This is a genomic window from Sphingobacterium olei, from assembly GCF_005048855.1.
In the GTDB taxonomy this organism is placed as follows: domain Bacteria; phylum Bacteroidota; class Bacteroidia; order Sphingobacteriales; family Sphingobacteriaceae; genus Sphingobacterium; species Sphingobacterium olei.
In genome coordinates, this window is record NZ_SUME01000003.1 from 230,687 (window position 1) to 346,029 (window position 115,343).

Here is a 115,343-nt window from a genome sequence, read left to right on the forward strand (position 1 = left end):
TGCGTATTGATCTTTAAGGTGAGTTTTTTGAGATGTATGGAATCATTGATCCGGAACTTTATTATATTCGCTCAGGAATATCCGAAATGAGCGAATATGAAAATTACACAAGTAGAAATCTACCGTTTGAGTATCCCAATGGAACCGTTCGTCATTGCAACGGGAACGATGGACTATGCCCAAAATACGTTTATTAAAATTCACACCGATGCTGGCCTGTATGGTGTCGGAGAATGCTCGGCTTTCCCTATGATTGTGGGCGAAACACAGAATACCTGTATCAGCGTAGCACAGGATTTTGCGAAGATTCTGAAAGGCAAAGATCCGCTGGCTATTGCAGACCGGCTTGCCGAGCTTAACCTGTATATTGCAGGGAATGCTACGATTAAATCGGCGTTTGATATGGCGTTATACGATCTCGCAGCAAAGGATGCAAATGTACCGCTGTATAAATACCTTGGAGGTAGTCCACGTGATATCGCAACGGATATTACCATTGGTATTTCTACTCCAGAAGAGATGGCCACCAAAGCATTGGCGTTAAAGAACGACGGAGCCCTCGCATTAAAAATTAAATTGGGCAAAGAACCGCGAGATGATATTGGCAGGATACGAGCGATCCGTCAAGCAGTTGGATTTGATATTCCTATTCGTATTGATGCCAACCAAGGCTGGAGTTATAAGCAGGCGGTTGAAGCGTTAACGGGGTTAGAACCCTATAAAATTCAGTTCTGCGAACAACCCATGCGTACCTATAACGATCATTTAATGCCTGAATTACGGATCCAAACGATTGTACCGCTTATGGCGGACGAGTCTGTGTATTCGCATTATGATGCCGAACGATTGTGTAAAAATGACGCTTGCGATTATATCAACATTAAATTCTCTAAATCAACAGGAATTCATGAAGCGTTAAAGATTCAAGCCATAGCTGCAGAATATCATATTCCATGTATGATAGGGGGGATGCTGGAAAGTCGTTTAGCTTTAGCAGCGAAGGTGCACTTTGCCTACGCCGCCGCAAATGTTAAATTTTATGATCTGGATACCTGTATGGTCGGACATTTGGAAGATCCTGTGCTAGGCGGTATTCAGTATAACGGTTATCGTATTGCCATTTCAGATGATATCGGTATTGGAGCGGATATGAAACCGGAGTTTTTGGACAGGTGTGAAAAGTGGGTGATATAAATTTATATATTTACAATTATCTGTACCTTTGTCGTACTTAATAAAAAGAAGATATTATGAGTTCACAAAAAGGTCCTATTTCTCAGTTTTTAGAGAAAAATTACCTGCATTTTAATGCTGCTGCGCTAGTTGATGCAGCTAAGGGATATGAAGCCCATTTGAATGGGGGTGGCAAGATGTTAATTTCCTTGGGGGGTGCGATGAGCACGGCTGAATTGGGTATCTCGTTAGCAGAATTGATCCGTCAAGATAAAGTGGCTATTATTTCGTGTACAGGTGCCAACCTGGAGGAAGATGTGATGAATCTGGTGGCTCACTCGCATTACAAACGTGTGCCAAATTATCGTGATTTGACTCCGGAGCAAGAACGCGAATTGTTGGATCAACATTATAACCGTGTGACGGATACCTGTATTCCAGAAGAAGAGGCTTTCCGTCGTCTACAAAAACATTTAGAGGATGTTTGGCATGCGGCCGAAGTAAAAGGAGAACGGTATTTGCCACATGAATTTTTATACCAAGTGGTAAATTCGGGTGTGTTGGAACAATACTACGAAATCGATCCTAAAAATTCGTGGATCGTTGCGGCGGCGGAAAAAAACTTACCTATTGTTTGTCCGGGATGGGAAGATTCCACTACGGGAAATATCTTTGCGTCCAACGTCATCAAAGGAAAGTTACAAGCCAGTACCGTGAAGTCTGGTATCGAATATATGATCTATTTAACGGAGTGGTATCGGGCCAATTCAGGAGGTAAAGGTGTAGGATTCTTCCAGATTGGCGGTGGTATTTCCGGTGATTTTCCAATCTGTGTAGTGCCAATGATGTATCAGGATCTAGAGTGGGAAGACGTTCCTTTTTGGTCGTATTTCTGTCAGATATCGGATTCGACGACTTCGTACGGTTCGTATTCTGGAGCTGTTCCAAATGAGAAAATCACTTGGGGAAAATTAGATATTGATACGCCTAAATTTGTCATAGAATCAGACGCTACGATAGTCGTTCCGCTGATTTTTGCGTATTTATTGGGACAATAACATGTCAGATATTAGATTTGAGATATTAGAAATAAGATAGCGCATTGAAGAACTTATTGACAGATAATCCAGTAGCACTACAAGCCCTGATGTCGGAAACAATTTTTTCGACGGGATTTTCTGTGCAAGAGGATGTCAGCTCATCTGTTTCTAATACAACTACAATTCCTCAGCCGAACACAACTACTGGATCGGTTGAGGAATTTATATACCAAGGGGATAAGTCTACAGGTGTCCTTTTTATCCTGCGCTACCCCGAATATCCCTATTTTTCACCACAGGCGGAAGAAGCTTTTGTCAAAACGATAGGTGCGTTACAACTTACACCACATAATGTTGCGGTGGTCAATTTGGCTAACCCGCATAATCCGAATGATTTTAAACGTATCATGCAGTTTTTTCAACCGAAGAAGATAACACTTTTGGGGGTCGAACCTGCTTCACTGAATCTGCCGGCTATTGCCCATAATTCGTATATGAAAGGCAAGATAGCTACCGTATTCAATACATTTAGTTTTGAAGAGATGTTTGTCGATGTGGAGAAGAAGAAACTATTTTGGGGAGAGTTTAAGACTTTTATTGGGAGTTAGTGACTAGGGGTTAGGTGTTTGGAGTTAGGGATTGGTGACTAGTGATTGGAAGTGGCGATGGTTAATGGCTAGCTTTTTAGCTTTGTAACCTTTTAGCCTTTTCACTTTGTCACCTTATTACTTTTGATTTTTACTTATTACGTTGAAACATGCTAGAATTAGTTTTTGCTACAAATAATGCCCATAAATTAGAGGAGGTACAACAAGTCGTTGGAGATCGCTTTAAAATTCGATCACTTGCTGATATCAATTGTCAGGATGATATTCCGGAGACGGGAGATACCTTTGAAGAGAATGCGAAACAAAAGACAGATTACTTGGTCAATAAGTATGGTCTGTATTCTTTTGGGGATGATTCCGGACTCGAAGTCGAAGCACTGGATAACGCACCTGGTGTGTATTCAGCCCGGTACTCGGGATCGCGGGATATGGAAAAGAATATTGATTTGGTGTTGGAGAGCTTAGGGGATAATCCGAATCGCAAGGCCCGTTTTCGAACGGTTATTTCACTTTTTCTGAATGAGCAGCAACATTTCTTTGATGGAACAATCGAAGGCTACATTATTGAGGAAAGAAGGGGAGAAGGCGGTTTCGGATACGATCCTATTTTTATACCGGATGGATACGATAAAACATTTGCGGAGATGAGTGCTAATGAAAAGAATCAGATTAGTCATCGTGCGATTGCTGTACGCAAATTAGCAGATTTTTTGAACGATTAACAAGATTGCCGCATCGTCATTTTTCCTCCTCGCACTGACGATGTTACTTGCTCGTCACTGCGACGTGGCAGTCTTTCTTAAATTAATACACAAATAATATCTTGGCCACCTATTCATCAGAAATATCCTCTTGCTCCGCTTCGATTAAATCTGTTTTTATAGGCTTATTTTCCGTTCCCTGTTCCGTCGTTGGGGATGGATCAGTTGCTTCTCCAGTTTTTGGAATCTCACGCTTGCGATTGAGCAAATCTTCTTTTGAAGTCGGCCTATCCTGCGGTCGCCAGATAAAACCGGGCAATATCTCATTTTCTTGAGTTACCAGTTTGAAAGGATACACTTTTTGATCAACTTTTCGGATGGAAACATAATCTATAATTTTTTTGCCTTCCATTTTTATCTTTATCCGGGCCCCTCGATCGTGAAACATTTCGGTAATAATGCCTAATTTTGCATTTTCCGTAAATATGAGATTCTCTGCATTTCCATCTACATACAATCGGTCGATATTATTGTTCGCAAAAAACGCCGTAATCTTTCGTCCTTTTAACTGATTGAATTTAACGGTATCCAAAACTGCATTAACCATCATAGCGTTTTCTTTGAGCAAAGCATTATCCAGCTGTTGGTTTAATATCTGCATAAAAATAGTATCTGCAGAAATTTGGGATCCTTGTGCCCAAATCATCGGTCGGCCCATAAAACGAAACATGGAGTCGGCCATACCATAATAAACAGAATCTGCTACCGCCTGCAAATCAGATTTGAATAATCGCACATTATAATAGGCTTTCACGATGCGAGTACGTGCGGTATCAGATGCGGCATTTATAGTCGTACTATCACCTGTAGAAATATTCTTTATAGTAGTATCTTGAGTTTGTGCAATCTTTAGTGCATTATTAAGGAGACTATCTGCCTCCGATCCTGTGGGGATGACAGCATTTTGACGCGTCAAACTATCCGCTTTTATAGTCGCTTCGATGGAAAGCGGTTCGTCCTTTTTGTTGTTTAGGGGCTTCTTCGTCTGTATAGTGGGTTTCTTCGGTATGTTTTTTGGGATGCTGTCGGGAATGGTCTCTTGTAAAATGTCAATTTTTTCCAAATTATCAATTACAGTTTCTCCCGAGTCCAGGTTTAGCGTTAGTGCAGCTGAATCCGTATCTAAATCAATTGAATCCTCATCTAGATCCGAATCATCATTATCTCCATAATCCACATCGTCTTCAACAATTAATTCCCCTCCACTGCGATCTAGTTTTAAATCGAGGGCATTATATTCTTTCAGCAAAATTACTTTTGAGAATAGGGTATCGGCGGTAAGGTACACCGAATCCATCTTGGCCTCTTCTTTAAGCTCCGATGGTGTTATCTCAGCTTCGGTAGCTGCGATGCTGTCGGTATCTGCTGTTAGATTTGGATTTTCTTGTTTTTCTAACTCCCGTTGTTCCCTCCGGCGTTCGCGCCGCGATTTTGCTTCAGGAGTATTCTCTGTACTGTCTATTTTTGCGCTATTATCGGTGCTGTCATTTTTGACCAACGTAATGATCAGGGGTTGTTCCGTCATGGTGATCGATTCGTCCGATTGTCGGTATAAGCCAAATCCTCCATATGCATAAAACTTGTCGAGTGTGTCGACAAAAACGACATTTCTATAGGCCTTGCCTATACCGATTTCCCGTTCGTAATGAAGACTATCGCCTTTTAAGAACTTCGTACCCTCTGTATATAAATTGTTCTTGTTAAAGTCAGCTACTCCGGTGCCGGTATTATAATGTCCTCTTTCGGTGTACAGATTTTTTTCTCCCGTATTATCTTTTATGTTAGTTGGTCCAAAAAAGTAGGTCATTCTAGCGGCCGAATTATAACGCATGGTATCGGTGTAGATCTTAACATTGGGTGTTCGTACAACTACCTTATTACGAAAATAGGCATCTTTCGTGTTCTCAAAATAATGTGCGTTTTTTGAGGTAATCGTGTCGCCTTGTGAAATGATACGGCCACCGCCTGTATAGGTGCCCACTTTAGAACGCATCTTATACGTTAGGTAATTGGTCGTCAAGGTAGACATGCCATCTACCATTCGTACATTATTGGTTAATCTCGCATTTTGCGCAGCTGCGTCATAATGTAAATAGTCCGAATAGATAACCGTACCCGAAGGCTGGGTGATAACCACGTTACCGAATGCTTCAAAAAACTGACGTTTTACTTCGTCCTCATAGATGTATCCGCTATCTGCAGATAAGGTACTACCTTTGTGTTCGTATACCGGACGGTAGAAGATCATATGTCCGGTTTTTGCATTGATTCGCCCGCTACTCGAGGATACCAGATTCAATCGATCTTGTCCACCGCCTTGTTGAACAGGATTTCCTCCAATTGGTATTTGACCAAAAGTAAGTTGTAAACTGAGAACGGAAAAGATAAAAATCAACCAATATTTCACGAAGGCAAAAATATGTAAATAAATAGCAAAATAATGTTAATTGATAAATTTTCACATAGTTATTATTTGTTCTACCGGTGCGTTTGACGTTTTGTGGAATTTGTAACAATATCTCCAGAAAATCTACTTGATCGGTTTTGTTTAAATCAGTAAAATCAATTAATATTAGTTAAATTTGGTTAATGGTACTGTTAGATCGTTTTAAGAGTTATTGTTTTGATAATGAGTTGTTTGCTGAGGGAGACAGGATTTTGCTCGCTGTTAGTGGGGGACGTGATTCCATGCTGATGGTTACCTTGTTTTTGAAAGTGCAGATAAATATTGAAATTGCACATTGTAATTTTGGTCTTCGCGGACAGGAATCAGATGGTGATGAATCCTTGGTGCGAGTTTTTGCGCAACAACATGGGATACCCTTTCATGTAAAGAAGTTCGATACCGTTTCCTATGCTGAAATGCATAAGATATCCATTCAAATGGCGGCACGAGATTTACGGTATGGTTGGTTTAATGATCTTGCACGGGAATTGGACTGTAGGTACATCGCGGTTGCACAGCACAAAAATGATCATATCGAAACGGTACTGTTGAATCTGGCGCGTGGAACAGGACTTCAGGGACTTCAGGGAATCAAACCAAAACGTGATAATATTATTCGTCCGCTTTTGTTTTTGACGGCTGCAGAAGTAAGTAGCGTCGCAGAAGAACTAAAGGTGCCTTTTCGGGACGATTCTTCTAATTTTTCGACTAAATATGCTAGGAATAAAATTCGTTTAGATATCATACCACAATTCGAGTCTTTAAATGCTGATTTTATTGATACGATGGACAAAAATATACAACGTTTTCAAGAAAATTATGTGTTACTCCAGAGTTTTATTAACCCGTTGCGCAGTCAGTTGTTTGAAACGGATGCAGGGGGAGGCTGGAAAATTAAAAAAGAAGATCTGAGTAGGCAAAGTATGCCATTGCTATATGCACTCTTTGAACCTTTTGGGTTCTCCATAATGACGCTTCAGGATTTGCTGAAAGCATTAACGTCAAATGCGGAGTCTGGTCGTATTTTCGAATCGAATAAATATCAGTTATTATTAGATCGGACCTATGTACTTCTCAAAAAGAAAGATAGGCTAGCGACCGAGTTGGACGTGTCGGAAGATGCAACGGTAATAAACTGGTTAGATAAAACCTTCGAAATTCTGCTCTCGGAGCACACAGAAATTTGCCCTGATGTTCAAGTGGCACAAATAGATTATAATAGGCTTATTTTCCCGTTGAAAGTTCGATCTTGGAAAGAAGGAGATACGTTTTATCCCTTGGGAATGCAGGGCAAAAAGAAACTGAGCGATTATTTTGTGGATAGAAAAGTTAGTCTTTTTGATAAAAAGGCTATTCCGATTTGGGTAAATGGAAACGGAGAGATTATTTGGATTAGCGGTTATCGTCTGGATGATCGGTATAAGATTACAGATAATACGCAAAAAGTACTTACCTTAGTTTGTAAATAATAGATATGGACAAAGAAAATCTTTTTGTTGAAAGACAATATTTGGGAAGAGACAAAACATGGATCAGTGTGCGTCTTATTTTGGCATTGTTCTGTTTTATTGCCTACTACCTAAATTTAGATCATTTGGCATCTAGGCAATTGTTTTTTATTGTAGGAGGGATTATCATCATAGTCTCTATTATTATGATGTATATGTTGTTGTATAAAACCTCGGTTACACCAAATAATATAACAATCAGCGGACTGTGGTCTACCAGTCTAGTAAAAATTGATTTATCGTCGATTATCTCTGTTGAGAAGAAACGGTATAGTAGTTTTATATTTAATAATCCGGTGTATAATTTACATACTAAAGGTAAAATACGCTTTTATGCGGGCGGAAAAGATGCCGTATGGCTGAAGGACCGTGATGGACTTGTTTATATTATAGGAACTCAGAAGCCAGAAGAATTGGCAACTGCAATTCATATGGCTAAGCGTGCAGAATCTTAAAAAAACGTTAAGGGTATTGACTCTGACATTTTTTTGACGCTTTCGTTTTTTAAAATTTTTATATTTACGCTAATTGAATGAAGGTATCTATTGCTGGAAGCTGGCTTCGGTCATTTACTGTACGACAAGATAATAGGTGCCCTTAATTAGAAAATAGAGAACATAAGAGATGACATTTTTATATTTTATTTTATTCACCATACTATTTTACTACGTTTTTAAGTTTTCGATGCGTTTGATCATGCCTTTCGCTATGCGTAAACTGGCGGAGCGTATGATGAAAAAAGCACAACAATCACATCAGTATACCCATGGAGGGCAGAACCCTTTTGGAAATTCGAATTCTTTTGGGGGTTATCAAGATCAATCGCAATCCCGTAAACCGGATAATAAAGTACATGTAGATTATGTTCCACGGAAAGAGGAACCTAAAAAAAATGGAGCTGCAACAGCTGGAGAGTTTGTCGATTTCGAAGAAATTAAATAGTACTTTTGGCTTTTACCCTGTTACTATGTGGCTAAAGCAACTATCCGTTTTAAATTTTAAGAATTATACAGAATCGACATTGGATTTTCTGCCCGAAGTGAATGCTTTTGCTGGACAGAATGGAGCGGGTAAGACCAACCTATTGGATGCGATTCATTATTTATCCCTCTGTAAATCCTATTTTAATCCCATTGATTCACAACATATCAAAAAAGGGGAAGATTGGTTTATGGTTCAGGGCGAATTTGATACCGACGATCGCTTAGATAGCATATCATGTAGCCTTAAGCGTAACCAAAAAAAACAATTTAAGCGTAATAAAAAAGATTATCCGCGGTTGGCAGACCATATCGGGCAGTTCCCTTCCGTAATGATTTCTCCCAATGATAGTGTTATTATTACTGAAGGAAGTGAAGAGCGTCGTAAATTCATAGACAACGTCATTTCGCAAACGGATAATAGATATTTAGATACACTTATTACCTATAATAGGATATTACTTCAACGCAACGCGGTATTGAAAAATATCAGAGAAAATGGTGTTTTCGACCTAGGTCTTATGGATGTCTTAAACCTCCAATTAGTAGATGTAGGCAAAATTATTTACGAACGTCGAAAACGATTTATGACCTCATTTTTGCCCGAGTTTCAACGTCATTACAGTTTTTTGTCGGAGGGTGCAGAAGATGTGTCTCTCGAATACGAATCTCAATTACATCGGCACGATTTCCTCTCCCTTCTGAGCCTAACTCTCGAAAAGGATCGGATATTGGAGCGTACTACGCACGGTATTCATAAGGATGATCTGTCGTTTACGATTCATGAAGATATGCCATTGAAAAAGTTTGGTTCTCAAGGGCAGCAAAAGTCGTTTCTTATCGCGTTAAAATTAGCGCAATATAGCTTTCTACAACGTGAGAAAAAATATAAGCCCCTTCTATTACTGGACGATATCTTCGATAAACTGGACGAAAAACGGACCAAGAAATTGATGCAAATGGTATCGAATGATGAATTCGGACAAATTTTTATTACGGATACTGATGCCTTCCGGCTTGAGAAGATTTTTGAGGATATTGCCCAACCTATACGTATCTTTGCTATACAAGGAGGGACGGTAAATGTATAGGAAAAAGCTAGAGGAAATTCATACCCGAGATGATATCAGTATGAAACAAGCGGTTGAAAAATGGCTTGAGGTTTTCAAATTGCGCAAAAAATTTGATGAATCTTCCATTGTTTCGGCTTGGCCTGAGATAATAGGTCCCTCTATAGCCAACCGTACGCAGCAAATCTATATTAAGGATAAGAAACTCTTCGTGAAGGTCGAATCTGCAGTGATCAAAAATGAACTGGCCTTAATGAGAAGACAGATAATAGGTCGTGTAAATGAACATGTGGGGCAAGTCATCGTAGAAGAACTGATCATTCTGTAACCCGATTTTTAAGTTTACAAGTAAAGGTCTAAATCGCCTTTTCCGTCCCGGATTACTTCAAATTCTCCATTGGTTAGGTCAACAACGGTGGAAGCGATATTGTCTCCATATCCGCCATCAATAACCATATCCACTTTATCTTCATACTTCTCGTAAATCAATTCCGGGTCGGTCGAGTATTCTATGATTTCATCTTCATCGTGAATGGAGGCCGTTACGATGGGATTTCCTAATTCTTTAACAATTTCGCGTACAATGCTGTTGTCCGGCACACGTATACCTACCGTCTTTTTCTTCGAACTCAATAATTTGGGTACCTGATTACTTGCATTAAATATAAAGGTAAAAGGCCCTGGTAATGCCTTTTTTAGTACGCGGAATACCGTTGTGTCAAAAGGTTTGGTGTATTGGGATATATCTGTCAGATCGTAACAGATAAAAGATAAGTTGGCCTTATCGGGGCGCAGTCCGCGAATGGAGCAGACGCGTTCAATTGCTTTTTGATTCGTGATATCACATCCAATACCATATACCGTATCAGTAGGATAAATTATCACACCGCCTTTCTTCAAAATATCTACCGCTTGTTGGATAGCTTTTGGATTCGGATTATCTTCGTATATCTTAATTAACATTTTATAAAATCAAAAAAAGCATATTTGCAAATTTGCGTATTCGCGAATATAATTATTGTCTAGTATAATTAAAACCGTCAAAAGTATAATTTGTTTTGACGGTTTTAAGGCGTTGGCATAGGTTATGATTAAAATTCTGCGTTGTTGGGCGTGCGTGGAAAAGGAATTACATCTCTAATATTGGTCATACCTGTTACAAAGAGCACCAATCGTTCGAAGCCAAGTCCAAATCCCGCATGAGGTGCGGTACCAAATCGTCTTGTATCCAGAAACCAATCCATCTCTTCGGCAGGAATGCCTACTTCCTCCATGCGCGCTAGCAATTTGTCAAGATTTTCTTCCCGTTGCGAACCGCCTACCATTTCTCCAATGCCTGGGAACAGGATGTCCATCGCGCGTACGGTATGGCGTCCTTGTGCATCAGGTTCATTTTGTTTCATATAGAAAGATTTGATCTCTCGCGGATAATCGATCAGGATTACCGGTTTTTTAAAGTGTTTTTCAACGAGATAGCGTTCGTGTTCTGATTGCAAATCGGCTCCCCATTCGTCAATCAGATATTTAAATTGTTTTTTCTGATTGGGTTTACTGCGCTTTAATATTTCAATAGCATCCGTATACGTTACGCGTTCGAAATTATTTGCTAAAACAAAGTTTAGTTTATCTACCAAATTTAATTCAGCACGCTCATTTTGAGGTTTAGACTTCTCTTCTTCTAATAAGCGACTTTTCAAAAACTCAATTTCTTCTGCGCAATGATCCAGTGCATATTTAATCACATATTTCAATAGATCTTCTGCCAGATCCATATTGTCTTCCAACTCGTAGAAGGCCATCTCGGGTTCGATCATCCAAAACTCGGCCAGGTGACGCGTTGTGTTGGAATTTTCTGCGCGGAAAGTAGGGCCAAAAGTGTAGATATTGCCCAATGCCATGGCTGCAAGTTCCCCCTCGAGCTGACCTGATACCGTTAAGTTCGTGGCTTTGCCAAAGAAATCTTCTTTATAGTCTATTTGTCCTTGCTCGTTGCGCGGAATACTGTCAAAATCAAAAGTAGTTACTTTGAATATTTCACCTGCACCTTCAGCATCCGATCCGGTAATAATAGGCGTGTGCATGTAGACAAAATCTCTTTCATTGAAGAACTGATGAACGGCAAATGCTAATGCATTTCTTACTTTGAAAACTGCATTAAATGTTCCTGTGCGAAAACGCAAGTGTGCTATTTCGCGTAAGAATTCTAAACTGTGCTTTTTAGGCTGTAAAGGGAACTTCTCCGGATCAGAATCACCTAAAATTGTTAGTTCTTTTACTTTAATTTCAACACGTTGACCTTTACCCAAAGATTCGACCAATGTTCCTTCTACGCGTACAGCTGCACCGGTCGTTACCCGCTTTAATAAAGCTTCTTCTGTATTTTCAAAATCAACTACTGCTTGGATATTATTTAAAGAAGAACCATCATTAATCGCTATAAATTGATTATTGCGGAAAGTTTTTACCCATCCTTTTACAATAACATGTTTGCCGAATTCTTCGGATTTTAATAGTTCTTTAATACGTGTGTGTTCCATTTTAATAATAAACTTCTGTGTTAAGTGTCACAAAAATACGCTATTCTGTTGGTTATTGGTAATAAATGAGGAATTTATGAAAAAAATGAGCAAGATGAATTGATTGTAAAAAAAGTTATCTTTATAGTCATGAAAAGTTACTTACTGAAAATATTAATCTTGTCCATTGCCTTGCTTGTATCGTGTGGTAAAAGCGATGATGGACAGCCGGTTAAGAAGACGATAGACAGAATCTTAATCGCTCCGGAAAGTATTGTTCAAAAAACTGGAGTGGAATACTATGTCATTGCGAGGTATTTTAAAGATTATGATGAAAAGGATAACGTCCGGTTAACGGTAGATGGTCAATCTGGAACGATAATAAAGGAAGAAAAAAAAGAACTTGAGGGGACTACAATACTATTCAAGCTTCCGCCAGTCAATCAAACCGGTGATTTGACGATGAAATTGACGATCGACAATGGCCAAAAAGTCGTGGAACAGGAGAGCATGCTGCGCTTTGTTGCTGATTATACCTTGCCGACAGTTTGGCAAAGCCTAGATAGGGCCTATAGAAACCAAATGTCATGGATTGGTCGTCGGTTTAAAAGTGGAGGTAGCGCCATCAGTATCATTTCACATGGAGAATCGCTACATCCTTCTGTCGGTTTATATTATTCAAAGGATAAATTGTATGACCAGTTGGTACATGTTCCGTTTATAGAGGGACTTAGTGGTAACTATTTGTTGTATTTTGAACACAATTCCCTAAAAGAATTAAGAATAATACACGGAGAACCGATTAAAAATCCTCAGTATAGTGCAGAAGAGTCCCATGCAGAGATTCGTACAGAATTGGGTGCTACACTTGTTTCGACGGAGGAAAGAAGCAGTTATATACTAACCACCTATAAGAAAGATAATTTTACATTGAGAGTAAGTGAGAACGAAAGTGCAGTACATACGTTGGTTACGAAAGAATAGCTTAGGGGATACTTCTTTCAACGTACCTTGCGTAGTTTTCGATTTTGGAGGTATTAACAAAAAAGGCCGATTTTCCATTAAGAAAATCGGCCTTTTTATCTATTTAAAAAACAAAAAATTATTTATCCTTTTAATACTTTAGTAACCAGTTCAGCAGCTTCTTTTAATTGAATAGCAGAATAAACCTGTAATCCTGATTCGTCGATTAACTTTTTAGCTTCAGCAGCATTTGTACCTTGAAGACGTACAATGATTGGAACAGGAATGTTTCCAATTTCTTGGTACGCATCTATAACACCTTGAGCAACACGGTCACAACGAACGATACCACCGAAGATGTTGATTAGAATTGCTTTTACGTTAGGATCTTTTAAGATGATGTTGAAGCCGGCTTTAACCGTTTCAGCATTTGCTGTACCACCCACATCTAAGAAGTTAGCAGGTTCTCCACCAGCTAATTTGATGATATCCATAGTCGCCATTGCAAGGCCGGCACCATTTACCATGCAACCTACGTTACCGTCAAGTTTTACATAGTTTAAGTTAGATTTACCAGCTTCAACTTCGGTAGGATCTTCCTCACTTACATCGCGTAATGCTGCATAATCCGCGTGACGGTACAGTGCATTCTCGTCTAAGTCTACTTTTGCATCTACCGCTAAAATTTTGTCATCAGATGTTTTTAATACAGGGTTGATTTCGAACATAGATGAATCTGTTGAATCGTATGCTTTATATAAAGCAGCAACAAATTTTACCATTTCTTTGTGTGCACCACCAGTTAGGCCTAAATTGAAAGCAATTTTACGTGCTTGGAAACCTTGTAAACCAACTTTAGGGTCGATTTCTTCTTTGAAGATTAAGTTTGGAGTTTTCTCAGCTACTTCTTCAATATCCATCCCACCTTCTGTAGAATACATAATGATATTACGACCTTGAGCACGGTCTAGTAACACAGATACATAAAATTCTTTCGTTTCACTTTCACCAGGATAGTATACATCTTGCGCAACTAATACTTTATTTACTTTTTTACCTTCTGGTCCAGTTTGAGGAGTTACTAATTGCATACCTATGATATCTGTAGCACGTTGTGATACTTCTTCTAGGTTTTTAGCTAATTTAACGCCACCACCTTTACCGCGACCACCAGCATGAATTTGAGCTTTGATTACAACCCAGTCAGAATTGTATTCTTCTTTCAATTTTTTAGCAGCTTCTACAGCTTGCTCTGGGGTTTCAGCAACAATACCTTCTTGTATTCTTACGCCAAAACTTTTAAGTATTTCTTTTCCTTGATATTCGTGAATGTTCATCGATAAAAAATTTGGTGTAAAAATAACATTTTTATTCGTAAGGGTCAAGGGTTTGTTAGTTAAAAAACCACTTTTTTCATCGCTGCACATTGTGTTTTCAATATGGTGAATAAGGAGCTTAGTTTGATACTTTTTGCTAACTTCGTGTTATGATATTGAAAGCAAGTAATATTTATAAAAGCTATGGTGAACTGCCCATTCTGAAAGGAGTCAATCTGGAAGTGGATAAAGGTGAGATTGTTTCGATCGTAGGAGCTTCAGGTGCAGGCAAAAGTACCTTGCTACATATTATCGGAACTTTGGATAAGGCCGATAAAGGGGAGCTTTATATTAATGACGCTGCCATACATTCTCTCTCTGCCAATGCACTGAGTGCTTTTCGCAATGAACATATTGGTTTTGTATTTCAATTTCATCATCTACTACCGGAGTTTACGGCGTTGGAAAATGTTTGTATTCCCGCTTACATCAAAGGTGAAACCCATGCGCAAAGTGAAAAGAAAGCGATGGAGCTATTGGAGTTGTTGGGTGTAGCCGAACGTGCAAAACATAAGCCTTCCCAGATGTCTGGAGGCGAGCAACAGCGTGTTTCGGTAGCCAGAGCATTGATTAACAATCCGTCCATTATACTTGCTGATGAGCCCTCGGGCAATTTAGATTCTGAAAATGCGTCATCGTTACACAATTTGTTTTTTCATTTACGGGATACGATGCACCAAACGTTTATTATTGTGACCCATAATGAGGAGCTGGCTGGTATATCAGACCGTACTATTCATATGCGAGATGGACTTATTTATTAAATTATGCAGAAGTTACTAATTACGTTCGGTACTCGGCCGTTGGCAATCCGTCTGTCGAAGTTAGTGCAGAACAAATATAAAGTACTTCTTTCCACTTCGGAGGAGGTTCCCTCTGTGTTAAAAGAGAAATACCTGACTATTCCGATAGGAACGAATCCTACATTTTCGCACGAAGTACTCAAGCTTGCATTGGATAACAACGTGCAATTCATTCTTCCTTTGGGTGCGGCTGAAATACAAGCTATTGGTGAATCCGTACAGCTATTCGAAGAATACGGTATACGTGTTATCTGTCCTTCAAAAAATGAACTTTTAGGACTGGATGTGTTATTTGATCCAACGAAAGATTTACCTTTAAGTGTTGTTTTGGATCGTGTGGATTTAATCTCAGACCAACCCGTTGCTTGTGCCGTTAATGGCTTAGGCATAGTTTCAGATTCTGGAGATGATTTCGTTTTAGCGGTTTTGAAATAGTATGAAATACGCTTGCTTTCCCAACTGAGCTTGTGAGCTCACGAAGTAATAATACGCATATGAATATTGAAAATATTCCTTTAGACAAGGAAGTTTATTTATTTGAAGTTGACGATGTCTTATTTACGAAGTCTGATTACGACTTACAGGTCTACTATCTTTTTGCAAACTTTATGGAGTTTACAACGGGATTTTTACGGGCAAATGATCTAGTGGATTTCATGAAGAAAGTGTATGAAAACCAAGGAGAGCAATTTGTTTTTGAAGGACTGCAAGAAACGTTCGGAATTGAAGAGAAATACAAAGAAAACTTATTACGATTAAACGTTAATGCCCAGTTGCCACTCAAACTAATATTATTTAAAGAAGTGGAAGATTTGATCGTTCGACTTTTTACACAAAATAAGCAGGTAGCTATTTTAACAAAGGGTAATCCGGTCGAACAATTAAATAAACTCAAGCACATAGACTGGGGAGAAGCAAATCGGTTTAGAAATTTTATTAAAGTTTATTTTGTCGATGAATTAAAGTTTAGATCTTTAGAACCAATTGATTATCTTGCTAAAGATTACGGTGTGACACCTGTAGATTTATATTGGATTAAGGCTGATTAGAGATATAAAAGGAATTATGAGAAAATATGTATGGTTGATCTTAGGGATTAGTTTTTTTGGAATTATTCAAAGTTGTAAAAAGAATCCTACTGAGAAGGAAGTAGACAGAGGCGAACTTGATGAAAAAGAAGCCATGTTGAAGGATTCTGTTTTTTACTACACCAAGCTATTGTCTCTTTGGCAGGATTATATGCCTCCCCGTAATGTTAATGATATTGCAAATGACGAGATTCTGAGATCTTATACGAGTAAATATGAAACAGCAGAAGACGTGTTGGATTTTTTAACCGGTTTGACACCAAATGATCCTTCTACTGGTAAGCCTATAGATCGGTTTAGTTTTTTAGACCGTCAGGGGGTCGTAAGTGATGAGATTCAGAATGCGGTAGCAACCAGTTATGGTATGTACGTTTTTTATTTGCAAACTAATGCTGCTGTTAATAACGCTGACCTTTACGTCAAGATGGTGGATGTTAATTCTCCAGCTTATCAGGCAGGAATAAGAAGAGGGGATCGTATTTTAAGCATTGACGGCAAAACAAATCTAGATTATAACACACAACAAAGCCAGGGGTTCAAAGGTGTAAATGAGGCATTGAATTCATCTTCGATGAACGTAAAATGGGTAACCCCAAATGCAGTAACGACAGAAAAGATGATTACCAGTAGCTTGTATAACTTTAATCCGATACTAAGTGATAAGGTGTTCTCCATAGATGAGAAAAAGATTGGTTATTTGGCGTTTAGTTCATTCGTTAATATCGAAAATAAGGGCGTGTTAACAAAGATGCATAAAGATTTCGAGGATATATTTCAATCTTTTGAAGGGCAATCTATTAGTGAGTTGATTGTCGATCTCCGTTATAATGGGGGAGGTGCCGTAAATACCGCCGAGTATTTAGCGGATAAAATAGCGCCTATTTTGGCAGATGGTGAAAAAATGTATTACTATAAAGTAAATGCAGTGCTAGAAGCATGGGAATGGACAGAGCCAGGTGAAGAATTTGGACCGGTTTATTTTGATAAAAGTGGAAGCTTAAATCTATCAAAAGTCTACTTTCTGGTTTCGAGATCTACTGCTTCAGCTAGCGAGTTGCTTATTAATTCGTTAATGCCTTATATGGACGTTCAGGTAATAGGTACAGAAAAAACCTATGGGAAGCCAGTTGGTTTCTTCGAGGTTTTTATGGATAAAGAAGAAGAAACAGGCTTATACGCCACCTCGTTCCAGATGTTTAATTCGAATGATTTTGGAGATTATTTCGGTGGATTATCACCCAATAAAATCACCTATGAGGATTATTTCAAAGATTTCGGTGATCCAGAAGAGGGGCTCATCTCTGAAGCGCTATATCATATTAAGAATAATAAATATTATGCAGGAACTAGTGGAAGCTCGGCTATCGCTTCGAAAGAGAGATTATTAAAAGATAAGAAAGTCAATATTAAGAATGTTGGCCAAAGAGCTAGTGATTACGGTATGTTTAAATTCAGGAATAAAGACTTAAAAATAAAATAGTATCTTTGAGATATAAACTTAAAGTAAACTTTGATGACAAAGCCAAATAAGCCAGCGACGATAAAGGAAATAGCAAGAAAGCTTAAAATTTCACCTTCTACAGTCTCTCGCGCACTCAATGATCATCCAAGTATTGGGCTTGTGACTACCATGCGTGTTAAGAAAATGGCGGTAGAGTTAAATTATGAACCCAACCAGACTGCCATATTTTTTAAGCAGCGTAAGACATTTACTATTGGAGTTATCCTACCGACTTTATCCGAACCTTTCTTTTCACTAGCAATTAGTGCTATAGAGACGGTAGCTGAAGAACATAAGTATACGGTACTTCTGGGACAATCCTTAGATAATGAAGCGCGGGAACTGCAAATTATCAATTCGTTCAAGAAACACCGTGTAGATGGAATATTGATGTCTATGGGAAAAAATACGACAGACTTAAGCTTTATTGAGATGTTAAGAGCTTCCGACATCCCAATCGTATTTTTTGATTGTGTACCCGAGTTGGATAATGTGGACAAGGTTTATAGCGATTTGTCTTCCGGTATGGAGGAAGCTATAGAGGCTTTTGTCTCTAGGGGGCATCGGCGCATTGCACTGATCAATGGGCCAGATACGTTGCTTGCTTCTGGAGAGCGGACAGAGGCGTTCAAAAGTGCACTTAAAAAGTTCGATGTCGTGATAGATGAAAAATATATTGTCCATACGGATCTAACGGAAAAAGGAAATGAGGATGCAATGGAGCAATTATGCTCTTTGTCTGAACGACCTTCTGCAGTAGTGTCTTTTAACGATTTCGTGACATTGGATGTTATGAAGTACGCACGTCATAGGGGGATTGTGTTAAGTCAGGATATGCATTTTATTAGCTATGCAAATTATCCGTTATGGAAATATATTGAAAATCCGCCAATAGGAAGTATTGAGCAGTATCCGGATAAACAAGGTGGTAAGGCCGCAGAAATTCTTTTCGATATTCTGACTTCGAAAGAGGAACTTGAGCCTGAAGATATCGTTTTCCCCTCTAAGTTGGTCTTAAAATAGAACCATCACGAATGGTTCTATGTCAGTGGAGATAAAAATAAAATACTATCAATAAAAGGCGCGGTTATTAAAACCACGCCTTTTATACTTTAAAGCCGTAAATAGTATCAGCTTTTATAAATGGATTACTTCACCGTATGCATCTGCAGCTGCTTCCATGATAGCTTCGCTCATTGTAGGGTGAGGATGTACCGATTTGATAATCTCATGACCTGTTGTTTCCAATTTACGGGCTACAACTACTTCAGCGATCATCTCCGTTACATTAGCTCCAATTAAGTGAGCCCCTAAAAATTCACCGTATTTCGCATCAAAAATAACCTTTACGAAACCATCTTTCGCACCAGCTGCTGAAGCTTTTCCTGAGGCAGAAAATGGAAATTTACCCACTTTGATCTCGTATCCAGCTTCACGGGCGGCTTTTTCTGTATAACCTACCGATGCAATTTCAGGAGAACAATATGTACAGCCCGGTATATTATTGTAATTGATAGCCTCTACATGGAGACCTTTAATTTTTTCTACACAGGTAATTGCTTCTGCTGATGCTACATGGGCCAAAGCTTGACCTTTTACAATATCGCCAATAGCATATACACCATCAATGTTTGTTTTGTAAAAGTCGTCTACAACTACGCGGCCCTTATCAACTTTTACGCCGACTTCTTCAAGGCCTAAGTTCTCAATATTTGGAGAAATACCAACAGCAGATAAGACCACTTCTGCCTCGATGACTTCGTTGCCTTTTGCTGTTTTAATATTAACTTTAGAAAGATCTCCTTTTGTATCAACAGATTGGACTTCCGATTTCGTTAGAATTTCAATACCTGCTTTTTTTAACGATTTTTCGAGTTGTTTTGATACCTCTTCATCTTCAACAGGAACAATGCGATCCATGAATTCTACAATCGTAACCTTAGTCCCGATGGTATTATAAAAATAGGCAAATTCAACACCAATTGCTCCAGATCCTACAACAACCATCGATTTGGGTTGCGTTGGTAAGTTCATCGCTTGGCGGTATCCAATGATTTTTTTCCCATCTTGAGGAAGGTTGGGTAATTCTCTAGAGCGAGCTCCAGTAGCAAGAATAGTGTGTTTTGCCGTGTACTCTTTTGTCGCACCATCTGCACCTTTCACATCTATTTTACCACCTTTTTTGATCTTAGCAGTACCCATGATCACATCAATCTTGTTCTTTTTCATTAAGAATTGGATACCTTTGCTCATCCCGTCTGCAACACCACGGCTTCGCTTTACAATAGCACCAAAGTCAGCTTCTCCACCATGTACTTTGATACCGTATTCTTCAGCATGATTTAAATATTCAAATACTTGAGCACTTTTTAATAATGCTTTAGTCGGAATACATCCCCAATTTAAGCAAATACCCCCTAAAGCTTCGCGCTCCACAACAGCAGTCTTAAAACCTAATTGAGCAGATCGGATAGCAGCTACATAACCTCCAGGACCACTTCCGATGACGATGATGTCGTAGTTCATATAATTAATGATTTTGTGTCTTTTACAATTAAAGTCAAAAATACATTTTTTTTTTGGTAGCACGTAATTTGAAAGTGTGATTTTGACATTACCATAGCTAGGATAAACTGCTTTTTTTTATTAAGAAAACAAATTAAAAACGATATTCTATAGGTTTGTCACTCGGTGGTCAATAATAGGAAATAATCTGTGGGATATGAATAATATAGCTAAGTTTGTTGCCGAAAACACTTTATTTTGTATGCTTAGAATATTTCAACAAATCGCACTTTGGGAGGCAATTTCTACTGTTATATTGTTTTTTGTGGCGATGCCTCTAAAGTATTTTGCGGATGTTCCCGAAGCGGTTCGCATTGCAGGGTCCATTCATGGATTTCTGGTCGTTATTTTTGTGATCTTGCTGTTGGCATGTTGGCAAACGTATAACTGGAAATTTTCCAGAGTGCTGATCTATTTTGCGGTATCTCTGATACCTATTGTTTCTTTTTGGGTTGAAAAAGATCTTAAAAAAATTATAAAAGGTCAAAAAAAGTAATTAATCTTTGTTGTTCTTATTCGGTATGGTATCTATACTCATATAAGCATAGGTAATTTCGGTTTTACCATGTGGAACGGGGGTGCCATTCTCATCAAGATTGACGAAGACCAATTTGTCAATGGAAAGAATTGTTTTACGCGTAATCTTGTTCCGTACTTCACAAGCTAATGTGATGGATGTCGTACCGAAATGAGTAGCTATAATGCCTAGTTCGATAATATCCCCTTGTCTGGCCGAGCTGACAAAGTTTATTTCGGAAATGTATTTGGTCACGACATGCGGATTGCTCAATTGGACGATGGCATAGATGACTGCCTCTTCGTCAATCCATCTCAATAATGTGCCCCCGAATAAAGTGCCGTTTGGATTGAGATCTTCTGGTTTTACCCATTTTCGTGTGTGAAAATTCATCTGTTGGTTTTGCTGTTTTTTTAGGTAATAGATTAATGACTAAGAGGCTGTCTAAAAAGCACAATATCGTCGTCATTGCGAACCGGAGGGACGATGGTGACCGCGAAGCAGCTCCGAAGGAAACCAATCTTACGATGTTAAAACGCTTGCTTCACCATCGTCCCTAGCAATGACGCATTTTTCTTGTAGGTAACGACCTTTTTGATACCTTTTTGATCATTTTTTAAGCATGAATTGCTCGGTTTGCAGTAGCGGCTAAGGCTGCTTCTTTTAATGCCTCCGTATAGGTTGGGTGTGCGTGACAGATACGTCCAATATCTTCTGCAGACGCGCGATATTCCATCGCAACTACAGCTTCGGCAATCATGTCTGCGGCTCTAGGTCCTATTATATGAACACCTAGAACTTCGTCTGTATCTGCATCAGCCAATACCTTGACAAATCCATCTGTGTCTCCAGATGCTTTCGCCCGCCCCGAGGCTTTAAATGAAAATGAACCGGCTTTATATTTTTTACCAATCTCTTTCAATTGTTCTTCTGTTTGACCTACAGAAGCTACTTCTGGCCAAGTGTAAACTACTCCGGGAATTAAGTTGTAATCGATATGTGGTTTTTGACCAACAATATGTTCGGCTACATAAATCCCTTCATCTTCTGCTTTATGTGCTAACATTGCACCTTTTACGACATCTCCAATCGCATAAACGCCTGCTACAGTTGTTTCTAAATGGTCGTTTACAGGGATTTTATTGCTTCTCTCTTCGAGAGTAATGCCAATATTTTCTAAACCTAGGTCTTTGGTATAGGCGACTCGGCCTACTGAAACGATACAATAATCACCTTCAAAAGACACGCTTGCTCCTTTGGAATCTTCCGCCGTAACAGTTACATTCTTGCCTTTCACAGACGCACCCGTTACTTTGTGACCTAAGAAGAATTCCATGCCCAGTGATTTTTTCAAAACACGTTGTAATTCTTTTCCAAGTCCACTATCCATGGTGCTAATAATTGATTTTGCGTATTCAATAACAGAAACTTTAGCACCCAAACGCGCATACACGGATCCTAGTTCCAATCCAATTACTCCTCCACCGATTACGATAAGATGCTTAGGTACTTCATTGAGGTTTAAAGCTTCCGTAGATGTAATGAGGCGTTTTTTGTCAATAGGTAAGAATGGTAATGCCGTAGGTTTTGAGCCCGTTGCAATAATTACATTTTTTCCTTTTATTTCTTCTGTTTTGCCATCATTTTTAGTGATTTTGATGGTGTTTTTGTCTACAAAAGAACCGACACCTTCAAAAGAATCAATTTTATTTTTCTTGAATAAGAAGCTGATTCCAGCTGTATTTTGAGCAATGACATCGTTTTTACGCGCTATCATCTTTTTAATATCAATTTTCAAATTACTCACGTTGATCCCGTGATCTGCGAAATTGTGAGTGGCATTATGATAATGTTCTGAAGTGTCTAAAAGTGCCTTTGACGGGATGCATCCTACGTTAAGACAAGTACCGCCAAAGGTACTGTATTTTTCGATAACTGCTGTTTTAAGGCCTAACTGGGCACATCGGATAGCGGCTACATAACCACCTGGACCACTACCAATTACTATAACATCGTATTGCATGTGTGCGAATTTTATTTTTTGTTGCTAAGTTACTAATAATTGAAGACAAAAAAAGGCACGATGCTGTGCCTTTTACAAAATCGTTTTCGAAAGCTTATTCAGCTACGATTTTACCTTTCATTACACCATAATGACCCGGGAAACTACAAATAAAATCGTAAACCCCTTTTTCGACAGTGAATGTAATCTTGTCTTCTTCGCCCGGACCTAATAATTTAGTATGTGCCACGATGGAAGACAGCGAAGATTTAGGAACGTATTCAGAGTCAGCAGCCCCCGTAGCTTCTGATCCAAAGGTAGGTAAATCTACACCTGGCTTTAGTACAACAAAATTATGTCCCATCGCTTCTTTCGGCATAGTACCCACATTTTTTAATGTTATTTCTACTGGTTCACCCGCTTTTACACGGATTAATTCAGTGTCAAATTTCATTTGATCGTTGCCTTCTACCGTCCATGTATTAGACAAATTAACATTTTCAATACCAGGTACTGTCTCTGTAACTGCATCTGTAGATTCTTCTGTTGCTGTATTTTCAGCAGTAGATTTTGTGTCATTACCATCTCCACATGAAGATAGTGAAATAGCTAATACAACGGCTGGAATAATAAAAAATTTTTTCATGCTTTTTCTTGTTAAATCAGCGACTAAATTACTAATAATTTTGTTGAACTGATGCCTTTACTAAGCTAAAAAGTAATATTGTTTTCATTTTTCGATGAACAGTTTTTTGTAATCTTATTATACAGATCTACGGGATTAAAGGGTTTTCCTATTACGTCATCTGCTCCCACTTCGAAAGCAGCCTGTTGCTCATGCTCAAGCACCGATGCGGAAATAGTTATAATAGGGATATTTCGCTTACCAAGGTCATGGTTATTGCGGATTTCTTTAATAGCCTCAAATCCCGACATAATCGGCATGTGTGTATCCATTAAAATCAAGTCATAGGTGTTACTTTCAAATTCTTCTAGTGCTAATATTCCATTTCTTACCACTTTTACGTTGCAGCTCCATGTTTGAAGCATATGAGACAGCATGAAGCTATTGAGTTCATTATCTTCCGCTACCAGCACGTTAAGCTTGTCTAATTTGGGAAGTTGTGTATATTGCAATCGAACCTTTTCTTTCTCATGGGTACTTTTTTCCACTTTTTGAATGGTCGTCACAAATGAGAATTCTGATCCTTGACCATATGTGCTTTTTGCGCTGACATTTCCTCCTAATAATTCCGAAAGCCTTTTTACAATAGCTAAGCCTAACCCTGTTCCACCAAATTTTTTTGTTATGCCGTAGTCACCTTGTTCAAAAGCTTGAAATATTTTTTCAACAGCTTCTGGTTTAATACCAATCCCTGTGTCTTTTACAACAAACCTAATAGTATGTTGATCGCCAATGTTTTCTACATTTGTAACTATCAATGATATTTTTCCTTTTTCAGTAAACTTTAGGCTGTTTGAGATGAAATTGCTAATAATCTGTTGAAGCCGTAAGGTGTCGAACTTAACATACTGCGGCAAGGCTTCGTCTAGAATGACTTCAAATTCTAGATTTTTGTTGGTTGCCTTAAATTTAAAAATTTTATCAAATTCTAAGATCATGGCTTTTAAATCAAAATCTTCAAATTCGATTTTCATCATGCCTGAATCTATTTTTGAAATGTCTAAAATATCATTGATAATCAAAAGCAAAGAATTAGAGGCATTATCTAAACGGTTTATCCAATCTATTTGTTCTGGGTTTAAATTTGCGCTTTTGAGCATATGGACAATACCCATGATTCCATTTATGGGCGTTCGAATTTCATGGCTCATATTAGCTAAAAAAATTTCCTTTGATCGACGGGCTTGTTCTGCGTCCTTATTGGCCTGAATTAATGCTTTTTTTGATTGTTCTAATTCTATGTTCTTTTGGATGATTTCCTCTTGGATATGAATCTGTTTTATAAACGAGGTTACCTTTGCAATGGTAATCTCTGGGTTAAGAGGTTTATATAGGTAGTCGACTGCCCCACTCTCAAGACCGCGGATGAGATATTTGTCTTCTTTTGATATTGCTGTAACCATGATCGCCATGATATGGCTCGTTCTTGAATTGGACTTCAGTAATGAAACAAATTCGAATCCATTTATTTCGGGCATTTGTACATCGACTAAGGCAATAGATATATCTTTCATCCAACAGATTTTTAAGGCCTCATTGGGATCTGTCGAGCTGATAATGTTGATGTTCCCAATATCGGAAAGTAGAGCCGATAAGCTTATGATATTTTCCTCTTTATCATCAAGAATGAGAAGATTGATAGCACTCATAGCAATTTACTTAATAGAACAAAAGTAATTAATTATTTGTTTGTTTTTGAGCACTTTCGCTTTTGATGATGTCGTGATAGCACTGCTCGGCATAGTATCTATAAGTGCATCAAGTGGATCCTGTATTATTGTAGTTCCACCAAAATGTTCTACTCTTTTGATGCCATATGCTCCGTCGTTATTTGCCCCAGAGAGCAAGAAAGCTGTACATCGATCCGTATATACTTCTGCTGCGCTTTCGAAAAGGACGTCAATAGAAGGTCTAGAAAAGTTAACTGGATCCGAGATGTCCAAAGAAAATGTATGGTTGGGTTCTACAAGTAGATGGTAGCCCGGAGGTGCAAAATAAATATTGTTATTTTCTATTATTACCTTATCCTCTGCTGGGAGAATCGCTCTCTTGAGTTTCAAAGAAAGACTTTTTTCAATTTGAGTTGGATACTTATCATTCCGATGAATGACTACAACTATAGCTGAAGATATGTTGAAGGGAATACTTTCCAATATATTTATAATCAAACTGTATGAGCCAGCCGAGCCTCCTATCAAAATTATATCCCTGGCCTCTGGCATTATTTTATTTTTTGATAAATGTTTAAACTTTTGTTTATGACTTTGAAGTTTGCGTTGATTTCCTGTCCATAAAGCGATTCTTTAGTGCCTAGACATAAAAATCCGAACAAACTAAGTGATTCATAGAATACGTTCAGTACACGTCGTTGTAATTCTTTATCAAAATAAATAAGCACATTGCGACAACAGATCAGTTGAAATTCGTTAAATACATTGTCGGACACTAAATTGTGATTAGAAAATAAAACACTGTTTCGATATTCATTGTTTATGATTGCGGCATCATACATTGCGGTATAATGATCAGAAAATTTACTATTCAATCCTACACGGTTATAGTTCTCCGTGTAGGATTTTATTTTTGCCATCGTATATACTCCTTTTTTTGCGATATTAATGGCTTGTTGACTGATGTCAGTCCCGTAAATAAAGGAACGGTCCAATAAATTTTCTTCATGCAATAATATGGATAGTGAATAAGCTTCCTCACCAGTAGCGCATCCCGCACTCCAGACACGCAATTGCGGATAAGTTTGTAAGTAAGGAAAAACCACGTTTTTTAGCTCTTGATAGAAGAGAGGGTCACGGAACATTTCCGTTACGTTGACCGTAATCTCTTGAATAAAATAACCAAAAAAACCTTCTACATTTAGAATCGCATTTTTCAGGTCCACCAGATCCATACTTTCTATGCCCATAAGACGTTGCACCCTTCTTTTTAAGGATGATTTAGAGTAACCCGATAGATCATAATCCGCTACTTTTTTAAGTAAATAGACCACCTCATCCAACTCTTCGAATGTGATATGAACTGGTTCTTTTAACTTAGCCATACTTGCATTAATGACGTTAATTTGTCGATGTCGATAGGTTTACTAATATAATCATTGGCTCCGATCTGCAATGACATTTCCCTGTCGCCCTTCATTGCTTTCGCAGTTACGGCAAGAATAGGAAGTTTCTTTAATTTTAGCTCTTCACGGATAATTCGAATCGCTTCATGGCCATCCATTTCTGGCATCATGATATCCATCAATATGATATCAATTTTATCACCTAGGTTTTTCATCAGTTGTACTGCCTCCTTGCCATTATTTGCAATCTCAATTTCCATGTCAAGGCTTTGCAATGTCGTGGTTAGTGCAAATACATTCCGCATGTCATCATCGGCAATCAACACTCTCTTGCCTGCCAAATTATTCGTTTGGATCGTAGGATCTATTTTATGTGTATTCTTGACAGGCTGGTAGTGTTCATTGTTGATTTTGTTCAAAAACAAATTCACTTCATCTATGAGCCTATCGCTTGATTTAGCCGATTTTAATACGGTAGCTTTTGCATAAGATAGTATTTTTTCGGCCTGATCTTTAGGTAACTCGAATGCTGTATTGATAATAATTGGGATGTTTTCAAGCGATTGGGAGTCCTTTATCCGTTCTAGAAGCTCTATCCCTGTACCGTCTGGAAGCTGCATGTCGAGAATAATGCAATCTATATTTGATTCTTGATTCAGCTTTTCCCATGCAGAGTTCAGGGAGTATGCCTGAATCACGTTTATGTCATGCTCTGCGAATGAGTTTTTTATAAAATCACTTTGTAATTCTTGATCTTCAATGAGCAAGATCTTTTTTACCGACTGGCTTAAATTTAAGTTAATATTGTCAAATGTTTTTTGGATAGCCTCTTCATTTACAGGCTTGTGCATGAAACCTATCGCACCTTTTTCTAGAAAATCTTTTTTGTTAAATGAAGCTGCAGACATCATGTGAATTGGAATGTGTTTGGTGTCTGCATTTTCTTTCAGTACGCGAAGCACTTCCCATCCATCTGAAATAGGAAGCATCACGTCTAGGATAATAGCATCTGGCATAATCTCCTGTGCCAACTTAATACCCATTGATCCATCGTGTGCCAGAGTAACTTTGAAGTTATAGTTTTCGGCGAAAACTTTAAGAATATCCGCAAAGTTTACATCGTCCTCAATGATCAATATACTTCTATTCTCACTTTTTGGATGAACTGTGGTGCTCATTTCTTTCATCTCAATTTGCTCGGAAGATTTCGTAACTACTGATGTGGATAATACTTGCGGTGTTCTATTTGGAAGGATAAGAGTAAATGTACTTCCTTTTTCAAGATCACTTTCTAACGTTATTTTCCCCCCTAAAATGGAAGCGATTTCCCTGCTTATGGAAAGTCCAAGTCCGGTTCCACCATATTTCCTGCTGGTCGATCCGTCTTCTTGTTTAAACGCTTCGAAAATTAATTCTTGTTTCTCTTTAGAAATACCTTTTCCTGTGTCAGATACTTTAAAATGAAGGTTGTTGTCTAAATAAGAGATGTTGAAATCAACCTTTCCATTTTTGTCGGTAAATTTAAAGGCGTTTGATAAGAAATTTTTTAACACTTGCTCTAATCTGTATTCGTCAGATGAGAATTTATCAGGAACATTATTGGAAGATGAGACACTAAATACAATTTGTTTATCTTCTGCCAATTCTTTAAATAGCTCTTTGATATTGTTCTTAAACTCTTTGGTGCTGATGGTTTCAATATGCAATTCTATATTGCCAGATTCTATTTTTGCTAAATCTAATAACTCATTGATAAGCTGTAACAAATCGCTCCCAGCACTATGAATGACATTCGCGTATTTCACTTGGTCTCCGGTTAGATTTTTACCTTTGTTATCGCGCAGAAGTTTTGCTAAGATCAGAATACTATTTAACGGTGTGCGAAGTTCGTGACTCATATTTGCCATGAATTCAGATTTATATTTGCTCGCAAGTTCTACCTCTGCTATTTTCTGTTCAACTGTTATCTGCGCAATATTTAGGTCTTTATTGCGTTTTTCAAGTTCGGAAGCCTTTTCATTAAGTTCTTGGTTGGCTTGTGTTAGTTCCTCCTGTTGTACACGTAATTCTTCTTCTGATGACTCCAATAAATTCGTCTTATATACCAATTCCTCGTTCGTAATACGGAGCTCTTCTTGCTGTGCTTCCAACTCTTCCGTTTGTCGTTGAGTCTCCTCAAGTAATTGCTCTACGAGGTGATGACTTTGTCCAAATTTTATCCGTGTCGCAATATTTCTCGATGCCCTGATTAGAAACTCAATATATTTGGGCGATAGACTTTCATCAATGTTTAAAGCAATTTCTAAAAGCCCAAGGCTATGCCCCTCGTGGGCTAGCGGACAAATAAATACTGTTGCTGGAATGTCGTGTGCAATACTGCTTTTTATATTCAAATGATCAATATCTTTGATTGAAAGCGTTTTGATCGCGTTATCCTCTACGACCTTACCCAGTAGACCTTCTCCGCTAGTAAAGCTGGTAGGACAGCGTTTTTCATCTACCCCAATACTTTTACTTAAACGGAACTCATAGGAATCAATTTTTCGGATATATATCGTAGCTCCATAAAGTGGAGTTACTTCTGCTAAGATATCCAATACTATTTTACTTATTTTATCCTCATCATCTATGCCACTTACCTCTTCGATAAGCCTATTGTTCGTTTCCAACACCCAGTTTGTGTTCTCAATTTTTTCGCTTGCGACGATAAACTGATTGTTCATTTTCTTGAGATCCTCACGGGACGTTCGTAAATATTCGAGCAGTTGGAATACTTTAAAAAATGTATAAAGAATAACGGCTAGTGATATACAGATTAAGGCTAGAATTATTTTTTTCGACTCATCGAATCCTTCTTTGTTTTTTAGTAAAGCTTCTGTACGTTCTTCGATAACAAAACGCGTATAACTGTTGACTGCATCCTTTGTTTCTTCCTGTTCGGCAACGAGTTGTAGGGCAACTGCATTACGATCTTTATTTTTTAATTGTTGCTCAAAATAGGCTAAATCAGTAATTTGTTCCACGACTTCTCTGAGTTTATGTTGTGCCTGTCCAATGGAATGAAAATAGTTACTGCCTCTTTCTAATTTGATAAGGCCATTTAAAGCGGCATCTTTATCCGCTCTTATCCGTAGCGCATCCGCTTGCAAGTTATTAGTGGTATAATGCGCTTTATACTGAATGATATGATACAAGTTAGATTCAATAGCTGTAGATGTTGTAAAGCGTTCCTCTGCTAGGTTTATTATCAACTCGTTTTCATTCGTAAACTTGTTTAGCTTATTAAAAAAATATATAGCAGAGAATATAATCACGATATACGCAAGTCCAATGCTTATTAAGACCTGTAATTTTAATATATTTCTTTGACTCATGATTTATTAAGACATATTAACTTGTGTGCTAAAAAAAACATTTGGCTATAGATCTATTATGTCTAACCTTACTGCAATTCTTTGATACCTTACTGAAGGTAGATATAAACTTTCCTGTTATATATCTTGTAAAAGAAAGTTACAATATATGTTATTTTTTGCCATAAATATCTTAGATCTTATACAAAGTATATTAGATTGTATACAAAGATAGTAATATCCTTTTCTGATAGACTGCTGGAGAAGTAAATCTTTTGAAGATTTAATAAAGTAAAAGGGAGTATATTCGTCTATTTTTAATATCTTTAGAGAGAAAGTTATATATACTATAGAAAAATGAATTCAGAAATAACATTAATATTGACCATTGTAGGGGGGATAATAGCCTTCTTTCTTTTGTTTTATCTTCTGCCTGTAAACCTGTGGTTTACTGCGCAGCTCTCGAATGTGCGTATCAGTCTTTTGAATTTAGTTTTGATGCGTCTACGTAAAGTCTCTCCGGCGTTAGTTACTAATGCCATGATTACCTCTACGAAAGCTGGATTGCGGATTTCAACCAATGATATAGAAACACATTATCTGGCAGGCGGAAATGTAAATAAAGTTATCAGGGCATTGATTTCAGCGGATAAAGCAAATATTCCACTTAATTTCAAGTTGGCTACCGCTATTGATTTAGCAGGACGGGACGTATTTGATGCAGTACAACTCTCTGTAAATCCTCAGGTAATAAATACCCCTCCCGTGGCTGCTGTAGCAAAGGACGGCATTCAGTTGATCGCTAAGGCTCGTGTCACGGTACGTGCTAATATTAACCAATTGGTCGGTGGAGCCGGTGAAGAAACTATTTTGGCGCGTGTGGGTGAAGGTATTGTCACGACGATCGGTTCGGCGGAAAGTCATAAACAAGTACTGGAAAATCCGGATAAAATATCAAAAACCGTACTTGCTAAAGGATTGGATTCGGGAACTGCTTTTGAAATCTTATCTATTGATATTGCAGATATCGATATTGGTGAAAATGTGGGTGCTAAATTACAAACCGACCAAGCCGAAGCTGATTTAAAGGTCGCGAATGCCAGAGCAGAAGAACGAAGAGCTATGGCTGTTGCAAACGAGCAAGAAATGCGTGCAAAGGCGCAAGAAGCAAAAGCGAAGGTGATTGAGGCTGAGTCTCAAATTCCTTTAGCTATCGCCGAAGCGTTCAGAAGTGGAAATTTGGGTATAATGGATTATTACAAGATGCAAAATATTCAAGCCGATACAGATATGCGTTCTTCGATTTCTAATCCTAAGGGAAACGATAAAAATAAATAGATTAAATAGACTTAGTGTAAACGCCAATTGACTACGTTCAATTGGCGTTTTTTTTGTAAAACAAAACCCTGACGATGGGCGTCAGGGTTTGCTACTAACCAATTATAAACCTAAATTATGAAAAGACACTCTTAAAAACAATTCCACAATTGCGAATTGTCAATACAAATCTACGCCAAGATTTTACAGCTATCAAGCATTCTGATAAAGAAAGTTGTTGTCACAACTACTTTGTGACAATTACATGATTGACGTTGTTTTATCTAATAAAAAGATGGCTTAAATGAATAAAACTCTATTTTCAGACGGGCATTAAAAGCTGTATTTTCGTCCATAAAAAGTTTTCGAGGAGGGAAGGAGAGATCGATAAAATTGTCTAAGTTTGAAACCAGATATGATATTAGAACGTTTAAAATATGTGAAAGCCATTTTTTTGGATGTGGATGGCGTACTTACAGATGGATCGATTTTCGTAAATGAAGCTGGTGAACAGTTACGGACCTTCAACGTGAAAGATGGGTACGCGATTCAGCTGGCAATTAAGAAGGAGATCCTAATATGTATTATAACAGGGGGGAAGTCGGAAGGAGTCTTAAGAAGATTTGAAGGATTGGGTGTAAAAGAAATACATATGGGTATTTCAGATAAACTTGGCGTAATGGATGCCATCTTAAAAAAATATCAAATTAAAGCGGAAGAGGTTCTGTTTATTGGTGATGACATCCCTGATTTAGCATGCATGCAATCTGTGGGAATTGCAGTAGCTCCCCAAGATGCGGTAGAAGAGATCAAGGCGATAAGTCATTACATTTCTTCAAGAGAAGGTGGGAGAGGAGTTGTTCGCGATGTTGTGGAGAAAGTTATGAAATTGCAGAACAAATGGAATACGGATTTTCCTGTCAAAAGTGTTTGATGCATGGTACTCGATAAAATAAAAGATGTGAAAGTCGTCTTGGGATCCCAATCACCACGACGCAGCGAATTATTAGCTGCTTTGGGTATTTCATTCGAAGTAATCGTGAGAGAGGTCGATGAATGTTTTGATGCCGATATTCAGGCGCAGTATGTAGCACTGGATATAGCATGTAAAAAGAGTGCTGCTTTTTCGGAAGAATGTTTTTTTGAAGCATTAGTGATTACCGCCGATACCATAGTGATAGATACACAGGGCAATCCTATAGGTAAACCTAAGGATCAAGATGATGCTATGCGCATATTGCGTCGGCTGTCTGGTCAGCCTCATGTTGTTTATACGGCGGTGGTTTTGCTATATCAAGGAAAACAACATCATTTCACCGAAGAAACGAAGGTTTGGTTTGCAGCATTGAGCGACGAAGAAATACAGTATTATGTTCATTTATACCAACCGTATGATAAAGCCGGTGCGTATGGCATTCAGGAATGGATCGGCCGTGCTGCTGTCACGAAAATAGAAGGTTCTTATGAAAATGTTGTCGGGTTACCTACAGCTCGACTATTTCAGGAGTTGAAAGAAATATTAAAATAGAAAAATGGAGCGTGAGCTCCATTTTTTCTATTTTATGTGATAGCGTATTCCGGCATAGAACATTCTTCCTGTCAATGGTCCCCAAAGTAGGTTGGTGTCGAAATAATTTCCAAAAGGTTCTTCAAAAGCCAGGACTGGATTTTTCTGGTAGTAATTTGATAGATTTTCACCGCCCACATACACATCAAAGTTTTTGGCTTTACCTAAGGTCTTACTGATTTGTGCATTCATTGTTAGGTAAGCTTCAGAAAAGGTAGACAATTGGTATTCCTGCGGATTCGCAGCTGTAGAAGGTAATCTCTTTTGCCCCACTACATTTAATGTATAGTCAAAACTCCACCCGCTATGTGTATTATATGCCAGGTTCATAAAGCCTCTATGCTTGGCAGTCAGCGGTTTTTGCAGACGCCCCGCTTCATAATCTGTTTGTACATCAAGTAATCTGTAAGCAAGTCTTGCCTCAAAATGTTGTGCCGGCATAAACCTAAATTCCGCCTGCAGACTGTTTGAGAAAGATTTTCCGTCCAGATTGTAGAATGAAACCGCCCTTGGATCTTCATAATCTACAATAACTTGATTCTGGAAATTGTTGTGGAACAATTCGACAGAAATGCCAGATTCTCTACCAAACAGTTGGAAATCCTGATCAAATGTAAGTCCGGTATTCCACGATACCTCTGGTTTCAGATTGTACGCAAGCTCTCCGTTGTCTAAGGCCGCATAATTGATCGTGCGACTCGAGGCGAGAATACTCACGTTCTCCGCAAATATATTTGCCGTACGTTGCCCCCTTCCTGAACTCAAACGTATTGTAGTGCCCGAAACCGGTGAGTATCGCAATACTGCACGGGGTGTCGTAAACCAACCGTATATGTTATTGTAATCCTGTCTAATACCTAATACAGCGTCGAATTTTTCAGATGGACTGAACGTATATTCTGCAAATACTCCAGAAACGATTTCTTTGCGATCAAAGTTGTAGCTATTTACATCTTCGGCATAATCGTCGTATGTTAAGGATGTGCCTACTTTATATTTGTGATTTACGGTACCTACTACATCTTGGTAGATTAAGTTGGCATATCCGCTATTTTGCTCACTTAAATAAGTGTTTAAACCAAAATAACTGTCCTGTTTGTAGTTAGAAGCTGATAATTGTAAGCCTATACTACGTAATCTATTCTGCGGAAAAACATAACCTATCTTTGCGAACCCTTCAATTCGTTGGTTGTCAAATCCCAATCCATAGCGGTTGGTGGTTAATTTATCCGTTGCTTTATTAAAATCGATTTCACCACCTGTTCTATCGTCTTTTAAGAATTTAACTCCGAATTGGGCAATTACACCTTTTCCATTTTCATAGTGCCATCTATTTACTCCAGAAAATAGGTTTCCTACCGGCGCATCACGAAATCCATTGTTACTGAAGTTCATGTTTTTATTGTACATAAAGTTATCATGCAGCAATAAACCTACGGACCAGTCTTCATTTATCTTATGTGACAGATTTAAATTGACATCCGTACGTCCCATATTATTGGCATAGGCATTGAAAAATGTTCTCTCTGAAGTATGCGGTTTTTTTAGTTCAACGTTGATTTGTCCCGCCATATTTTCAAATCCATTAACTACTGAACCAATCCCTTTACTTATTTCGATGGATTCAATCCATGTGCCAGCGATACTATTTAATCCCAAGGGTGTAGCAAAACCGCGAGGTCCGGGAAGGTTTTCAACGGTTAGTTGCGTGTAGATACCACTTAAACCCAACATTTGGATCTGTTTGCTGCCTGTTACGGCGTCATTACTCACTACATCTACCGAAACATTTGTCTCGAAACTTTCACTTAAATCACAACAGGCTGCTTTGAACAGTTCTCGTGTGGTCAGTACTTCTACACGATTAGGTTCCATCGACTTGATGTAAGCCGACTTGCGTTGACGAGATACGACTACTTCCGACAACACATTGTCCTGGGCATGGATAACTAATACCTCGTGTAGATCTTTTACTTCTACGGTGTCCGGTTCCATACCTGCAAAAGAGAATATCAGATTTTTTAAGCCTTCTTCATGTTGGATCTTAAAGACCCCGTTTTCATTCGTTACCGTATTAACATCATTTTTTTCTAGCCATTTGACATTTACGCCTATAATCGGACTTAAATCTCCCTTCGTATTTTCTTTTACAACAACGCCTGTAATTTCATGGTCATGGTCATGATCGTTGTCATTTTTCTGAGATTTGGTTTGCTGACCATGTTGAGGATTACCATGTGAGGAGGCGTGGCTTTGTCCTCGTTCTTCCACGCCTAGCCTATTATAAAGACAGCATTCATGGAGCGTTTTGTAAACCTCGTCTGGTGCTTTATGTAGAGGGGTGTCATGTCCAGCGGTTGCTATAGCCAGTTGTATCTGGTTCAACTTAGTTTGTTGAGAATTATATTTTACGGTTAATTCGCCTGTTTGGATATCCCATAGTGCGCTTTCTACGCCTTTGATGTTCGCAGCTTTTTCTATGCGGTTTTTACACATTCCGCAGTTTCCAGCCACTTCAAAATGAGCTGTACTGTCTGATTGAGCAAAGCTTTTCTGTCCTACCGTTAGGATGAGTAGTAATAAAGATAATCTTAATATAAAGTTCATTGTAATTTTTTTAGTATAAAATTTTATTACGTTTAGTTAACTAAACGACCGGGTAATAAAATTATAGTACTAAATCCTGAAATTACGATTGAGAAGATAGGTTGGGGGAGAGGTGTCGGAGAAAGCTACTCTTTCTTCTGATGTATGTTTGTTGTTAAAAACGAAATCATTAAAGAGACCAGGTTGCACCCAGTATAATGTAATTATGGCAGGGCCAAATCCGAGGAAACTTTTAGCATGATCCTTCGAAAACAATTTGTCAGATAATTGATCTAATTTTACTTGTATGTCATTACACGAATGACTTTCTTGACAATTGTTCTTTTTTTTAGCTGTATGATCGTGATCTTTCGAACACATGGGGCAATTTTCATGTGTGTTTGCACCTTCCATAAGGCTTATTATAGTCATGCCACTACATTGATGCAGGTATATAGTCGCTCCACTGGATGTGAAGGAATATAATACTAACAATATAAGCGCCAAAAACTGTCTCATCCTTACAAAGGTACGAGGATTAAGACGAATAAAAAAACAAAAAAAAATTTGATATTTTGAAATAAACTTACTAGGTTAGATTCCGACAAATATAATACCTAAATGACGATGGAAAGTATTCTCAGCACACCACTTGAAGTTTATGCGAGTATAACGGGTTTGATTATTTTAGCCTGTTTACTGCTCAAATTTTATGTTAAAGTTATTTCAAAAGTAAGTTAGTACAATGTTGTAAAATCGGATCGGATTTTCAATTATCGAGGAGGATGTATAAAAAGTTATTATAAACCGTGTGAACGTCATTCGACCCAAGGGAGAACGGAACTTGCGAGCTCACCATAGGCAAATCTAAAGACAGACGTGTAAGGTATTGAAAATCAAATGTTTTTTTTGTCTATTCATGTTTTTAGATTTACCTTCGATGAGCCCTACGGAGTTCTCCTCGTTTCTCGTCGAAATGACGAGACAGTTTACCTTTTGACAGCCTTCTATTTTTTTAAATTGTTGATGAAATCCGGAATATGTTTTAACGGATTTTCTTGAGCAAGTATTTTGACAAACGCCGTGCCGACAATGGCACCATTGGCGTAAGCTGTTGCTTTTTCAAAAGTTTCTTTGTCAGATATGCCAAAACCTATTACAAATGGATTGGCAAGATCCATTTCCTTTATTCTGTTGAAATAATTCTCAGATTGATTTTTAACTTCAAGCTGTTTTCCTGTTGTTGCATTCGAGGAGAGTAAATAGATAAAGTTTGTCGTTAGATTGTCTATTTTTCGGATACGTTCTTCTGAAGTTTGCGGTGTCACTAAAAAGATATTGCTTATTCCGTTTTCTTCGAAAATAGTTTTGTAAAGGTCTTCATATTCGTACATGGGGAGATCGGGTAAGATGGTTCCGTTTACCCCTACTTCTTTACACGCTTTGCAAAAGTTCTCTACACCAAATTGTAGAACGGGATTGAAGTATCCCATTAAGTAAACCGGAATGCTGACATGCTTTCGTAAATCTTTTAATTGATCAAAAAGCAGTTTTAACGTCATCCCATTTTTTAGAGCCACCTCTGAGCTATGCTGTATGGTTGGCCCGTCTGCAACCGGATCAGAATAAGGAAAGCCTATTTCTAAAAAATCTACACCCGACTGCTCCAGTGTCTTAGCGATTTCTATGGTACTATCCAATGTGGGATAACCAGCCGTAAAATATATGGATAGTAAACCGTTTGAGTTTTTGTTGATTTGCATTTGAAAAAGTAAAAAGTAAGTTTGCTACAAATTAAAGTATTTCATATAATTGTCTAAATCCTTGTCACCGCGACCAGATAAACATATAACTACCGTTTCGTCCCCCTTGAAGTTCATTTTTTTGAGATAGGCAAGCGCGTGAGAACTTTCTATTGCCGGAATAATTCCTTCTAATTTTGTTAGTTCCAAACCTGCCTGCATAGCTTCGTCATCTGTCGCGCTCACATATTCTCCTCGACCGCTTTTAAACAGCCAAGCATGTTGCGGGCCTATCCCGGGGTAATCAAGTCCGGCAGAGATAGAGTAGGGCTCTACCACCTGCCCATCCGTGGTCTGCATTAATATCGAACGACTTCCATGCAATACCCCCTCTTTGCCTAAGGCGGTAGTGGCTGCAGATTCACCGGAGTGTATCCCGTGGCCGGCTGCTTCTACAGCAATAAGTCTGACATCCTCATCATCTAAAAAGTGGTAAAACATCCCTGCAGCATTAGACCCTCCACCTACACAGGCCATTACCACGTCAGGAGTAGATTTGCCGGTTTTTTTTAACAATTGTATTTTCGTTTCTTCTGATATAATAGATTGGAAGCGAGCTACTAGGTCAGGATATGGATGTGGGCCTACAACAGATCCGATAATGTAATGGGTATCTACGGGATTGTTGATCCAATCTCTTAACGCCTCGTTTGTAGCATCTTTAAGCGTTTTACTGCCCGATTGAGCCGCCACTACAGTAGCGCCCATCATTTTCATACGGGCGACGTTGGGAGCTTGTCGTTGAATATCAATTTCACCCATGTACACAACGCATTCCAGTCCTTTTAATGCGCATACTGTAGCTGTAGCAACACCGTGCTGGCCAGCTCCGGTTTCGGCTATGATTCTTTTTTTTCCTAGACGTTCGGCAAGTAGGATCTGCCCAATGGTATTGTTTATTTTATGAGCTCCTGTGTGATTTAAATCTTCCCGTTTTAAGAAAATCTTTGCATTATATTTTTTCGACAATCGTTGTGCATGGTAGAGTGGAGAGGGGCGACCGACATAATCAGTTAACAGTTGTTCAAACTCCTCTTTAAAAGAAGGTTCTTGCATAATCTGAAGGTAACGGTTCTGTAGTTCTTCAATATTTGGATATAACATCTCGGGGATATATGCTCCACCAAATGGCCCATAGTATCCTTTGTCATTCACTTGATATTTACTCATCTCTTAATAGTTTCAATGCTTGCGTTAATGTACTTATATTTTTTAATCCCGGTTCTATTTCAAATTTAGAATTCAAATCTAGGCCAAATAATCTATCATCTTCAAAATTTCCGGCTTCCTGAATATTTTCGAGGGATAATCCGCCACTCAAAAAATAAGGTTTGTCATAAGGATAATCTGTTAGTTTTTGCCAATTGAAGCTTTGTCCGGTTCCACCATAATCCGTGCTTTTAGTGTCAAATAAAAAAAAATCCACATCATGGAGAAAGGGTTCGGTGCTTTTCCAGTCGAAATCGTCATCAATTCCAAATGCTTTGATGAGTTGAATGTCTGGTTGTGCAACCTGTCGGCAGAAGTCCACATCTTCATTCCCATGTAGCTGTATGGCCTGTAAGGAAAATTCTGCTGTTTTGGTTTTTATATGCGCTATATGGTCGTTTACGAATACGCCGGTTCGTCTTAACTTCGTAGTTGATGGTTCTGACGTAATATGATCTACAAAACGTTTAGACTGCGGGTAAAATATAAATCCCATATAGTCAATATTTAGAGATGCTACATCAATAATGTTCTGAGGATCCCGCATCCCACACACTTTAATTTTTAGATTTCGATTAGCCATTAATCAGTGTTTTAAAACTATGTAAGGCTTGCTTGCCCAATAGAGATGCTTCCGCTTCATAATAACAGTCTCCAAATGATTTTTTGGGGTCAAACGTCTTGATTGCAAAGGCTGCATTTGTCAATACTACATTATTTTGCTGATGAGTGCCGTCTCCAGTGATGATCTTGTGGAAAATTGCCGCCGCTTCTTCTATGGTATCACCTCCGGTCAGATCCTCTGCTTTTAAAGTTTCCAACCCGAGTTCACTCACCTCGTAGTAGTTTTCGCCGGTATTGCTGATGATTTTGAAGTCGCCCGTTAACGAAATTTCATCGTATCCGTCTAAAGCATGAATAATACTGTATTGTTTTTCCGAATTTTGATAGAGATATCCGTACAGTCTTGCCAGCTCTAGACTAAACACACCAACGGACTGAAATTTAGGATTAGCTGGATTAGTCAACGGCCCGAGCATGTTAAAAAAAGTCTTTACGCCCAATGCCCTGCGGATGGGAGCTACAGTTTTCATAGCCGGATGAAACAATGGAGCATGGAGGAAGCAGATGTTGGCCTCATCCAATTGCTTATTAAGCTTGTCGCTGTCATTTGTAAACGTATAACCAAGATATTCCATTACGTTGGAAGATCCGCAGCCCGATGATACACCGACATTGCCGTGTTTGGCGACATGATAACCTGCTCCTGCAACAACAAATGAAGCCAATGTTGATATGTTGAATGTGTTTTTTCCGTCGCCTCCAGTACCACACATGTCAATTAAGTCATAGCCTGCGAAATTGACTTTCAGACATAGGTCATACATGGCGTCCCTAAATCCCCCCAATTCTTCTACCCGAATACTTCTCATACCGTATGTTGTCATAAAGGCTGCTATTTGATGGGAATCGTATTTTCCGGTAGCTATATTTGTCAAGATATCGTAAGCTTCTTTTCTTGAGAAAGACTTATATTCAAATAAATGTGCTAATATTTTTTTCATCTTTTTTTATTGATGTATTTATTGTTTTCAATGAGCGAGCTTCGTTGAATGGGGAACGCTCGATTTTATCACAATAATCTAAAACAAAAAAAGGCTCACCCGAAAAGGCAAGCCCGCTATTTTTTTGATATGTATCAATTTATGCAATAGGTGTCTGCCACAACATTAGCTGTTATGCCACCACCAAGCTTTATATGATACGATTGATTTCATGTATGTTTCATTTCAAAAGAAATATGAATATTTCATATTCTTTATTATTATAATAATTATTATCACAAATATCTTATAAGTTTTTCAAAAAAGCAAAATGTATTTTAAGAAAATCAAATTTAATACGTTACAAAATGTGCTAAATTATTTCCTTTAGACACTAGCGTAAACGAAGCGATTTTGTCCTTTTCAATATAGACTGCAAGTACCTGTCTTTTTTTATATTGTAAGAAATACATCCTATTTATATCCAATTCCTCCGGATCAATATCCCTTATCTCTTTGCGTGGCATATTGGCATATGGAATGTATGTAATATCGGCAATATGTTTGTATAATACATTTATACGCACCTCTTCTAAGCTTACTTCTAAATAATCGTAGGTTTCATTTGAAGGATGATCTACTTTTATATATTGGCTTAAAATAACATCTACTGCAATATTTTCATTACCGAGATCTGCAATGAATTTTTTTATTAGCTGGATGTCTTTCTGACGTGTTGAATCTTGATTTTGCGCAAAAGTAAAAGGAGATAACAACGTGAAAATCGATATAAGTAGAATTCTCATATTTTTAATTACTTCGTGAGCTCGCAAGCTCGGTTTAAAGATAGGACATCTTTTGGGAGAAAAGGATTAGTCTTAAAAGTTGGACGTCCTATTATTTTTGTAATTTTTGATGTCTAAGCAACGTCTTTCTTGTTTGGCGGAATACGGTCTGATAACGGCGAAATATTTCAATCCTAAGCGAAGTTCGGTAAAGATACGTCAGAAGCTTGGCAATAAAAAATAAAAATCGCACTAACGATAGTGCGATTTTTATGATGGATTAATACTCGTCTTCATTGAAAAAGAAATCGTCCTTAGTAGGATAATCTGGCCAAATTTCCTCAATATTCTCGTAGGGTTCACCGTCATCTTCCAAAGCTTGGAGATTCTCTATTACTTCTACCGGAGCGCCAGAACGAATTCCATAATCGATTAATTCATCTTTTGTTGCAGGCCATGGCGCATCTTCCAAATGCGATGCTAATTCTAGTGTCCAATACATAGTCTTACAATTTGAGTTTTATCTTTTTCGCAAAAATAGTATTTAATTTGACTATAACAAGTTATTTTTGAGAAAGGGTGTTGTTTTGTGTTTAATTTACTGGTATACAGTGTGATAAAATTATCTTTTTTTGTTATTTGTGATATTTTAATGATCGTTGTATATATCCCAATATGTTTTCATTTTATGATATACGCCTATTTGTAGTTGATTGCTTGCTTCTGTTGATAAATTTTGTGTGTCTATAGGCGCTAAAACAGTAATGTGAATGACGCCGGGGCGTGATCCTTTTTTTAATCCATCATCCCATAAGATCTTCCAGGCATCTTGTAAGACCACAGGGATAATCTGAACCTGATTTTCGACGGCGATGCGAAATGAGCCAGATTTAAATTCATGAAGTTGAGGAGGGTATTCGTCATCAATTTTTCCTTCTGGAAAAATAACAACGGTTCTCCCTTCTTTTACCAGTTGATGTGCTCTTTTGAATGAACGAAAAGCAGATATGTTACTTTTGCGATCTACGGCAATATCTATGCTCTTAAAGAATATGTTGGTAACGGGATTATCGAGTAATTCTATTTTTCCCATAAAAGAAAACGGCTGATTACAAACGTAGTTAATAGCTGTGATATCTAATATAGATGTATGGTTGGGACAAATAACATAGGGTTTCGTCCAGTCGATTGTTGCTTCAAAGGTCACTTTAAATCGGATACCGACAAGCCAACAGGCTAACAAGCTAATCCATTTGCGCAGAAATACAATTTGATTGTAGTACTTGGAAGGACGGAAAGTAAAGTAACGTAAGATAGGGTAGGCAAGCACAAAAAAAAATAGCACGGCACCGTAGTATAGGACCGTGTGCGTTTTTCTCAATAGTTTTACCATAGTGCAAACCTAAATAAATTTGAAACATAAAAAAAGTTAGCCTGCGTTATATAAAACAACAGGTGCATCTAAGAAGATAATTTAGCAGCAAAAACGTCACTGCCTGCCTGCGGTAGGCAATGACGTTGGAAATCTCTTTCTCTGTCTTACTTGCTTAATTCTGCATAGTACTTATGAAATAAAGGAATGGTTTCGATTCCCTTTAGGTAATTTTCAATGCCATATTTTTCATTGGGAGAATGCAAATTATCACTGTCCAATCCAAAACCCAGTAATACGGTTTTGATCCCCAATTCTTTTTCAAATAATGCTACGATAGGGATAGATCCACCGCCACGAGTTGGTATCGGTTTTTTGTTGAATGTTTCAGTTAATGCTTTTTCAGCCGCTTGGTAAGCAATACTATCTGTAGGTGTAACTACAGGCTCACCCCCATGATGCGGTTTTACTTTAACTTTTATATAATCTGGAGCTATTCCTTCAAAATGATCTTTGAAAAGTTTGGTGATTTTTTCCGAATTTTGATTTGGGACTAAACGCATTGAAATCTTAGCAAATGCTTTGGAAGGTAATACTGTCTTTGCACCTTCTCCGATGTAGCCGCCCCATATGCCGTTTACTTCAAGAGTAGGACGGATGCCAGTTCGTTCGATCGTTGTGAAATCTTTCTCTCCCCAAATGTTAGCAATCCCCAAGTCCGATTTGTATTCTTCAATATCAAAAGGGGCTTCATTCAATGCTTTCCTTTCTTCGCGAGTCAATTCCACAACATCATCATAGAATCCAGGTATGGCAATATGATTATTTTCATCGTGTAACGATGCGATGAGTTTGGCTAGAATCGTTGCCGGATTGGCTACAGCACCGCCATACACCCCCGAGTGGAGATCGCGGTTGGGGCCGGTTACCTCTACTTCCACGTAAGAAAGTCCGCGTAAGCCAGTTTCTAAAGAAGGGCTGTCGAGACTGATCATAGAGGTGTCGGAGATAACGATGACATCTGCTTTCAAACGTTCTTTGTTTTCTTTTACAAAAACATCTAAGTTCGCAGAACCAACTTCTTCTTCTCCTTCAATCATGAATTTGATATTACATGACAGTTGATCATTTTTTATCATGTATTCAAATGCTTTTACATGCATGTAAAACTGACCTTTATCGTCTGCAGCACCACGCGCATAGATTTTACCATCACGAATAGTCGGTTCGAAAGGAGGCGTGTCCCATAATTCAATTGGATCCGCAGGTTGTACATCGTAATGACCATAAACCAAAACCGTAGGTAAAGATGGATCGAAAACTTTTTCGCCATATACAATAGGATAACCTGCTGTCGGACAAATTTCGACGTTATCAGCTCCGGCTTCTTTTAGTTTTTGGGCTACGAATTCAGCCGTATTTAATACGCCTTCCTTGTACTGTGGATCAGCACTTACTGAAGGAAAACGCAATAAATCAAATAGTTCGTCTAAGAAGCGTTGTTTATTCGCTTCCACATAATCTTTGATATTTTGCATTATAAACGGGTTTTTACAAAGATAAAGAAATAAATTAGGAAAGTAGATGTAACATTTTTTGCATTTAAACTACAAATGATATGGAATTTGAATTTCAAAGCAGCTTATGATATAGTGACAGGAATTCAATAAATTGTTAATTATAGTTAATGTTATTGTATAGTATAAATTGTTAAATTATTTTCGCTTAAGATTATAGCCCTTGTATGAAAAAACTACTCTTCATTTTTCTATTGTCCGTATTCAGCAGTTCCGCTTTTTCCCAAACTTTCATAAAGGGTGAAATCGTAGATGACGCAGATAAAACAAAATTATCAAATGCTACGATTATGCTCATACAGGCCCGAGATTCTATTTTGGTTGATTTTACCCGATCGGGAGAAAATGGGAAATTCCAAATGGGAAAACCCGATACGGGTTCTTACCTATTAATCGTCTCCTATCCAAAATTCGGAGATTACTATACTCAGATAGAAGGCGACAAACAAGATTCAGAAATTGGTCAGATTGGCTTGACCAGTGCGGCAAACCTTTTGGAGGAAGTGCTCGTGACCGGTAAGATTCCAATCGTTATTAAAGGCGACACGGTAGAATATGATGCATCGAGTTTTACGGTAGAAAAGAATGCTAAAGTCGAAGATTTGCTCAAAGTGTTACCTGGGATATCCGTAGATGCGAGTGGTAAAATCACCGCACAAGGGAAGACTGTAGAGAAAGTTTTAGTAGACGGTGAAGAGTTTTTTGGCGATGATCCTGTTCTGGTAACGCGAAATATCCGATCAGATATGGTGGATAAGGTGCAGGTATACGAAAAGAAATCGGATCAAGCCGAACGCACCGGTGTGGATGATGGACAGCGCTCGCAAACGATCAACTTGAAACTCAAAGAGGAAGCTAAACATGGTATCTTTGGTAAGATAGAAGCGGGAGCAGCGACTGATAAGTTTTATTTAGGCCAAATGATGACGAATTATTTTAAAAAGTCACTTCGATTATCGGCTTATTTGATCGCCAGTAATAACGGAAAGACAGATTTATCGGGCGACGAAGCCTCTTCGATCGGAAATGAAGATCGAGGAGGTCAGGGGCAATTTTCAGGCGAGGGGCGGCCAGAAGTGTTGAATACAGGCGTGCAATATGCTGACAAGTCAAACAATGGAAAGCATTATTGGCATGTAGGATATAAACTTAACGATGCAAATAACGATATCAACCGTTCGGTATTTACTCAAAATTCGTTAAGGGATACGATGCTAATCACAAATAACGATGCCAAAATAAATTCGCATAACAATAAGCAGGATATGTATCTGAAGTATGAAGCCAAATTTGATTCGTTGACCACACTGACGGTATGGGCGGGGGCTGCACGTACAAAATCGGAATATAATTCTTCCTCGGAATCGGGTACTAGGAATCAGTTTAATGAACGGATTAATGGTAATGAAAACAATACCTTCAGTACGAATAGAAATGAATCATTAAATGCAAGTACCTTGTTTACACGGAAATTTAGCAAGGAGGGGCGTTCGATATCCTTATATTATGGCACTAACACTTCTGATGCAGAAGGAGATCAATATATCTATGCATTAACAAACTACTACAGAAATAATTCCCCTTTGCGCGACTCGTTATTGGATCAACATAAAGTAAGTGAAAATACTTCTGTAAATCACGATGCGACGGTTACCTATTCCGAACCAATTTTTAAAAATTTCGTGGCATCATTTGAATATGGTATCACGAATAGTTTTAACGAGAACAAGTTAGAGTCGTTCAATAAGAATGAGGCGACCCAGGTTTATGATATCTTCGATGAGGAGTTTAGTAATGATTATAGGTATAATACCTTTATCAACCGCTATAATATTGCTGTAAACTATAAAATCGGGGACGCATTCAATGTGAATTTTTCGAATGCCTTCCACGATAATACGTTGTCGCAAAAAAATAACTATGATAATTCGAAATTATCACGCACATTCTTTACCTATAACCCAAATATGAATGCAAGATATAGCATTACTAAGAATTCCATGCTGTCATTGAATTATAGGGGAAACAATATGCTTCCGAGTCTTACACAGATTCAGCCTTTGCGTTCTAATGCTGATCCTTTAAACGAATATTTGGGAAATGAAGAATTAGGAAATTCCTATACGCATAATTTGGGTGTGAACTACTGGGCCTCTAAGCTTCTACAAGGTACTTTTTATGGCTTTGGTGCGAATGCTTCGAGTACTAAGGATGCGCTGATACAGAATGTGATAACAGATACGCTTGGGAAAAACACCTATATTTGGGATAACCTAAGTGCCCGTAATACACAAAGCGTAAACTTTTATTCTTGGTATTCTACTTTTTTACACAAGAAGTATCAGATCAGGCTTGGTATCAATCCTGGGATTATGATCAACAGAAATTATAACTACGTAAATAGTTTATTGGCCGAGTCACTAAATCAGACCTACAATATGGGGATATCGCTACAACGTAGTACGACAAAAGGATTTGATTTTGATTTAGGTTTTGTACCGGGCTATACCATTCGATCCACTGATCTGAGTCCACAAGCAGATAGTAAAGGTTTTACATTCAATGCTAATAATACCTTAAAATATTATCTACCGATGAAGTTTATCTTTCAAGCGGAGGTTAATTATCTATATGAAGCACCCACGGAAGTCTATAGTCAAAAATTTGAACGTTTATTGTTGAACCCTTCTATTTCCAAGAAATTTTTGAAAGATGAAACATTGATGTTAACGTTGACGGCCAATGATATTTTAAATCAGAATATAGGATTTTCAAGGATTCAAAGTGGTGCACAGCTTACCGAGCGCAGGTATAACACCATAGGGCGATATTTTATGTTGAAAATATCTTGGGATATTAACAAAATGTTTATTCAAACGAATTAAAAATTATGAGATTTATATTAGTTGTCACGTTATTTACATTAGGTATTTATTCGCCATTGAAGGCGCAGTATACTTATTTTCCGCAACAGGGTACAATAAGCTATGAGAAAACAATTTTCATAAAGAATCTTGTAAAACGGTATGGTGCGTACGCAAAGGATGAAAATTCAAAACAGATGATGCTCTCCTTACTGGATAGACTTCCTGAAAATCATGTATTCAAAAAGAAAGCATCATTTTCTGATAAGGAAGTGTTGTTTGAGCACGTAAAAGAGGATTATACCGAATCCGTTCGTATGATGATGCAAATGGGGGTAATCGAATCGGGTATCATCACCTACCAGAATTTGGGAGAGAAGCGTATGAAGTCTTCTTTTGATCTTGGCGGACAATCGATTCTCGTCGATGATCAGGTGGTCGATGTGAAATGGAAGATTACGAACGAATATCGATCCATAGCTGGGTATAACTGCCGCAGGGCAAACGGTCTCGTCATGGATTCGATTTACGTCGTCGCATTTTATACAGATGAAATTCCTGTTTCTGCAGGACCTTCTAGCTTTAATGGATTGCCCGGAATGATATTGGGGCTGGCGGTACCCGAATTACATTATAACATCTTTGCCACCAAGGTGGATTTGACGCCATTATCGCCTGGTGCATTAGATATTGGTAAAAAGAAAGCGAAGGCGATGACAAGGAAGGAAGTTTACGATCAGTTGAACGCAGTTTTAGTAGGATTTTTAGGAGAGAAGATGTTTAACTTGGTGATGGCAGGTTACTATTTATAAAAAGGACATTAGAATAGAACAAAAAAACCTGACTTACATATGTAAGTCAGGTTTTTTATTTACGATAAACAATAGAATTATTTACCAGTGTTTTTCTTCTCAGTTACTTCGTTGCGAATGTCTTGAGCTAAAGTTTTGATTTCTTGTAAACCTTTACGAACACGTGTACCTGCTGCTGAGTTACCATTGTTGAAGAATTTGTCCGCATCAGCTTCGATTGAAGCTACTAGTTCTTTTAATTTAGTGTAGTTTTCCATTTTTATTAATATAATTTTAGTTATCTCTAATTAATTGCTAAGAAGTAATAAATATACAAATTCAACAAATAAAAAAATAATAAAATGTTGTTTTTTTGTATAAAAAGTCATTTTAATAGAATTTATTCTACAATTGTCAATTCATCAATTATATTTTGAGCTCCAGCAAATTTGTCGATCACGAATAAAACATAGCGTACATCTACTGAAATTGTACGTTGCAATTTAGGGTCAAAAATAACATCACCAGCCATTGCTTCTATATTTCCATCAAATGCAAGTCCGATTAATTCACCTTTTCCATTCAGTACCGGAGAACCAGAATTACCGCCAGTAATGTCTTGATCGCTCAAGAAATTAACAGGCATATGCCCATTCTTATCAGCATAACGTCCAAAATCCTTCTTTTCGTATAAATCAATTAATTTTTGAGGAAGATCAAATTCTTCATCTTGTGGTTTATACTTTGCTATCGTACCTTTTAGGGTCGTGTAATTGTTGATCGCAGCGTCATTGCGTGAATCTTTGGGTAAGGCTCTAATAGTGCCATATGTTAACCTTAGCGTGCTATTTGCATCCGGATAATATTTGGCTTTGGGGTTCATCTCCAAGAAGCCTGCTATGTATTTTCTATAAGCCGCTTGGTAATCATCTGCCAACTGATTTTGTTCAGGAGATTGTTCCCTATATTTTGTCATCAATGCATTAGAAATAGCAAATAATGGATCCGTATCAATCTGTTGCGCCGATGGGTTTTCCAAGAAAGCGAGAAGATTTGCTTCTGAACCAAACACACTATTTGCGAAATATTGGGCTATTGAGCTACTAAAATTACTGCCATTTTGTTGGGCTAACTCTGCAATATAAGATGAGATGTTGCCTGCTTTTGTACTATACAGATTTAATTCATCAGCGAGTACGTCGATTTCCAAAGGAATGTGAACTTTCTCATACGTTTCACGTACAGCACTTTCTAATCTTGGTCGCATTTCCTGGCGTTTTTCTGCATTCGCGTCAGCATATTGTTTTAACGCATTTCCCAAGCTAGCTGGTAATGCCGCAAATGTCGAAGAACGGAGCATACCGATCAAATAATTGTCATGGCGTGCTTTTTCGTTTGTTGCGGCGTAGTAGGCATTTATTGTTGTGATGATGTCACCATATTGTGCTTTATTAGCTGTTTTACTTGCCCATTTTTGGAATTTCTTTTCTGCCTTACGTTTCGATTCTGACGTTTTGTGCTGTGAAAGCGCATCAATCATACCTTGACGGTTTTTCCAGTAGTTAGCAACACCTGAATATTGTGACGCATAGTTGATTTTAACGGCTTGATCTTGATCCATATGTTTTTTCATGGCATCCATTCCTACTTTGGAAGCTTCTACCCAGGCAGGATATGCATAATTCACATTTTGGTCAATCCCTGCAGCGGGCATCCAACGGTTTGTGCGTCCAGGATATCCTAATATCATCGAGAAATCACCCTCTTTGAACCCTTTGATGCTTATTGGTAAATGATGTTTTGGTTTTAATGGAACATTTTCTGTTGAATATTCAGCTGGATTCCCGTTTTGGTCTGCATAAACGCGGAATACAGAGAAGTCTCCAGTGTGGCGAGGCCATTCCCAGTTGTCAGTATCTCCGCCAAATTTACCAATGCTATTAGGAGGAGTGCCCACCAAGCGTACGTCCGTGAAGTCTTGATACACAAAATAATAATATTCGTTACCGTTGTAGAATGACTTTACCGAAACTATATACTTTCCGTTTTCACTATTTTCTTTTTCGATTCTCGCAATTTCTTGATTAATGATTTTCTCTCTTTCTTTTTCCGACATGGTATCATTTACCAGTCCTAAAATGCGTTTAGAAACATCATCCATACGTACAAAGAAGCGTACATACAAGGATTTAGGTTTCAATTCTTCGGCATGGTTCTTTGCCCAGAAACCGTTGGTTAGGTAGTCGTGCTCTGGAGTGGATAGTTCAGCGATGGCTCCATATCCACAGTGGTGATTAGTAAAAACGAGTCCTGTTGCTGAAACTATTTCCGCTGTACACCCTCCGTTGAATTGAACTATTGCATCTTTTAAGCTAGAATTGTTTATGCTGTAGATTTCTTCAGCTGTTAATTTCAAGCCCTTTTTCTGCATGTCAGCTTCATTCAGACGCTTCAAATGCATTAAAAACCACATGCCTTCATCGGCCATACTCGTTACGCTTATTACGCATAACACTACTAATGATAATATTCTTTTTATTCGCATATAATTTGTTTTATGGATTGGTACGTGCTGTCAATCCTTATATTTGAAAGCAAAATTGGCGTAAATACACCGTAAAACAAAATTTTGACAAAGAAAGTTGCTGTTGCAACCTCCTCTTTTCAAAATTTAAATGCGCGGATTTACCTATCTTTGTAAAATGCAAACATCGTTTGAGGATTTTAAGTTTAATAAACAGCTATTAAATGCAATAGCCGAAGCAGGTTATTCGGTACCTACTGAAATACAGGAGAAAGGCATTCCGCCGATTTTAGCGGGACAGGATGTGATGGGTATAGCGCAGACAGGTACGGGTAAAACTGCTGCTTTTGTATTACCGCTTTTAATGAATCTCAAATATGCGCAGGGAAATGATCCGCGTGCACTCATATTAAGCCCCACACGGGAGCTTGCTATGCAGATTGAAGAGCATATCCAGCTCTTTTCCACTTACCTTGATCTGCGTACTATTGTATTGTACGGTGGGCTGGGGCCAAAAACACAAAAAGAATTACTTGCTAAAGGCTGTGATATTGTGGTCGCCACACCGGGGAGGTTTTTGGATTTATATCTCGCAGGCGATATTAATACAAAATCATTGAAAGTGCTGGTAATGGATGAAGCCGACAAAATGGTGGACATGGGGTTTATTAGTAAATTACACCGTATTTTGGAGGTAATACCCCGTAAGCGACAGAATTTGCTTTTTTCGGCTACGATGAGTGAATTAGTACGGAAGATAGCCGGAGATTTTTTAGCGTTCCCGACCGTAATTGAGGTGACAGAGCAAGCGACACCTGCTCAAACGGTGACACAATCGCTATATCATGTTCCTAACGTTAAGACAAAGATCAATCTACTTCAGCATTTGTTTACAGATGATGAAGCGTACCATCGCGTGATTGTTTTCTGCAAAACCAAACAAGTGGCTGATAGTGTGTTCGCTTTTTTGGAACGCAAATATGGGGCAAAAAATGTCCGTGTAATCCATGCCAATAAAGGACAAAATACACGTATTAATTCTATAAATGCCTTCAAGACCGGAGAAATTCGTTTTCTGGTAGCTACAGATGTTGCAGCGAGGGGACTAGATGTATCTAATGTAAGCCATGTTATTAATTTTGATGTACCTATTGTCATCGAGGATTATGTACACCGAATAGGACGTACAGGAAGGGCTTTCAGTACGGGGGATGCGATTACCTTCTGTAATCCAGCAGAAGAATATTACGTAGCGAAAATAGAAAAACTAATTCGTCAATCAATAGAAGTGATTGATTTACCGGAGGATGTTTTTGTGGAAAAAACACCTTTTGACGAACGACAAGCCATTGCCCGCGAAATTGATAGTCAGAAGAAAAAAGAAAATCCTGATTTTCAAGGCGCATTTCATGAGAAGAAATTTATGCTGAAGCACGGCGGTAAAAAAAGAACTGCGGCTTCTGGAACAAGGGGGGCTGGTAAAGGAAAAGCTTCTAGCGGAAAATCGAAATCGTTTAAAAAGAAGTAGCATTCATGAAACTAACACCTCTGAATATTACCTTAGCCTGTATCTTGGTTTGGTTTATTTCTGAAATGAATGCCGATACGGAGATGCTGTTTTCCTGGGGATGGTTGATCACATTAATTGCGGTACTTTTGTTAGTGGACGTGTTTTTTAGATTAGTTATAAAGGATTTACAACGGATTTGGTTTCTACAGATCGGCTTTATATTGGTCGTGGGTATCGTAATGGTCATATTAAAAATTCAATAATAATGCCTACCTGTGGTAGATATTATCATGTAAAAAATAGATAAATGAAAAAAGCAGAAATAAAATTAGAAGTAGAGTTAGACGATAATAATGTACCTGATACCATTCAATGGTCGTCTACAGATGGACAAAATACGGAATCTTTGCCTACGAAAGCCATGTTTTTGGCCTTGTGGGACGGACAGTATAAAAATTCGTTGCGCATAGATCTTTGGACTAAAGACATGCCCTATGATGAAATGAAACGTTTTTTCTATGAAACATTGCAAACCTTAGGCGATTCTTTCTTACGTTCATCTGGAGGTGATCCGATGGCAGAAAAGATAATTGGCGATTTGAGAGACTACTGTGCACACTTTGCGGAAAAAATGGAAGTTTTAGAGCAACAGAATTAGATACTAGACATTAGATGCTAGATATTAGATAGGAGAAAAAAATGAATTACTTTTTAGTTAAATCAGAACCGTTTAAATACAGTTGGGAGCAATTCAATAAAGACGGTCAAACGTTTTGGGATGGCGTCCGCAATTATCAGGCTCGCAATAATTTGAAGGCAATGAAAGAAGGAGATCTCGTCTTATTCTATCATAGCAACGAAGGAAAGGAAGTTGTAGGTGTAGCAAAGGTGGTTAAAGAATTTTACCAAGATCCTACAACAGAAGATCCAAAATGGGTAGTTGTCGATTTAGCTCCAGTAGAGACCTTTAAGAAGCCGGTTACATTAGAGACCATTAAAGCAGATGAGTTTCTTCAGGATGTCGCATTGGTGCGTCAGGGACGACTTTCTGTAATGCCTCTGAAACCAGAAGAATTTGATCGTATTATCGCATTGGGGAATTCATAACATTCTCCAACGCGATGTCGATTCATTAACCTTTATGATCGAAAAGGTTGACCAGATTTTTTAATTCTGTTGCATGTTCCGGTTCCAGTTTGCCGGCCAAAATCAAGCGCAATTCTCGTCTTTGTAACGCTTCATTGTATAGCTTTAATTCGTTTTCGGTTTCTGGCGTCAACGCCGGAATAGCCTTAGGTTTGCCTTGCTCGTCTAAGGCAACAAACGTATAATAGGCTTCATTGGATTTTTCGTTCGTACCTTTAGGAAGATTCTGGGCAAAAACTTCTAAACGTACCTCCAAAGAAGTGTTAAATGCGCGAGTCACTTGGGCTTTAATGGTAACCACATCACCGAGCTTTACGGGTCTTTTAAAAGAAACATTATCTACTGATGCTGTAACCACTACATTATTGCAGTGTTTTTGAGCCGCCATTGCCGAACAAATATCCATCCAGTACAGCAAGCGTCCGCCCATTAGATTACCAAATGTATTGGTGTCATTTGGAAGAACAAGTTCATTCATTTCGGTATACGACCCTTTCGCAAATTTTTCCTGCATATTATTCTATACTAATTTCAATTGTTTATCTATCTCTACCAAGCTTTTTGCTAACGACGTAGGAGTGAATCCTAATTCTTTTTTTGCTTTGGCTAGTACAAAACCAGTCGTTCGGGGACGATTATCTGCCTGTCCAATATCTTTTGCGCTGACAGGTATAATTAAATCTCTGTTTAAAGACCAATGATCAGCTACCTTATAGACTATATCAAGTATAGAATGCATTTCATCGCCGGATATATGGCAGATACCGACTGCATTTTTCTGGATTGCAAGAAGGCACGCATGTGCCAAATCATCGACCCAGGTAGGCATACGCCATTGGTCTTGTACAACACGTATAACTTCGTTGTTTTGTAATTTGTTTTTAGCCCAAAGGATCAAATTAGAGCGATTCTTATCGGCAATAACACCATATACCAATATTGTGCGTAGGATAGCGCTCTTACAACCTGACCGTATTATCTCTTGTTCTGCTCCGACTTTACTTTTTCCATATGCATTGCATGGGTTCGTCGGTGCAGTTTCCAGGTAAGGCCCCTCCTTTCCATCGAAAACGAAATCTGTAGATAAAAAAGTAAGATGGATATTCTTTTGCTTACAAATATCAGCTAAAAACTGAACGGTATCAATATTAAGCTGTTTACATTCTTCCCAATTCTCTTCACACGTTTCAACGCTTGTCATAGCAGCAGTATGAACAATGTGCGTTGGGGAATACGTATCAATTAATGTTGCCAGATCTTGCTGATTTACAAGCGAAAGTTGGACATAATCATAGCCCTTTGTATTCGGATTCCTATTTGCGGATTTTGAGGTACATAGCAGCGAATAATCTGTTTTTTGTACAATAAGATCCGTAAGCTTTTGTCCCAAAAAGCCATTGGATCCTGTTAGAAGAATACGTTTTTTACTGTTTGTTAGTTCGTCCATTGAAAGTCCATTTTGCCTTGTTTCATGGAGTTGATCAATACCTCTATTTCTAGTTTTAAAATGGATTCCAATGCGTTATAATCTATTTTTTCGGGGTCATCTCCCGGCTTGTGGTAATCATCGTGACCCCCCGTATGAAAAAATAAAACCGGAATATTTTTTTTGTAGAAGGAAGTTTGATCAGAACCACCGTTTCCATCCTTGCTTAAGTTAAATTTTATATCGCTCGTGATTCCTTCAAATATGGATGGAAATTTAGAGCTCGTGCCATAGCCAATGATGGCTAGACCATTATCTGGACTATATCGGCCGATCATATCCATATTGAGCATCCATTGTATATTCTCCAGGGGTATAGTTGGGTTCTCTGTGAAGTGTCGTGATCCCACTAAACCCAATTCTTCTGCACCAAAGCCGATAAATAGCATATTGTATGCTTCATTCTCTTTGTTGGTTGCGAAATATCGTGCTAATTCAAGTAATCCTGCCACACCTGATGCATTATCGTCTGCACCATTATGTATTTGTCCAACACCTAATGAGTCCCGTGAACTCCCTTGGTGCCCTGTGCCCAAATGATCATAATGGGCTCCAATTATAATGGTGTATGGGGCATTATTATCTAAAAATCCGATGATATTGTCCGCTTGACGGATGCTGTCGGGAACGATTACGCGACGAACTTTTGCCGTAAATGTCTGACGGTACTTTCTTTCTCCTTTGGGCGATAAACCGTATTTCTTGAAATGCTTTTCAATATACTTAGCCGCTTTGTTCACTTCCTTAGATCCCGTTCCGCGGCCTTTCATTTTGTCAGAAGCTAGGTAGTAAATATGCTTCTTCAGATTCTCCTGTTTGATCTGAGCAACTATACATGCTGGTAAGACTAGCAGGGTAGCTAGTAAACTGCAGATAAAGCTGATTTGTAAATTAATTTTCACTTTAATCCTCCAACATCTCACTATTCACACTTTCTTCTTCCTTATGTTCTTCTTTGAAGTACCTTTTTTGAAAGAGTAAGATTAATACTACTCCAACTGATATTGCGGAGTCTGCTATATTAAAAACCGGTCGAAAAAATAAAAAATGTTCACCTCCCCATATTGGGAACCAGGTCGGAAAATTTCCTTCTATTAATGGGAAATAAAGCATATCCACTACTTTGCCATATAAGAATGGAGCGTATCCACCTCCTTCAGGAAAAAGAACCGCTTTCGTATAAAAATCACTTTCACTGAAGATCATGCCATAAAAAACACAATCAATAATATTGCCTAATGCGCCGGCGAATATCAGCGCTACATTCAGGGTAAAGCCTCTGTGATATTTATTTTTGATCATATAATGAAGACCGTAGCCAATACCGATAACAGCGATAATGCGGAAAATACTCAAAAAGAGCTTGCCATATTCGCCACCGAATTCCATACCGTAGGCCATGCCAGGGTTTTCAATGAAATGAATAAGAAATTTATTGCCCAGTATGGTGAAATCTTGACCTATCGTCATGTTGAGTTTTACCCAAAATTTTGATATTTGATCAACTAATAGAATAAGAAAAATAAGAGTTATAGGTCGCGTGTAGCCTTTCATGATATAGGATAAAATGGTCTTTGCTCAATTTAAGCAAAGACCATTCAGGTTTCAATTCTTAATATTGTTTGTTTTTTGCTTCGATACTTAGTGTTGTATGAGGAACTGCTTTCAAACGTTCTTTTTGAATTAATTTTCCAGTCTCACGGCATATGCCGTACGTTTTGTTCTCGATGCGTACCAACGCTGCTTCAAGATTGTCAATGAATTTTTTCTGACGAGCAGCTAACTGATTTACTTGCTCTTTCTCAAGCGTAGCGGAACCGTCTTCTAAAGTTTTATAGGTTCCAGCTGTATCATCTGTGCCGTTTGCGTTACTGTTGCTTAAAGTTCTTGTTAATGCTAATAACTCCTCTTTAGCAATACGCAGTTTCTCTAAGATAATCGATTTGAATTCTTGTAATTCTGAATCGCTGTATCGTGTTTTCTCCGTGTTTGCCATAACCTAAATTTTTTCGATTAATACCTTTAGTTCTATACCATTTATCTCTATTGTATCTGACGACGTTAATGTGTTTACAAAAACAAATGAATCAGCTAATATTTCCGTGCAAATATAAGACAAATTATTTTGTGTAGCCTCTTCTATTTCAATATTTTGACTCACTTGAACTTTGATTCTGTCTGTAACTTCAAAATCCTTTTCTTTTCGAAGATTCTGAACTCGATTAACCAATTCTCTAGCAATACCCTCTTTCTTCAATTCGTCTGTAATCTGTACATCCAATGCCACTGTCAAGTTTCCTAGATTTGCCACTTGCCAACCTGCGACATCTTCTGCGATAATCTCCACGTCTTCTATAGAAATGACATATGCTGTGCCTGCTAACGCATAATTTCCATTTCGTTCAAGGTCACCAATTTGATCTGCATTCAATGCTTGGATGGCCGTCGTCACCAATTTCATATCCTTACCAACTTTCGCGCCAAGAGCTTTGAAATTAGGTTTTATTTTTTTCTTAATAATGCCGGTCGTATCCGTGATAAATTCAATAGATTTGATGTTCGTCTCAGAAAGAATAAGGTCTTTTACCTTCTCCACTTTCGCTTGGAATGCATTATCTAAAACAGGGAGTAATATCTTGCTAAGTGGTTGACGCACATTTATTCCAGTTTTCTTACGCAACGATAAAACTAACGACGAAATGTCTTGTGCCAACGCCATTCTTTCTTCCAAAGCTTTATCCACAAGAAGGGGATTATACGATGGGAAATCAGCTAAATGTACGGATTCAAATTTTTCCTTTCTGGTAACAGCATTTAAATCCAAATACAATTGATCGGAAAAAAATGGTGAAACTGGAGACATCAATTTGGCAATAGTGTCCAAACAAGTATACAGTGTTTGATAAGCGGAAATCTTATCTTCCGTATAATCGCCCTTCCAAAAACGACGGCGACACAAACGTACATACCAATTGCTCAAATGTTCGTCGACAAATGTTTGGATAGCCCGGGTTGCTTTGGTCGGTTCGTAATCCGCATAATAATCGTCTACTTCTTTGCTTAAGCTATTCAGGAGTGATAATATCCAGCGATCAATTTCTGGACGATTTTCATTTACTACATCTGGTTCTGCATAGTTGAAATTGTCGATATTAGCATATAAGGCAAAGAAAGCATATGTGTTATATAATGTTCCGAAGAATTTGCGCCGTACTTCATCCAGTCCTTCCTCATTAAACTTTAAGTTGTCCCAAGGTGCTGCATTGCTAATCATGTACCAACGCGTGGCATCGGCACTGTATTTTTCAATTGTAGCAAATGGATCTACTCCATTACCAAGGCGCTTAGACATTTTGTTGCCATTCTTGTCTAACACAAGTCCGTTAGATACGACATTTTTAAAAGCTACAGAACTTCGAATCATGGTGGAGATCGCATGCAAGGTAAAGAACCATCCTCTGGTTTGGTCCACACCTTCGGCGATGAAATCTGCCGGAAAAGCATGATTGTACTCTTCTTTGAATGGTAGCTTGTCTCCTTTAGCCAATTTGTCATAATCCAAGCCCCATTGCGCATAAGGCATCGCACCGGAGTCAAACCAAACATCGATCAGGTCTGGCTCGCGAAACATTTTTTGTCCACCGTCAGACACCAATACCAGGTGGTCTACATATGGCCGGTGTAAGTCTAAATCTGTGGTGTCAAATTTTGCTAAATATGCGGTATTGACCGCTTTCTCATTTTCCGAAAGTACATCAGATGCAATGGATGCTTCTAGATATTTTTTTAATTCCGGCATGGAGCCAATACAGATTTCTTCGTTTTCGTCTTCCGAACGCCAGATGGGCAATGGAGTACCCCAATAGCGCGAACGTGATAGATTCCAGTCTACTAAATTTTCGAGCCAGTTGCCAAATCGACCAGATCCTGTAGCTTCGGGCTTCCAGTTGATGGTTTTATTTAGGGCCACCATTTCTTCTTTCATGGCCGTTGTACGGATAAACCAGCTATCTAGGGGATAATACAATACCGGTTTGTCTGTGCGCCAACAGTGTGGATAGGTGTGCTCGTATTTTTTTACATCGAAGGCTTTGTTATCCTCTTTTAATTTGATGGCAATTAAAACATCTGTTGGGCGGAAATCTTTTTCAGCGCGCTCGGCATCTGAATAGTATTCTTCTTTCACAAAACGGCCAGCAAAATCCGTGATCTCTTTCACAAAACGACCTGTACGGTCTACCGTAGGTACGTCTTTTCCATTTTCATCCTTAACAAAAATACCCGGAACATCATTTTCCTTTGCAACTCTAAAGTCATCACCACCATATGTCGGGGCAGCATGGACAATACCTGTACCATCCTCTGTGGTTACGAAGTCACCCGGAATTACCCGGAATGCTTTCTTTAATAACTCTTCGTTTGTTATATAGGGTAGTAATTGTTCGTAACGTAATCCAAGAAGCTCTTCACCTATAAATTCTGCCGCTATCTCCCAAGGAATGGTTTTGTCTCCAAGATTGTAGTCCTGAAAAGAAATTTGTTGACCTTCAGCTTTAAAATGCTTGCTGATTAGGTTTTTTGCTAAAATTACGGAAACTGGAGATCCGGTATATTGATTGAATGTTTTGATTTTGACGTATTCGATTTTCTTCCCTACCACTAAAGCGGTGTTGCTCGGTAACGTCCAAGGTGTAGTCGTCCAAGCGATAAAAGCAACATCTTCTTCTTCGGTTTCAACCAAAGTCGAGATCAGCGGATGGATTTGATCTTTTACCAAACGAAACTCTGCAACAATCGTGGTATCTTTTACATCTTTATAAGTACCCGGTTGGTTCAATTCATGCGAGCTTAACCCTGTCCCGGCTGCAGGGGAGTAGGGCTGGATAGTATATCCCTTGTACAGAAGGCCTTCGCTGTACAATTCCTTTAGCAAATACCATAATGTCTCGATGTACTCGTTCTGATAGGTGATATATGGATTTTCAAGATCTACCCAGTAGCCCATCTTTTCTGTTAGGTCATTCCATACATCTGTGTATTTCATTACCTCTTTACGGCAGGCCGCGTTATATTCTTCAACAGATATTTTTTTACCAATATCTTCTTTCGTGATGCCCAATGTTTTTTCAACAGCCAACTCAATTGGAAGCCCATGTGTATCCCATCCGCCTTTACGTTTTACCTGAAATCCTTTCAACGTCTTGTAACGACAGAAGATATCTTTGATACTACGTGCCATTACGTGGTGAATACCGGGCATACCATTTGCTGAAGGTGGACCTTCGTAAAAAGTATACGGTTTACTTGCAGGACGGTTTGAAACACTTTTTGCGAAAATGTCCTGAACTTCCCAACGCTTCAATACTTCTTTCCCGATTTCCGGTAAATTTAACTGCTTATATTCCTTGTACATTACGTAAATTTAATGTCTGTTTTTAAGGTTGCAAAGTTAGTGATTATTAAGGAAAGGAAAAAGATTACATTTATGGAATCGAAGCTTTTGCTGCATCATGTGCAAAAACAATACTTGAGTTATGATAAAAATTAAAAATTTGTTTGGCCTGATGCTACTCTTGTTTATGATGTCTTGTGTAAACAATGTCGTAAAGTCTGCTAAATCCGCTCAGTCATTTTCCGTGAAACAAGTTGGAGTTTTGGACACGTTGCGGTTAGATCGATCAGCAACAGCGTACCGGATAGATGAATCGTTGGAACCGCCAAAAGAATTGTTGGAGCGTGTTGCATCTTCGGATCTTTTTCTGAAGCTCGGATCAGGCGAAGTCGAAAAATATGCACCTATTCCGGATAGTGTCGTTTATTTTGGTAATCAGCCCTTTTTGTTAGGGATACTTAAAGCCTATCAGGAGCATAGGCCTATTGTGATTTCTCCGGATATAATTTGGTTATTGATTGAACAGGGGTTTGCCAGACATATCGCGTTTCATGCCGAAAAATTTAGAGACAGGCTTGTCGGTTTCGATGGTAAACGGGAGCTAACCGTTGTGGTGGATACTACCCAAGTAAAACTGGGTGATAAGGGCAGTGATTGGGAGCGGGTTTTTCCGCAGTTTGTCGATCAAATAAGCGCCTATACGGGCGAAGAATATATTGGGAATTTACGGGCGGATTTTTCGACATCAAATGAGACAAGTAAAATTGCCTCCGCAATTGTACTGATGGAGTCGGTAAAGATTTATTTTGATTATAGGATGATGGTGATAGGATGTGGTATCTCATCCGTTACGATAGAAGGAACAGCAGCCGATTGGAAAAAAATTCTTGACAAGATAGATTATATAGAAACATTTGATTTAGCGTGGTGGACAAAAGAATTGAGGTCTATTATTCAGGAAATCGTGAAAACGAAGGAAGGTAAGCTGGATAAAGAGTTTTGGAAAAATATGGTGCAATTACAGAACAAAGCTGTTTATTCACCCCATGAGACAATTGATGGGTGGATTACTAAATTTTATCCATTCAATGATAAAGGAGAACGCCGGAACCTCGACCCGATAACTCACGCGAGTTCCATCGCTGCTGAATATGTAAAAGTACCGTTTATATTGGACGACCGCACGTCAGGGAAACAATATGCTATGGAATTCTGGGCTGGGTTATTTGGAATGGAACAAGATACTAGAAACTATAGGTTAAGGCCACTTGTGGGCTGGGCTATTGCCCATAATAAGCAAAGTACGATTGCTGCTGTTTCGACTCCTCCGAAGGATGCTTACGATGATGTGAGTTTAAAAAACATTACAGAAATACCCCGGCAGTTCTTTGCCCTCAAAAGTATAGACCGTCTGGTTATTGGTTTCATTGGAAAAGTAAATATTCCTGATGAAATACGAAGTATAAAAATAAAGAGAATGTGGGTAACAGGTGAGATCTCTGTTGAAGAGGAAAGGCGTTTGAAAGAACTATTGCCGGACACCTGGCTGTCTGTTAATGGTCGTGAAATATAAGAGTAGATTAGGGGATGTGCTAATTTGCACATAAGGAAATAAAGTGCTTATATTTATTGGATGTTAAATTTATGTTTGTTGATATGAAAGATAGCGCGCTGAGTAAAAATATTTTATATGGTCAGATATGTGCTTGTTTGTTTTTAATACTAGCAATTTTGTACGTGACCTATTATACTTTTTTTCCAGAAATTGTAAATACATTATTTGGAGTTGTTCACAATTTGGCAATGATTCCAGTGCTGGGGTTTCTGATTTTTTCGTTTGGATATGGAGTGTTTCAGCTTCTTTTTAAAAGAAGATATAGCCTTACGAATGTCGTAGTTGCAATTTTAGGGATTATAGCGGTAGGCTTCATTGTCTTCGAATTTCTCACGGTCTAACACAGCACAAAAACCAGAAAATTTTTGTGCTGCTTTTTTAATTATGCGGAGAAACTGCTTCCGCAACCACAAGTACTCGTTGCATTTGGATTGCTGAAGGTAAATCCCCTAGCGTCAAGGCCATTTTTGAAATCGACTTCCATACCGGCCAAATATAGCCCATGCGCTTTATTCATAAATACCCGGATCCCTTCAATTTCATATTCCGAATCACCATCTTTCTTTTGGTCAAACCCTAAGATGTAACTCATTCCCGAACAACCTCCGCCTTCTACACCTAAGCGTAATCCAAAATCAGGTCCCAATTCTTGTTGATCGATTAATTTTTTTAGTTCTGAAACTGCGCCTGAAGTTAATGTTACCGGAGCAGCTGTGATTATCGTATCTGTATTCATTTCTTGCCTTTCCTATAGTGAATAGTTAAACAAAAATACATATTTTTAGCCGTAATATCTGATACAATAGATTTTTGACAATACGTAAACAATACGGCTAATTAAAAATCAAAAATATTTAAATATGAACTATACGGAGTTTTTTGCACAGTTATTTATTCTGACTTTTGGTGTATTTGCGGCATTGGTTTTGGCGTTTAAGATCATTTGGCCTAAGATCGAAAACTACCATTTAAAGATTAATGCCATAAATCAAAGTAAACTTTTAACCAAAGAAAATCTTCAATTACGTTATACGGCTTATGAGCGTTTGATTTTATTGGTTCATCGTATTGCCCCAGAACAAATTATGTTACGTAACCATGATCCACAACTATCGATAGGGCAATTTAGGCAGATACTGATCGCGGAAGTGGAAAGTGAATTTAACCATAATTTTACCCAACAGCTGTATGTGTCGGATGCGGCCTGGGTGGTGGTCAAAGATCTAAAGGTAAATACCGTTTCTTTGTTGCGGAATACAGCGAAGGCATTACCAAAAGATTCGACTTTGGATCAGTTTGTGGGCCTTGTGCTGCAGCATGTAAAGGAATTAGATGTTAATCCATATGATGCCGCTCTACACATCTTGAAAAATGAGCTAACGACTTAAATTCTTTCATATTAACGCGATTATAATTGGATATAAAAGCAAATTTATCTAAGTTTGCGACTTATTAAAATAATTCTTCAAAATCCTATTTAATACAACAATAATGGAAAGAGATCAGGCCATATTTAATCTTATAGCTGAAGAGCTAAAACGTCAAGAAGAAGGTATTGAATTAATCGCTTCTGAAAACTTTGTAAGTAAGCAAGTAATGGAAGCTGCTGGTTCGGTACTAACAAACAAGTACGCAGAAGGTCTTCCGGGAAAGCGTTACTATGGTGGCTGTGAGGTAGTCGATGTAATTGAGACGATTGCTATTGATCGTGCAAAGCAGCTTTTCGGAGCAGAGTGGGTTAATGTTCAACCTCACTCAGGAGCGCAGGCTAATGCTGCTGTATTCTTGGCTATTTTAAAACCTGGCGATAAGATTTTAGGTTTTGACCTTTCCCATGGCGGCCACTTGACGCATGGTTCTCCGGCAAATTTTTCCGGGAAGCTATATCAGCCGTTATTTTATGGTGTAAAGCAAGATACAGGTTTAATTGATTACGAACAGTTAGAAGAAACAGCATTAACTGAAAAACCAAAAGTAATCATTTGTGGTGCTTCTGCTTATTCGCGTGATTGGGATTATGCGCGTATCCGTGCCGTTGCAGATAAAATTGGAGCTTTGGTTGTTGCTGATATTTCTCATCCTGCTGGTTTGATAGCGCGTGGATTATTGAATGATCCGCTTCCACACTGTCATATCGTTACAACTACTACACATAAGACATTACGTGGCCCACGTGGAGGTATGATTATGGTTGGGAAAGATTTTGAAAATCCTTGGGGTATCAAAACACCTAAAGGTGAGATACGCACAATTACACAATTGTTGGATTTGGCTGTTTTTCCAGGTACCCAAGGAGGTCCATTAGAACATACAATTGCAGCCAAAGCAATAGCTTATGGAGAAGCGTTGTCTGATGAATATATGGAATATATCGTCCAAGTGAAGAAAAATGCAGCAGCACTAGCACAATTTTTTGTAGAGAAAGATTACAACATTATTTCAGGCGGTACAGATAATCACTTGATGTTGGTAGATCTTCGTAATAAGGATATTTCAGGTAAAGAGGCGGAAGCGGTATTAGGCTTGGCAGGAATTACAACGAATAAGAATATGGTCCCTTTTGATACGCGGTCTCCTTTTGTTACGTCGGGTGTTCGTTTTGGAACGGCTGCGATTACAAGTAGAGGTGTTAAAGAAACCGAAATTGTTCAAATTGGTGAATTGATTGATGAAGCATTGTCAAACCGTGGAAATGAATCCCAATTGGCTAGTATTCATGAAAAAGTGAAGACAATGATGTTTCAATTCCCATTGTACAAATAAAATTAGTGAAATAATTAGTAAAAAAGCTCCAAAATTAATTTTTGGAGCTTTTTTTGTTGCATAATATTCGAAGTGTGAATTAATGTTAAAAAGGGGAGTGATAATTTGAAAGGTGGGATTTTTTCATTTGATTTGAAGAGTTAAACAAAAAAACAATTGCCTATAGATATAAAATTACTCTTTTTAAAATTAGTGTGACTCTAACTTAAATTAGGGAAATTATTATGAAACTATTGAAAAATAAGAGTGATCAGGAGTTGATCCACGCCTATATTAATGGTGATGAAGCTGGATTAAAGGTTTTGATTGAGCGGTATAAGAGCAAAATTTATACGTCAATATATATACAGGTTAAAGACGAATATCTTACAGAAGATATATTTCAGGAAACATTTATAAAAGTCATAAATGTATTAAAAGCTGGACGATATAACGATGAAGGAAAATTTTTGCCCTGGGTAATGCGTATCGCACACAATATGGTCATAGATCATTTCCGTCGCGAAAAGCGTGGACTCAATGTTGTTAATGCAGATGGGTTTGATATATTTGAAGTTCTCGATTTTGCAGATGAGGATGCAGAAAGTAAAATTGTGCGTACGCAACGGGATATCGATTTGAAGAAGATTATTCAGCTTTTACCGGATGATCAAAAAGAGGTGTTAATCATGCGTCATTTTTGCGATATGAGTTTTAAAGAAATAGCAGAGATCACAGATGTTAGTATTAATACCGCTTTAGGTAGAATGCGATATGCATTGAGTAACCTTCGAAAGATTATTGAAGATCATAATATGCTATTGCAAATCGGATAATAAAAAAGCCAGATCTTAAATCTGGCTTTTTTATTATTATTTGTCCCACCATACTTTGCCTTTTAACTCGTCTCCGCCTGGAACTGCTGCGGAGGCCTCCTTATAATACGCGCTGTTTGAACCAGCTTCTTCAGCCGTAGGGTAGGGGAATCGACGAGGAATAGTTCCTCCTGTTGCATTCCCTGGATAGTTTACCGGCATCAAGATCGGAAAGCCGCTTCTGCGCCAGTTTGCCCATGTTTCGTAAAAATTCAATGCTGTATTTTGATGGATCCAGTATTGCATATTGATTTGTTCGAGTCCATTGGTCAGCGGATGTGCAGTAGCATACGCATTTGCATCCGTTTCGCTGATTGCCAGTGCGCCGTCATACTGCGCTAAAAAAGTAATTCCTGCTTTTACACCATTTGAATAATGATCTTCGGCCGAACTGCCAATCCCCCACCGTTGCGCAGCTTCTGCCAATAAGAGTTCACTCTCTGTGTACGTGAGTATGAAAGTGACACCATCAGACTTGATCATCCCTGGATGTGGCGAAGAATATTCCGGAAAACTCGTATAAGAAGGGTGTGAGCTGATACTATACAATGGGTTCGTGTTGAGGTCTTTGCCATTAGGCATACCCTTTTGTACTGCCGGATTAGTCACAAATGCGGGATTGTGTCTGTCTTCTCCTTTTACAGATTCCGATAGCCAAAGATCTGTTACGGCCACATTGATCCGTGGATCGTCGGTGCTTTTGAGTATATTGATAAACGTATCTGACCATTTTACATAGTAATGTTCCTGTCCGCCATCACCCAATAAAACTTGGCTATTACGATTCTTTGTAACACGATCACCACTTTTATCATGTCTAAGAAAAGCATTGTCCTCATTGCTCGCCATCGTGTTTCCGACAACTTTTGTAACATAAGTTTTAGCCGTATTCTCATCTACCTTAGTTAATCGCATTGCGAGACGAAGCAACAAAGAACTACCAAAACGTTTCCATTTATTCACGTCGCCGTTGTAAATCACGTCTCCGCTCACCATATCGGCGGATGGACTTAAAGCAGCCGTTGCTTCTTCTACTTCTTTCAATAAATCCACGTAAATAGCCTCTTGCTTATCATATTTGGCCGACAGATTGCCTTTGTAATATCCCTGTCCAGCTTCAAAATAGGGTACGTCTCCATACAAATCAGTTAACCGGGCAAAAATAAGTGCTTTCCAAATACGGGCTACCTGATGTAAATTGTGGTATTCTTCTTTCTCTTTTGTCATTTCAACCACATCTACGATGGGTTTCACCTGTTCAGCATATGCTCTCTCCCAATAAGCTGATGTATACCAAGGAGTTAATAAGTATTTATCTCCGGCCCAGTAGCTTACTACTGTCGAAAGTCCCTGCATCATCGTTGCGGAATATATTAAATTTGCTCTCCATGTATCGTATGCAAAATCTGTACTTCCAGTGTAGGTAAGTTGTGCTGTTGTAAATGTATAATTAGGATCAAAGTTTGTCGGGCCATAAGTTACCGGGTTGGTGTTGATATCCACAAAATTCTTTGTACATCCCGTTATTATCAAGAGTCCTGACATCAGCGCAAGACCATATATCTTTATTGATTTCATTTTCATTGGAATATAATTTATAAACTTAAAACTTAACACTCAGGTTGACACCATACGTTCTTGCCGGCGGCACACCCCCCAATTCCAATCCGGGGAAAGTAGCATTGTAACTGGACTCTGGGTCAATATTGTCCGTTTTCTTCATTAGTATAAAAAGATTACGCCCGACAAGGCTAACATTTAGACTGCTAATTTTATTGTTGAACAGTTTTGCTGGAAAATTATAACCTAGAGTTAGCTGTCTGAATTTAATAAAGCTGGCGTCCTGTACAAACCGATGTGAAGAGTTGTTTGCCGTGTTTTCATAGAATTTAGGTGCCGTATTTCCTAATTCCTCTCGATTTTCTAAGGTAGCTTTATGTAAACCCTTTATATACCCATAGTAGTCAGTAGCGGAGAATACTTTGCCTCCCCACTTCCCATCGATTAGGAATCCAAGATTAATATTCTTGTACGAAAACTCGTTGTTCCATCCGGCAAACCATTTGTTAAATGCAGATCCATAAGCTTTCAGGTCTCCTTGAGCTGGAGACCCATCTGCCAACTTCACAATCTCACCCTCAGCGTCGTATTCAAAATCATAGGCCATCACTTGTCCCATGGCTTTTCCTGGGATATATTTCAGAAAACCAACCCCTGCGCGCGATGTAGCAAGTAATTGGTCAGGGACACCTTCAGCCAACGAAAGCACTTTATTGTCATTATAGGTGGCATTAAGTGAAGATGTCCAATTAAAATTATTGTTTTTAATAATAGTTCCAGATATGAGGGTTTCTATACCTTTATTTTCAATTTCTCCTGAATTCAATACGGCACCATCATAGCCAATGGTACTCGATGTAGTCGCAAAGACAATTTCATTCTTTGAACGTTTCTGGTACCAGGTTAGATCTATATTTAGGCGATTGTTAAAGAATCGCAAGTCTGTACCTATTTCTAGTTCCGAGGCGGTAGAAGCCTTTAACGCCGAATTTGGAATATTGATGTTTGAAATATTACCCAACGGATTTCCATTTAACGATTGGCTCATTACACTGTATGTCAGCAACGTTTGGTAAGGGTCGGTTGCCTGACCAACAATAGCGTAGCCTGCCCTCAACTTTCCAAAACTTAAAGTTTCCGATTGTAACAACTCAGAGAATACAAATGAACCACTGATAGAAGGATACACAACATTTAGTTTATTGTTTCGTCCCGGGGTAGCCAACGTAGAGAACCAGTCCGAACGTGCACTACCGGTCAAATAGAAAATATCGCGGTACGCAAATTCGAGTGTGCCGTAAACTGATTGTGTTTCCGCTTCACTTTGCACATACCCGACGGCTTTATTTTTTGTGCCGATAATATTGTATACGCCTGGTACTAAAAATTCGGTACCTTCATTGATAGTCATATTTGTTTTAGTATTCCTGTAACTTGCTCCAACATTCGGTGTTAATGTGATCTGGTCTGTCACTGTGAATGATTTCCCAACCAATACATCCGCATTAATATCAGAGAATGTTGATTCTTGTGATACCATTGAACCTAAAGGACGATAGGCAGTACCCGAGGGTACTACATTCGTGTAACTATTGGTATAAAAGTCCTGGCCGGCACGACCTTGAACAAATAATCCATTGTCAAAGCTATAGCGAGCACTCAGGGAACTGATTAACCGGTTACGGTCGGTGTTGTTCTTAAATTCCTCGGCGGCGAACCAAGGGTTGGTGTCCCAAGCGTTTCCAGTATTGTAGGATATTTCGCTGCCATTGGCATCTTTTCCAGGTTTTAAGTCGTTAATATTAGTACTGGTTGGTAAAAAGATAGCGTTGAAATTGGCGTTACCGGCACCATCCGAAAGCATAGGGCGATTTTTAGCCTGTTCTAAGATATAGTTAGCACGCGCATCTATTGTTAACCGCTTTATAGGTTCGAATGTTCCTACTAAGTTAAACGATTGTCTATCTAAACCAGAATTCGGCACAATAGAATTGTTGGATAAATCACTGGCCGAAAAGCGGACTGTTCCTCCGTCGAAGGATTTGTTAAGCGCTAAGGTATTGGTCCAGGTATGGCCGTTGCGGTAAAAGTTTTCAATGTTATCTTTCTGTGCCACATAAGGTCTAGACACTCCGTCAAACTGTGGAACACTACTTCCGTCCAATTTTGCGCCCCAACTAGAACCACCTACTTGGGCCGCCGCCTGTCCGTTTGCTGGTTTTTCACCATTTACACCTTGTCCGTAAACATATTGCCAGTCCGTACGATCCATTACCTGCTCAATAACGAAGTTGCTGTTGAATTCGATGCCATTTCCTTTGCCGGATTTGGTAGTGATTAGAATAACTCCACCTTTAGCACGAGAACCGTACAAAGCAGATGCGGCAGCTCCTTTTAGGACCGACATACTTTCGATGTCATCTGGATTTAGGTTTCCTATGGCGTCCCCCATGTCCGGAGCATTGTCCCATTGGCTACCTCTATTCCCATTTGGATTGGTATTGTTTAGGCCGACAGGCTTACTTTCCATAGGTACGCCATTAATCACATATAACGGTTGATTGCTTTGACTTAAGCTGGATGCTCCTCGGATAATCACACTGGTTGCAGCACCGACGCCGCCAGAAGTGGAACTGACGTCTAAACCCGCTACTTTACCAACTAGCGCATTTGCAATGTTATTTTCTCTAGCTTGAGTAAGTGTTTCCCCATTTATTTGTGTTACAGAGTATCCTAACGTGCGCTTTTCGCGGGTTATACCTAAAGCCGTCACTACCACCTCGTTAAGTAATTGGTTATCCTCAACTAGGGTAACTCTGATATCGTTTTTGTTTTGGATGGTAATTTCCTGTGACAAGTAGCCGGCATAAGAGAAAACCAAAATGCTGCCAATTGGAACCTCGAGCGTAAAACGGCCATTGATGTCTGTTGCATTTGCTTTGGCTGTTCCCTTTAAACGTACGGTAGCACCAGAAAGGGCATTGCCCTGACTGTCTAATACGGTGCCGCTGATATTCGAGTCTTGTTTCTGACTGATAACAACCAACCCCTCGTTAGAGATAGCGTATTCCAGTCCCGTTCGTTTGAACAATTTAGACAGTACATCTGTCACCTTCGTGTTCTCAACAAAAAGGGATATTTCTTTGTTTAATAACGCGTTGTTCGAATTGAAGACAAAGTAATAATCACTGTTCTCTTCAATAATCTTCAACACTTTGCTCAGCTTCGTTTTGTTTACATCAAAAGAGACTTTTTGCTGAGAATACACGCTTGCCGACAAATTGAGGCTTGCGATCAAAATCATAATACAGGTTAGTTTCATCCAGATAATGAATCTAAAGTGCATAAAATATACCTTACGCACTTGCAATAAGCAATTTTTAATCATACTTTGGTACTTTGGTTACAGTTTAAAACTTGGCAGCACGTTTTTTAGCTAATTAGGTCTGCCGGTTTGTTAATCATTCTTTAGAAAGGGTGGTGTTGGCTCACCATCCTTTTTACTCATAAATTGTTATTTTCTTTCCATATATTTTATAGTTAAAAGGTTGTACTTTCTTCAAGGCATCCAGTACCTGTTTAATATCCTCTTTATTAAATGTCGCTGTAAATCTAAAATCGCGCAATTGCTGCCCATTCAATTCGATTTCTACATCGTACCAGCGTTCCAAAACAGTCTTTAACGATGCGAAATCTTCATCTACAATTTCCAGACGGTTCTCTTTCCATGCTACATCGGCAGACAACGTTTGTCCGTCTTCAGATGCTATTTCCTGGATGGCAATTTCTTTTAAGGGAGATTTTTTGATTTTCTGTGTAGGTTCCTTATTATCGGAGACTGCTAATGTCTTATATAAGATCACTTTTTGGTTGGGTTTGATGATCATTGAATTCTCACTGCCTCGTTTACTATGCATTTCAATCAACCCCTCAATCAGTAACGTTTCTGAAGTGGATTCCTCTGGATAGGCCTTAACATTAAAAGATGTTCCTAATACACGTATGTCAAAATCTTGTGTATGGACAAAAAATGGTTTGTTTTTATCCTCGCTCACGTCAAAAAATGCTTCTCCGGTTAGATGGATATGTCTCTCGTTTGTGTTGAATCCTTCTTCCAACGAAAGATGGCTTCCTGCATTGAGGATGATTTTGCTCCCATCCGCAAGTTCTAACACCTTCTTTTCTCCATTAGCCGTGGTATAGGTGATTGCGGAATGACTGGTTGCCAATGACCCAGGTTGTCTTTGTTGGATAAGCCAATATATTCCACCAGCCAATACGATGAGTGCTGCTACAGTTTTAATCCATGTGGAAAGTCGGAATTTTACACTAGATGAAGATGATGTCTCAAGGTCCGTTTTCAGTTTGCTGACTTGTGCATCCAGAGGCTTTTTGTTTCCAACAAGGATGTGGAAAAGCCTTTTAGCCTGTATAATGGTTTCCTTTTGTTCCGGATGATTCAACAGGTAGTTATTCCAATATTGAACACATTGTTTATTCTCTCCAGAACAATACTGCTGGAAAGTATTGTCGATCAGAAAATCTTCAACGTTTTCATATTTAGTGTTTATCATTATTTTCTTGGTCTTTACATTTATAGTGTCAAGACCTGTTTCTTTTTCCTAAAGAAAATATTATAAATTTTGTAAAACGTTGATATACAGATCGAAAAAATTAAATATCTTTTAATTCCTGTCGTAAGGTTTTCAGCGCATCGTAGATCGTATTGTAGGCTGTTTTTATACTTTGCTGAGTAGTAGCTGCAATCTGTTCATAGGTCAACCCTTCAAAAAACTTTAGATGGATGAGCTGTTTCTGTCTGAAGGTAAGTTTTTCTAAAGCATCTTTCAGACGGTGCTGGATCCATTCGTTGGTTTGTACCTTGATAATGAATTCTTCATAGGACATTTCTGCCCAATCATCCTCGGCTTTTACATTTTGAAGTGCCTTGTTAATTTTATGCTGTTTCTGTAATAGTCGAAGTAGTTTCCTTTTTAAGAATGTAATTAGATACGCTTGTACGTTTTCCACACGTTCGAGTTTGTCCCTCTTTTCCCATATTGTCACGAAAACTTGATCGGTAGCTTCTCCAGAAAGTTCGGCATCGGCACAGGTTCGTATCCCAAAATTAACCAGCTCATAATATAATGACTTATAAAGATCAAAGAAGGCCTCTTCGTCTCCATTTCTCATGCGTTCCCAAAGAAGTCGATATTCAAGTTTATTTTTCATGCCAGATTAATAATTTATAAACTCGTCATTCATTTAGAATTTTCTCTCCCCCCTTAAGCACTTTTATTTAATAATCTTTACTTGATGTGGATCGATTGCAATATAATGTTTTAATCGGAGATATAAAGTTACTGAGCGTTCTTTTCCAATAGACATATATTTTATTAAATCGGAGATCATCTGATCTAAAGCAAGCCATATTGTCACAGATTGACCATTTATAGCCGATTATTTGTCAGAGCCAAAGTAATTCGATATTTTTAATCAGTTATTTTAACAGGTTTGTTTAAATGGAATACCATTTGATAATTCTTTGTAAATTGTAAATACGAATAGCAAGAAAATAAAATATTAAAAATATGGGAATTTGGGTTTTATTAATTGGTATTGGAATCATCAGTATGATCGTCCAGTCGAGATTTAAGAATAAGTTTAAGAAATATTCGGAAATGCCGTTGACTTCGGGAATGTCGGGAGCGGATATTGCGAAAAAAATGCTAAATGATAATGGCATATATGACGTGAACGTAATTTCCGTTGAAGGACAGCTTACTGATCATTATAATCCGTCGGATAGAACGGTAAACTTAAGTCCTGAAGTATATCACGGACGCAGTGTAGCTGCTGCTGCCGTAGCTGCTCACGAGTGTGGTCACGCTGTGCAGCACGCTAGAGCGTATAGTTGGTTGCAGTTTCGTTCTGCGATGGTTCCGATGGTAAACGTTGCCTCTAAGATTGTCTCGTTTACGCTTATGATCGGTGTTATGCTAGCGATTTTTTCAAATATCTTATTGTTATTACAGATAGGAGTGGTGGCATTAGCTATTACTACGGTTTTTAGTTTCATTACCTTACCTGTGGAATTTGATGCCTCTAACCGTGCGTTAGCATGGTTGAATACAGCTAATATCACCCATAATTCGATGGAGCACGACGGAGCAAAAGACGCATTAAAATGGGCAGCCATGACATATGTAGTTGCGGCCTTATCTGCTTTGGTTACGCTACTTTATTATGCTAGTATGCTGTTAGGCCGTAGGGATTAATCAGGTTTAAAATATATTAAGCGGTTGTATGAAAATTATATAACCGTTTTTTTTTCTGAAAGTGTCTATTCTCAAAGGCCATCAAGAACTTTTATGCCTGTTGGTGATCCAATGGATCATGAAAGTTTTGTGACTAGAACACATTGCTTTCATAGCAATTTCGTAACTTCGCATTTTAGTATTAAGAACTTCAATAGATTATGTTTTCAAATCTTCAGGATAAATTAGATAGGGCCTTTAAGGTATTAAAAGGTCAGGGGAATATTACCGAAATCAACGTCGCTGAGACGATGAAGGAAATTCGCAAGGCATTATTGGATGCCGACGTGAATTACAAGACTGCTAAAACATTTACAGACGATGTTAGGCAAAAAGCTTTAGGTGAAAATGTGTTGACGAGTATTTCGCCGGGTCAATTATTGACCAAGATTATGAATGACGAGTTGACCGAGTTGATGGGAGGTACAGTTACTGAACTGGATCTTTCGGCAAACCCAACCGTTATTTTAATTGCAGGTCTGAATGGTGCTGGTAAAACTACGTTCACGGGTAAATTAGCTAATTTTCTAAAAGAGCAGAAAGGTAAAAAACCGTTGTTGGTAGCAGGTGATGTGTATCGTCCCGCAGCGATCGATCAGTTACAGGTGTTGGGTAATCAAGTAGGTGTTCCTGTGTATGTAGATCGTGACTCTACCGATCCTATTGCGATCGCTAAAGCTGGGGTTGAAGAAGGTAAACGGAACGGTAATAATGTCATTATTATAGATACAGCGGGTCGTTTGGCGATTGATGAAGCCTTAATGAATGAGATCACGGCGGTAAAAGAAGTTACGCAGCCGAACGAAATTTTATTTGTTGTCGATTCGATGACAGGTCAGGATGCGGTAAATACGGCTAAAACATTTAATGATCGTCTTGACTTTACCGGTGTTGTATTAACTAAATTAGATGGTGATACCCGCGGTGGTGCGGCCCTTTCGATAAAATCTGTTGTCAATAAACCGATCAAGTTTATTGGTACAGGCGAGAAAATGGAAGCGCTTGACGTTTTCCATCCGGATCGTATGGCTTCCCGTATTTTAGGTATGGGCGATGTGGTGTCGTTGGTAGAGCGTGCTCAGCAACAGTTTGACGAAAAGGAGGCAGCGGCACTTCAAAAGAAAATCCGCAAAAATAAATTTGATTTTAACGATTTCAGGTCCCAAATTCAGCAAATCAAAAAAATGGGTAACATGAAAGATCTTATTGGAATGATTCCGGGAGCAGGAAAGGCGTTAAAAGATGTTGAAATAGAAGATGATGCATTCAAACCAATCGAAGCCATCATAGACTCGATGACACCTTTTGAAAGAGAAAATCCAGATGCGATAGACCAGAAAAGAAGAAGTCGTATTGCTAAAGGATCCGGCACGAATATAGACGAAGTTAATAAATTGCTAAAGCAATTTATGGATATGCGTAAAGTTATGAAGCAAATGTCCAATCCGGCGATGGCAGCGAAAATGATGCGCAACATGCCGAAGATGCCGGGTAAGCCATTCTAACAACTTTTAGATATAATATAATTTTAAGAAAGCCAAACGTTAGTGTTTGGCTTTTTTATTAAATTGTTTTTTGTTATTTTTGCATGGTATGGACGATCATCCCGGGCAGTTATCTGAATATGGTTCTATTCTTCTCATGGGAATAGTAGGGGTCATATTGGTGTGTGCAACCATCGGACTAGCAAAATTCATATCGCCTAAACATCCTAATCCCATCAAACAAAGTACTTACGAATGTGGTGAAGAAACAGTAGGAACTTCATGGGTTCAATTTAATCCACGTTTTTATGTTATAGCACTTATATTCCTACTATTTGATGTTGAATTGATATTTGTATTTCCTTGGGCTACGGTCTTCGGTAACCGTGATCTCATAGCAGCAGATTCAAGATGGGGCTGGTTTACATTGATTGAAATGGCTATTTTCTTAGGTATTTTAATCATTGGTTTGGTATACGTATGGCGTCGGGGCGATTTGAACTGGATTAAGCCTATTCATCAAAAGCCGACTACAGATGTAAAAATCCCGTTTTCAGTCTACGATACCCTGAACAATCGGGAATATCAGATTAAAGATTATAGGGCGACAGTAGCCACAACAGAGTCGGAATCAGAACAGAAATCTGCCGACACGCCGAAGACTTCAGTAGGATTTAAACCACGATTTAAAAAAACGTAAGCTATGGGTGCACAGCAAGAACAGAATAATGGTGTCGTCGTTGCGAAACTTGACGACTTATTAAACTGGGCACGACTTTCCTCGATGTGGCCCGTGAGTTTTGGTATTGCCTGTTGTGCGATAGAAATGATGGGGGCAATGGCTGCTACCTATGACTTGGATAGATTAGGGGTGTTTCCTCGACCCTCACCACGACAGGCTGACGTCATGATCATAGCAGGAACGGTTACCTTTAAAATGGCCGAACGTATAAAACGATTATACGAACAGATGCCGGAACCACGTTACGTAATTTCTATGGGTTCTTGTTCGAATTGCGGAGGGCCTTACTGGCAGCATGGTTACCATGTGGTTAAGGGAGTGGATCGGATTATACCGGTGGATATCTATGTTCAAGGCTGCCCACCTAGACCGGAAGCGCTGATCGGTGCGTTTTTAGAATTGCAAAAGAAAATAGAAACAGAACATATTCTTCAGGAAAAGTATTTCGAAGAAAAGGTTTAAGATAAAATAGTATGGCAAAAGATTTTTACGGAGAGTTGCAATTAGGTATCCTTGGAGGAGGGCAGTTGGGACGTATGCTGATCCAGGAAGCTATTAATTACAATGTGAATGTACATGTACTGGATCCAGATAAGAATGCTCCATGTCGTAAATTATGTAATCAATTTGAATGTGGATCGTTGAGCGATTACCAAACCGTTTACAGATTCGGAAAGGGATTGGATATGATCACTATCGAGATTGAAAAAGTAAATGTAGATGCACTGGAAAAATTGGAAGAGGAGGGGGTTCTCGTTTATCCGCAATCTCGTGTTATTCGCCTGATTCAGGATAAAGGGATGCAAAAACAGTTTTTCAAGCAAAATAATATTCCTACTTCGCCCTTTCAGTTGATTTCAAATAAAGAGGCGTTAGGTAACACCCAATTTCAATTTCCCTTTATCCAAAAATTAAGAAAAGACGGATATGATGGAAAGGGGGTGAAGAAAATACTATCGGTAGATGATCTTGATAATGCTTTTGAGGAACCTTCCATAATTGAGGAAATCGTGGATTTTGAGAAAGAGATTGCAGTTATCGTAGCGCGTAACGATAGAGGAGACGTCAGTACATTTCCCATGGTCGAAATGGAGTTTAATCCACAGGCTAATCTGGTTGAATTTTTGATTTCGCCATCGACTTATAGCTTTGAAATTCAACAGCAGGCTGAAGATATTGCAAAAAAATTAGCTAATGATCTGCAGATTGTAGGTTTGTTAGCCGTAGAAATGTTCTTGACAAAAACAGGAGAAATTCTGGTGAATGAGCTGGCGCCACGTCCCCATAATTCAGGGCACCAGACTATAGAAGGAAATTTTACTTCTCAGTTTGGTCAACATCTTCGGGCCATCTTCAATCTTCCGTTAGGTAATACCGCTGCACGTACAAATGCAGTCATGATCAATTTGCTTGGCGAAGATAAGTATGAAGGCTTAGCTGTATACGAAGGTGTAGAAGAAGTACTAGCTATGGATGGGGTATATGTACATCTGTATGGTAAAAAGTATACCAAGCCATTTCGTAAGATGGGACACGTTTGTATTGTGAGTGATGACCGCGAAATGGCTATAGTAAATGCACGTAAAGTTCAGGAAATATTAAAAGTAATCGCATAAGATGAGCGCAAATATACAAGTAGGAATTATTATGGGAAGTAAGTCTGATCTTCCTATTATGCAGGATGCTGTAAATATATTAAAAGAACTTGGAGTAGGTTTTGAAGTAACGATTGTTTCGGCACACCGTACACCACAGCGGATGTTTGACTATGCTGAACAAGCTGCGGACAGAGGTTTAAAAGTGATCATTGCAGGAGCGGGAGGGGCTGCACATTTACCAGGTATGGTGGCATCAATCACCCACTTACCTGTGATCGGTGTACCCGTCAAATCTTCTAATTCCATAGATGGTTGGGATTCTGTCTTATCGATACTACAGATGCCAAACGGTATCCCTGTTGCAACGGTAGCACTTAATGCTGCAAAAAATGCGGGAATTCTGGCGGCTCAGATTATCGGAACAAACGACGACCAAATCGCAAAGAATGTATTGGCTTTCAAGAGAGACTTAAAAGAGGCAGTTGAGAAAACGGCATCTGAGGTCGAACAAATGAAATTTTAAATAGAAAAGGAGCTACCAAAGCTCCTTTTCTATTTTGTTAAGAATTTTTGTACGTATTCGTAGCTCTTCTTTATACTTTCAAATTTATTGGGAATATAAATTTCATCTTGCTCTACAAAGGCGAATTGTAGTCCGGATTGATTAGCACTACGCACTATATTCGGGTAGTCAATAGCTCCGGTTCCCACTTCGGTATAGCGTACATGTGCTTGTGTTAAACTATCAAGAGGCAGCTTATCAAATTTTTCTCCGACAACTTCATGTGCATAATTTTTGTCAATGTCTTTTATATGCCATAACGGGAAACGACCCGGATATTTTTCGAAATAGCTTTGCGCACTGACACCAGCTTTTTCAATCCAAAATATATCCAATTCAAAGTCTACCAAATCAGGCTCTGTAAATGCAATCAAGATGTCCAAACCTTTTGTGCCATTGGCAAAATTCCTGAATTCCCAGAAATGATTGTGATACCCCATTTTGATGCCCGCTTTTTTGGACATCTCACCCGCTTTATTTAATTGCTCGGCCGCATATTGATAATCGGATACCGATAGGTTATTCAGGTCATCCATCGGCGTTACAGGTGCGATGATATATTTCTGTCCGAGCTCGTGTGCGATTTCAATATATTTTTCGATACTCTCTTTGTCGTCGCGTTTTTTATCCAGGTATCTCGATAAATCGTAATGTCCGCTATATGATTTGAGGTTGTTGTCTTCTAAAACCTTTTTTAGATCGGTGATAGGCAAGCCCCAAAAGCTATTTGTAGCTACGTCTACACCATATGTTTCGACATGTTTGTAGCCTATCTTTGCAACAGTTTTCAATACAAGTTTGGGATCTTCTTCAATAAGATCCTGTAGGGTAAATAACTGTAACCCGATATTGTGAAAGGGGGAGTCGCCAGTTTTGCCCTGATTGGTACAAGCAGACAATAGCTGTGTACCTATGAAAGCTGAAGTCAATCCTATTCCCGTTTTTTTTATAAAATCTCTTCTTGATTTGTCCATATGTATATAATCTGGTTGCAGCTACTGCTCTTCTTGCGATAGATATGAAGAAGGCGAGTTACAAAGATTAAAATTATAAAAAAAATGCTACAAAAAAAGGGATTCTCGAAAGAACCCCTTTTTTATCATTATAAAAAATTTCGACTTAGACCGTCATGATATCTTTTTCTTTCAATTCAGCTAGTTGATCTACTTTTGCAATGTAGACATCAGTCAATTTTTGAACTTCACCTTCTCCTACTTTAATCTCATCTTCTGAAGCACCGTCATTTTTTAGTTTTTTGATGGATTCGTTGGCATCTTTACGGATGTTACGTACAGCTACCCGACCTTTTTCAGCTTCTTCTTTTGCTTTTTTTACAAGGTCACGCCTTCTCTCTTCCGTCAATGGAGGTACAACCAAACGTATTACAGAACCATCGTTTTGCGGATTGAGACCAATGTTAGAATCAATAATGGCTTTTTCGATCGCACCCATGATCGTCTTTTCCCAAGGTTGGATGACCAATGTACGTGCATCGGTTGTATTAATATTTGCAACTTGAGAAAGTGGGGTGGGTGAACCGTAATAATCTACACTAATACCATCTAACATAGAAGGTGTAGCTTTTCCTGCGCGGATTTTTGTAAGTTCTGATTCGGTATGTGTTACTGCTTTAAGCATGCTTTCTTTGCAGTCGTCCAATTCTAGTGATATCAGTTCGTTCATATCTTTGAGTATTTATTCGTTAGCTAACTATAGTTCCAATGGCTTCGCCAGAAGCTAATTTTTTCAAATTTCCTGGTTTATTCATGTCAAATACAATAATAGGAAGATTGTTTTCCTGGCACAAAGTAAATGCAGTCATATCCATTACATTAAGCCCTTTTTCGTACACCTCAGTGAATGAGATTGTATCAAAGCGTTTGGCATTCGGATCTTTTTCTGGATCTGCAGTATAGATGCCATCTACGCGCGTTCCTTTCAATACTGCATCCGCATTGATCTCGATAGCGCGCAGAGAAGCTGCCGTATCTGTTGTGAAATAGGGGTTTCCTGTTCCGGCACCAAATATGACCACTCTACCCTTTTCTAAATGTCGAACAGCTCTTCTACGGATGAACGGTTCACAAATTTGTTCCATTTTGATGGCCGTTAACAAACGCGTTTTTAATCCTACTTTTTCTAACGCATCCTGAAGCGCCATGCTATTGATAACCGTTGCAAGCATTCCCATGTAATCTGCTTGTACACGATCCATGCCTGATTTTTCTGCACTTAAACCGCGATAGATATTACCTCCACCAATGACGATGGCGATCTCTAATCCCTGATCGTGAATTTCTTTAATATCGCGAGCGTATTGTGCGACTCTGTTGATGTCAATGCCATAGCTTTGCTCCCCCATAAGAGCTTCACCGCTGAGTTTAAGTAGGATACGTTTATATTTCATGTGTGTTCTTTTTTGGAATCTTTCCAAAAGCCAAAGATATGATTTTTTTTTATCCCTTGGGATAACGGGGTGTTATTTGTTGCTGTTTTTTACGCTTTCTATGGTCTGTTGATAATAGTTTTCATAATTAGGAAGGATTTTACTGATCTCAAAATCTTTAGCGCGGTTGAATGCTGCCGCCTTGAATTCAGCTAATCGTTCACAGTTTTCAAGGATGTATGTGGCATTTTTTGCCATTTCATCTACATTTCTAACATCGCTCAAAAAGCCGGTTACACCCTGTACATTCAATTCCGGTAATCCCCCGGCATTGGAAGAAATGACAGGAACACTGCAGGCCATAGCTTCCAAAGCCGCAAGACCAAAGCTTTCAGAACCGGATGGAATCAAGAACAGATCCGAAACAGAAAGGATCTCTTCAATGGCGTCCTGTTTTCCTAAAAAGCGTACGCTGTTTGCAATACCCAACTGTCGAGATAGTTCTTCTGCATTGCTCCGCTCGGGGCCGTCTCCCACCATAAGTAACTTGCTGGGAATTTTTTGATTGACCAGATGGAATATGCGTATCACGTCGTCTGTGTTTTTAACCTGTCGAAAATTAGACGTATGTACTAAAATGCGTTCGTCATCGGGCGCAATAGCCCTTTTAAAATGTTCCCGTTTTTTATTGTAAAAGCGGTTAAGATCAATGAAGTTGGGTATGACCTGGATAGGTCTTGTGATGTCAAAGAAAGATAATGTCTCTTCCCTAAGGCTTTCCGAGACTGTTGTGACTCCATCAGATTCATTGATTGAGAAGGTGACGACAGGTTTAAAGCTTTTGTCTCTACCGACAAGGGTAATATCTGTTCCGTGTAAGGTCGTTACGACGGGAATATCTATACCGTATGTTTTTAAAATTTGTTTCGCCAAATAGGCGGCAGAAGCGTGAGGAATGGCATAGTGGACGTGTAAGATATCTAATTTTTCAAAACGTACCACATCCACCAATTTACTTGCTAAAGCGGACTCGTAGGGCGGAAAGTCGAACAAAGGATATTGGGAAACGGCGACTTCGTGGTAATATAAGTTTTCGGAAAAGAAATCCAACCGTGCTGGTTGGCTATACGTGATAAAGTGTATCTGATGTCCGTTGGATGCCAGTGCTTTGCCTAATTCGGTAGCGACTACACCACTACCGCCGAAAGTTGGATAGCAAACTATGCCTATTTTCATCTATATGTTTTTTGTTCTCTGATATAAAACTGGCACAAATTACGGATTATTTACCCAACAGTATGTCAAACGAATTGCCATAATTTTGCAAAATTTTACGCGTACCGTATTCACATATCGATGTTAATCGTATTGCATATTGACGTAACTTTATCTAAGTTTGGGTGAAGATAAAACACAATAGATGAACGTACATTACTTACAGCATGTGTCTTTTGAAGGATTGGGCTATATAGAAACATGGTTAAAAGAAAGCGAGTGTACCGTTTCATCAACTCGTTTTTATGAAACGGGTTACGATTTACCCGCTGTAGAGGCAATAGATGTGTTAATTATTATGGGCGGGCCTATGGGGGTGTACGATGTTGGTCAATATCCTTGGTTGCTTGAGGAAAAGCAGTTTATTACGGATTGCATTGAATCAGGAAAGAAAGTATTGGGAATCTGTTTAGGCGCGCAATTGTTAGCGGATAATCTTGGAGCTAAAGTCTACCGAGCACCGCATAGGGAAATCGGTTGGTTTCCTGTGAAACCAACCGAAGAAGGCAAACAGCTTGCTTGGTTTTATGATCTGTTTAGGGGTCAACCAACGGTTTTTCATTGGCATGGCGACCAGTTTGAAATTCCTCACGGTAGTCTTAACCTACTTTCGTCGGAAGCGAATAACAATCAGGCATTTTCATACGGTGATCATGTCATCGGTTTGCAATTTCATTTGGAAGTAACCCGGGATACGCTAAGCGACATGTTGGAAAATGGTGCTTCGGAATTGACCGAGGCACCTTATGTCCAGAAGGCAGCAGAAATAACAGCTTTTGAAACAAATATAGCTCGTTGCAATGCGATGATGGCTATAATTCTAGAAAGCTGGCTCGATAGATAACATTTCTTCTTTGTTTTCTTTAGTCATTAATTACTGAGTTTATCAAGCGCAAAGTATTTCCGTTGTCTCTGGCTGTTGCTTACTTTCGGAATGTTCTATGTTATTGGTTTCTTCGGCGAAGTGTATCTCTACTGCACTGTGGGCAATCTCAATAAACTGCTTTACCCGTTCTGCCAAAGCCTCTAAATGCTGTCCCTGTGTGCGGTAATTGGGAGCGTGTCGGAACTGCTGTTGGGCGTCGACTAAGAGTTTGAAAATAGCAGATTGGCCGGGGTGATCCAACACGAATACAGATGTGGCTTTGGGGCAGACCAAGTTACAGAGTTGCATTAAATAGTTCAAATTAGTGCTCTGTGGCTGAAACTGCCAAAAGACCCTCATTAGGCCGAGGCAGGCTTGTTCAAGAGCGAGTGCTAGGCCGTAGCAAGCAACCTCTTCGGACCCAAAATACAGATCTTCGGTATGAGCGTGATAAAGGTGTTCAGCATTTCGGTGTGTTTTCATCCACAAAATTTTCTGCTGGTTCAGATTTTTAGGTGCTATTTGCAGATTATCAGGCAATGTGATATTATGTTGTTGATCTTCATGCCAAAGGTCGCTCTGTTGTAGTAGAGTGGTATAAAAGGTGTTTGATTTATCACACTGCTTTTGAAAGTGTTCGTGCTCAAAGACTAGAACGGTGATGCGTATATATTCCGGCAGGAGTTGCTCAACCGCGTTTTGTAAGTTCTGTAGTGGTGTTTTAATTTGATTTTCGGAATAAACTGTAAACAGGTAGTAGTGGTGTATCACTTGATGATCTTGTTGATCGTCAATTAGGTTAATGTATTGATCAGACTGTTGGCGATGTCCGAAGCAAGCTACGACAGTGGGCGTACAGTAGGTTTCAATCGCATTGAGGATTAAATCTCGATGGTCGGTGTTGATGATTGTTTTCATTTCTATTTTGTTTATCGGGTTAATGAATAGTTGATGTTTGGGGCTGAGCTTTTCCTTGATTTCCTGAAGAAGAAAAGAACTGTAGTCGGTGAGCCATGTAAGCATCGTACCTGTGAGCTGATACGCGGATTCTAAGTGTTTCCTTTTTATTTTAAAATCTTGGTCGTATCGAACGGAGGAATACGCCTTATCTAGCTTATCGATGATATGGCTTTGCTCAGGGGCACGAAAGAGGTTTCCGAGCTGAGTACTGTATTTTGCCAAATAATTTTGATGCGTCTTGAGGCAATGCGTCCTTCTCTCGTCTCCCACCAAAAGGTGTTCTGCAGCCCGATAAGCCAACTCTACGACTTGATGTAGCATAAAAGCTGCATGCTGAAAATTTGCGTTATTCAGATAAAAACTATACCCCTCCAAAAAGGCGGATATCTTTTTTATCTCCTTTTGGAGATACTGCTCGTTTATCGCTAAAACATTTCCAACATCCAGATCGGGGATCTTGATCTTTTCATGTGCCTTGGGGTGTTCATAGACAAGATTTTCGGGTTGACAGATTAGTGTCGCTCTTCCTAGCCCCTGCTTAATTTTTTTTTGTATCTCATGTGGGTAGCAGACTACGTAATCTATACTGTCATATTCTTTGACCACTGTGCCCATATAGATATTTGCATCGGTAAATGTTTGCCCACCGCCTTTATGCATCAGGATTTGAAGCATATATCTTGCTTGATCTTCCCATCCGAAAGTCCACAGGAATATCTGGTCGATTAGGTATGTACTTGTGAGCCGGAAGATGATATCGTCCAAGTCGGTTTGTTCTAGCTTTTTCATCATTTAATTTTATATAATCGATTTCTTATTCGGCCCTATTTGTGTTGACGGGCTTTATATAGACCGGAAGTTCTAACTCCAAAATCAGTCCTTCCTCTTGATATATTTGATGTAAAGAATTTACTAATGCCATCGTATAGTTGTAAAGGATAAGAGCGTCATCATTCATCCTATGATGATAATTCTTGAGTCCAAGAGAAGCATTTGATACCAGATCGTCTATTTCGTTTCTCCAACCTTTTAATGACTGATATCCGAAGAAAAGAAACAAAGCTTCGCTGATATTGTAAATCGTCCCGCGTTTCAAGATGCTATACATTTCTTTTATATTGTCTATGTGAGGACTGTAATTTGCATTATTTTTGATATCGGCTTCGATATATAAAATGTAAGCAACTTCAATTTGCTTTTTTAGTCGATTTCCAACAAGCTGATATTCAAATCCATTACGGCGTAGTCGACCATCTATCCCACCTAACAGCAGTAGCTCCACCTGTGTTCTAAAATCTTGAAAATCAGTTTTATCTTCATATAGATCTTTAAGGACAATCAAAGGTTGTTTTCTTTCCTTTTTATTGAGATGTCTAAGATGTTTCCTGCTAATTTTTTTATTGCTTGTTTTCATTTAGCCGCCATTTATTTTGATATATAATGTTGTATTCCTCCTTTGTTGTGGATATGTAGTAATGCTTGGGGTAGTTTTACCAAAAGATCCCGGATAGCGATATATTCCACGTTGAAATCGAGTATGGCCTCCTCAGTATCGGTAATGTCTCTTGCCAATAATAAGTTGTCAGTCACCTCGTACCAATCCTTCAATGATTTGTACCCGCAGAAATCACTTAGCAGCTTTGTAGGGAGGATGATTTGATCTTCTATTTCAGCTTCGAAAGTCTCTTTGCCCAAATGCTGGAATAACTTATCCTTCGAGGTCGGGTCTATCTGGCACTTCTCTATTATAACAAATGCAATTTCAATCATCTGCTTCATCTGCATGAAAATGAAACCGTAATTATAATCCAGTGCGATACGCATGGGAGGGTATAGCGAACTATTGATTAGGTAATTGAAATTACTGGACCAATTGAGGCCCCATTGGTGTACGATTTCGCTAAGGAAACTGTCCGGATTTTTTATATGCTCCTTGCTTAAATACCGAAAATGTTTCGCTTTTAATTTCTTTTGTGTATTTTTCATGCTTGTAAGTTTGAATAATAGTTTTAAAAATAATTATCTTCCATAGCGCTAATTTAAGAACTATTTTTCATCAAAACAAAAATTTTGAATATAATTTTCGTTTATGAGTTCTGTTTTGAAGAGAATTAAAGTGATTTCAGATCACGAAGGTATCAGTGTAACCGCACTTGAAGCTGCAATAGGCGCCAGTAAGGGTGTTTTTTCACGTGCGTTGGCAAACGGAACAGATATACAAAGTAAATGGTTGGTTAAATTAATTGAAAATTATCCCCAATATTCTTCTGAATGGTTATTGTCAGGCAAAGGAGAGATGTTGTGTGAGGCGGCAACTACAGCTCGAGACAAGACCGATCATTATGAAGAAAGTGCCGAAAGTCACGCGGTTATCAATGCTCTTAAAATGGTAATCTCTACACAGGAGAAAACTATTCAATCCCTAGAGAAACAGGTTGGTTTATTAGAATCAGAAGTGCAGAAGTTTAAGGAGAAAAAATAGATATGCCCTCCCATAACAGCTTTTAGTCTGTTTGGTGAGGGGCTTTCCTCTCTTTTTGTGCACGGTTTCAATAGTTTATTAGCTCCCCCGCTCCGTAAACGTAGTTGTGTTGTGTCCTAACTGTCTCTTTTTTAACTTTAATGCCTTTTCCGTTGGAACATCAAGTGTCTGACATTGAGCACAGATACGTTGATTTAAACAGTCAACCTTTTAACCTAACGTCAGAAATTATACGGATAACTGACAAATATTTCTTCATCTTGTCTTATTTGCCACTGAGACAGACTTCTGTGTTTAGTCGTAAAATAAGAAAGAAGAAAAAAAATAATTTTCCATTAGTGACTTTTGTTCTTTCGTTCGTATTATTAATAATACGAACGGTGAGATAAATGATGCCGGTAGTTGATCTTGCCAAATTTATTTGGTGGGAAATCACGGCGGGATTGATGATGGGGGTATTTCTTATTGAAATATTTATTAACTGAAATTATGAAGTATATATTAATTTTTACAGCACTATTATTTTTGTTTTCCTGTAAGCGGGATCTTTTTACAAGAAATAATCCACAAAATCTTCCTCCGGGAAAAGTTCTTAGTATCAACGAAGCGCAAAGATTTTTAAAAAAATCATTGAAGACCACATTTTCTCAGCGTATAGTCAAGATTGCGTCTTCAAATCCGGTGGATCTATCCGATATCACGGATAATATGGCGGATTCAGTTTATGCAAAATTTTATTGGGACTATGCCGTCGAAGAACATATGATAGATGGGTATCCCGCCATACTGGTTCCTATGATAATGCGTGAAGAAATAAACTCATCTGTAATGGAAGATATGTCTCCCAAAGGATATCGAGTAGCTGTTTTTCAGCATACCTATGAAAAAGACGGTATTCTGATCAGTTTCCGGGATTACCATCCGGACGAGCAGTTGGTTATGGCCCGGATGGTCGATCGGGAAATACCGGTCTATCCAAGTAACTTTATCCAATTCTACGATGTGTTGGGCGACGATTTTAGTGGACATATTTTATATCTTAATAATAATCTCAGCCCTACCCGCCTTGCAGAGGTCGTAGACAATGTGATCACAGAATATCTGAATATTCCCTTTACGGATACCACGGACGAAAATCCGTTGATTTTGTATCCTTATGAGGATATTTTTGAAGGTACAGATAAACAATGCAAAATACAGATAGTTTACCCGGATTTTGAAATATCGTACAGTACCCAGCGATATAGCAGTTCCGGGGCAGTAGGCCAAATAGGATCTAATCTGACCGGATTTGCCATTTACGGTATGGATATTGGTCTGATGACTATTGCTAACTATACCACTATCTGGAATACAGAGACCTTTAACACAGGTGGTTGCTCGAGCGGATCCGGCGGAGGTGGCTTTAGTAATGGAGTGGCTGTAAGCAGTAGCGGGGCCGGGCCCGGGCCGGGCGACCCCATTAACCGGGATGACTGCCTGACAAAGGGCCGGTTGGCTGTTGCGATGCGTGATAAGCTAAAACTTGATTCGGTCAATAATGCGGTAGGTGCAGATGGTAAAGCTGTGGAGGCAGGGTATAACGTGACGATAAAAGACATTTATAAACGCGATGAGACTACAATATCTCCGATTTACAACAATAATGATCCAACGAACGTCAACGTGCCTTTTAGCTGGAACGCAGTGCAGGGGTATACGATCCATGCTACGCATAGTCATCCTGGAGGTATGCCTCACTCAATTCGGGACATATTTGTGATTGGATTTGAAGCACATATGGTAGCAACTCACCCACATTCAGTCGAACTGCAAAAGATTATTTTTCAGGAAAGCTACACCGATGTAGTTGAAATTGGTAATAATGAATTTTATGCAATTACGATCTCAGATATCAATAAACTGATTAACAAGACATTCGGAATCTCGACCAGTAGCTATTTAACCAATCTACAGGCATCGTTGACAAGTTATCAAGAATATTTAAACGGGGAACTGGAGACCGCCGAGCATAGACTAACATTTTTGCTTGACCATTTTGGAGACGCCATTACATTATATAAAGGCGAACGGGACGAACATGGCTATGTCCAGACGTTTGATAAATTAAACCTTACAGCAGATAAGAATGTCTCTTCCGAGGAAGTGGACTGTGAATCCTAACATTAAAAGAATATAAATTACATCAAGATGAAAAGAAATATTATCACCCTATTATTCCTATCGCTATTGGTGTCCGGAAAGGCACAGGTCCCACAGCTAGAAGATTTTCTCCATTTGTATAAGCCCGATCCCGATGGTTTCCTGACCGGTTTTGTTCCGCAAGGCTTTGTCAAGATCGACCACATACAGGCACTCGGCGTAATTGATGCATTTTTTATGGAAAAATCGGGACGTAATGCAATCCCCGGTTATACTACACCTAATGTGAATTACTATCAGCGGGGCAATATTGTCATGTCCTGCGGTGTCTTTAATGACTCGATTAAATGGCATATCCAGCAGGATATACTACCCCAAGAGCCAGAAGGGCTACCGGACGACCCGATGCAGCCTGTCGTTGTAAAGCCTGCAAAGCGTTATAAGAATCCCTACCATAGATTTGACGGCGTTTATATGGTGGAAACGTATCTGGTGGATGCCTTTGCACTGCTGAATCTTGAAGGAAAGCTGTGGCCGGGTATGGCAAGTGAGACACGTACAAACAGTAGCCTGCAGGTTGCCTATGCCTATCCGACTGTCAGCCCGATGTGGATGTATCCTGTATTATTGGCCTTTGATAAGGATTACCGTTATAAAATCGAGGTCCGTATATTTACGGTTAATGCGCACCGTCAGGAAGCTGTCGACGTGCTGAAATGGATCGCAGAACATATGGAGATCTCTGAAAACGCGCCGATTTAGAGCTGTTTGTATAAATGCCATGTTTTTGCGATGAAAAGAAATATTATCCTACTACTATCCCTGCTGCTATCTGTGTCCGGAAAGACACAGGTCCCACAGCTAGAAGATTTTCTCCATTTGTACATGCCCGATCCCGATGGTTTCCTGACCGGTTTTGTTCCGCAGGGCTTTGTCAAGATCGATCATATACAGGCGTTGAACGTAATCAATGCATTTTTTATTGAGAATCTGGGAGGGGAACCAAACCCAGGCTATACCACGCCCAATGTTAACCATTATCAGCGCGGTAACATTGTCATGTCCTGCGGTGTCTTCAATGACTCGATCAAATGGCATATCCAGCAAGATATCTTACTCCAAGAGCCAGAAGGGCCGCCGGGCGACCCGATGCAGCCTGTCGTTGTAAAACCTGCAAAGCGTTATAAGAATCCCTACCATAGATTTGACGGCGTTTATATGGTGGAAGCGTATCTGCTGGATGCCTTTGAACTGCTGGATCTGGAAGGAAAGCTGTGGCCGGGTTTTGCAAGCGAGACACGCACGAATAATACCCTGGAAGTCGCCTATGCCTATCCCACAACTACAGTCGGCCCGATGTGGATGTATCCCGTATTGCTGGCCTTTGATAAGGATTACCGTTATCAGATCGAGGTCCGTATATTTGCGGTCAAGGCGCACCGTCAGGAAGCTGTCGACGTGCTGAAATGGATCGCAGAACATATGGAGATCTCCGAAAATGTGCCGATTTAGGATTATCTTTTAATGACCGGATTAATTTGTCATCATTTGTAAAGATTGCACTTGGTATCCGAAGCAAATTTATATCGATTATCATTCATAAGAAAATTATGACGATGTTCAATTCAGCTCATCCCGGAGAATTAATTAGGGAAACTACCGATGGTATTATCGAAGAAACGGGTAAAAAATTAAGTGTGGAAGAAGTCGCAACGTGTTGGAACGCTTCCTTAATCGTAAAAAGGAACCGGTAAGCAAAAAGAAAGACAGAATCGACTATACCCCGGTTCCTGTTGGTGGCTATTCCTTAATTGTTTATACCACATGGCAGCGTATCACGTCACCGTAATTAGGCGTAGGATCAGTGCCTAAATAAGTAACCCTAAATTCGTATTCTTGAAGGCGTTCCAAGTCTTTGATCAGGATGCTGGGCTTACCTGTGAGAGTTTCTATCCAGTCGCTTTCTATCCCTGTTTTTCGGTATTCGAACCGATAAAAACGTGCTGGGCTCCAGGGTTTGACACGCATGTTAACCGTGCATAACCCTGTTTGTGGTATCTCTACCCTAAAATCTGTCGGTTTGGGCGAGCGCGTTGCGGTGTTGCGTGAGGTTTTGCTTGGGATAAAACCTGCCGCTAGTATGATTGCAGCATTTCCCTGAGCAATGGTCTGAACATACAATGAAAGATTGTAGAGTAGTTTTTTCAATTTGTCCATTTGCTCGTTTTTCAATTCCACTTGCCGCATATCCCGAAAGGCCGCTTCGGTTAGACTGATGCGGTACGCCTGTATCCCAGCTGCAAGTTCTGATAATGTTGGGATTGGATCGGGGAATAGGTCCACGTTTTCAGTGGTCTTTGTTAGTACATTTTCAGCATACTGCATAAGCGTTGCTGCAGTTCTTGTTTTGGATGATAGTACTGGTTTTGCCATAATTTCAATTTTTTAATAAATGATGGCTCAAATATAAGAACGGTGCTATTTGAAAGTAGGGGTGTAATTCGGCCAAACTTTCCGCAAGGGGCATGTTTTTTTTGCCGAAATATACACCTTCGAGATGTGAAAAGTTTAAAAATGTGTATTTTTTGTCGATTCAGGAAGGTTTTTTGATGTAAGTGTGTACTTACCGTTTGGCATTGACATTGTCTCAATGTCGATGCCGTTTTTCTTATTGTCAATGCGAGATGTCTTTCCGGCACTGCCTTTTATCTCGCTGATGGTGCCATTTGTTTTGTTGTCGATGCCAAAAGTGTTCCCGACACTGCCTTTTATCGCGCTGACGATGTCGTTTGTTTTGTTGTCGATGCCAGATGTCTTTCCGGCACTGCCTTTTATCTCGCTGACGATGCCGTTTGTTTTGTTGTCAATGCCAGATGTCTTTCCGACGCTGCCTTTTATCGCGCTGACGATGTCGTTTGTTTTGTTGTCAATGCCAGATGTCTTTCCGACACTGCCTTTTATCGCGCTAATGATGTCATTTGTTTTGTCGTCAATGCCGAGCAGCTTTTTGACAATGTTAAATATCTTGTTGGAGGCGCGATCTGTCCTGCCGTCGGAGGCGGATGTCGCGCTAAAGGAGTTGGTTGGCCAATTCAGGGGTATAGGGGTAAACGGTTTAAGAATTTACTGACCATAGCATCTTTGGAGATTGGGGTTCCGAGCCTGAAAAGTTTTCCTAAATTTGCGGTATGATACACAAGGATGGATTGGTTTCGGAATTAACCTTCAAAACTTCCCGCTCGAGCGGGCCTGGAGGGCAGAACGTGAACAAGGTCGAGTCTAAGGTCACTGCGCTCTGGTCTGTGGATGGATCTAAATTGTTGACCGATGTACAAAAGTCGATTGTGAAGCAACGATTGTCCAGCCGGATAAATGTATTGGGAATACTCGCTGTGGAATCGTCAGAGAGTAGAAGCCAACTTGAGAATAAAGAGCTCGCTGTTGAAAAACTGATGAGGTTAGTTAAGGATGTACTCAAGCCAATAAAGAAACGTGTGCCAACTAAAATGTCTAAAGCCAAGATATTGGAGCGGTTAGATCGTAAAAAAAGGCAGGCAACCAAGAAGAAAGATAGAAGATGGCGACTGGAGTGACGCACATAATGAGGTTTTTATAGTGTGTATTAATGATTGAAGGAATTTATCTTATTTATTTTCAGTTAGATAACCATCTATTCTGAAAATAAACTAAAAAAATAGTTGTGTAACTAAATTTTTAGTTTTAACTTCGTTTATGTAATCGATTATAGGCAATATTGTCTAACATGTAATAAACAGAGTTATGCACGAAATTAAAGAACTAACAAAAGCCGAGGAGCAGATTATGCACGAGCTTTGGGAAATGGGAGGGGGCTTCGTTAAGGAAGTCATCGAACGTTTACCGGAACCCAAGCCGGCTTATAATACTGTATCTACTATAGTACGTATTCTAGAGACCAAGGGTTTCGTAGAACATCAAGCATTCGGGAAAAGCCATCGTTATGTCCCGAAAATACACAAAGAGGAATATAAAAAATTGATAACGGATAAACTGCTGAACAATTATTTTGATAATTCACCCAAGCGTATGCTGTCTTTTTTCTTAGAAGACAATAAGTTGGATGTCAAAGAATTGGATGATATCCTTGCGATTTTAAAAAAGCATAAATAGGTTAACCACCTTATAAACTTTAACATTATGGTGTATTTAATTTTAGTTAACATCTCATTGATTGTCTGCTATACGTTATATAGCTTGTTCTTCAAAAAACTTACTTTTTTCCAGTGGAATAGGTGCTATTTGCTGGGAGCATTGATTATTTCTTTGCTTATACCTATAGGTTTATTTGTCGATATGTCGTCCAATAGTATGTTAGAGCAGACGCTTCCAACCATTGATCTGCATATGATGATGGATGTCGATGTCATGACGTTTGGAGTGCAGGAAAGTAATTATTATTTAATGGATTTTCTTGCACCCCTGTATGGCTTAGGTGTCCTTGCATTCGGATTCTCGCTGTTGCATCGGCTATACCGACTCCGGTCGATCATGCGAAGCGAACAGGAGTGGCTGAGCTTTTCCTTTTTTAATAAGATTTTCCTGGGAAGGCACCTGACAGATAACTCGACGGTTCTCTCGCATGAGCAGGTTCACGTGAAACAGGGGCATACCTACGATATTGTATTGGTAGAGTTGGTGAGACTGTTCAATTGGTTCAATCCCGTTTTGTATTTCTACCAAAAAGAATTAAAATTCCAGCACGAGTGTATTGCGGATGAAATCTGTTCGGAGGATAAGGTGGCTTATGCCGAACTATTAGTGGCTCATGCGATGAATGTAGATCAGCTGCATCTAACGAATGAGTTTTCCAATCATTCATTTTTAAAGAAAAGAATCATGATGTTATTTAAGAATAAATCAAAAACGAAACATAAATACCTGTATCTATCTGTGCTGCCTGTTATTTTGGTAGTATTGGGATCGACGTTGATCTTCAACACTTCGAAAGCCAAAAATATCGTAGCTGAATTTGAAAACAAGGTGGCGGATGTGGCGGTACCTTTGTTACCTGGTGGCGAGGGGCAGCCATCTGAAGCATTTGGTGAATCGAAAAACCCAGCGGAGATACAGGGGCCTCGGGAGGAGGAGTCGATTATACAGCAACTGACAAACGAAGTATTAATACAGGAAGATACTGTAGGAAACGAGATATTCACCGCTGTTGAGGTAACGCCCGAGCCTCCGGGTGGAATGGCTGCATTTCGAAAATGGATAGCAGATAATTATAGGTATCCTCAAGCAGCTATAGATGCTGAAGCAAAGGGAACTATTCAGATTTCATTTATTGTAGAAAAAGATGGAATCCTTTCTAATCTAAAGATCGTTAGAGATCTTTCCCATGGGACGGGAGAGGCAGCAGTAGAAATGCTGAAAAAATCTGAAAAATGGAGTCCAGGTATCCAAAATGGGCGTAAAGTTCGTGTAGCTTTTACGCTTCCGATCCGACTGGATTTAACGCATATGGGATCCGCTCAGGAGGATGTTAAACCGGATGTGCTGGCTGAACCTGAGCTGGGAAGAGCAAAATTTATGGAATGGTTTGCACAGGAATATCAACTGCCAAGAGCGATTACCTCAGCAGATAAAGATCCCTATATGTATGTGCGTTTTGTCGTAAATAAGGAAGGTAAACCGGATCAATTCTCATCCCGGGCAGACGAGCTTGAACAGAGTTTTTTTAATGAAGCGGTACGTATCATCTCTAAAAGTAAGTGGAAGCCCGCACTTAAAGACGGACAACCGATTGATTCCCGAACAGCGGTAGGAGTTAAATTTGATCGAGACGGTAAGATTATTAAGAATCATACCCGGGTAGAGGTAATGCCTGAACCTCGAGGTGGAATGGCAGCTTTTCAGAAAAATATCAGCGAATGGTTAATTTATCCTAAAGAAATGATTTCAAAAAAGGAAGGTGGAAAAGTAGATGTATATTTTGAAATCGCTAAAGATGGTACGCCTTCAAATTTTAAAATTCTGGAAGAACCGTATCCAGGTGTAGGAAAGAACCTTGTAGAGATTATCCAAAAATATGGAAAATGGGCCCCGGGTATTCTTGATGGAAAAGGTGTGGTTACGCAATATTCTGTTTCCGCTGATCTGACTTTTATGCTCGGAGGCGGGGTCATAGAAGTGAAGGGATTAAAAGGCGGTAATTTTATTAAATCTTAAGAGGAATAATATTGTTTGGAGAGTATTTCCCAAACCTCGATGAAGGATCTAAATGCTGGAGTAAATCAATGGCTTTAGATCCTTCACTTCGTTCAGGATGACAATTTAAAATATCATTCTTCGATACATCTCATAACAAAATCTCGAGTTAAGTCTTATTAAGACCTTCTTTCAAAAAATAAGAATGCGAAAACTAGCTTTTCTTTTAATCATAGCAGCGTTATCCGGATGTAAATCTTATGATTTCGTAAAGAATGGATATATTGTAAAAGGCGACGATCAATTTGTAAGTCTCGACCGAAAACTTACTGTTAATGTAGGAGCTGATTTTATGGTAGATAAGGTCTGGCAGCACAACAAGCCTCCGGTGAATACAGCCAAACTATCGCGTGAATCTCGAAAAATTCTAAAAAGCTTAGGCTATAGCAGTAAGGCTTATTCTACTTTATTCAGTAGTAGAATTGACAATGAAAATGCCAAGTATGACCTGCTGGCCATGATTAATAATCATGGGATACAAAAATCGGGTAAAGACGATTTACTGGACCTCAGTAGGCTGGCGCGAATGAAAACACGGGCAGGCGGTAGATGGTTTTACGAAACTTTAACGCTAAATCAAGCAAGGGTGTATCATGCCGTCATCCCCGTGTCGGATGAGCTATGGTCTGAACGATACTTAAGTATGATATATGTCTTACCAAAAAGCAGGGATTCCAATCTTCAGGATATAGAAAGTATCGTTGCAGAAAATGCATTTTTGCAGTATTCTTCGTCCTTCTTTCCAATGAAAACAGTATTAAGCTGTCCCAACGACGATGAAATGTTCTATTACGAGTATGAAATCCCAAAGCTCATTTCGAACAGAAATGAATACATGATATTGAGAGTTTCAAGTGGCTCAACGGAAGATGAAAAATTGATATATTACACCGTAATAAATCCCGGTCTTCGTCTAGGAGCCTTCAAAATATGTAGGGGAAACTATACCTTAACCTATACTACACTTCAGGGAAAGGAGATCTGGAGCTCGGAAATAGTCGTCGAAAATTAACTATACAATACTTTTTTTGAGTTTAATAGGGTTATTTTGGTTCAAATCGTGTTTTTTTTGATGTTATATTTTATATATCTATGAAATGTTGTTTTTTTTACGCTTAAAGTGTTTGTTTTTTTTTGTTTTTTTATTAAAAATGTAATAAAATTATAATTTTTATATTGATTTGTTAACAATTATTCTTTAATTTTAAGAGAAATTAAACTAATTGTTATGATTGACCATTTGCTTGATAGTTATAAGCCGATAGACGGCGTCTATGATGAGATGATGAATGGTGTAATCCGCCAGCATTATAAAAAATTTGTTTCCTCTTTCGGAAAATTGGATGTGAACTCCATGGAACTGCGTAATGAAATGGCTAAAAAGCTTTTTATGACGCAAGGTATTACGTTTACCGTGTATTCTGATGGAGAAGGAATTGAAAAAATATTCCCTTTTGATATGATTCCTCGAATTATAGAGGCTGCAGAGTGGGAATATATTGAATCGGGAATTCGGCAAAGGCTTAAGGCGCTCAATATTTTTCTAAAGGACATTTATCATCAGCAATTTATTTTAAAAGACGGTATCGTTCCCTCCAGTTTAATTTTCTCCTGTCCCAATTATTTGCGCGAAATGGTAAATGTCAACGTGCCGTTCGATATTTATACTCATATAAGTGGCATAGACCTCATCAGGGACTACGACGGAACGTACTATGTGCTGGAGGACAATCTTCGGACGCCTTCGGGTGTGAGCTACATGCTGGAAAATCGAAAGATGAGCTATCGTATTTTTCCGAATATCCTGCCTGAAAATAAGGTGCGTCAAGTTGCACATTATCCAGATATTTTAGTGAAGAATTTAGTAAGCTTGGGGTCGCATTTAAGTACAAGACCGACGGTTGTATTGTTGACTCCGGGTATATTCAATTCTGCTTATTTTGAGCATACTACACTGGCAAGATTGATGGGAATTGAGCTGGTCGAGGGTCGTGACCTCGTGGTGCAGAATCATATCGTTTATATGCGAACAACCAAAGGCCTGAAAAAAGTAGATGTTATATACCGTCGTGTAGATGATGATTTCATTGATCCACTGGTATTTCGGTCGGATAGTATGTTGGGCGTGCCCGGTCTGTATCACGCTTACCGGAAAGGTACCGTAAATATCGTCAATGCAATGGGTAATGGCGTGGCAGATGACAAGGCAATCTATACCTATGTGCCTGATATGATCCGATATTACCTAAATGAAGAGCCCATTCTCAAGTCTGTACCTACCTACAGAATGGAAAATGAAGACCAGCGAAAATATACGGTGCAGAATATTCGTAACATGGTCGTGAAGAAGACGAACGAAAGCGGTGGCTATGGCATGCTGATAGGTGACAACGCATCGGATCAGGAGATAGCGGAATACATTTGCGAAATAGAGAAAAACCCAAGGCAGTTTATCTCGCAACCGATTATCAAGTTGTCGGCAGCGCCTTGTTATATTGATGGAAAACTACAGCCCCGTCGGGTTGATCTCCGGCCTTTTGCGCTTTATGGACCGGACGGAATCAAAATTGTTCCGGGCGGACTGACCAGAGTAGCTTTAAAGGATGGATCTATTGTGGTCAACTCTTCGCAGGGTGGCGGCAGTAAGGATACGTGGATAGTGGATTGAACTAAATTTTAAACATATGTTAAGTCGAGTTGCCGAAAATCTTTTTTGGATGAGCCGTTATATGGAACGGACGAATATAAGCCTGAGGGTGTTGAAAACCTTGTATATCGCGCATCAAGACGGACTGCCGGTGCGATCCTGGGAGCAAACAGCGCATCAATTCGGTATCAGGGAGGCTGAAAATATGTCTAGTTACACGATTTTAAAAACATTGATCTTTGATGGAAATTCCAATTTTTCAATCTTGAATAATGTTTTCCGTGCACGTGAAAATGCACGCAGTGCTCAGGATCACATCAATAGGGAATTATGGCAGTCTTTGAATGATTATTATCACCTGGTGCGGGATAGCCAATTGAGTCAGCAGTTGATCTTTGATCCTATAAGCGTACTGGATCAGCTTATCAAACAGACTATGTATTATTATGGTGTGATCGATAGTTCGATGAACAGGGGGGAAGCTTATTGTTTTCTGAGTCTGGGGAAATTGATCGAACGCGGAATGCAGATCGTAGACTTGCTTAAAACCGAATTGGAGCAGAATATCCATACGGAAGGGCGCGAAGAAGATCAGCGTTGGCGGTACCTACTCATTGCGTTGAATGGTTATGAAACCTACCTGAGTGAAAATGTAGGGAGCCTTGAGCCACAGTCGGTACTTAATCAGATTCTGTATAAGAATAATTTCCCGAATTCCCTGTTCTACAATTGGGATCAAATCGAGTCATTTGCTAATTTCATGGAGCAGGATGAAGTGGATCTGCATACGAAAGGACTTAACTTCGAGATAGGGAAGTCATTTTCATTTATTAAGTATAACCAGCTTCCAGAGCATATCGATCATAAATTACAGTTCCTGAATACGATTCAACGGAATTATTATAACTTGTCAAAAGTGATTAATAGAGACTATTTCGGGATTATAAATTAATTTTTAACAATTTAGCAAATACAGCAATGTCAAAATATAGTGTCGTACATCTGACCAGGTATGTATATCCGTCGGATGTGACGGATAGTGCCAATCAATTTATATTATCTCCGAAGTCTGACGATATGCAGCAAATATTGAAGCATCAGATATCAGTTTCACCCAAGGTTAATATAGATGTTTTTTCGGATTACTTCGGAAATGAAGTAGGTGTGTTTACCATAGTGGGGCCACATCGCTCGTTGGAAATACGAGCGGATATGGAGGTATTCACCTTTGCTTCTACGGAGCCTATTGCTGAGGTTTCGGTGTTGGAGCAATGGGCCGATCTCGAACTGAAAAAATGGGAATTTCCGTATATTGATTTTCTCTATCTGGAAAATATTAATTGCAAAGCGGAGGTTAATGCAATTTTTGACGACTACGTCTTAAAGGAGATGCATATTGTCGATGTTGTTCGTATGTTGTCGACGTATATCTATACGAATTTCACGTATCGGCAAGGTGTAACGACCGTAGAGAGTACGGTAGATGAAATCTGGAAGCTTCGGGCTGGGGTGTGTCAGGATTTTGCACACTTACTGATTACGATGCTGCGCATGCAGGATATACCATCACGTTATATTTCCGGATATATTTGTCCAAGCAACAGTGAGATGAGAGGGGAAGGGGCTACGCATGCCTGGGTAGAAGTGTATATTCCATCCGTTGGATGGAGAGGTATTGATCCCACGAACAATTGTTGGGTGAGTGATAGGCATATTAAAATAGCTTATGGACGTGATTTCAAAGACTGTACACCGGTTAAGGGTACTTATAAGGGGCCGTCGGCACATACGTTGACGGTATCTGTAATTATAACGAATGAAAATACAAAGGAAAAAACAGCAGAACCGATCGAACCTGCCTATGTGAGTGTCACAACCGATAAACAGGGAGTAGAAAAATCGAATTTATATCAGCGCTATCTTGAAATGCAACAACAACAGCAGCAACAGTAACATTGCCAGGCTTATAACGTACGATTCTCCAGACTGCGGATTTCCACCTGAAGTTGTTCGATGCGATCTAACAAATGTCGGACAACTTCAATCCCCTGTAAATTTAATTCCAGATCGTAGTGCCATGTTGAATACTGTTCCAGTCGAGTAAGCTGCTCTTCATATATAAATTCTTCTTCTTCTACGGAAACAAGTTCTATCAGGCCATTTTCATGCAGATCCCGGACAAACGTGCTTTCTATCCGATAGGACCGACAGACATCTATTATTTTAACCAGTGTTCTTTCCATGATTTTATTTTCTTAAATCGCTCAATTGCTGGAATAGATTTTTCTCTTCCTCACTGAGGTTCTTTGGGTTTTTGATATTGATCTCTGCATATAAATCGCCAAATCTCTCCTCCTGTTTATACACGGGAAAACCTTTCTCTTTGAGACGGATTTTGGTTCCATTTTGTGTTTCAGGTTTTATTTTTACATTGATCTGCCCATTTAGCGAATTTACTAGCGCATTACCACCCAATAAGGCGGTATATAAATCGAGTTCCAGTTTGGTGTATAGATCATCTCCTTTACGTTGGAATCGTGGGTCTGCGGCAACGGTAAATGTGATGTAGAGATCTCCTTTGGGACCGCCGTTAACCCCTGCAGCTCCCTGACCTTTTAGACGTATTTTCTGTCCATTTTGGATACCTGCTGGAATGGTGATGCGGATGTTTTTCCCGTTTACGGTAAAGGTACGCTGATGTGTTACCGAAGCCTCTTTCAACGTGATGGTTACTTCGGCATTCAAATCCTGTCCACGGAAAGCACTTTTGCGTCCACCCCCAAAACGGGAACCAAACATCTGTTCAAAGAAATCAGAATATTCTCCGGTATCATAATTGCCACTATAGTCAAAATCGAATCCCTCGAACGGATTCTGTGTACCTCCTCGTCCTTGGCGCGAATACTGCTGTTGGGCTTTTTGATATTCTTCCCCATGTTTCCAATTTTCACCATATTGGTCATATTTCTTCCGCTTCTCGGGATCCGTGAGGACTTCGTTTGCCTCGTTTATTTCCTGAAATTTTTTCTTGGCCTCCTCATCATTAGGATTTAGATCGGGATGGTATTTACGTGCCAGCTTTCGATAAGCCTTTTTGATATCATCCTGTGAAGCCGATTTGTCTAAGCCGAGTACGTTATAATAATCTAAGAATGCCATAGTTTATGTATAGACTAATGTTTGAAAAACAATGCAGTTTACTTTTTGTTTTTATCCGATGAAGTTAGAAATTTATAAACAAATCCCAGCATGAAATACTGTTTTTGAGTAAGCTGCTCGCCATATCCAATGTAATTGCTGCTACTATACCGGTAAACGTTCTGATTCTGGTTCAATAGATCGAAAACCGTTAATTTCAATTCTCCCTTGCCCATTACAGGATAGTAAACAGACGCATTTACGAGATGAATATTTCTTCGGGCATTATCAATACTGGAGGGTTGATTTTTTATATTATAAGAGGTTTCAAAGGTTATTTTGTGGATGTCGCTTAATCGTAGCCCTGCACCGAAATCGTGTGTAGTTGTTTGTATATCTCTAAAGCTGGGGTCATCGGAAGAGTTTGTGCTTTTGGAGGCGTTAAAATTGTAGCTTGGACTCAAAGAAACTTTGTTGTTCCACGAAATATTCAATGTTTGATTTCCTGAAATGTTAGTTGGGGTACTTTTATTTTCTATGCCATTTGTTGTGCCAATGGAAGGGTAGCTGTAAAAATTATAATTGCCATTGACGTAGATGTTCCAGGTTTTATGTTGAATGATTTCTTTACGGAAATTTCCCCCCATGCTGAATCGATCTACACCATCGGCCTGATAATACTGTGAGGTGGAGGTCGAGGTTTCTACATCATAGGTGTTACTATAGCCAATTGATTTGTCAACTAAAGTGTAGTTGCCATAAAAGGAAAGGTTAAGCTTTAATTTTTGAAAATGCTTGAAATATTGTATGCGCAAGTTCTCCTGGATCTCGTTGTCAAAATAGGGGCTCGCATACGATAATCTTGTGGGGTAGAGATCGGAATTGACCGCAATAAACCGATAGAAGGAGGGGAGGTTCACGGCTTTTGAGTAGGAAAGATTCAAGTCGTATACATTTAAGGACATGTTCGGAAGCCAATAATTTTGGATCTTTTGGATGTCTTCATTTTTTTCGTAGAAGTTATATCGACGATCCATGTTGAGCCATTCTACACCAATCGATCCCCTGATTCTCTTGGAAATCCGATAATTAACTTTTGTTCCCAGAAAAGCAGCATCTGCATTCATTTTCTTGTCGTTGGTGATGTCTTCTTTATCCTCGAAATAATCCGAATTTATTTTGGAATAGATATCCTCTGTCTGGTCTTCCATCTCTATATTATATTTGGCATAAATATCGGTGGTGAATATTTTTTTGTAAGGAACTTGAAGATTTAGTGTATTCCCGATCCGCTGTGTATTCGAACGTTCGATCTCATTTATGTGTTGGTCGATAACGCTGTCACCGAAAAGATAATAGCGTCCATACGAGAGGTTGTTTCGATCCCCTTTGCTATTGCTTACATTTACATCGTTGCTGAGGGATAATACCCATTTGTTCGAAAATTTCTTCTCGTATCTGAAGTTGTGTCTTAAAGATGGAGAATTATTTAGGTTGTTGTTAGCACTATTTCCGATGTGGACTGGCGTGGATTCATTTTGAAAGCTACTGTTTTCATTGCTTCCGTCGGAAGTTCTTTTACTTAAATTCAGATTCAAATCATAGGAAATAAATGACGTGGTATCGATATGATAACGCGCAAATGCTCTTATTTTATGCCTGTAGTCTTTGTATGTTGCGTTTGAAAAATTTGTACCATTTATAGTTGTGTCGTTATAGAAATTTTGATTGTTACCCGTATTCCGCGTATAATCATTCTGTTGTTCAAAAGAATATAAAAAATTGGTCTTTAATTTTTTGGCGATATCGTAATTGATGTTCACTGCCCCGGAGAGATTGTTCTGTAAGCCTCCGTAATAGGAGTAGGAAGAAGAATTATTCTCTGCCCTTCCAAATCCTCCCTGTTGGCTGAGCTCGCTGTAATCAAACCCTTTGCGGCTCAGGTTATTGGCATATCCGATAAAACTAATCTGAAGGGTATCTCTAAACGTGTTTACCAATGCCCCTGCCTCATATCGGTCGCGCGTACCCCCGCCTCCGTAGAACTTACCGAATTGGGCTTTTACAAATTCTCGTTTCGTCTTTAGGTTGATGATAACGGGAAGGTCGGAATCGTCCAATACGACCTGCTTGCTCTCCCCCTTCTCGCGAAACACCTGTACTTTGTCGATCATGGATGCATCCAGGTTCCGCGTTGCAATCGTCATATCCTCGTTGAAGAAATCCTTATTATTCAAGCGGACCGATTGTACCGCTTTTCCTTGATAGTAAATGGAGCCATCTAAATTGACCTGAAGACCCGGTAATTTTTGTAATAATTCTTCCACATTGGCATTTGGACGGGTTTTGAAATACTTAGCATTGTATTCTAAGGTGTCTTTATTCATCCGTATGGGAGGGGTCATTTCTATGACGACTTCTTCCAGGCTTGTGGGTGATAAGGTAATCTCTTTGAAATCATATTCCTCTTCATTTGACAGATTGAAATTTATGTATTCTGCTGTTGCATTGATATGACTGATATACAAGATCAGGTTTTGATTGACCGGTAATTTAATGAAACTGAATTTTCCGTTTTCATTGGATAGGGAATAAGATAGAACCGTGGAATCCTGAGCGTGTAATATAGCTACGGTGGCTTTCTCCAGTGCTTCCTTTTCAGAAGAGTAAAGAATACCTCTTATTTTTCCTTTGTTTTGTGCAAGCAGTGAAGTACTGCAAAAGAATAGGCATAAAAGTACAATGAATCTCATTTAAGCTATATAATTAAGTTAGCATAAATATTACGATTTATTCGTAATAATCAAAGTGAGATTTCAATATATTGCCTATTATTAACATTTTTTAAGGAATAGTATTAAAGAAATGTTAAATTTAGAGAATTTTTAGTTTTTATTCCTTGTTGCTATCAACCGTTAATCGTTGTGCGCGGTTGGCAATCTCCCAAGTGACATGGAATACCAGTTTCTCTCGTTTTACCATCATCGGAAAATCAATTTTATCCACGGTATCATTTGGTGTGTGATAATCTGGATGTAATCCTGAAAAGAAAAAAGCGGAAGGGATTCCTTTTTGTGCAAAGTTGTAATGGTCTGATCTATAGTATAAGCGCATGGGATCTTTTGGATCATCATACGTGAAATCAACCTCCATTTGTGTGTATTCTTTATTAGAAGCTTCGGTGATCTTTTTCAATTCCGAGCTTAGTTTATCAGTGCCTATTGCATGGATATAGTTATGATTTCCGGCTAGGTGCTTGTCATCGATACGGCCAATCATATCCAAGTTGAGGCAAGCTACTGTATTGGCCAATGGAAATATAGGATTTTCTGTATAGTATTTTGATCCCAAAAGTCCTTTTTCTTCTGCCGCAAGCCCGATAAATAAGATACTCCTCCTTGGTCCTTTACCTTCTTTTTTAGCTTGGGAGAAAGCTCTTGCCAACTCCAGCACACCCACTGTTCCTGACCCATTGTCATCCGCTCCCGGAAAAATCGTGCCATCAGGAAGAATCCCATCATGATCGTAATGTCCCGAAACAACGATAATTTCATCTTTTAGATCTGAACCTTCTAATAATCCCAAAACGTTGGGATCGCTTAATTTTTCGACCTTAACACCCATAGAGGCTAAGAAAGAGGTTTTAATCTGCACCGCGGAAGGTTTGAATGATCTGTTCGCCGCCTCTTTGAATTTTTCGACAGAAGTATTTGCTTTCGCCAGCAATTGATCCGCTGTAGCTACCGAAATGTTAATAACAGGAACAGCTTGTGTGATATTTCTGTTTGTATTACTGCCATCACCTAGCATAACACGTCCGCCAGTTAGTCGACCTTTCATTTTCGCTAGCGTTTCTGCTACTTGAGAACTTGTAGAAAATATGGCTGCCGGTTGCAGTTTTGTTAATTCCTGAACTCTTTTAAAACGGCTTGAAGACCATTCCGACTTATTATTTTCCTTAGTGATATGGGATTTGCCCGTTGCGTCGGTTGGTTCGCCTTCGTTAATGAGCAAGACTACTTTTCCTTTTACATCTATTCCATTAAGCTCGTTGTAATCTGCATGCTGGATACCATAACCTACAAAAATGATCTCGTTTGCGGAGAAATCTCGAACATCATGATCTGCCTGTACATAGAAATCTTTTCCGTTTACCCAGGTGTCGCCGTCAATGCTGAAGTTTTCGACCTGATAAGCAATCTGTTGTAGGGCTACAGGTTGATAAAACGAACCATTTACAGGAGTTGCGAGCCCATAGGATTTGAATTCATTCGCAATATATTCAGCGGCTTTTCTTCCACCTTCCTGCCCCGTACCACGGCCTTCAAATTCAACAGAACTCAAGGTAGTCAAGTGCTTTTTGGAACTTTCTACCGTAATTAGATCTGCATATTTTTGCTGCGCATTTTGCGCGATGCTACAACTGTATAATGCAGGAATTATGAATAAAAGAGAAAATAGTTTTTTCATAACCGTATGTTAAGAACAAGAAATTTTATTGACGCGATTGGCATGCCTTCCACCTTCAAAATCAGTTGTAAGGAAAGCTTTCACAATTTCTTTTGCCAGATCCAGATCAATAAAACGCGCTGGTATACAAATGATATTTGCATCATTATGCAAGCGGGCCAAAACAGAAATTTCTTTTTGCCACGCGATAGCTGCACGTATGCCCTGATGTTTATTGGCTGTGATCGCCACGCCATTAGCACTTCCACAGATCAGAACACCAAATTGACTTTTTCCTTCTTCTACGCTGGAGGATACGGGGTGTGCGAAATCTGGATAATCCACAGAATCTGCCGTTGCAGGGCCAAAATCTTCTACATCATGTCCTAATTCTTTCAATACATCAACTAGGGGGGCTTTGTAATCAAATCCTGCGTGATCGCTTCCAATGGCTATTTTCATGATATTTATCGTGTTAATTGTTATAAAATTCTTTTTCTTTCAATTCCTTTTTACGGAGTACATTCGCTGAAACCATTATACTTATTTCATATAGTATGAACATCGGCGCGCTTACCGTTAAAAGTGTAATCACATCTGCAGTAGGAGTGATGATAGCTGCTATTACTAAGATAATGACAATGGCATAACGTCTACTCGCGCGCATAAATTGTGGTGTCATCAATCCTAATTTGGATAGGATAAAAATCAAAATCGGCAGTAAAAATATCACCCCACAACCCAAAGTCAACGTGGCAATAGTCGATAAATAAGAATCGATTGTAATTTGGTTGGTTATTTCGGTACTTAAAGAGATGTTAGCTAGAAAGTTGACTGAAAGAGGGACTACAATATAATAACCAAATAGCGCCCCGATCACAAACAACAATGTCGCATAGAAAACGAACCCACTGGCTGACCTTCTTTCGACCTCGGTAAGCGCTGGTTTCACGAAAAGCCAAACTTCAAATAGCAGATAGGGAAATCCCAAAGCTACCGCCATTAACAAACAGGAATTGATCTGTAGCATGAATTGACCTGCTAGTTCGGTATTAATAATATTAAAAGGGATGCGTTCTACACAAAAGCCGTCTAAATTCAGTAGAGCACCTAATTTACACATCATTCTGTATGTCCAGAAATCAAGGTTCTTCGGTCCCATAATGATGTCGTTGAAGACAAAATCATAAAATGTGAACGCTAGGATTGCAAAAACGGTGATAGCGACCACAGATCGGATAATGTGCCAGCGGAGTACTTCTATATGTTCAAAAAAGGACATCTCTGACTCGATGTTCTTTCCTTTGTCTTTTATTGCGTCTATTAATTTTTTGCTACTTGACATGTTTACATTCTATGGAAAACAAAAATACCATTCTTTGACATAAGAATGGTATTTTTTAATGGGAAAACAAAATTTTTACGCTTAATCTTCGTCGGGGTAAGCGGTCAAATCAAAAGTTTCCATAAATTTCGTTGTGAAATTACCCGCTCTAAAGTTTGGATCGCGCATAAGTCTCAGGTGCAAAGGGATTGTGGTCTTTACACCCTCAATAACAAACTCGCTGAGTGCACGTTCCATCGTATTGATCGCTTCTTCTCGTGTTTGTGCAACACAGATCAATTTCGCGATCATCGAATCGTAATTCGATGGGATGGTATATCCTGCGTATACGTGTGTGTCTATGCGTACACCATGTCCGCCAGGCGAGTGAAAATTTGTAATTTTACCCGGAGAAGGACGGAAATTATTAAATGGATCTTCGGCATTGATACGGCACTCAATTGCATGCATGGTGGGCTCGTAGCTTTTTCCTGAAATAGGGATACCTGCAGCAACTTTAATCTGTTCTTTGATTAAGTCAAAGTTGATTACTTCTTCCGTAACGGGATGCTCTACTTGAATACGTGTATTCATTTCCATAAAGTAGAAATTACGGTGCTTATCTACCAAAAATTCGATAGTACCGGCGCCTTCGTAATTCACGGCTTGTGCTCCTTTTATAGCAGCCTCTCCCATACGTGCACGTAAATCTGGTGTGATGAAAGGGGAAGGGGCTTCTTCAACAAGTTTTTGATGGCGACGTTGAATAGAACAATCCCTTTCTGATAGATGGCATACTTTACCATATTGATCTCCAATGACCTGAATTTCAATATGACGTGGATCTTCAACAAATTTTTCGAGGTAAATTCCATCGTTGCCAAATGCTGCTCCTGCTTCTTGACGAGCCGAATCCCAAGCGGGTTCGAATTCGGCGTCTTTCCATACGATACGCATACCACGCCCGCCACCTCCGGCGGTAGCTTTTAGAATCACGGGGTATCCAATCTCATTTGCAGTAGCAATACCGGTCTTTACGTCTGGAACTAATCCTTCCGATCCAGGAATGGTTGGAACGCCTGCCAATTTCATGGTCTCCTTAGCGGAAGCTTTATCGCCCATTCTTTCAATTTGTTCTGCGGTAGCACCAATGAATTTAATTCCATATTCGGCACAGATAGCAGAAAATTTAGCATTTTCGGATAAAAATCCGTAGCCTGGATGAATGGCGTCTGCATTTGTTAATTCTGCAGCGGCGATAATATTGGGGATACTTAGATAGGAATCTTTACTTGCTGGAGGGCCAATACACACGGCCTCATCCGCGAAACGGACATGAAGGCTGTCTCTATCAGCAGTAGAGTATACCGCTACACTTTTGATACCCATCTCGCGACAGGTACGTATGATACGTAGGGCAATCTCTCCTCTATTAGCTATTAATATTTTTTTAAACATAAGGAATAAATGAGGTAACCTATTGACGAATTACTTCGTATAACTAAATTTAGTTGATATAAATTACAACTAATATTATCTTGGATCAACTAAGAATAAAGGTTGATCGTATTCAACAGGTTCTGCATCGTTGATTAAAATCTTAACGATTTTTCCAGAAACTTCAGATTCAATTTCGTTAAATAACTTCATTGCTTCTACAATGCACAACACTTTTCCGGGTGTGATCTCATCACCTACGTTCACGAAAGCTCCTTTATCTGGGCCTGATGAACGATAAAATGTACCAATCATTGGAGACTTTATCGTGATAAAGTTCGCTTCTTCGTTGACTACTGTTGCCGCTGGCACCGGTGCACTAACCGCTGTTGGAGCTGCTACTGCAGGAGGTGCTGCTACAACGGGTGCCGTAGGAACTGAAGCCGTTACGTAAGTAGGCTCCTGATTGGTTTTTATTGTTATCTTGAAATCCTTTTCTTCAATTGATACTTCATTCACACCTGATTTTGATACAAATTTAATCAGGTCTTGAATTTGTTTGATATCCATACTCATATTGGAAGGGTTTGATTTAATGTTTTCTATAAAAATTAGCTCTTAAACTTAGATAAATTTGTTTTTAAATACAAATTATTCATCAATGTTCGTTTTTATGGCATGAATGAGCGCTAGGCGGTTTATAGCTTTCTCTCTCCTATGCCTTTAAAAAATTAAATATTGAGGAAATATAATAAAAAAGATTGGCTTAATAAGCCCATTTTAAATAAACTGATCCCCAGGTGAATCCTCCACCAAATGCAGCTAATATTAAATTGTCTCCTTTTTTTAATTTATCCTCCCATTCCCATAAACACATGGGAATAGTGGCGCTTGTTGTATTTCCATATTTATGGATATTTACCATTACTTTTTCTTCCGGCAAACCTGCACGTTCTGCCGTCGCATCTATGATGCGTTTATTTGCTTGATGTGGTACTAACCATGCTACATCTTCAGAAGTTAAGTTGTTTCTCTCCATTACTTCGGCCGCTACATCAGCCATATTTGTAACAGCGAATTTGAATACGGTACGACCTTCTTGGTATGCGTAATGTAGTCCGGCATCAACGGTTTGATGTGAAGCAGGATGTAAGGAACCTCCACCTTTTATGTTGAGAAATTGTCCGCCTGAACCGTCTGTTTTTAACAGCGAATCTTGAAGCCCATTGCCTTCGGTGTCTGGTTCTAATAATACAGCACCACATCCATCACCAAATAAAATACAGGTATTACGGTCTGTGTAATTTACGACGGAAGACATTTTATCAGCCCCTACGACAAGGACTTTCTTGTGCTTACCGGACTCGATAAATTGTGCTCCTGTAGTTAATCCAAATAAAAAACCGGAACAGGCAGCTTGTAAATCGTAGCCCCACGCCTTTTTTGCGCCTATTTTGTCGGCTAGAATATTAGCCGTAGCAGGGAAAAGCATGTCGGGAGTACTGGTACAGAAAATGATTAATTCAATCTCTTCTGCCGAAATCCCTCTTTTTTCTAACAATCCTTTTACTGCTGGAACGGCTAAATCAGAAGTGGCTAAGCCTTCTCCTTTTAAAATACGACGTTCTTTGATACCTGTACGACTGACAATCCATTCGTCATTCGTTTCTACCATAGATTCCAACTCTTTGTTGGTCAGGATATAATCTGGTACATAACCATTTACAGCGGTAATAGCCGCATGAACTTTAGACATATGTTTTTAATTGAAAGCAGATTTGATCTTATCGATAAATTTTGACACGATCATATCTTTTGATAGTAATACCATATTTTTAATAGCCTCAGGAGTAGAAATGCCGTGCCCTATTATTACGGGTGCATTTACACCTAATACCGGGCTTCCCCCATACTGCTCATAGTTGAACCTATCAAAAAAATCATCTTTAATTCCCTTTTTTAAGGTCACTACATAAAATGATTCAGCAAGTTTTAAAACGACATTGCCTGTATAACCATCACATACATATACATCTGCATGATCGGAAAAGAGATCTCTACCTTCTGCATTGCCTATGAAATTGATTTTGGAATTTGATTTAAGTAGTGGATAGGTTGATATTGTTAGATTGTTGCCTTTTTCTTCTTCTTCGCCAATGTTTAGAAGACCTACTTTCGGATTTTGTACACCGTATACGTGTTCTGAGTAAAGACTTCCTAGGATGGCAAATTGATTTAACATTTCGGGTTTGCAATCTGCATTGGCTCCTACATCCAGTAAAATACCGAAACCGCTTTTTAATTTAGGTACATTCGTCGCAATAGCAGGACGTATTACCCCGGGGATAGTTTTTACACTGAACATCGATCCGACCAGCATAGCACCAGTATTACCTGCTGAAGCAAAGGAATCGATCTTGCCTTCTTTCAGAAACTCGAAGCCTTTTGATATGCTTGAGTTTGGCTTTTGCGAGATTGCTTTTGTAGGATGCTCGTGCATGGAGATGACCTCCGGAGCGTGTACATAGTCAAATAAAGATGAATCTGCTCCAGTCTCTTCAATACGCTTTTTGATATCAGCCTCGTCGCCGAACAACACAATATGCTGGTGCTTATCGAGTGATTTTTGCGCTTCTATAGCGCCTACTATTGTAGCATCAGGGGCATAATCTCCTCCTAATACGTCTAAACCAATCCTCATTCGTTATTATTTATCTAAATCAATAATACGCAAAAAACATCCCAAAGTAAAGCATAAAATTCAAATTTTACGCTTATTTGGGATGTTTAATTTTTTAAAGATATACTTTAGACAACTGCAGTATTTTCAATAATTAATTTACCGTTGTAGTATAAATTGCCATCTACAGTATACGCGCGGTGAGGTAAGTGAACTGCTCCAGTTTCTTTACACACTGTTAATGTAGGTGCTTCTGCTTTATAATGTGTTCTTCTCTTGTCTCTTCTCGATTTCGAAGTCTTACGCTTTGGATGTGCCATCTCGTATTTTGTTTTTTAATTGTTCTTAATATTCTTTAATGCTGCCCAGCGTGGGTCTATTTTCTCTTCTTCACTCGATGATTCTTCTTCCTGTTGACTGCTGTTGTTGATTTTTGACAACATTTCTGCATCACAAGTGAGATTTATGCCTTGCTCGCTACATTTTGCATAATAGGGGACTCTGACATTAATGTATTCGTATAAAAGACCTGCAATATCCAATTCATAATCTGTCTTAGATAGTACAAGCACTTCCTCGGTGTCGTTATCCCATTCTTCATTTACAAATTTGACAATCAATCGCTCGGTAAATTGTAGCGGAGAATCAAACTCATTAAGGCAAACATCACATGTCAACGTTATCGTCCCCTCAATATTGAAGTTCACGATTAACATGCTTTCCTGCTTCTGTAGTTGAACCAGGGCTTTTAACTTGCCATTTTTTACTAATGAATGCGCGTAGCAGTCAAAGAACTTATCATCTATTTCAAACTCAAAATCGTGCTTTCCTGCAGTCAAGCCTGAAAAAGGTATTCTATATTGTTTTAGATACTTCACAATCTTGTATTTGAGCCTGCAAAATTAATCTTTTTAACGATACTTTGCAATTTTTTATGAAAATACTTTTTTAGTCCTCTTCACCATAGTATTTGGTGCCCAATTCTATTTTCTCTCTGCCACTCGCCATTCTCCATTTATTTGTGTCGCGTAGCGAATAGGCACAGCCGCAATATTCCTGCATGTAAAACTTTTCCCTTTTACTGATTTCCAGCATGCGTGCAGAACCTCCTTTTTTGCGCCAGTTAAACGTCCAGTAATCCATGTTTGGATACCGGGATGCTGCGCGAAGCCCACAGTCATTGATCTGTTCCATGTTTTTCCAACGCGAAATCCCCAATGAACTCGATATAACATCAAATCCATTTTCTGCTGCATATGCTGCCGTTTTTTCAAAACGCATGTCAAAACACATGGTACAACGGACACCTCGCTCAGGTTCATGTTCCATGCCTTTCGCCAAGTCAAACCAGTTGTCTACATCGTAATCTGCATCGATGAATGGAATATTATGTTTTTCTGCAAAACGGATATTTTCATCTTTGCGGATGTCGTATTCTTTGCGCGGATGTATATTCGGATTGTAAAAATAGATGGTGAAATCAATATCAGAGGAAATCAACGCTTCCATTACTTCTCCCGCACAAGGGGCGCAGCAAGAATGTAAAAGTAGTTTTTTACCAGCATTGGGGAGACTTAACTTTTCCCGTGTCAGTTCGTTATTGCTATCCATGGTTTTCATTTCAGATGTTGCAATTTTAAGCAAATACGTCGATATTTTAAAACATAAAATAATTTGTGGCGTTATTGTTGCTTTTTTCGTTCCAATAAAATGCACATAATCTAAATTATGAATTGCATTTTTTAACTATTCGGTTTTCGTGAATGCAAAGCATTTTATCTAAGTTTGTAACATATAATAAATGCCATCATTATACAATGAATAGATCTATATATACAATAGTAACATTGATCTCGCTGATTTGTTTCAGTAGCTGTCAACGCGATGATGACGAGCCTATTAAGGCCCTTAAGCCTATTTCGAGACTCTATATTTCTACTTCTAACTATCAAGCGAATACAACTTCGCCCGCACTGTACAACGTTTTTGTAGTATCTCCTGCAGATTCTAATACGTTTAATATAGACCCGTTTTCTCGTCATGCCTCTTCCGCATTTGGAGGTAGCGCAATACATTTCAGTCCGTATGCACAGAGTATATTTCAAAGCAGTATGAATGCACCGGCGTATCGGGATACATCCATATATAACATGCCTGTGAGCGATAAAGGGGTGATCTCGAACGGCAATGTATTTGGTAACCGCAGATTTGATAACGTAAAAGGATTGTGGTATTATGTTCATAATATCCCTGGAAATACAACAAATGTGACGAATAACTATTTGTTGATGACAAATTTGGGTGTGGATACCGTGAGCCTCTTTGTGATAGATCAACCCAGAAATAGAAGAGGATTTGTCCGGCCGCGACATGAGTTGATGTTGGATTACCGTCCCTGGGGCATACAGATGGATGGGGATGACTTGCTACTCTCCCGGACTGAAAATAATGGTGGGGTAGTTGTATATAAGAATTTGCCGGCTGCACTTGGTCGTGATACCATTCTTACTATAGAACCTACCTACGAATTTACCGTAAATGGCGCAAATAATATACGAGGCTTATCGTATTCTAGAAGCAAAGATATCTTAGCATTGACTGATTTTACAGGTACAGAGAACGTGGGCGATGGTCGTATTTTGATCTTCGATAATTTCTCCCAAAACACAACTACAGGTACGATTGTGCCAACTCGTATTATAACTGGAGCGAATACACTTTTACAACAACCTCTTGATGTCGCCTTGGATACACGGGAAGGTGAAGATGATGCACTATTTATTTATGTAGCGGATGCGGGCCCCGAAACCCGAAACATTTTACGATTCAAACTATCGGATAATGGTAATGTTGAGCCGGATCAGGTTTTGGAAATTTTAAACACCCGACAGACACCACAATCTATATCGCTAGACTCTAGGGGAGTGAATAGGTAATTTCAATCTTCTTCTAAGATTTGAAGCAAAAGACTTATCTCGTCTTTTTTTTCTATATTCCCTTGATTCTCATAGGCTGTCATTAAATTACGTAAGACACGTTTTACAATGGCTAAATTGGAACAAGGCAATATGTAGTCATCCGATGGGGGAAGATTTAATTGTTTGAGAAAAGATAAGATATCTTCCTGCTTCATGATTTGACCCCTATTGAAAATGTTGATATAAAACAACGGTAGGTTTTCAGCTTCATTGTCGACATACGCTGCCACGAAATGTTTAGGCAGATTAATTCCATAAATTGGAATATCTAATTTCTGCGCGACAATTGTGTAAATGCAGGATAATGTGATTGGGTTTCCTTTCTTAGACTCCAATACTTTATGAATAAAAGAGTTTTGTGGGTCGTGATAATTCGTTGTATTGCCCGATAGGCCGAACTCCCTAAATAAGATGTTATTTAATAGTTTTACTTTCTCAATAGGGCTCATATCATACATGAGATGGTACCAGGCATTTCTGCGCAATTCTGCAATCTGAAAGTGTACGACATCTTCGTCAAGAGCGGGATATTGATACCTGTTAACGATAAGTAGCCCTTCTAATAAGTCATCGCTATTACTTATTTTCCAGAGCTGGAGTTCATGTTTTATCTGATCAAATTGAATCCGATGTATAATGTTCTCTATCCGGGTTTGTGACAGCACGTCAAACGATGCTTCCCAGAATTCCTCCAGAAGAGGAATAACTTCCGGGCCACAGGTCACAAGATGCTGCTCAACCTGACTGAATATTTCGCTGTCAGGATCATCTAGTAAAGAAATCAACGCCTTTAGTTCCTTCTCCTTCATAGTCGAATTTAACGAAAAATTATTTAGATTACAAGTTGTCGCTTGAATTGTGGTGATTTTAGCGCTTTAAAGGTCTTTTTCCTAATATTCATGTTATTTATGAAAAAATCGTAAAGTTATGGGAATAATCCTTCTATTTTACCTGCCCATCCAACAGATTAATGATTCTGTTTCCATAGGTGGCATTTTTCTCCGAATGGGTTACCTGTATGATCGTCACACCGTCTTTATTGAGTTGGCTAAACAGTTCCATAACCTCCGTCCCTTGTTGTGAATTGAGGTTGCCTGTAGGTTCATCGGCAAGTAATACTTTTGGAGATGTCGCCAAAGCACGGGCAATTCCGACCACCTGTTGCTGCCCACCGGAAAGCTGTGCTGGGAATAAATCTTTCTTGCCGACAATCCCGAATCTATCAAGCATATCTCCGACAACAGCTTTGCATTCAGAAGAGGATAACCCTTTGTACAATAGGGGAGTTTCGATATTTTCATAAACTGTAAGCTCGTCGATGAGGTGATAGGACTGGAAGACGAAGCCGATATGTGATTGAAAAAGCTGATTGCGTTGTTTCTTCTTTAAAGCATACACGTCTTCACCCATGAAAATGTATTTTCCTTCGTTGGGCTCATCCAGATCCCCCAGGATATGAAGTAATGTTGATTTCCCCGAACCGGAGGGACCCATGATAGAGACGAATTCGCCCTGGTCGATCGTCAGGTTGATATCCTTGAGCACAAAACTACGCGCTCCGCCAACGGTGTACCATTTGAATGTGTTATTTAGTTGTATCATTGTTCTCGTATTCAGATCTAAGATATGCGACTTTAAATTAATTGTAATTCTAGCCAGATTACAATTAATAAGCCAATGGTCTATGTGGTTTATTATTAATATGTTGCCGTTTCTCGGTGTTTGCGCTACTGTTCGATTTCGAACATTTACTGTGCGCCTACGGACAGTAGAATATGCGTAGTATAGTGAGATAGTTGCCGTCGGTTAGATGGTGCTTTTTCGGCGCTTTATTGCCGCATATAAAGCAGGTCAATCCAATTAGCCAGCTTGCTAATGGATTGACTGCTTTGTTATTTGATAGCTTTTTTGAGTATTATTCTGCAATAAAGCTGCTTTTGTCACTGGACTGGAAATAAAAAGAGCGTACGATGTAGAAAAATGAGATAAGTGCTTTTTTATGATGATATTGATTTATTTATGTCCTGACCTTGTTTCCTGTCAAGATGAGTTTCACGGAAAATACCATAGTCGGATCCTGATACTCCCGGATTGTCTTTCTGATCGTTTCTAAGCTTCTTTTTACCTTTTTTCGGAACACAACCCGACCGTTCATCGTCACTGAAACCGGTTTATCCAGATCAAGGAGTTGATCGTTGAGGTTGATATTGAGTTCCCTAAAAGTATTTTTGCTTACACAAATTTCGTTGCCTCTGATGCTGATCTCTGCAGTCGAACCCTTAACTTGGGCCACCGCAGGTGCAGACAACCAGTAAAATCGGTGTTGTACCACATTGTCTTCCACCCATATTACTTTTTCCGGAAATGGGTTCCTTTTAAACGAAGCTAGCCAGGGTATCGCAACTGTATCCCTTCGGTCCATCCAATGCGCCTTGTCGGCATACAAATGAAAGTCGTGTATAAATCCTTTCGGGTCGAGTCTCTGCAGGCTGTCTAATTTTCGGTTAAAATCAATAGCTAGGGTATTGCGGTGATAAGCCGTATCCCTGCCGCCCATATATATGGCGAAAGGAAGGTTCCGGAGATTGAGTGCATTAGCATCACCAGGGTGCCCTGCCATCATGGAAGCGGCCGCCCAACGGTCGGCCATCCGTGGTCCCAACTGAAACACACCGTCCCCACCTGCAGAGTAACCCAAAATATAGACCTTATTAGGGTTAACATCCTCCAAAATCACTCCATAACAGATCAGGGAATCCAGCAGGTTATCGATGTGGTCTTCATGCCATAGATTCCAGGTATCTGTCGGCGCTCTAGGTACGATCACCAGACCTTCCGAAATTGGATACAATGTCCGTTGATTTTCCCATTGCTGATTATTTACTGCCGGCGGTGCATTTCCGCCACCATGCAAAGAGATGTAGAGGCTACGGCCATCTGCGGGCTTTTCTCCAAAGGTTCTATAGGCGATGGGCATGGTGTACTTGCCAAATTTAATGATCCCTTCCGCCCACACCTTTTGTGCTGCAGGAAGTAAACGCTGTTTCTCCTGCGCCCACTCTTTAACCGAAAGCGCTTCCGCTTCCTTTTTGCTCAGTCCCTTCTGTGCAACAGAAGTACTGGTCATCATCAGTAAAATACCGATCCAAAGTATGCTGTGTTTCATTTGTATGTAATTATTTTAGAAGCGATTAAGCCTCTAATGTTTATGTGTTCTAGTTTTTAAGCAGATTTAGTATCCCTTCATTTTCAATAATAAGCATTCCCTGACGATCCGTTGTAATGCCCTGTTCAAGCAGGTAGGTGTATCTCGGTACTTTGCCGTCCATCACCGTA

110 protein-coding genes (1 of these 110 cut by a window edge) are annotated in these 115,343 nt (G+C 39.1%); 51 read left to right on the forward strand and 59 right to left on the reverse strand.

Annotated elements, in window-relative coordinates; translation table 11 throughout:
- Positions 1-96: 96 nt before the first annotated feature.
- The 4 genes from FAZ15_RS08230 to FAZ15_RS08245 all read left to right on the forward strand — a co-directional run bounded on the left by FAZ15_RS08230 (position 97) and on the right by FAZ15_RS08245 (position 3,543).
- The gene (locus FAZ15_RS08230) at positions 97-1,194 is read left to right on the forward strand and encodes a mandelate racemase/muconate lactonizing enzyme family protein (protein WP_136900839.1); all 1,098 of its coding nucleotides are present in this window, start codon (positions 97-99) and stop codon (positions 1,192-1,194) included.
- 56 nt (positions 1,195-1,250) lie between these two features.
- Entirely contained in the window at positions 1,251-2,231 is a 981-nt protein-coding gene (locus FAZ15_RS08235) for a deoxyhypusine synthase family protein (protein WP_136900840.1), read from the forward strand.
- Between the two features lie 44 nt (positions 2,232-2,275).
- Positions 2,276-2,821 carry a hypothetical protein gene (locus FAZ15_RS08240; RefSeq protein WP_136900841.1) on the forward strand — a complete coding sequence of 182 codons (546 nt, stop codon included), beginning with the start codon at positions 2,276-2,278 and terminating at the stop codon, positions 2,819-2,821.
- A gap of 149 nt (positions 2,822-2,970) precedes the next feature.
- A complete protein-coding gene (locus FAZ15_RS08245) occupies positions 2,971-3,543 on the forward strand; it encodes a non-canonical purine NTP diphosphatase (protein ID WP_136900842.1) in 573 nt (190 codons plus the stop codon).
- Positions 3,544-3,652: 109 nt separating this feature from the next.
- On the opposite strand, the gene FAZ15_RS08250 is transcribed toward FAZ15_RS08245, so the two are convergent.
- A complete protein-coding gene (locus FAZ15_RS08250; protein ID WP_238387197.1) occupies positions 3,653-5,989 on the reverse strand; it encodes an OstA-like protein in 2,337 nt (778 codons plus the stop codon).
- Between the two features lie 182 nt (positions 5,990-6,171).
- Between FAZ15_RS08250 and tilS the strand changes: the two genes are divergently transcribed.
- The 5 genes from tilS to FAZ15_RS08275 all read left to right on the forward strand — a co-directional run bounded on the left by tilS (position 6,172) and on the right by FAZ15_RS08275 (position 9,914).
- Positions 6,172-7,497 (forward strand): tRNA lysidine(34) synthetase TilS, encoded by a 1,326-nt coding sequence (tilS, locus tag FAZ15_RS08255; RefSeq protein WP_136900843.1) that lies wholly within the window; start codon positions 6,172-6,174, stop codon positions 7,495-7,497.
- A 5-nt stretch (positions 7,498-7,502) separates the two neighbouring features.
- On the forward strand, positions 7,503-7,991 hold the full coding sequence (locus tag FAZ15_RS08260; protein ID WP_238387198.1) for a hypothetical protein: 489 nt from the start codon (positions 7,503-7,505) through the stop codon (positions 7,989-7,991).
- Between the two features lie 169 nt (positions 7,992-8,160).
- Positions 8,161-8,478 carry a DUF4834 family protein gene (locus tag FAZ15_RS08265; protein WP_136900845.1) on the forward strand — a complete coding sequence of 106 codons (318 nt, stop codon included), beginning with the start codon at positions 8,161-8,163 and terminating at the stop codon, positions 8,476-8,478.
- A 25-nt stretch (positions 8,479-8,503) separates the two neighbouring features.
- Entirely contained in the window at positions 8,504-9,607 is a 1,104-nt protein-coding gene (recF, locus tag FAZ15_RS08270) for a DNA replication/repair protein RecF (RefSeq protein ID WP_136900846.1), read from the forward strand.
- Positions 9,600-9,914 carry a DUF721 domain-containing protein gene (locus FAZ15_RS08275; protein ID WP_136900847.1) on the forward strand — a complete coding sequence of 105 codons (315 nt, stop codon included), beginning with the start codon at positions 9,600-9,602 and terminating at the stop codon, positions 9,912-9,914. Before recF ends, FAZ15_RS08275 begins: the two co-directional genes overlap by 8 nt.
- Before the next feature lie 14 nt (positions 9,915-9,928).
- On the opposite strand, the gene FAZ15_RS08280 is transcribed toward FAZ15_RS08275, so the two are convergent.
- Complete coding sequence (locus FAZ15_RS08280; protein ID WP_136900848.1) at positions 9,929-10,549, reverse strand: L-threonylcarbamoyladenylate synthase; 621 nt, start codon at positions 10,547-10,549, stop codon at positions 9,929-9,931.
- A gap of 128 nt (positions 10,550-10,677) precedes the next feature.
- Positions 10,678-12,123: an asparagine--tRNA ligase gene (gene asnS / locus FAZ15_RS08285; RefSeq protein ID WP_136900849.1), complete on the reverse strand. Its 1,446-nt coding sequence runs from the start codon at positions 12,121-12,123 to the stop codon at positions 10,678-10,680.
- Between the two features lie 129 nt (positions 12,124-12,252).
- Between asnS and FAZ15_RS08290 the strand changes: the two genes are divergently transcribed.
- Positions 12,253-13,086 (forward strand): hypothetical protein, encoded by an 834-nt coding sequence (locus FAZ15_RS08290; RefSeq protein WP_136900850.1) that lies wholly within the window; start codon positions 12,253-12,255, stop codon positions 13,084-13,086.
- Between the two features lie 122 nt (positions 13,087-13,208).
- Here the strand turns inward: FAZ15_RS08290 and sucC are convergent, their stop codons facing one another.
- Positions 13,209-14,402: an ADP-forming succinate--CoA ligase subunit beta gene (sucC, locus tag FAZ15_RS08295; RefSeq protein WP_136901203.1), complete on the reverse strand. Its 1,194-nt coding sequence runs from the start codon at positions 14,400-14,402 to the stop codon at positions 13,209-13,211.
- Between the two features lie 149 nt (positions 14,403-14,551).
- Between sucC and FAZ15_RS08300 the strand changes: the two genes are divergently transcribed.
- The 5 genes from FAZ15_RS08300 to FAZ15_RS08320 are packed head-to-tail and all read left to right on the forward strand — an operon-like array spanning position 14,552 to position 18,856.
- Positions 14,552-15,205: an ABC transporter ATP-binding protein gene (locus tag FAZ15_RS08300; protein WP_136900851.1), complete on the forward strand. Its 654-nt coding sequence runs from the start codon at positions 14,552-14,554 to the stop codon at positions 15,203-15,205.
- Between the two features lie 3 nt (positions 15,206-15,208).
- The gene (locus FAZ15_RS08305) at positions 15,209-15,679 is read left to right on the forward strand and encodes an ATP-grasp domain-containing protein (RefSeq protein ID WP_136900852.1); all 471 of its coding nucleotides are present in this window, start codon (positions 15,209-15,211) and stop codon (positions 15,677-15,679) included.
- Positions 15,680-15,738: 59 nt separating this feature from the next.
- Positions 15,739-16,293 carry an HAD family hydrolase gene (locus FAZ15_RS08310; protein ID WP_136900853.1) on the forward strand — a complete coding sequence of 185 codons (555 nt, stop codon included), beginning with the start codon at positions 15,739-15,741 and terminating at the stop codon, positions 16,291-16,293.
- Positions 16,294-16,309: 16 nt separating this feature from the next.
- Complete coding sequence (locus tag FAZ15_RS08315) at positions 16,310-17,812, forward strand: S41 family peptidase (protein WP_136900854.1); 1,503 nt, start codon at positions 16,310-16,312, stop codon at positions 17,810-17,812.
- 33 nt (positions 17,813-17,845) lie between these two features.
- Positions 17,846-18,856, forward strand: coding sequence for a LacI family DNA-binding transcriptional regulator (locus FAZ15_RS08320; protein WP_136900855.1), 1,011 nt, complete (start codon positions 17,846-17,848; stop codon positions 18,854-18,856).
- A 114-nt stretch (positions 18,857-18,970) separates the two neighbouring features.
- On the opposite strand, the gene lpdA (FAZ15_RS08325) is transcribed toward FAZ15_RS08320, so the two are convergent.
- Positions 18,971-20,359 carry a dihydrolipoyl dehydrogenase gene (gene lpdA, locus FAZ15_RS08325; protein WP_136900856.1) on the reverse strand — a complete coding sequence of 463 codons (1,389 nt, stop codon included), beginning with the start codon at positions 20,357-20,359 and terminating at the stop codon, positions 18,971-18,973.
- Between the two features lie 196 nt (positions 20,360-20,555).
- Between lpdA (FAZ15_RS08325) and FAZ15_RS08330 the strand changes: the two genes are divergently transcribed.
- Entirely contained in the window at positions 20,556-20,894 is a 339-nt protein-coding gene (locus tag FAZ15_RS08330; protein WP_136900857.1) for a DUF3817 domain-containing protein, read from the forward strand.
- Here the strand turns inward: FAZ15_RS08330 and FAZ15_RS08335 are convergent, their stop codons facing one another.
- Positions 20,895-21,308 (reverse strand): acyl-CoA thioesterase, encoded by a 414-nt coding sequence (locus FAZ15_RS08335; RefSeq protein ID WP_136900858.1) that lies wholly within the window; start codon positions 21,306-21,308, stop codon positions 20,895-20,897.
- A gap of 35 nt (positions 21,309-21,343) precedes the next feature.
- Between FAZ15_RS08335 and FAZ15_RS22975 the strand changes: the two genes are divergently transcribed.
- The gene (locus tag FAZ15_RS22975; protein WP_262709289.1) at positions 21,344-21,475 is read left to right on the forward strand and encodes a hypothetical protein; all 132 of its coding nucleotides are present in this window, start codon (positions 21,344-21,346) and stop codon (positions 21,473-21,475) included.
- 56 nt (positions 21,476-21,531) lie between these two features.
- Here the strand turns inward: FAZ15_RS22975 and lpdA (FAZ15_RS08340) are convergent, their stop codons facing one another.
- The 6 genes from lpdA (FAZ15_RS08340) to FAZ15_RS08365 all read right to left on the reverse strand — a co-directional run bounded on the left by lpdA (FAZ15_RS08340) (position 21,532) and on the right by FAZ15_RS08365 (position 30,052).
- Positions 21,532-22,938, reverse strand: a complete 1,407-nt coding sequence (lpdA, locus tag FAZ15_RS08340) for a dihydrolipoyl dehydrogenase (RefSeq protein ID WP_136900859.1) — start codon at positions 22,936-22,938, stop codon at positions 21,532-21,534.
- Positions 22,939-23,032: 94 nt separating this feature from the next.
- Positions 23,033-23,563 (reverse strand): plastocyanin/azurin family copper-binding protein, encoded by a 531-nt coding sequence (locus tag FAZ15_RS08345; RefSeq protein WP_136900860.1) that lies wholly within the window; start codon positions 23,561-23,563, stop codon positions 23,033-23,035.
- 65 nt (positions 23,564-23,628) lie between these two features.
- Positions 23,629-25,251 carry a response regulator gene (locus FAZ15_RS08350; protein ID WP_136900861.1) on the reverse strand — a complete coding sequence of 541 codons (1,623 nt, stop codon included), beginning with the start codon at positions 25,249-25,251 and terminating at the stop codon, positions 23,629-23,631.
- Positions 25,252-25,257: 6 nt separating this feature from the next.
- Positions 25,258-25,824, reverse strand: coding sequence for a chemotaxis protein CheB (locus FAZ15_RS08355; RefSeq protein ID WP_136900862.1), 567 nt, complete (start codon positions 25,822-25,824; stop codon positions 25,258-25,260).
- On the reverse strand, positions 25,824-26,657 hold the full coding sequence (locus FAZ15_RS08360) for a CheR family methyltransferase (RefSeq protein ID WP_136900863.1): 834 nt from the start codon (positions 26,655-26,657) through the stop codon (positions 25,824-25,826). Before FAZ15_RS08360 ends, FAZ15_RS08355 begins: the two co-directional genes overlap by 1 nt.
- Complete coding sequence (locus tag FAZ15_RS08365; protein WP_136900864.1) at positions 26,645-30,052, reverse strand: response regulator; 3,408 nt, start codon at positions 30,050-30,052, stop codon at positions 26,645-26,647. Before FAZ15_RS08365 ends, FAZ15_RS08360 begins: the two co-directional genes overlap by 13 nt.
- 336 nt (positions 30,053-30,388) lie before the next feature.
- Between FAZ15_RS08365 and floA the strand changes: the two genes are divergently transcribed.
- The 3 genes from floA (at position 30,389) to FAZ15_RS08380 (ending at position 32,876) form a co-directional block, all read left to right on the forward strand.
- Positions 30,389-31,369 (forward strand): flotillin-like protein FloA, encoded by a 981-nt coding sequence (floA, locus tag FAZ15_RS08370; RefSeq protein WP_136900865.1) that lies wholly within the window; start codon positions 30,389-30,391, stop codon positions 31,367-31,369.
- Positions 31,370-31,763: 394 nt separating this feature from the next.
- The gene (locus FAZ15_RS08375; protein WP_136900866.1) at positions 31,764-32,282 is read left to right on the forward strand and encodes a KdsC family phosphatase; all 519 of its coding nucleotides are present in this window, start codon (positions 31,764-31,766) and stop codon (positions 32,280-32,282) included.
- A 3-nt stretch (positions 32,283-32,285) separates the two neighbouring features.
- Positions 32,286-32,876, forward strand: coding sequence for a Maf family nucleotide pyrophosphatase (locus tag FAZ15_RS08380; RefSeq protein ID WP_202912353.1), 591 nt, complete (start codon positions 32,286-32,288; stop codon positions 32,874-32,876).
- A 27-nt stretch (positions 32,877-32,903) separates the two neighbouring features.
- On the opposite strand, the gene FAZ15_RS08385 is transcribed toward FAZ15_RS08380, so the two are convergent.
- From FAZ15_RS08385 to FAZ15_RS08425, 9 genes are all read right to left on the reverse strand, one after another.
- On the reverse strand, positions 32,904-35,522 hold the full coding sequence (locus FAZ15_RS08385; RefSeq protein ID WP_136900867.1) for a carboxypeptidase-like regulatory domain-containing protein: 2,619 nt from the start codon (positions 35,520-35,522) through the stop codon (positions 32,904-32,906).
- A gap of 986 nt (positions 35,523-36,508) precedes the next feature.
- Complete coding sequence (gene trpA, locus FAZ15_RS08390) at positions 36,509-37,264, reverse strand: tryptophan synthase subunit alpha (RefSeq protein WP_136900868.1); 756 nt, start codon at positions 37,262-37,264, stop codon at positions 36,509-36,511.
- 24 nt (positions 37,265-37,288) lie between these two features.
- The gene (gene trpB, locus FAZ15_RS08395) at positions 37,289-38,473 is read right to left on the reverse strand and encodes a tryptophan synthase subunit beta (RefSeq protein WP_136900869.1); all 1,185 of its coding nucleotides are present in this window, start codon (positions 38,471-38,473) and stop codon (positions 37,289-37,291) included.
- Positions 38,466-39,095 carry a phosphoribosylanthranilate isomerase gene (locus tag FAZ15_RS08400; protein ID WP_136900870.1) on the reverse strand — a complete coding sequence of 210 codons (630 nt, stop codon included), beginning with the start codon at positions 39,093-39,095 and terminating at the stop codon, positions 38,466-38,468. Before FAZ15_RS08400 ends, trpB begins: the two co-directional genes overlap by 8 nt.
- Positions 39,088-40,077, reverse strand: coding sequence for an anthranilate phosphoribosyltransferase (gene trpD, locus FAZ15_RS08405; protein WP_136900871.1), 990 nt, complete (start codon positions 40,075-40,077; stop codon positions 39,088-39,090). Before trpD ends, FAZ15_RS08400 begins: the two co-directional genes overlap by 8 nt.
- Before the next feature lie 332 nt (positions 40,078-40,409).
- Positions 40,410-40,862, reverse strand: coding sequence for a hypothetical protein (locus FAZ15_RS08410; RefSeq protein ID WP_136900872.1), 453 nt, complete (start codon positions 40,860-40,862; stop codon positions 40,410-40,412).
- Positions 40,863-41,121: 259 nt separating this feature from the next.
- On the reverse strand, positions 41,122-41,343 hold the full coding sequence (locus tag FAZ15_RS08415) for a DUF2795 domain-containing protein (RefSeq protein WP_017258669.1): 222 nt from the start codon (positions 41,341-41,343) through the stop codon (positions 41,122-41,124).
- 147 nt (positions 41,344-41,490) lie between these two features.
- Complete coding sequence (locus FAZ15_RS08420) at positions 41,491-42,234, reverse strand: lysophospholipid acyltransferase family protein (RefSeq protein ID WP_136900873.1); 744 nt, start codon at positions 42,232-42,234, stop codon at positions 41,491-41,493.
- 146 nt (positions 42,235-42,380) lie between these two features.
- Positions 42,381-43,751 (reverse strand): dipeptidase, encoded by a 1,371-nt coding sequence (locus FAZ15_RS08425; protein ID WP_136900874.1) that lies wholly within the window; start codon positions 43,749-43,751, stop codon positions 42,381-42,383.
- A 206-nt stretch (positions 43,752-43,957) separates the two neighbouring features.
- Between FAZ15_RS08425 and FAZ15_RS08430 the strand changes: the two genes are divergently transcribed.
- Both FAZ15_RS08430 and FAZ15_RS08435 read left to right on the forward strand, forming a co-directional pair.
- Positions 43,958-46,675, forward strand: coding sequence for an outer membrane beta-barrel protein (locus FAZ15_RS08430; RefSeq protein ID WP_136900875.1), 2,718 nt, complete (start codon positions 43,958-43,960; stop codon positions 46,673-46,675).
- 5 nt (positions 46,676-46,680) lie between these two features.
- The gene (locus tag FAZ15_RS08435) at positions 46,681-47,466 is read left to right on the forward strand and encodes a GLPGLI family protein (protein WP_136900876.1); all 786 of its coding nucleotides are present in this window, start codon (positions 46,681-46,683) and stop codon (positions 47,464-47,466) included.
- A gap of 77 nt (positions 47,467-47,543) precedes the next feature.
- On the opposite strand, the gene FAZ15_RS08440 is transcribed toward FAZ15_RS08435, so the two are convergent.
- Together FAZ15_RS08440 and FAZ15_RS08445 are read right to left on the reverse strand one after the other, a co-directional pair.
- Positions 47,544-47,723 carry a histone H1 gene (locus FAZ15_RS08440; RefSeq protein ID WP_136900877.1) on the reverse strand — a complete coding sequence of 60 codons (180 nt, stop codon included), beginning with the start codon at positions 47,721-47,723 and terminating at the stop codon, positions 47,544-47,546.
- Positions 47,724-47,845: 122 nt separating this feature from the next.
- Complete coding sequence (locus tag FAZ15_RS08445) at positions 47,846-49,990, reverse strand: S46 family peptidase (protein WP_238387199.1); 2,145 nt, start codon at positions 49,988-49,990, stop codon at positions 47,846-47,848.
- A gap of 157 nt (positions 49,991-50,147) precedes the next feature.
- Here FAZ15_RS08445 and FAZ15_RS08450 point away from each other — a divergent pair, with 157 nt between their 5' ends.
- From FAZ15_RS08450 to FAZ15_RS08465, 4 genes are read left to right on the forward strand one after another with little or no spacing between them, the layout of a single operon-like run.
- Positions 50,148-51,497: a DEAD/DEAH box helicase gene (locus tag FAZ15_RS08450; protein ID WP_136900878.1), complete on the forward strand. Its 1,350-nt coding sequence runs from the start codon at positions 50,148-50,150 to the stop codon at positions 51,495-51,497.
- Positions 51,498-51,502: 5 nt separating this feature from the next.
- Complete coding sequence (locus FAZ15_RS08455) at positions 51,503-51,742, forward strand: hypothetical protein (RefSeq protein ID WP_136900879.1); 240 nt, start codon at positions 51,503-51,505, stop codon at positions 51,740-51,742.
- Positions 51,743-51,786: 44 nt separating this feature from the next.
- Positions 51,787-52,137, forward strand: coding sequence for a gliding motility protein GldC (gene gldC, locus FAZ15_RS08460; RefSeq protein WP_136900880.1), 351 nt, complete (start codon positions 51,787-51,789; stop codon positions 52,135-52,137).
- A gap of 41 nt (positions 52,138-52,178) precedes the next feature.
- On the forward strand, positions 52,179-52,586 hold the full coding sequence (locus tag FAZ15_RS08465) for an EVE domain-containing protein (RefSeq protein WP_136900881.1): 408 nt from the start codon (positions 52,179-52,181) through the stop codon (positions 52,584-52,586).
- 25 nt (positions 52,587-52,611) lie between these two features.
- Here the strand turns inward: FAZ15_RS08465 and FAZ15_RS08470 are convergent, their stop codons facing one another.
- The 6 genes from FAZ15_RS08470 to ileS are packed head-to-tail and all read right to left on the reverse strand — an operon-like array spanning position 52,612 to position 59,524.
- Positions 52,612-53,139 (reverse strand): acyl-CoA thioesterase, encoded by a 528-nt coding sequence (locus FAZ15_RS08470; protein WP_136900882.1) that lies wholly within the window; start codon positions 53,137-53,139, stop codon positions 52,612-52,614.
- A gap of 6 nt (positions 53,140-53,145) precedes the next feature.
- Positions 53,146-54,072, reverse strand: coding sequence for an SDR family oxidoreductase (locus FAZ15_RS08475; RefSeq protein WP_136900883.1), 927 nt, complete (start codon positions 54,070-54,072; stop codon positions 53,146-53,148).
- The gene (locus FAZ15_RS08480; RefSeq protein WP_238387200.1) at positions 54,060-55,013 is read right to left on the reverse strand and encodes a M20/M25/M40 family metallo-hydrolase; all 954 of its coding nucleotides are present in this window, start codon (positions 55,011-55,013) and stop codon (positions 54,060-54,062) included. Before FAZ15_RS08480 ends, FAZ15_RS08475 begins: the two co-directional genes overlap by 13 nt.
- Before the next feature lies 1 nt (position 55,014).
- Positions 55,015-55,665, reverse strand: a complete 651-nt coding sequence (locus tag FAZ15_RS08485; protein WP_136900884.1) for a lipoprotein signal peptidase — start codon at positions 55,663-55,665, stop codon at positions 55,015-55,017.
- Between the two features lie 58 nt (positions 55,666-55,723).
- Complete coding sequence (locus FAZ15_RS08490) at positions 55,724-56,107, reverse strand: TraR/DksA family transcriptional regulator (protein ID WP_136900885.1); 384 nt, start codon at positions 56,105-56,107, stop codon at positions 55,724-55,726.
- 3 nt (positions 56,108-56,110) lie between these two features.
- Complete coding sequence (gene ileS / locus FAZ15_RS08495; protein WP_136900886.1) at positions 56,111-59,524, reverse strand: isoleucine--tRNA ligase; 3,414 nt, start codon at positions 59,522-59,524, stop codon at positions 56,111-56,113.
- A gap of 121 nt (positions 59,525-59,645) precedes the next feature.
- Here ileS and FAZ15_RS08500 point away from each other — a divergent pair, with 121 nt between their 5' ends.
- Positions 59,646-61,076 carry a DUF4419 domain-containing protein gene (locus tag FAZ15_RS08500; RefSeq protein WP_136900887.1) on the forward strand — a complete coding sequence of 477 codons (1,431 nt, stop codon included), beginning with the start codon at positions 59,646-59,648 and terminating at the stop codon, positions 61,074-61,076.
- A gap of 424 nt (positions 61,077-61,500) precedes the next feature.
- Here FAZ15_RS08500 and FAZ15_RS08505 read toward each other — a convergent pair whose 3' ends face one another.
- Positions 61,501-61,854: a HesB/IscA family protein gene (locus tag FAZ15_RS08505; protein WP_136900888.1), complete on the reverse strand. Its 354-nt coding sequence runs from the start codon at positions 61,852-61,854 to the stop codon at positions 61,501-61,503.
- Between the two features lie 124 nt (positions 61,855-61,978).
- Between FAZ15_RS08505 and FAZ15_RS08510 the strand changes: the two genes are divergently transcribed.
- The 3 genes from FAZ15_RS08510 (at position 61,979) to FAZ15_RS08520 (ending at position 64,696) form a co-directional block, all read left to right on the forward strand.
- A complete protein-coding gene (locus FAZ15_RS08510) occupies positions 61,979-62,506 on the forward strand; it encodes a DUF7935 family protein (RefSeq protein ID WP_136900889.1) in 528 nt (175 codons plus the stop codon).
- A 103-nt stretch (positions 62,507-62,609) separates the two neighbouring features.
- Positions 62,610-63,881: a serine hydroxymethyltransferase gene (locus FAZ15_RS08515; RefSeq protein ID WP_136900890.1), complete on the forward strand. Its 1,272-nt coding sequence runs from the start codon at positions 62,610-62,612 to the stop codon at positions 63,879-63,881.
- 224 nt (positions 63,882-64,105) lie between these two features.
- Positions 64,106-64,696, forward strand: a complete 591-nt coding sequence (locus FAZ15_RS08520; RefSeq protein WP_136900891.1) for an RNA polymerase sigma factor — start codon at positions 64,106-64,108, stop codon at positions 64,694-64,696.
- Between the two features lie 36 nt (positions 64,697-64,732).
- Here FAZ15_RS08520 and FAZ15_RS08525 read toward each other — a convergent pair whose 3' ends face one another.
- The 4 genes from FAZ15_RS08525 to FAZ15_RS08540 form a co-directional block, all read right to left on the reverse strand.
- Positions 64,733-66,319 carry a SusD/RagB family nutrient-binding outer membrane lipoprotein gene (locus FAZ15_RS08525; RefSeq protein WP_136900892.1) on the reverse strand — a complete coding sequence of 529 codons (1,587 nt, stop codon included), beginning with the start codon at positions 66,317-66,319 and terminating at the stop codon, positions 64,733-64,735.
- Between the two features lie 19 nt (positions 66,320-66,338).
- Positions 66,339-69,599, reverse strand: a complete 3,261-nt coding sequence (locus FAZ15_RS08530; protein WP_238387201.1) for a SusC/RagA family TonB-linked outer membrane protein — start codon at positions 69,597-69,599, stop codon at positions 66,339-66,341.
- A gap of 196 nt (positions 69,600-69,795) precedes the next feature.
- Positions 69,796-70,869, reverse strand: coding sequence for a FecR family protein (locus tag FAZ15_RS08535; RefSeq protein ID WP_136900893.1), 1,074 nt, complete (start codon positions 70,867-70,869; stop codon positions 69,796-69,798).
- Between the two features lie 100 nt (positions 70,870-70,969).
- Positions 70,970-71,527, reverse strand: a complete 558-nt coding sequence (locus FAZ15_RS08540) for an RNA polymerase sigma factor (RefSeq protein ID WP_136900894.1) — start codon at positions 71,525-71,527, stop codon at positions 70,970-70,972.
- Positions 71,528-71,886: 359 nt separating this feature from the next.
- Here FAZ15_RS08540 and FAZ15_RS08545 point away from each other — a divergent pair, with 359 nt between their 5' ends.
- The 6 genes from FAZ15_RS08545 (at position 71,887) to purE (ending at position 76,959) form a co-directional block, all read left to right on the forward strand.
- Positions 71,887-72,573, forward strand: a complete 687-nt coding sequence (locus FAZ15_RS08545; RefSeq protein ID WP_136900895.1) for a zinc metallopeptidase — start codon at positions 71,887-71,889, stop codon at positions 72,571-72,573.
- Between the two features lie 200 nt (positions 72,574-72,773).
- Entirely contained in the window at positions 72,774-74,117 is a 1,344-nt protein-coding gene (gene ffh / locus FAZ15_RS08550; RefSeq protein ID WP_136900896.1) for a signal recognition particle protein, read from the forward strand.
- An 88-nt stretch (positions 74,118-74,205) separates the two neighbouring features.
- Positions 74,206-74,796, forward strand: a complete 591-nt coding sequence (locus FAZ15_RS08555; protein WP_136900897.1) for an NADH-quinone oxidoreductase subunit A — start codon at positions 74,206-74,208, stop codon at positions 74,794-74,796.
- Positions 74,797-74,799: 3 nt separating this feature from the next.
- Complete coding sequence (locus tag FAZ15_RS08560; protein WP_136900898.1) at positions 74,800-75,300, forward strand: NADH-quinone oxidoreductase subunit B; 501 nt, start codon at positions 74,800-74,802, stop codon at positions 75,298-75,300.
- An 11-nt stretch (positions 75,301-75,311) separates the two neighbouring features.
- Positions 75,312-76,454: a 5-(carboxyamino)imidazole ribonucleotide synthase gene (locus tag FAZ15_RS08565; RefSeq protein WP_136900899.1), complete on the forward strand. Its 1,143-nt coding sequence runs from the start codon at positions 75,312-75,314 to the stop codon at positions 76,452-76,454.
- A gap of 1 nt (position 76,455) precedes the next feature.
- On the forward strand, positions 76,456-76,959 hold the full coding sequence (purE, locus tag FAZ15_RS08570) for a 5-(carboxyamino)imidazole ribonucleotide mutase (RefSeq protein WP_136900900.1): 504 nt from the start codon (positions 76,456-76,458) through the stop codon (positions 76,957-76,959).
- A gap of 29 nt (positions 76,960-76,988) precedes the next feature.
- Here purE and FAZ15_RS08575 read toward each other — a convergent pair whose 3' ends face one another.
- The 4 genes from FAZ15_RS08575 to bshA all read right to left on the reverse strand — a co-directional run bounded on the left by FAZ15_RS08575 (position 76,989) and on the right by bshA (position 80,620).
- A complete protein-coding gene (locus FAZ15_RS08575; RefSeq protein WP_136900901.1) occupies positions 76,989-77,972 on the reverse strand; it encodes a sugar phosphate isomerase/epimerase family protein in 984 nt (327 codons plus the stop codon).
- Positions 77,973-78,117: 145 nt separating this feature from the next.
- The gene (frr, locus tag FAZ15_RS08580) at positions 78,118-78,681 is read right to left on the reverse strand and encodes a ribosome recycling factor (protein WP_136900902.1); all 564 of its coding nucleotides are present in this window, start codon (positions 78,679-78,681) and stop codon (positions 78,118-78,120) included.
- Positions 78,682-78,700: 19 nt separating this feature from the next.
- On the reverse strand, positions 78,701-79,405 hold the full coding sequence (gene pyrH / locus FAZ15_RS08585; protein WP_136901208.1) for a UMP kinase: 705 nt from the start codon (positions 79,403-79,405) through the stop codon (positions 78,701-78,703).
- 72 nt (positions 79,406-79,477) lie between these two features.
- Positions 79,478-80,620 carry an N-acetyl-alpha-D-glucosaminyl L-malate synthase BshA gene (bshA, locus tag FAZ15_RS08590; RefSeq protein WP_136900903.1) on the reverse strand — a complete coding sequence of 381 codons (1,143 nt, stop codon included), beginning with the start codon at positions 80,618-80,620 and terminating at the stop codon, positions 79,478-79,480.
- 184 nt (positions 80,621-80,804) lie between these two features.
- Between bshA and FAZ15_RS08595 the strand changes: the two genes are divergently transcribed.
- Positions 80,805-81,503 carry a type 1 glutamine amidotransferase gene (locus FAZ15_RS08595; RefSeq protein ID WP_136900904.1) on the forward strand — a complete coding sequence of 233 codons (699 nt, stop codon included), beginning with the start codon at positions 80,805-80,807 and terminating at the stop codon, positions 81,501-81,503.
- Between the two features lie 42 nt (positions 81,504-81,545).
- Here FAZ15_RS08595 and FAZ15_RS08600 read toward each other — a convergent pair whose 3' ends face one another.
- The 3 genes from FAZ15_RS08600 to FAZ15_RS08610 are packed head-to-tail and all read right to left on the reverse strand — an operon-like array spanning position 81,546 to position 84,470.
- Positions 81,546-83,276 (reverse strand): HEPN domain-containing protein, encoded by a 1,731-nt coding sequence (locus FAZ15_RS08600; protein WP_136900905.1) that lies wholly within the window; start codon positions 83,274-83,276, stop codon positions 81,546-81,548.
- 22 nt (positions 83,277-83,298) lie between these two features.
- The gene (locus FAZ15_RS08605; protein WP_136900906.1) at positions 83,299-83,898 is read right to left on the reverse strand and encodes a hypothetical protein; all 600 of its coding nucleotides are present in this window, start codon (positions 83,896-83,898) and stop codon (positions 83,299-83,301) included.
- Between the two features lie 11 nt (positions 83,899-83,909).
- The gene (locus tag FAZ15_RS08610) at positions 83,910-84,470 is read right to left on the reverse strand and encodes a protein kinase family protein (RefSeq protein WP_136900907.1); all 561 of its coding nucleotides are present in this window, start codon (positions 84,468-84,470) and stop codon (positions 83,910-83,912) included.
- 103 nt (positions 84,471-84,573) lie between these two features.
- Here FAZ15_RS08610 and FAZ15_RS08615 point away from each other — a divergent pair, with 103 nt between their 5' ends.
- From FAZ15_RS08615 to FAZ15_RS22465, 5 genes are all read left to right on the forward strand, one after another.
- Positions 84,574-84,966 carry a hypothetical protein gene (locus FAZ15_RS08615; RefSeq protein ID WP_136900908.1) on the forward strand — a complete coding sequence of 131 codons (393 nt, stop codon included), beginning with the start codon at positions 84,574-84,576 and terminating at the stop codon, positions 84,964-84,966.
- Between the two features lie 489 nt (positions 84,967-85,455).
- Positions 85,456-87,129: a hypothetical protein gene (locus tag FAZ15_RS08620; RefSeq protein WP_136900909.1), complete on the forward strand. Its 1,674-nt coding sequence runs from the start codon at positions 85,456-85,458 to the stop codon at positions 87,127-87,129.
- Positions 87,130-87,156: 27 nt separating this feature from the next.
- Entirely contained in the window at positions 87,157-87,870 is a 714-nt protein-coding gene (locus FAZ15_RS08625) for a hypothetical protein (RefSeq protein ID WP_136900910.1), read from the forward strand.
- 30 nt (positions 87,871-87,900) lie between these two features.
- Positions 87,901-88,620 (forward strand): hypothetical protein, encoded by a 720-nt coding sequence (locus FAZ15_RS08630; protein ID WP_136900911.1) that lies wholly within the window; start codon positions 87,901-87,903, stop codon positions 88,618-88,620.
- A 104-nt stretch (positions 88,621-88,724) separates the two neighbouring features.
- Positions 88,725-88,862 carry a hypothetical protein gene (locus FAZ15_RS22465; protein WP_238387202.1) on the forward strand — a complete coding sequence of 46 codons (138 nt, stop codon included), beginning with the start codon at positions 88,725-88,727 and terminating at the stop codon, positions 88,860-88,862.
- Positions 88,863-88,923: 61 nt separating this feature from the next.
- Here the strand turns inward: FAZ15_RS22465 and FAZ15_RS08635 are convergent, their stop codons facing one another.
- Positions 88,924-89,541, reverse strand: a complete 618-nt coding sequence (locus FAZ15_RS08635) for a hypothetical protein (RefSeq protein ID WP_136900912.1) — start codon at positions 89,539-89,541, stop codon at positions 88,924-88,926.
- A 217-nt stretch (positions 89,542-89,758) separates the two neighbouring features.
- On the opposite strand from FAZ15_RS08635, the gene FAZ15_RS08640 reads away from it, so the two are divergent.
- The 8 genes from FAZ15_RS08640 to FAZ15_RS08675 all read left to right on the forward strand — a co-directional run bounded on the left by FAZ15_RS08640 (position 89,759) and on the right by FAZ15_RS08675 (position 97,954).
- Entirely contained in the window at positions 89,759-90,238 is a 480-nt protein-coding gene (locus tag FAZ15_RS08640) for a hypothetical protein (protein WP_136900913.1), read from the forward strand.
- Between the two features lie 58 nt (positions 90,239-90,296).
- Entirely contained in the window at positions 90,297-90,701 is a 405-nt protein-coding gene (arfB, locus tag FAZ15_RS08645) for an alternative ribosome rescue aminoacyl-tRNA hydrolase ArfB (protein ID WP_136900914.1), read from the forward strand.
- Between the two features lie 187 nt (positions 90,702-90,888).
- A complete protein-coding gene (locus FAZ15_RS08650; protein ID WP_136819573.1) occupies positions 90,889-91,257 on the forward strand; it encodes a BlaI/MecI/CopY family transcriptional regulator in 369 nt (122 codons plus the stop codon).
- A 27-nt stretch (positions 91,258-91,284) separates the two neighbouring features.
- Positions 91,285-93,315, forward strand: coding sequence for a M56 family metallopeptidase (locus FAZ15_RS08655; protein WP_136900915.1), 2,031 nt, complete (start codon positions 91,285-91,287; stop codon positions 93,313-93,315).
- 184 nt (positions 93,316-93,499) lie between these two features.
- A complete protein-coding gene (locus tag FAZ15_RS08660) occupies positions 93,500-94,366 on the forward strand; it encodes a hypothetical protein (RefSeq protein ID WP_136900916.1) in 867 nt (288 codons plus the stop codon).
- Between the two features lie 216 nt (positions 94,367-94,582).
- Positions 94,583-96,022, forward strand: a complete 1,440-nt coding sequence (locus FAZ15_RS08665; protein ID WP_136900917.1) for a circularly permuted type 2 ATP-grasp protein — start codon at positions 94,583-94,585, stop codon at positions 96,020-96,022.
- A 16-nt stretch (positions 96,023-96,038) separates the two neighbouring features.
- Positions 96,039-96,953: an alpha-E domain-containing protein gene (locus FAZ15_RS08670; protein WP_136900918.1), complete on the forward strand. Its 915-nt coding sequence runs from the start codon at positions 96,039-96,041 to the stop codon at positions 96,951-96,953.
- Positions 96,954-96,979: 26 nt separating this feature from the next.
- Positions 96,980-97,954: a transglutaminase family protein gene (locus FAZ15_RS08675; RefSeq protein WP_136900919.1), complete on the forward strand. Its 975-nt coding sequence runs from the start codon at positions 96,980-96,982 to the stop codon at positions 97,952-97,954.
- Between the two features lie 11 nt (positions 97,955-97,965).
- Here FAZ15_RS08675 and FAZ15_RS08680 read toward each other — a convergent pair whose 3' ends face one another.
- The 13 genes from FAZ15_RS08680 to FAZ15_RS08740 form a co-directional block, all read right to left on the reverse strand.
- A complete protein-coding gene (locus tag FAZ15_RS08680) occupies positions 97,966-98,244 on the reverse strand; it encodes a chaperone modulator CbpM (protein ID WP_136900920.1) in 279 nt (92 codons plus the stop codon).
- A 4-nt stretch (positions 98,245-98,248) separates the two neighbouring features.
- Positions 98,249-99,160, reverse strand: a complete 912-nt coding sequence (locus FAZ15_RS08685; RefSeq protein WP_136900921.1) for a DnaJ C-terminal domain-containing protein — start codon at positions 99,158-99,160, stop codon at positions 98,249-98,251.
- Positions 99,161-99,198: 38 nt separating this feature from the next.
- Complete coding sequence (locus FAZ15_RS08690) at positions 99,199-101,892, reverse strand: peptidase associated domain and porin domain-containing protein (protein WP_136900922.1); 2,694 nt, start codon at positions 101,890-101,892, stop codon at positions 99,199-99,201.
- Positions 101,893-102,031: 139 nt separating this feature from the next.
- Positions 102,032-103,609, reverse strand: a complete 1,578-nt coding sequence (locus tag FAZ15_RS08695; RefSeq protein ID WP_136900923.1) for a M28 family peptidase — start codon at positions 103,607-103,609, stop codon at positions 102,032-102,034.
- A gap of 9 nt (positions 103,610-103,618) precedes the next feature.
- Positions 103,619-104,050, reverse strand: coding sequence for a ribose 5-phosphate isomerase B (gene rpiB, locus FAZ15_RS08700; RefSeq protein ID WP_136900924.1), 432 nt, complete (start codon positions 104,048-104,050; stop codon positions 103,619-103,621).
- Between the two features lie 13 nt (positions 104,051-104,063).
- A complete protein-coding gene (gene tatC, locus FAZ15_RS08705) occupies positions 104,064-104,933 on the reverse strand; it encodes a twin-arginine translocase subunit TatC (protein WP_136900925.1) in 870 nt (289 codons plus the stop codon).
- Positions 104,934-105,014: 81 nt separating this feature from the next.
- Positions 105,015-106,370 (reverse strand): acetyl-CoA carboxylase biotin carboxylase subunit, encoded by a 1,356-nt coding sequence (gene accC, locus FAZ15_RS08710; RefSeq protein ID WP_136900926.1) that lies wholly within the window; start codon positions 106,368-106,370, stop codon positions 105,015-105,017.
- Positions 106,371-106,445: 75 nt separating this feature from the next.
- Complete coding sequence (gene accB / locus FAZ15_RS08715; protein ID WP_136900927.1) at positions 106,446-106,925, reverse strand: acetyl-CoA carboxylase biotin carboxyl carrier protein; 480 nt, start codon at positions 106,923-106,925, stop codon at positions 106,446-106,448.
- A 190-nt stretch (positions 106,926-107,115) separates the two neighbouring features.
- On the reverse strand, positions 107,116-108,105 hold the full coding sequence (locus FAZ15_RS08720) for a beta-ketoacyl-ACP synthase III (protein WP_136900928.1): 990 nt from the start codon (positions 108,103-108,105) through the stop codon (positions 107,116-107,118).
- Positions 108,106-108,111: 6 nt separating this feature from the next.
- Positions 108,112-109,050 (reverse strand): phosphate acyltransferase PlsX, encoded by a 939-nt coding sequence (plsX, locus tag FAZ15_RS08725; RefSeq protein ID WP_136900929.1) that lies wholly within the window; start codon positions 109,048-109,050, stop codon positions 108,112-108,114.
- 107 nt (positions 109,051-109,157) lie between these two features.
- On the reverse strand, positions 109,158-109,349 hold the full coding sequence (gene rpmF, locus FAZ15_RS08730; RefSeq protein ID WP_136819611.1) for a 50S ribosomal protein L32: 192 nt from the start codon (positions 109,347-109,349) through the stop codon (positions 109,158-109,160).
- A gap of 15 nt (positions 109,350-109,364) precedes the next feature.
- A complete protein-coding gene (locus FAZ15_RS08735) occupies positions 109,365-109,907 on the reverse strand; it encodes a YceD family protein (RefSeq protein WP_136900930.1) in 543 nt (180 codons plus the stop codon).
- A gap of 70 nt (positions 109,908-109,977) precedes the next feature.
- Positions 109,978-110,640, reverse strand: coding sequence for an epoxyqueuosine reductase QueH (locus tag FAZ15_RS08740; protein WP_136900931.1), 663 nt, complete (start codon positions 110,638-110,640; stop codon positions 109,978-109,980).
- A 206-nt stretch (positions 110,641-110,846) separates the two neighbouring features.
- Here FAZ15_RS08740 and FAZ15_RS08745 point away from each other — a divergent pair, with 206 nt between their 5' ends.
- Positions 110,847-111,965 (forward strand): hypothetical protein, encoded by a 1,119-nt coding sequence (locus tag FAZ15_RS08745; protein WP_136900932.1) that lies wholly within the window; start codon positions 110,847-110,849, stop codon positions 111,963-111,965.
- A gap of 2 nt (positions 111,966-111,967) precedes the next feature.
- On the opposite strand, the gene FAZ15_RS08750 is transcribed toward FAZ15_RS08745, so the two are convergent.
- The 4 genes from FAZ15_RS08750 to FAZ15_RS08765 form a co-directional block, all read right to left on the reverse strand.
- A complete protein-coding gene (locus FAZ15_RS08750) occupies positions 111,968-112,816 on the reverse strand; it encodes a transglutaminase-like domain-containing protein (protein WP_136900933.1) in 849 nt (282 codons plus the stop codon).
- Positions 112,817-112,949: 133 nt separating this feature from the next.
- Positions 112,950-113,609, reverse strand: coding sequence for an ABC transporter ATP-binding protein (locus FAZ15_RS08755; protein WP_136900934.1), 660 nt, complete (start codon positions 113,607-113,609; stop codon positions 112,950-112,952).
- Positions 113,610-114,024: 415 nt separating this feature from the next.
- Positions 114,025-115,173: an alpha/beta hydrolase family protein gene (locus FAZ15_RS08760; RefSeq protein WP_136900935.1), complete on the reverse strand. Its 1,149-nt coding sequence runs from the start codon at positions 115,171-115,173 to the stop codon at positions 114,025-114,027.
- Positions 115,174-115,222: 49 nt separating this feature from the next.
- Positions 115,223-115,343, reverse strand: the final stretch of a protein-coding gene (locus FAZ15_RS08765; RefSeq protein ID WP_136900936.1) for a MutS-related protein. 1,202 nt of this gene lie beyond the right edge of the window; only the last 121 of its 1,323 coding nucleotides appear in the window; the start codon falls outside the window, past its right edge; it ends in the stop codon at positions 115,223-115,225.

Bases quoted from the DNA above. Each gene is read 5' to 3' on its own strand.
- FAZ15_RS08230 (WP_136900839.1), top strand. From the start codon at position 97: ATGAAAATTACACAAGTAGAAATCTACCGTTTGAGTATCCCAATGGAA.
- FAZ15_RS08235 (WP_136900840.1), top strand. From the start codon at position 1,251: ATGAGTTCACAAAAAGGTCCTATTTCTCAGTTTTTAGAGAAAAATTAC.
- FAZ15_RS08245 (WP_136900842.1), top strand. From the start codon at position 2,971: ATGCTAGAATTAGTTTTTGCTACAAATAATGCCCATAAATTAGAGGAG.
- tilS (WP_136900843.1), top strand. From the start codon at position 6,172: ATGGTACTGTTAGATCGTTTTAAGAGTTATTGTTTTGATAATGAGTTG.
- FAZ15_RS08260 (WP_238387198.1), top strand. From the start codon at position 7,503: ATGGACAAAGAAAATCTTTTTGTTGAAAGACAATATTTGGGAAGAGAC.
- FAZ15_RS08265 (WP_136900845.1), top strand. From the start codon at position 8,161: ATGACATTTTTATATTTTATTTTATTCACCATACTATTTTACTACGTT.
- recF (WP_136900846.1), top strand. From the start codon at position 8,504: ATGTGGCTAAAGCAACTATCCGTTTTAAATTTTAAGAATTATACAGAA.
- FAZ15_RS08275 (WP_136900847.1), top strand. From the start codon at position 9,600: ATGTATAGGAAAAAGCTAGAGGAAATTCATACCCGAGATGATATCAGT.
- FAZ15_RS08280 (WP_136900848.1), bottom strand. From the start codon at position 10,549: ATGTTAATTAAGATATACGAAGATAATCCGAATCCAAAAGCTATCCAA.
- asnS (WP_136900849.1), bottom strand. From the start codon at position 12,123: ATGGAACACACACGTATTAAAGAACTATTAAAATCCGAAGAATTCGGC.
- FAZ15_RS08290 (WP_136900850.1), top strand. From the start codon at position 12,253: ATGAAAAGTTACTTACTGAAAATATTAATCTTGTCCATTGCCTTGCTT.
- sucC (WP_136901203.1), bottom strand. From the start codon at position 14,402: ATGAACATTCACGAATATCAAGGAAAAGAAATACTTAAAAGTTTTGGC.
- FAZ15_RS08300 (WP_136900851.1), top strand. From the start codon at position 14,552: ATGATATTGAAAGCAAGTAATATTTATAAAAGCTATGGTGAACTGCCC.
- FAZ15_RS08305 (WP_136900852.1), top strand. From the start codon at position 15,209: ATGCAGAAGTTACTAATTACGTTCGGTACTCGGCCGTTGGCAATCCGT.
- FAZ15_RS08310 (WP_136900853.1), top strand. From the start codon at position 15,739: ATGAATATTGAAAATATTCCTTTAGACAAGGAAGTTTATTTATTTGAA.
- FAZ15_RS08315 (WP_136900854.1), top strand. From the start codon at position 16,310: ATGAGAAAATATGTATGGTTGATCTTAGGGATTAGTTTTTTTGGAATT.
- FAZ15_RS08320 (WP_136900855.1), top strand. From the start codon at position 17,846: ATGACAAAGCCAAATAAGCCAGCGACGATAAAGGAAATAGCAAGAAAG.
- lpdA (WP_136900856.1), bottom strand. From the start codon at position 20,359: ATGAACTACGACATCATCGTCATCGGAAGTGGTCCTGGAGGTTATGTA.
- FAZ15_RS08330 (WP_136900857.1), top strand. From the start codon at position 20,556: ATGAATAATATAGCTAAGTTTGTTGCCGAAAACACTTTATTTTGTATG.
- FAZ15_RS08335 (WP_136900858.1), bottom strand. From the start codon at position 21,308: ATGAATTTTCACACACGAAAATGGGTAAAACCAGAAGATCTCAATCCA.
- FAZ15_RS22975 (WP_262709289.1), top strand. From the start codon at position 21,344: ATGACTAAGAGGCTGTCTAAAAAGCACAATATCGTCGTCATTGCGAAC.
- lpdA (WP_136900859.1), bottom strand. From the start codon at position 22,938: ATGCAATACGATGTTATAGTAATTGGTAGTGGTCCAGGTGGTTATGTA.
- FAZ15_RS08345 (WP_136900860.1), bottom strand. From the start codon at position 23,563: ATGAAAAAATTTTTTATTATTCCAGCCGTTGTATTAGCTATTTCACTA.
- FAZ15_RS08350 (WP_136900861.1), bottom strand. From the start codon at position 25,251: ATGAGTGCTATCAATCTTCTCATTCTTGATGATAAAGAGGAAAATATC.
- FAZ15_RS08355 (WP_136900862.1), bottom strand. From the start codon at position 25,824: ATGCCAGAGGCCAGGGATATAATTTTGATAGGAGGCTCGGCTGGCTCA.
- FAZ15_RS08360 (WP_136900863.1), bottom strand. From the start codon at position 26,657: ATGGCTAAGTTAAAAGAACCAGTTCATATCACATTCGAAGAGTTGGAT.
- FAZ15_RS08365 (WP_136900864.1), bottom strand. From the start codon at position 30,052: ATGAGTCAAAGAAATATATTAAAATTACAGGTCTTAATAAGCATTGGA.
- floA (WP_136900865.1), top strand. From the start codon at position 30,389: ATGAATTCAGAAATAACATTAATATTGACCATTGTAGGGGGGATAATA.
- FAZ15_RS08375 (WP_136900866.1), top strand. From the start codon at position 31,764: ATGATATTAGAACGTTTAAAATATGTGAAAGCCATTTTTTTGGATGTG.
- FAZ15_RS08380 (WP_202912353.1), top strand. From the start codon at position 32,286: ATGGTACTCGATAAAATAAAAGATGTGAAAGTCGTCTTGGGATCCCAA.
- FAZ15_RS08385 (WP_136900867.1), bottom strand. From the start codon at position 35,522: ATGAACTTTATATTAAGATTATCTTTATTACTACTCATCCTAACGGTA.
- trpA (WP_136900868.1), bottom strand. From the start codon at position 37,264: ATGCAAATCAACAAAAACTCAAACGGTTTACTATCCATATATTTTACG.
- trpB (WP_136900869.1), bottom strand. From the start codon at position 38,473: ATGAGTAAATATCAAGTGAATGACAAAGGATACTATGGGCCATTTGGT.
- FAZ15_RS08400 (WP_136900870.1), bottom strand. From the start codon at position 39,095: ATGGCTAATCGAAATCTAAAAATTAAAGTGTGTGGGATGCGGGATCCT.
- trpD (WP_136900871.1), bottom strand. From the start codon at position 40,077: ATGAAAAAAATATTAGCACATTTATTTGAATATAAGTCTTTCTCAAGA.
- FAZ15_RS08410 (WP_136900872.1), bottom strand. From the start codon at position 40,862: ATGAGAATTCTACTTATATCGATTTTCACGTTGTTATCTCCTTTTACT.
- FAZ15_RS08415 (WP_017258669.1), bottom strand. From the start codon at position 41,343: ATGTATTGGACACTAGAATTAGCATCGCATTTGGAAGATGCGCCATGG.
- FAZ15_RS08420 (WP_136900873.1), bottom strand. From the start codon at position 42,234: ATGGTAAAACTATTGAGAAAAACGCACACGGTCCTATACTACGGTGCC.
- FAZ15_RS08425 (WP_136900874.1), bottom strand. From the start codon at position 43,751: ATGCAAAATATCAAAGATTATGTGGAAGCGAATAAACAACGCTTCTTA.
- FAZ15_RS08430 (WP_136900875.1), top strand. From the start codon at position 43,958: ATGAAAAAACTACTCTTCATTTTTCTATTGTCCGTATTCAGCAGTTCC.
- FAZ15_RS08435 (WP_136900876.1), top strand. From the start codon at position 46,681: ATGAGATTTATATTAGTTGTCACGTTATTTACATTAGGTATTTATTCG.
- FAZ15_RS08440 (WP_136900877.1), bottom strand. From the start codon at position 47,723: ATGGAAAACTACACTAAATTAAAAGAACTAGTAGCTTCAATCGAAGCT.
- FAZ15_RS08445 (WP_238387199.1), bottom strand. From the start codon at position 49,990: ATGCGAATAAAAAGAATATTATCATTAGTAGTGTTATGCGTAATAAGC.
- FAZ15_RS08450 (WP_136900878.1), top strand. From the start codon at position 50,148: ATGCAAACATCGTTTGAGGATTTTAAGTTTAATAAACAGCTATTAAAT.
- FAZ15_RS08455 (WP_136900879.1), top strand. From the start codon at position 51,503: ATGAAACTAACACCTCTGAATATTACCTTAGCCTGTATCTTGGTTTGG.
- gldC (WP_136900880.1), top strand. From the start codon at position 51,787: ATGAAAAAAGCAGAAATAAAATTAGAAGTAGAGTTAGACGATAATAAT.
- FAZ15_RS08465 (WP_136900881.1), top strand. From the start codon at position 52,179: ATGAATTACTTTTTAGTTAAATCAGAACCGTTTAAATACAGTTGGGAG.
- FAZ15_RS08470 (WP_136900882.1), bottom strand. From the start codon at position 53,139: ATGCAGGAAAAATTTGCGAAAGGGTCGTATACCGAAATGAATGAACTT.
- FAZ15_RS08475 (WP_136900883.1), bottom strand. From the start codon at position 54,072: ATGGACGAACTAACAAACAGTAAAAAACGTATTCTTCTAACAGGATCC.
- FAZ15_RS08485 (WP_136900884.1), bottom strand. From the start codon at position 55,665: ATGAAAGGCTACACGCGACCTATAACTCTTATTTTTCTTATTCTATTA.
- FAZ15_RS08490 (WP_136900885.1), bottom strand. From the start codon at position 56,107: ATGGCAAACACGGAGAAAACACGATACAGCGATTCAGAATTACAAGAA.
- ileS (WP_136900886.1), bottom strand. From the start codon at position 59,524: ATGTACAAGGAATATAAGCAGTTAAATTTACCGGAAATCGGGAAAGAA.
- FAZ15_RS08500 (WP_136900887.1), top strand. From the start codon at position 59,646: ATGATAAAAATTAAAAATTTGTTTGGCCTGATGCTACTCTTGTTTATG.
- FAZ15_RS08505 (WP_136900888.1), bottom strand. From the start codon at position 61,854: ATGAATACAGATACGATAATCACAGCTGCTCCGGTAACATTAACTTCA.
- FAZ15_RS08510 (WP_136900889.1), top strand. From the start codon at position 61,979: ATGAACTATACGGAGTTTTTTGCACAGTTATTTATTCTGACTTTTGGT.
- FAZ15_RS08515 (WP_136900890.1), top strand. From the start codon at position 62,610: ATGGAAAGAGATCAGGCCATATTTAATCTTATAGCTGAAGAGCTAAAA.
- FAZ15_RS08520 (WP_136900891.1), top strand. From the start codon at position 64,106: ATGAAACTATTGAAAAATAAGAGTGATCAGGAGTTGATCCACGCCTAT.
- FAZ15_RS08525 (WP_136900892.1), bottom strand. From the start codon at position 66,319: ATGAAAATGAAATCAATAAAGATATATGGTCTTGCGCTGATGTCAGGA.
- FAZ15_RS08530 (WP_238387201.1), bottom strand. From the start codon at position 69,599: ATGATTTTGATCGCAAGCCTCAATTTGTCGGCAAGCGTGTATTCTCAG.
- FAZ15_RS08535 (WP_136900893.1), bottom strand. From the start codon at position 70,869: ATGATAAACACTAAATATGAAAACGTTGAAGATTTTCTGATCGACAAT.
- FAZ15_RS08540 (WP_136900894.1), bottom strand. From the start codon at position 71,527: ATGAAAAATAAACTTGAATATCGACTTCTTTGGGAACGCATGAGAAAT.
- FAZ15_RS08545 (WP_136900895.1), top strand. From the start codon at position 71,887: ATGGGAATTTGGGTTTTATTAATTGGTATTGGAATCATCAGTATGATC.
- ffh (WP_136900896.1), top strand. From the start codon at position 72,774: ATGTTTTCAAATCTTCAGGATAAATTAGATAGGGCCTTTAAGGTATTA.
- FAZ15_RS08555 (WP_136900897.1), top strand. From the start codon at position 74,206: ATGGACGATCATCCCGGGCAGTTATCTGAATATGGTTCTATTCTTCTC.
- FAZ15_RS08560 (WP_136900898.1), top strand. From the start codon at position 74,800: ATGGGTGCACAGCAAGAACAGAATAATGGTGTCGTCGTTGCGAAACTT.
- FAZ15_RS08565 (WP_136900899.1), top strand. From the start codon at position 75,312: ATGGCAAAAGATTTTTACGGAGAGTTGCAATTAGGTATCCTTGGAGGA.
- purE (WP_136900900.1), top strand. From the start codon at position 76,456: ATGAGCGCAAATATACAAGTAGGAATTATTATGGGAAGTAAGTCTGAT.
- FAZ15_RS08575 (WP_136900901.1), bottom strand. From the start codon at position 77,972: ATGGACAAATCAAGAAGAGATTTTATAAAAAAAACGGGAATAGGATTG.
- frr (WP_136900902.1), bottom strand. From the start codon at position 78,681: ATGAACGAACTGATATCACTAGAATTGGACGACTGCAAAGAAAGCATG.
- pyrH (WP_136901208.1), bottom strand. From the start codon at position 79,405: ATGAAATATAAACGTATCCTACTTAAACTCAGCGGTGAAGCTCTTATG.
- bshA (WP_136900903.1), bottom strand. From the start codon at position 80,620: ATGAAAATAGGCATAGTTTGCTATCCAACTTTCGGCGGTAGTGGTGTA.
- FAZ15_RS08595 (WP_136900904.1), top strand. From the start codon at position 80,805: ATGAACGTACATTACTTACAGCATGTGTCTTTTGAAGGATTGGGCTAT.
- FAZ15_RS08600 (WP_136900905.1), bottom strand. From the start codon at position 83,276: ATGATGAAAAAGCTAGAACAAACCGACTTGGACGATATCATCTTCCGG.
- FAZ15_RS08605 (WP_136900906.1), bottom strand. From the start codon at position 83,898: ATGAAAACAAGCAATAAAAAAATTAGCAGGAAACATCTTAGACATCTC.
- FAZ15_RS08610 (WP_136900907.1), bottom strand. From the start codon at position 84,470: ATGAAAAATACACAAAAGAAATTAAAAGCGAAACATTTTCGGTATTTA.
- FAZ15_RS08615 (WP_136900908.1), top strand. From the start codon at position 84,574: ATGAGTTCTGTTTTGAAGAGAATTAAAGTGATTTCAGATCACGAAGGT.
- FAZ15_RS08620 (WP_136900909.1), top strand. From the start codon at position 85,456: ATGAAGTATATATTAATTTTTACAGCACTATTATTTTTGTTTTCCTGT.
- FAZ15_RS08625 (WP_136900910.1), top strand. From the start codon at position 87,157: ATGAAAAGAAATATTATCACCCTATTATTCCTATCGCTATTGGTGTCC.
- FAZ15_RS08630 (WP_136900911.1), top strand. From the start codon at position 87,901: ATGAAAAGAAATATTATCCTACTACTATCCCTGCTGCTATCTGTGTCC.
- FAZ15_RS22465 (WP_238387202.1), top strand. From the start codon at position 88,725: ATGTTCAATTCAGCTCATCCCGGAGAATTAATTAGGGAAACTACCGAT.
- FAZ15_RS08635 (WP_136900912.1), bottom strand. From the start codon at position 89,541: ATGGCAAAACCAGTACTATCATCCAAAACAAGAACTGCAGCAACGCTT.
- FAZ15_RS08640 (WP_136900913.1), top strand. From the start codon at position 89,759: ATGTCGATGCCGTTTTTCTTATTGTCAATGCGAGATGTCTTTCCGGCA.
- arfB (WP_136900914.1), top strand. From the start codon at position 90,297: ATGATACACAAGGATGGATTGGTTTCGGAATTAACCTTCAAAACTTCC.
- FAZ15_RS08650 (WP_136819573.1), top strand. From the start codon at position 90,889: ATGCACGAAATTAAAGAACTAACAAAAGCCGAGGAGCAGATTATGCAC.
- FAZ15_RS08655 (WP_136900915.1), top strand. From the start codon at position 91,285: ATGGTGTATTTAATTTTAGTTAACATCTCATTGATTGTCTGCTATACG.
- FAZ15_RS08660 (WP_136900916.1), top strand. From the start codon at position 93,500: ATGCGAAAACTAGCTTTTCTTTTAATCATAGCAGCGTTATCCGGATGT.
- FAZ15_RS08665 (WP_136900917.1), top strand. From the start codon at position 94,583: ATGATTGACCATTTGCTTGATAGTTATAAGCCGATAGACGGCGTCTAT.
- FAZ15_RS08670 (WP_136900918.1), top strand. From the start codon at position 96,039: ATGTTAAGTCGAGTTGCCGAAAATCTTTTTTGGATGAGCCGTTATATG.
- FAZ15_RS08675 (WP_136900919.1), top strand. From the start codon at position 96,980: ATGTCAAAATATAGTGTCGTACATCTGACCAGGTATGTATATCCGTCG.
- FAZ15_RS08680 (WP_136900920.1), bottom strand. From the start codon at position 98,244: ATGGAAAGAACACTGGTTAAAATAATAGATGTCTGTCGGTCCTATCGG.
- FAZ15_RS08685 (WP_136900921.1), bottom strand. From the start codon at position 99,160: ATGGCATTCTTAGATTATTATAACGTACTCGGCTTAGACAAATCGGCT.
- FAZ15_RS08690 (WP_136900922.1), bottom strand. From the start codon at position 101,892: ATGAGATTCATTGTACTTTTATGCCTATTCTTTTGCAGTACTTCACTG.
- FAZ15_RS08695 (WP_136900923.1), bottom strand. From the start codon at position 103,609: ATGAAAAAACTATTTTCTCTTTTATTCATAATTCCTGCATTATACAGT.
- rpiB (WP_136900924.1), bottom strand. From the start codon at position 104,050: ATGAAAATAGCCATTGGAAGCGATCACGCAGGATTTGATTACAAAGCC.
- tatC (WP_136900925.1), bottom strand. From the start codon at position 104,933: ATGTCAAGTAGCAAAAAATTAATAGACGCAATAAAAGACAAAGGAAAG.
- accC (WP_136900926.1), bottom strand. From the start codon at position 106,370: ATGTTTAAAAAAATATTAATAGCTAATAGAGGAGAGATTGCCCTACGT.
- accB (WP_136900927.1), bottom strand. From the start codon at position 106,925: ATGAGTATGGATATCAAACAAATTCAAGACCTGATTAAATTTGTATCA.
- FAZ15_RS08720 (WP_136900928.1), bottom strand. From the start codon at position 108,105: ATGTCTAAAGTTCATGCGGCTATTACCGCTGTAAATGGTTATGTACCA.
- plsX (WP_136900929.1), bottom strand. From the start codon at position 109,050: ATGAGGATTGGTTTAGACGTATTAGGAGGAGATTATGCCCCTGATGCT.
- rpmF (WP_136819611.1), bottom strand. From the start codon at position 109,349: ATGGCACATCCAAAGCGTAAGACTTCGAAATCGAGAAGAGACAAGAGA.
- FAZ15_RS08740 (WP_136900931.1), bottom strand. From the start codon at position 110,640: ATGGATAGCAATAACGAACTGACACGGGAAAAGTTAAGTCTCCCCAAT.
- FAZ15_RS08745 (WP_136900932.1), top strand. From the start codon at position 110,847: ATGAATAGATCTATATATACAATAGTAACATTGATCTCGCTGATTTGT.
- FAZ15_RS08750 (WP_136900933.1), bottom strand. From the start codon at position 112,816: ATGAAGGAGAAGGAACTAAAGGCGTTGATTTCTTTACTAGATGATCCT.
- FAZ15_RS08755 (WP_136900934.1), bottom strand. From the start codon at position 113,609: ATGATACAACTAAATAACACATTCAAATGGTACACCGTTGGCGGAGCG.
- FAZ15_RS08760 (WP_136900935.1), bottom strand. From the start codon at position 115,173: ATGAAACACAGCATACTTTGGATCGGTATTTTACTGATGATGACCAGT.